This is a genomic window from Ramlibacter sp. MAHUQ-53 (genome assembly GCF_052600055.1).
Window position 1 is genome coordinate 165,394 of record NZ_JBQWTS010000007.1, and the last position, 85,021, is coordinate 250,414.

At 70.5% G+C, this 85,021-nt stretch carries 76 protein-coding genes, 3 tRNA genes and 1 pseudogene (1 of these 80 cut by a window edge); 48 read left to right on the plus strand and 32 right to left on the minus strand.

Going from position 1 to position 85,021, the window contains the following annotated elements:
- Both ACT80S_RS12435 and ACT80S_RS12440 read left to right on the plus strand, forming a co-directional pair.
- Positions 1 to 556: the end of a RelA/SpoT family protein gene (locus ACT80S_RS12435; protein WP_377416174.1), read on the plus strand. Its footprint begins 1,625 nt before the window's first position; 556 of the gene's 2,181 nt are visible here — the last part of the coding sequence; its start codon lies beyond the left edge, outside the window; the stop codon is at positions 554 to 556.
- 37 nt (positions 557 to 593) lie between these two features.
- A tRNA-Val gene (locus ACT80S_RS12440) sits at positions 594 to 670 on the plus strand.
- Positions 671 to 735: 65 nt separating this feature from the next.
- Here the strand turns inward: ACT80S_RS12440 and galK are convergent.
- The 6 genes from galK to ACT80S_RS12470 all read right to left on the minus strand — a co-directional run bounded on the left by galK (position 736) and on the right by ACT80S_RS12470 (position 6,985).
- A complete protein-coding gene (gene galK / locus ACT80S_RS12445) occupies positions 736 to 1,887 on the minus strand; it encodes a galactokinase (RefSeq protein WP_377416176.1) in 1,152 nt (383 codons plus the stop codon).
- Positions 1,884 to 2,945 carry a UDP-glucose--hexose-1-phosphate uridylyltransferase gene (locus ACT80S_RS12450; RefSeq protein WP_377416178.1) on the minus strand — a complete coding sequence of 354 codons (1,062 nt, stop codon included), beginning with the start codon at positions 2,943 to 2,945 and terminating at the stop codon, positions 1,884 to 1,886. The genes galK and ACT80S_RS12450 overlap by 4 nt, the downstream gene beginning before the upstream one ends.
- Positions 2,946 to 3,062: 117 nt before the next feature.
- Positions 3,063 to 3,674 carry a 3-isopropylmalate dehydratase small subunit gene (gene leuD, locus ACT80S_RS12455; protein WP_377416180.1) on the minus strand — a complete coding sequence of 204 codons (612 nt, stop codon included), beginning with the start codon at positions 3,672 to 3,674 and terminating at the stop codon, positions 3,063 to 3,065.
- On the minus strand, positions 3,674 to 5,083 hold the full coding sequence (locus tag ACT80S_RS12460; protein ID WP_377416182.1) for a 3-isopropylmalate dehydratase large subunit: 1,410 nt from the start codon (positions 5,081 to 5,083) through the stop codon (positions 3,674 to 3,676). Before ACT80S_RS12460 ends, leuD begins: the two co-directional genes overlap by 1 nt.
- A 53-nt stretch (positions 5,084 to 5,136) precedes the next feature.
- The gene (locus ACT80S_RS12465) at positions 5,137 to 6,006 is read right to left on the minus strand and encodes an isocitrate lyase/PEP mutase family protein (protein ID WP_377416184.1); all 870 of its coding nucleotides are present in this window, start codon (positions 6,004 to 6,006) and stop codon (positions 5,137 to 5,139) included.
- A 4-nt stretch (positions 6,007 to 6,010) separates the two neighbouring features.
- Complete coding sequence (locus tag ACT80S_RS12470; RefSeq protein WP_377416186.1) at positions 6,011 to 6,985, minus strand: Bug family tripartite tricarboxylate transporter substrate binding protein; 975 nt, start codon at positions 6,983 to 6,985, stop codon at positions 6,011 to 6,013.
- A 98-nt stretch (positions 6,986 to 7,083) separates the two neighbouring features.
- Here ACT80S_RS12470 and ACT80S_RS12475 point away from each other — a divergent pair, with 98 nt between their 5' ends.
- Positions 7,084 to 7,863, plus strand: coding sequence for a GntR family transcriptional regulator (locus ACT80S_RS12475; RefSeq protein ID WP_377416188.1), 780 nt, complete (start codon positions 7,084 to 7,086; stop codon positions 7,861 to 7,863).
- Here the strand turns inward: ACT80S_RS12475 and ACT80S_RS12480 are convergent.
- From ACT80S_RS12480 to ACT80S_RS12510, 7 genes are all read right to left on the minus strand, one after another.
- Positions 7,860 to 8,510 carry an NUDIX hydrolase gene (locus tag ACT80S_RS12480; protein WP_377416190.1) on the minus strand — a complete coding sequence of 217 codons (651 nt, stop codon included), beginning with the start codon at positions 8,508 to 8,510 and terminating at the stop codon, positions 7,860 to 7,862. The genes ACT80S_RS12475 and ACT80S_RS12480 overlap by 4 nt on opposite strands.
- The gene (locus ACT80S_RS12485) at positions 8,503 to 8,658 is read right to left on the minus strand and encodes a hypothetical protein (RefSeq protein ID WP_377416192.1); all 156 of its coding nucleotides are present in this window, start codon (positions 8,656 to 8,658) and stop codon (positions 8,503 to 8,505) included. The genes ACT80S_RS12480 and ACT80S_RS12485 overlap by 8 nt, the downstream gene beginning before the upstream one ends.
- A 280-nt stretch (positions 8,659 to 8,938) precedes the next feature.
- A complete protein-coding gene (locus ACT80S_RS12490; protein ID WP_377416194.1) occupies positions 8,939 to 10,582 on the minus strand; it encodes a hypothetical protein in 1,644 nt (547 codons plus the stop codon).
- Between the two features lie 14 nt (positions 10,583 to 10,596).
- The gene (locus tag ACT80S_RS12495) at positions 10,597 to 11,832 is read right to left on the minus strand and encodes a PilX N-terminal domain-containing pilus assembly protein (RefSeq protein WP_377416196.1); all 1,236 of its coding nucleotides are present in this window, start codon (positions 11,830 to 11,832) and stop codon (positions 10,597 to 10,599) included.
- Positions 11,833 to 11,843: 11 nt separating this feature from the next.
- Positions 11,844 to 12,725 carry a PilW family protein gene (locus ACT80S_RS12500; RefSeq protein WP_377416198.1) on the minus strand — a complete coding sequence of 294 codons (882 nt, stop codon included), beginning with the start codon at positions 12,723 to 12,725 and terminating at the stop codon, positions 11,844 to 11,846.
- Positions 12,719 to 13,267, minus strand: coding sequence for a GspH/FimT family pseudopilin (locus ACT80S_RS12505; RefSeq protein WP_377416200.1), 549 nt, complete (start codon positions 13,265 to 13,267; stop codon positions 12,719 to 12,721). The genes ACT80S_RS12500 and ACT80S_RS12505 overlap by 7 nt, the downstream gene beginning before the upstream one ends.
- Position 13,268: 1 nt before the next feature.
- A complete protein-coding gene (locus ACT80S_RS12510; protein ID WP_377416202.1) occupies positions 13,269 to 13,718 on the minus strand; it encodes a type IV pilin protein in 450 nt (149 codons plus the stop codon).
- Positions 13,719 to 13,941: 223 nt separating this feature from the next.
- Here ACT80S_RS12510 and ACT80S_RS12515 point away from each other — a divergent pair, with 223 nt between their 5' ends.
- The 3 genes from ACT80S_RS12515 to rimO all read left to right on the plus strand — a co-directional run bounded on the left by ACT80S_RS12515 (position 13,942) and on the right by rimO (position 17,381).
- Positions 13,942 to 15,333 carry a lactonase family protein gene (locus ACT80S_RS12515; RefSeq protein ID WP_377416204.1) on the plus strand — a complete coding sequence of 464 codons (1,392 nt, stop codon included), beginning with the start codon at positions 13,942 to 13,944 and terminating at the stop codon, positions 15,331 to 15,333.
- Between the two features lie 100 nt (positions 15,334 to 15,433).
- Positions 15,434 to 15,937, plus strand: a complete 504-nt coding sequence (gene phaR / locus ACT80S_RS12520; protein WP_377416206.1) for a polyhydroxyalkanoate synthesis repressor PhaR — start codon at positions 15,434 to 15,436, stop codon at positions 15,935 to 15,937.
- Between the two features lie 40 nt (positions 15,938 to 15,977).
- On the plus strand, positions 15,978 to 17,381 hold the full coding sequence (gene rimO, locus ACT80S_RS12525; RefSeq protein ID WP_377416208.1) for a 30S ribosomal protein S12 methylthiotransferase RimO: 1,404 nt from the start codon (positions 15,978 to 15,980) through the stop codon (positions 17,379 to 17,381).
- 117 nt (positions 17,382 to 17,498) lie between these two features.
- Here the strand turns inward: rimO and ACT80S_RS12530 are convergent.
- A tRNA-Leu gene (locus ACT80S_RS12530) sits at positions 17,499 to 17,583 on the minus strand.
- Between the two features lie 51 nt (positions 17,584 to 17,634).
- Positions 17,635 to 17,719, minus strand: a tRNA-Leu gene (locus ACT80S_RS12535).
- A gap of 18 nt (positions 17,720 to 17,737) precedes the next feature.
- Here ACT80S_RS12535 and rnr point away from each other — a divergent pair.
- Together rnr and ACT80S_RS12545 are read left to right on the plus strand one after the other, a co-directional pair.
- Positions 17,738 to 20,011 (plus strand): ribonuclease R, encoded by a 2,274-nt coding sequence (gene rnr / locus ACT80S_RS12540; RefSeq protein ID WP_377416210.1) that lies wholly within the window; start codon positions 17,738 to 17,740, stop codon positions 20,009 to 20,011.
- 40 nt (positions 20,012 to 20,051) lie between these two features.
- A complete protein-coding gene (locus ACT80S_RS12545) occupies positions 20,052 to 20,813 on the plus strand; it encodes an SDR family oxidoreductase (RefSeq protein ID WP_377416212.1) in 762 nt (253 codons plus the stop codon).
- Here ACT80S_RS12545 and ACT80S_RS12550 read toward each other — a convergent pair whose 3' ends face one another.
- The 4 genes from ACT80S_RS12550 to ACT80S_RS12565 all read right to left on the minus strand — a co-directional run bounded on the left by ACT80S_RS12550 (position 20,814) and on the right by ACT80S_RS12565 (position 25,443).
- Positions 20,814 to 21,242 (minus strand): Hsp20/alpha crystallin family protein, encoded by a 429-nt coding sequence (locus tag ACT80S_RS12550; RefSeq protein ID WP_377416214.1) that lies wholly within the window; start codon positions 21,240 to 21,242, stop codon positions 20,814 to 20,816.
- A 99-nt stretch (positions 21,243 to 21,341) separates the two neighbouring features.
- Positions 21,342 to 22,772 carry an NAD(P)H-hydrate dehydratase gene (locus ACT80S_RS12555; protein ID WP_377416216.1) on the minus strand — a complete coding sequence of 477 codons (1,431 nt, stop codon included), beginning with the start codon at positions 22,770 to 22,772 and terminating at the stop codon, positions 21,342 to 21,344.
- 41 nt (positions 22,773 to 22,813) lie between these two features.
- Entirely contained in the window at positions 22,814 to 24,085 is a 1,272-nt protein-coding gene (locus ACT80S_RS12560) for a D-amino acid dehydrogenase (RefSeq protein ID WP_377416218.1), read from the minus strand.
- A complete protein-coding gene (locus tag ACT80S_RS12565) occupies positions 24,082 to 25,443 on the minus strand; it encodes an amidase (protein ID WP_377416220.1) in 1,362 nt (453 codons plus the stop codon). Before ACT80S_RS12565 ends, ACT80S_RS12560 begins: the two co-directional genes overlap by 4 nt.
- Before the next feature lie 174 nt (positions 25,444 to 25,617).
- Between ACT80S_RS12565 and rpsB the strand changes: the two genes are divergently transcribed.
- The 18 genes from rpsB to carB all read left to right on the plus strand — a co-directional run bounded on the left by rpsB (position 25,618) and on the right by carB (position 45,287).
- On the plus strand, positions 25,618 to 26,364 hold the full coding sequence (gene rpsB / locus ACT80S_RS12570) for a 30S ribosomal protein S2 (RefSeq protein ID WP_377416222.1): 747 nt from the start codon (positions 25,618 to 25,620) through the stop codon (positions 26,362 to 26,364).
- A gap of 96 nt (positions 26,365 to 26,460) precedes the next feature.
- Positions 26,461 to 27,354, plus strand: a complete 894-nt coding sequence (gene tsf / locus ACT80S_RS12575; RefSeq protein WP_377416224.1) for a translation elongation factor Ts — start codon at positions 26,461 to 26,463, stop codon at positions 27,352 to 27,354.
- Positions 27,355 to 27,442: 88 nt separating this feature from the next.
- The gene (gene pyrH / locus ACT80S_RS12580; protein WP_377416226.1) at positions 27,443 to 28,162 is read left to right on the plus strand and encodes a UMP kinase; all 720 of its coding nucleotides are present in this window, start codon (positions 27,443 to 27,445) and stop codon (positions 28,160 to 28,162) included.
- Between the two features lie 44 nt (positions 28,163 to 28,206).
- Positions 28,207 to 28,770, plus strand: a complete 564-nt coding sequence (frr, locus tag ACT80S_RS12585) for a ribosome recycling factor (RefSeq protein ID WP_377416228.1) — start codon at positions 28,207 to 28,209, stop codon at positions 28,768 to 28,770.
- Positions 28,771 to 28,791: 21 nt separating this feature from the next.
- Positions 28,792 to 29,520, plus strand: coding sequence for a polyprenyl diphosphate synthase (gene uppS, locus ACT80S_RS12590; protein WP_377416230.1), 729 nt, complete (start codon positions 28,792 to 28,794; stop codon positions 29,518 to 29,520).
- A gap of 37 nt (positions 29,521 to 29,557) precedes the next feature.
- Positions 29,558 to 30,403, plus strand: coding sequence for a phosphatidate cytidylyltransferase (locus ACT80S_RS12595; RefSeq protein ID WP_377416232.1), 846 nt, complete (start codon positions 29,558 to 29,560; stop codon positions 30,401 to 30,403).
- Between the two features lie 7 nt (positions 30,404 to 30,410).
- A complete protein-coding gene (gene ispC, locus ACT80S_RS12600) occupies positions 30,411 to 31,604 on the plus strand; it encodes a 1-deoxy-D-xylulose-5-phosphate reductoisomerase (protein ID WP_377416234.1) in 1,194 nt (397 codons plus the stop codon).
- A gap of 37 nt (positions 31,605 to 31,641) precedes the next feature.
- A complete protein-coding gene (gene rseP, locus ACT80S_RS12605; RefSeq protein ID WP_377416236.1) occupies positions 31,642 to 33,009 on the plus strand; it encodes an RIP metalloprotease RseP in 1,368 nt (455 codons plus the stop codon).
- Between the two features lie 45 nt (positions 33,010 to 33,054).
- Complete coding sequence (gene bamA / locus ACT80S_RS12610; RefSeq protein WP_377416238.1) at positions 33,055 to 35,349, plus strand: outer membrane protein assembly factor BamA; 2,295 nt, start codon at positions 33,055 to 33,057, stop codon at positions 35,347 to 35,349.
- The gene (locus ACT80S_RS12615; RefSeq protein ID WP_377416240.1) at positions 35,349 to 35,858 is read left to right on the plus strand and encodes an OmpH family outer membrane protein; all 510 of its coding nucleotides are present in this window, start codon (positions 35,349 to 35,351) and stop codon (positions 35,856 to 35,858) included. Before bamA ends, ACT80S_RS12615 begins: the two co-directional genes overlap by 1 nt.
- 1 nt (position 35,859) lies before the next feature.
- The gene (gene lpxD / locus ACT80S_RS12620) at positions 35,860 to 36,855 is read left to right on the plus strand and encodes a UDP-3-O-(3-hydroxymyristoyl)glucosamine N-acyltransferase (protein WP_377416242.1); all 996 of its coding nucleotides are present in this window, start codon (positions 35,860 to 35,862) and stop codon (positions 36,853 to 36,855) included.
- A complete protein-coding gene (gene fabZ / locus ACT80S_RS12625; RefSeq protein ID WP_377416244.1) occupies positions 36,852 to 37,292 on the plus strand; it encodes a 3-hydroxyacyl-ACP dehydratase FabZ in 441 nt (146 codons plus the stop codon). Before lpxD ends, fabZ begins: the two co-directional genes overlap by 4 nt.
- A 14-nt stretch (positions 37,293 to 37,306) precedes the next feature.
- On the plus strand, positions 37,307 to 38,104 hold the full coding sequence (gene lpxA, locus ACT80S_RS12630; protein ID WP_377416246.1) for an acyl-ACP--UDP-N-acetylglucosamine O-acyltransferase: 798 nt from the start codon (positions 37,307 to 37,309) through the stop codon (positions 38,102 to 38,104).
- Entirely contained in the window at positions 38,101 to 39,237 is a 1,137-nt protein-coding gene (lpxB, locus tag ACT80S_RS12635) for a lipid-A-disaccharide synthase (RefSeq protein ID WP_377416248.1), read from the plus strand. Before lpxA ends, lpxB begins: the two co-directional genes overlap by 4 nt.
- Positions 39,209 to 39,907 carry a ribonuclease HII gene (gene rnhB / locus ACT80S_RS12640; RefSeq protein ID WP_377416250.1) on the plus strand — a complete coding sequence of 233 codons (699 nt, stop codon included), beginning with the start codon at positions 39,209 to 39,211 and terminating at the stop codon, positions 39,905 to 39,907. Before lpxB ends, rnhB begins: the two co-directional genes overlap by 29 nt.
- Entirely contained in the window at positions 39,904 to 40,686 is a 783-nt protein-coding gene (locus ACT80S_RS12645) for a TrmH family RNA methyltransferase (protein ID WP_377416252.1), read from the plus strand. Before rnhB ends, ACT80S_RS12645 begins: the two co-directional genes overlap by 4 nt.
- Before the next feature lie 164 nt (positions 40,687 to 40,850).
- Positions 40,851 to 42,020, plus strand: a complete 1,170-nt coding sequence (gene carA / locus ACT80S_RS12650) for a glutamine-hydrolyzing carbamoyl-phosphate synthase small subunit (RefSeq protein WP_377416254.1) — start codon at positions 40,851 to 40,853, stop codon at positions 42,018 to 42,020.
- Between the two features lie 3 nt (positions 42,021 to 42,023).
- A complete protein-coding gene (gene carB, locus ACT80S_RS12655; RefSeq protein WP_377416256.1) occupies positions 42,024 to 45,287 on the plus strand; it encodes a carbamoyl-phosphate synthase large subunit in 3,264 nt (1,087 codons plus the stop codon).
- A gap of 31 nt (positions 45,288 to 45,318) precedes the next feature.
- Here the strand turns inward: carB and ACT80S_RS12660 are convergent, their stop codons facing one another.
- Positions 45,319 to 46,938 (minus strand): hypothetical protein, encoded by a 1,620-nt coding sequence (locus ACT80S_RS12660; RefSeq protein ID WP_377416258.1) that lies wholly within the window; start codon positions 46,936 to 46,938, stop codon positions 45,319 to 45,321.
- 124 nt (positions 46,939 to 47,062) lie between these two features.
- On the opposite strand from ACT80S_RS12660, the gene greA reads away from it, so the two are divergent.
- Together greA and ACT80S_RS12670 are read left to right on the plus strand one after the other, a co-directional pair.
- Positions 47,063 to 47,539, plus strand: coding sequence for a transcription elongation factor GreA (gene greA, locus ACT80S_RS12665; protein WP_377416260.1), 477 nt, complete (start codon positions 47,063 to 47,065; stop codon positions 47,537 to 47,539).
- A gap of 14 nt (positions 47,540 to 47,553) precedes the next feature.
- On the plus strand, positions 47,554 to 48,018 hold the full coding sequence (locus ACT80S_RS12670) for a DUF4149 domain-containing protein (RefSeq protein WP_377416262.1): 465 nt from the start codon (positions 47,554 to 47,556) through the stop codon (positions 48,016 to 48,018).
- Between the two features lie 12 nt (positions 48,019 to 48,030).
- On the opposite strand, the gene ACT80S_RS12675 is transcribed toward ACT80S_RS12670, so the two are convergent.
- Positions 48,031 to 48,504 (minus strand): YhbY family RNA-binding protein, encoded by a 474-nt coding sequence (locus tag ACT80S_RS12675; RefSeq protein WP_377416264.1) that lies wholly within the window; start codon positions 48,502 to 48,504, stop codon positions 48,031 to 48,033.
- Between the two features lie 32 nt (positions 48,505 to 48,536).
- Between ACT80S_RS12675 and ACT80S_RS12680 the strand changes: the two genes are divergently transcribed.
- The 5 genes from ACT80S_RS12680 (at position 48,537) to glmM (ending at position 54,505) form a co-directional block, all read left to right on the plus strand.
- Positions 48,537 to 49,199, plus strand: a complete 663-nt coding sequence (locus tag ACT80S_RS12680; protein WP_377416266.1) for an RlmE family RNA methyltransferase — start codon at positions 48,537 to 48,539, stop codon at positions 49,197 to 49,199.
- Between the two features lie 127 nt (positions 49,200 to 49,326).
- Positions 49,327 to 51,249 (plus strand): ATP-dependent zinc metalloprotease FtsH, encoded by a 1,923-nt coding sequence (gene ftsH / locus ACT80S_RS12685; RefSeq protein ID WP_377416268.1) that lies wholly within the window; start codon positions 49,327 to 49,329, stop codon positions 51,247 to 51,249.
- A 73-nt stretch (positions 51,250 to 51,322) separates the two neighbouring features.
- Complete coding sequence (locus ACT80S_RS12690; RefSeq protein WP_377416270.1) at positions 51,323 to 52,246, plus strand: aldose 1-epimerase; 924 nt, start codon at positions 51,323 to 51,325, stop codon at positions 52,244 to 52,246.
- A gap of 64 nt (positions 52,247 to 52,310) precedes the next feature.
- Positions 52,311 to 53,174, plus strand: coding sequence for a dihydropteroate synthase (folP, locus tag ACT80S_RS12695; protein ID WP_377416272.1), 864 nt, complete (start codon positions 52,311 to 52,313; stop codon positions 53,172 to 53,174).
- On the plus strand, positions 53,171 to 54,505 hold the full coding sequence (gene glmM, locus ACT80S_RS12700; protein ID WP_377416274.1) for a phosphoglucosamine mutase: 1,335 nt from the start codon (positions 53,171 to 53,173) through the stop codon (positions 54,503 to 54,505). The genes folP and glmM overlap by 4 nt, the downstream gene beginning before the upstream one ends.
- A gap of 72 nt (positions 54,506 to 54,577) precedes the next feature.
- Here glmM and ACT80S_RS12705 read toward each other — a convergent pair whose 3' ends face one another.
- From ACT80S_RS12705 to ppk2, 4 genes are read right to left on the minus strand one after another with little or no spacing between them, the layout of a single operon-like run.
- A complete protein-coding gene (locus ACT80S_RS12705) occupies positions 54,578 to 56,134 on the minus strand; it encodes a CYTH and CHAD domain-containing protein (protein WP_377416276.1) in 1,557 nt (518 codons plus the stop codon).
- A gap of 38 nt (positions 56,135 to 56,172) precedes the next feature.
- A complete protein-coding gene (locus ACT80S_RS12710; RefSeq protein WP_377416278.1) occupies positions 56,173 to 56,325 on the minus strand; it encodes a CorA family divalent cation transporter in 153 nt (50 codons plus the stop codon).
- Between the two features lie 22 nt (positions 56,326 to 56,347).
- A complete protein-coding gene (locus ACT80S_RS12715) occupies positions 56,348 to 56,890 on the minus strand; it encodes a CorA family divalent cation transporter (protein WP_377416280.1) in 543 nt (180 codons plus the stop codon).
- Positions 56,891 to 56,896: 6 nt separating this feature from the next.
- Positions 56,897 to 57,802 (minus strand): polyphosphate kinase 2, encoded by a 906-nt coding sequence (ppk2, locus tag ACT80S_RS12720; protein ID WP_377416282.1) that lies wholly within the window; start codon positions 57,800 to 57,802, stop codon positions 56,897 to 56,899.
- A 139-nt stretch (positions 57,803 to 57,941) separates the two neighbouring features.
- On the opposite strand from ppk2, the gene ACT80S_RS12725 reads away from it, so the two are divergent.
- The 5 genes and pseudogenes from ACT80S_RS12725 (at position 57,942) to ACT80S_RS12745 (ending at position 63,340) form a co-directional block, all read left to right on the plus strand.
- The gene (locus tag ACT80S_RS12725) at positions 57,942 to 58,766 is read left to right on the plus strand and encodes a GNAT family N-acetyltransferase (RefSeq protein ID WP_377416284.1); all 825 of its coding nucleotides are present in this window, start codon (positions 57,942 to 57,944) and stop codon (positions 58,764 to 58,766) included.
- Positions 58,767 to 58,768: 2 nt separating this feature from the next.
- A complete protein-coding gene (locus ACT80S_RS12730; RefSeq protein WP_377416286.1) occupies positions 58,769 to 59,647 on the plus strand; it encodes a UDP-2,3-diacylglucosamine diphosphatase in 879 nt (292 codons plus the stop codon).
- A pseudogene (locus tag ACT80S_RS12735) lies at positions 59,644 to 60,727 on the plus strand (glycosyltransferase family 4 protein). Before ACT80S_RS12730 ends, ACT80S_RS12735 begins: the two are co-directional and overlap by 4 nt.
- A 37-nt stretch (positions 60,728 to 60,764) precedes the next feature.
- A complete protein-coding gene (ppk1, locus tag ACT80S_RS12740; RefSeq protein WP_377416288.1) occupies positions 60,765 to 62,879 on the plus strand; it encodes a polyphosphate kinase 1 in 2,115 nt (704 codons plus the stop codon).
- Positions 62,879 to 63,340 carry a SixA phosphatase family protein gene (locus ACT80S_RS12745; protein WP_377416290.1) on the plus strand — a complete coding sequence of 154 codons (462 nt, stop codon included), beginning with the start codon at positions 62,879 to 62,881 and terminating at the stop codon, positions 63,338 to 63,340. Before ppk1 ends, ACT80S_RS12745 begins: the two co-directional genes overlap by 1 nt.
- A gap of 35 nt (positions 63,341 to 63,375) precedes the next feature.
- Here ACT80S_RS12745 and ACT80S_RS12750 read toward each other — a convergent pair whose 3' ends face one another.
- Both ACT80S_RS12750 and ACT80S_RS12755 read right to left on the minus strand, forming a co-directional pair.
- Positions 63,376 to 63,900: a hypothetical protein gene (locus ACT80S_RS12750; RefSeq protein ID WP_377416292.1), complete on the minus strand. Its 525-nt coding sequence runs from the start codon at positions 63,898 to 63,900 to the stop codon at positions 63,376 to 63,378.
- Between the two features lie 56 nt (positions 63,901 to 63,956).
- On the minus strand, positions 63,957 to 65,447 hold the full coding sequence (locus ACT80S_RS12755; RefSeq protein ID WP_377416294.1) for a Ppx/GppA phosphatase family protein: 1,491 nt from the start codon (positions 65,445 to 65,447) through the stop codon (positions 63,957 to 63,959).
- 209 nt (positions 65,448 to 65,656) lie between these two features.
- On the opposite strand from ACT80S_RS12755, the gene pstS reads away from it, so the two are divergent.
- The 7 genes from pstS to phoR all read left to right on the plus strand — a co-directional run bounded on the left by pstS (position 65,657) and on the right by phoR (position 72,217).
- Entirely contained in the window at positions 65,657 to 66,694 is a 1,038-nt protein-coding gene (gene pstS, locus ACT80S_RS12760) for a phosphate ABC transporter substrate-binding protein PstS (RefSeq protein ID WP_377416296.1), read from the plus strand.
- A gap of 62 nt (positions 66,695 to 66,756) precedes the next feature.
- Positions 66,757 to 67,791: a phosphate ABC transporter permease subunit PstC gene (pstC, locus tag ACT80S_RS12765; RefSeq protein ID WP_377416298.1), complete on the plus strand. Its 1,035-nt coding sequence runs from the start codon at positions 66,757 to 66,759 to the stop codon at positions 67,789 to 67,791.
- The gene (pstA, locus tag ACT80S_RS12770; protein WP_377416300.1) at positions 67,788 to 68,636 is read left to right on the plus strand and encodes a phosphate ABC transporter permease PstA; all 849 of its coding nucleotides are present in this window, start codon (positions 67,788 to 67,790) and stop codon (positions 68,634 to 68,636) included. The genes pstC and pstA overlap by 4 nt, the downstream gene beginning before the upstream one ends.
- 13 nt (positions 68,637 to 68,649) lie before the next feature.
- Positions 68,650 to 69,432 carry a phosphate ABC transporter ATP-binding protein PstB gene (pstB, locus tag ACT80S_RS12775; protein ID WP_377416302.1) on the plus strand — a complete coding sequence of 261 codons (783 nt, stop codon included), beginning with the start codon at positions 68,650 to 68,652 and terminating at the stop codon, positions 69,430 to 69,432.
- A gap of 19 nt (positions 69,433 to 69,451) precedes the next feature.
- Positions 69,452 to 70,153: a phosphate signaling complex protein PhoU gene (gene phoU, locus ACT80S_RS12780; RefSeq protein WP_377416304.1), complete on the plus strand. Its 702-nt coding sequence runs from the start codon at positions 69,452 to 69,454 to the stop codon at positions 70,151 to 70,153.
- The gene (phoB, locus tag ACT80S_RS12785; RefSeq protein WP_377416306.1) at positions 70,150 to 70,857 is read left to right on the plus strand and encodes a phosphate regulon transcriptional regulator PhoB; all 708 of its coding nucleotides are present in this window, start codon (positions 70,150 to 70,152) and stop codon (positions 70,855 to 70,857) included. Before phoU ends, phoB begins: the two co-directional genes overlap by 4 nt.
- Positions 70,858 to 70,864: 7 nt before the next feature.
- The gene (gene phoR / locus ACT80S_RS12790) at positions 70,865 to 72,217 is read left to right on the plus strand and encodes a phosphate regulon sensor histidine kinase PhoR (RefSeq protein ID WP_377416308.1); all 1,353 of its coding nucleotides are present in this window, start codon (positions 70,865 to 70,867) and stop codon (positions 72,215 to 72,217) included.
- Here the strand turns inward: phoR and ACT80S_RS12795 are convergent.
- The 5 genes from ACT80S_RS12795 to trxA form a co-directional block, all read right to left on the minus strand.
- Complete coding sequence (locus ACT80S_RS12795; protein ID WP_377416310.1) at positions 72,171 to 73,520, minus strand: MATE family efflux transporter; 1,350 nt, start codon at positions 73,518 to 73,520, stop codon at positions 72,171 to 72,173. The genes phoR and ACT80S_RS12795 overlap by 47 nt on opposite strands.
- An 8-nt stretch (positions 73,521 to 73,528) precedes the next feature.
- The gene (locus tag ACT80S_RS12800) at positions 73,529 to 75,211 is read right to left on the minus strand and encodes a hypothetical protein (protein ID WP_377416312.1); all 1,683 of its coding nucleotides are present in this window, start codon (positions 75,209 to 75,211) and stop codon (positions 73,529 to 73,531) included.
- A 75-nt stretch (positions 75,212 to 75,286) separates the two neighbouring features.
- Positions 75,287 to 75,544: a type B 50S ribosomal protein L31 gene (locus ACT80S_RS12805; RefSeq protein ID WP_377416314.1), complete on the minus strand. Its 258-nt coding sequence runs from the start codon at positions 75,542 to 75,544 to the stop codon at positions 75,287 to 75,289.
- A gap of 83 nt (positions 75,545 to 75,627) precedes the next feature.
- The gene (gene rho / locus ACT80S_RS12810; RefSeq protein WP_377416316.1) at positions 75,628 to 76,893 is read right to left on the minus strand and encodes a transcription termination factor Rho; all 1,266 of its coding nucleotides are present in this window, start codon (positions 76,891 to 76,893) and stop codon (positions 75,628 to 75,630) included.
- Between the two features lie 219 nt (positions 76,894 to 77,112).
- On the minus strand, positions 77,113 to 77,445 hold the full coding sequence (gene trxA, locus ACT80S_RS12815) for a thioredoxin TrxA (RefSeq protein ID WP_377416318.1): 333 nt from the start codon (positions 77,443 to 77,445) through the stop codon (positions 77,113 to 77,115).
- Positions 77,446 to 77,549: 104 nt separating this feature from the next.
- Here trxA and ACT80S_RS12820 point away from each other — a divergent pair, with 104 nt between their 5' ends.
- Genes ACT80S_RS12820 through ACT80S_RS12830 form a run of 3 tightly spaced genes read left to right on the plus strand, consistent with a single transcriptional unit; the run spans position 77,550 to position 84,713 of the window.
- The gene (locus ACT80S_RS12820) at positions 77,550 to 80,093 is read left to right on the plus strand and encodes a PD-(D/E)XK nuclease family protein (RefSeq protein WP_377416319.1); all 2,544 of its coding nucleotides are present in this window, start codon (positions 77,550 to 77,552) and stop codon (positions 80,091 to 80,093) included.
- Positions 80,090 to 83,443 (plus strand): UvrD-helicase domain-containing protein, encoded by a 3,354-nt coding sequence (locus ACT80S_RS12825; RefSeq protein ID WP_377416321.1) that lies wholly within the window; start codon positions 80,090 to 80,092, stop codon positions 83,441 to 83,443. Before ACT80S_RS12820 ends, ACT80S_RS12825 begins: the two co-directional genes overlap by 4 nt.
- A 19-nt stretch (positions 83,444 to 83,462) precedes the next feature.
- Entirely contained in the window at positions 83,463 to 84,713 is a 1,251-nt protein-coding gene (locus tag ACT80S_RS12830; protein ID WP_377416323.1) for a TIGR03862 family flavoprotein, read from the plus strand.
- The last annotated feature ends 308 nt before the right edge of the window (positions 84,714 to 85,021 follow it).

An 85,021-nucleotide genomic window follows, 5' to 3' on the forward strand; every position in this document is an offset into this window, starting at 1 on the left:
CGAATTCTCCCTGCGCACCATCGAGACCCTGCTGAACCCGCCGGAGGCGCCGGTGCCGCAGGACGAGTTCCTGCTGAAGAAGCAGCGCGTCGCCACGCCGTCCCCCAAGGGCGGGGTGCTGGTGGTGGGCATCGACTCGCTCATGACCCAGATGGCGCGCTGCTGCAAGCCCGCGCCGCCGGACGAGATCCGCGGCTTCGTCACGCGCGGCAAGGGCGTGAGCATCCACCGCGAGGACTGCAGCAACTTCCGCGAGATGGCCTCGCGCAGCCCCGAGCGGGTGATCGAGGTGGCGTGGGGCCGGCCGAAGGCGGACGGCGCCGCGGTCTACCCGGTGGATGTCTCGGTCGAGGCCGGCGACCGGCAGGGCCTGCTGCGCGACATCTCCGAAGTCTTCGCCAAGGAGAAGATGAACGTGATCGGCGTGCAGACGCAGTCGGTCAAGGGCTCGGCCTTCATGACCTTCACGGTGGAGGTTTCCGACTCGAACCGGCTCGGGAAAGTGCTGGGCCTGGTGCGCGAAGTCGGCGGTGTTCGCTCGGCCCGCAGAAGGTGAGGAAAACCCTGCTACAATAGATGCTTCGAACAAACGAAGGCGCGTAGCTCAGTTGGTTAGAGCACCACCTTGACATGGTGGGGGTCGTTGGTTCGAATCCAATCGCGCCTACCAGATACTCTGGAACATTCAAGGGCTTGGCAGATCTGCCAAGCCCTTTTTGTTTTGCGCGTCCCTCATCAGGCCAGGCCCGCTCCGCCGCGCGCCTGGCAGACCCAGACCGTGGCCGGCTCGCCGCCGGGCGCCCGGTACCCCGCGGCGATGGCCGCGCGCACCGCATCCACCCGCTCGTGGGGCAGCAGGGCCACCACGCAGCCGCCGAAGCCGCCCCCGGTCATGCGCGCGCCGCCCGGGTCGCCGATCGCCGCCTGTGCGAGGTCGACCAGGCGGTCGATCGCCGGCACGGTGATCTCGAAGTCGTCGCGCATCGAGGCATGGGACTCGGCCATCAGCCGGCCGAGCGCCGGCAGGTCGCCGGCGGCCAGGGCCGCCGCGGCCTCCTGCGTGCGGCGGTTCTCCGTGACCACGTGGCGGGCCCGGCGCAGGGCCACCGCGTCGAGGCCGGCGGCGCCGCGGGCGAGGGCGGCCTCGTCGAGGTCGCGCAGGGCGCGTACGCCGTAGTGGCGAGCCGCCGCCTCGCACTGGATGCGGCGCTCGTTGTAGGCGCTGTCGACCAGGCCGCGGGCCACCCGGGAGTGCACGATCATGACCGCCAGGCCGGCGGGCAGCGGCACGGCCTGCGCGTCCAGTGAGCGGCAGTCGATCAGCAGGGCGTGGCCGTTCTCGCCGCGGGCCGAGATCAGTTGGTCCATGATCCCGCAGTTGCAGCCCACGAACCCGTTCTCGGCGCGCTGCGCCAGCAGGGCCACCTCGGTGGGCGAGAGGCCCAGGCCGTGCAGGCGGTTGAGGGCCTCGATCACCGCCACTTCCAGCGAGGCCGAGGACGACAGGCCCGCGCCCTGCGGCACGTTGCCGGCGATGGCCAGGTCCGAGCCGGGCAGGGCGCAGCCGCGCGCCAGCAGCACGTCGACGCAGCCGCGCACGTACTCGGTCCACGGCAGCCCGGGCCGGTGCGGCACCGGCGCCTCGGCTCGGAAATCGTCCTGCGCACCGGCGTAGTCCGCGGCGACCACGCGCACGCGGCCGTCGTCGCGGGCCGTGGCGGCGACCACGGTCTGGTAGTCGATCGCGCAGGGCAGGACGAAGCCGTCGTTGTAGTCGGTGTGCTCGCCGATCAGGTTGACGCGGCCCGGCGCGCGCACCCGCAGCGTCGGTCCGTCGCCGAAGGCCTGGGTGAAGGCCTCGATGGCACGCTGCACGGTTTCGCTCATCGCGCGCCTCCGGCCCCGGCTCGGTAATGGACCTCCGGCAATTCACGCAGCCGCCGGGCCGCCTGCTCCGGCGTCAGGTCCCGCTGCGCCTCGGCCAGCATCTCGAAGCCGACCATGAACTTGCGCACCGTCGCCGACCGCAGCAGCGGCGGGTAGAAGTGCGCGTGCAACTGCCAGGGTGTGGGGTCGCGGGCATCGAAGGGCGCGCCGTGCCAGCCCATGGAGTAGGGGAAGGAGGTGTTGAACAGGTTGTCGTAGCGGGTGGTGAGGCGCTGGACCGCCAGGGCCAGGTCGGCGCGCTGCGCCGGCGTGAGCTGGGGCAGGCGCTGCACCGGGAACCGCGGCAGCAGCAGCACCTCGAAGGGCCAGGTCGCCCAGAAGGGCACGATCGCCAGCCAGTGCGCGGTCTGCAAGACCAGGCGCTCACCGGCCCCGGCCTCGCGGCGGGCCGCGTCCAGCAGCATCGGCGTGCCGTGGGCGGCGTGGTACGCGCGCTGCTCGCGGTCCTCGGCGGCGGCCTCGTTGGGCATGAAGTCGCAGGCCCAGACCTGGCCATGCGGGTGGGGCTGGGAGCAGCCCATGATCTCGCCCTTGTTCTCGAAGACCTGCACCCAGCGGTAGTCACGGCCCAGGTCGGCCGACTGCCCGCACCAGGTGTCCACCACCTGGCCGATCGCGGGCAGCGACAGTTCGGGCAGGGTGCGGCCGTGGTCCGGCGAGAAGCAGATGACGCGGCTGGTGCCGCGGGCGGGCTGCAGGGTGAACAGGGCGTCGCCGGCCGCGGCGGCGGGTGCGGGCACCTGCGGCATCAACGCCGCATGGTCGTTGGTGAACACGAAGGTGCCGGTGTAGCCGGGGTTGCGCTCGCCGTTCACCCGCACATTGCCGGCGCACAGGTGGCAGGCGGGGTCGTAGGCGGGCAGGCGCTCGTGCGCAGCCTCCTCCTGCCGGCCCTGCCACGGCCGCTTCGCGCGGTGCGGGGAGACCAGCACCCACTGGCCGGTCAGCGGGTTGCGGCGGCGGTGCGAATGCTCGGCGGCATCGAAGGCGGCGGTCATGCGTCGTATCCGTGGGGGCTCATCGAACGCCCTCATGCCACCACCTTTGCCAGGCGCGCGATGTAGGCCGTTTCCGCAGGGGCGTCGGCGGCGCCCCCGGGTTCCGCCATCACAGGGTCAGTAGGCCCAGGGCCGGCGTGCCTGGTCCTGCAGGCGGTAGGCCGCGATCTGAGCTCCCCGGTCCAGCGTCAGCTGGATCTCGTCCACGCCCGCCAGCAGCATGTTCCGCAGTTGCCCCGGTGACTTGAACGTGAAGGACGAGCCATCGGGCGCCACGACCTGCTGCGCCTCGAGGTCCACCGTCACCGGGGCATCGCCCTGCGCCGCTTCGACCAGCCGGGCGATGTGGCGCACCTGCTCGATCGGCAGTTCGACCGGCACGATGCCGTTGCGCCAGCAGTTGTTGAAGAAGATGCCGCCGAAGGAGGGCGCGACGATGGCGCGGAAGCCGAACTCGCGCAGCGCCTTGGGCGCGCGCTCGCGCGAGGAGCCGCAGCCGAAGTTGCGGTCCGCGAGCAGCACCTGCGCCTGGTCGTAGGGCCGGCGATTGAGGATGAAGCCGGGATCGGGCGATCCATCCGGCCGGTAGCGCAGGTGGTGGAACAGGTGCTCGCCGTAGCCTTTCGCATCGGTCCCGCCCAGGAACAGCGTGGGGATGATCTGGTCGGTGTCGATGTTGATGCGCATCAGCGGCGCGGCGATGCCCGTGACGCTTTGCAGGGCTTCCATCAGGCGATCTCCCCGGGGGCGGCGATGCAGCCGGCGATGGCGGAGGCGGCCACCGTCGCCGGGCTGGCGAGGTGGGTGCGCGTCTTCGGCCCCTGCCGGCCCTCGAAATTGCGGTTGGTGGTGCTGATCACCCGAAGCCCGGCGAAGCGGCCCTCGCCGATGTCACTGCAGAAGCCGCAGCCCGACTCGTGCCACTCGAACCCCGCGTCCTTGAAGATGCGGTCCAGGCCCTCGGCCTCGGCCGCGTGCTTCACCGGGGTGGAGCCCGGCACGCAGATGGCCTGCACGCCGGCCTTCACCTTGCGGCCCCGGAGCACCGCGGCGGCGGCGCGCAGGTCGGACAGGCGCGCGTTGGTGCACGAGCCGATGTAGGCGACCTCGATGGCGATGCCCTGCACCGGCATGCCCGGGGTGAGCTGCATGTAGTCCAGGGCCTTGCGTGCGAGCTGCTGCGCCTCCTCGTCGCCGGTGTCCTGCGGCCGGGGGATGAGGCCGTCGATGGCCACCACCTGCTGCGGGCTCGTGCCCCAGGTGACCTGCGGGCGCAGCTGGCTGCAGTCGACGTCGACCTCCCAGTCGAAGACGGCGCCGGGGTCGCTGGGCAGGGTGCGCCAGTAGGCCGCGGCGCGGTCCCAGTCGGCGCCCCGGGGCGCGTACTCACGCCCCTTGAGGTAGTCGAGCGTCGCCTCGTCCGGCGGCACGAATGCGTACTTGGCGGAGAACTCGATCGCCATGTTGCACAGGGTCATGCGGCCTTCGACCGGCAGGTTGCGCACGGCCTCGCCCGCGTATTCCACCGCGTAGCCGATGCCGGCCTGGGCGCCGACCTGGCCGATCAGCGCCAGGACCATGTCCTTGGCTGTCACGCCCTCGGGCAGCCGGCCGTTGAAGTTGACCCGCATCGCCTTCGGCTTGGCCTGGGCCAGCGCCTGCGTGGCGAGCACATGCTCGGCTTCGCTGGCGCCGATGCCCCAGGCCAGCGCCCCCACGCCGCCTACCGTGCTGGTGTGGCTGTCGCAGCACACCAGGGTGGCGCCCGGGAAGGCGATGGCGCGCTCGGGGGCGACCACGTGGGCGATGCCCTGGCGCGCGTCATCGAAGTCGATGAAGTGGAAGCCCCAGTCACGCGACGCCTTGCGCGTGGCCTCGATCATCACCGCGCCGCTCTTCGACGGCGAGTCGGTGGGCCCGCGGCCGGGGTAGGTGGAGATCAGGTGCTCGATGATCGTGTAGACCTGATGCCGGTTCGCCGGTTCGCGGCCCGACTTCGCCAGTGCCGTCACCACCTGGCTGCCGGACAGCTCGTGCAGCACGAGCCGGTCCACCTGCAGCAGCTCCATGCCATCGTCCAGGGCGCAGATCATGTGGTCGGCCCACACCTTGTCGAGGAAGGTGCGTGCGGTGCGCATCGCAGCGGCCCCCGTGGGGGCGTGCGCCGGCTCGGGACGGCCCGGCGCGGCGCTCATACCACGTACCGCTGTTCCAGCGCCTTGAACGTCGCCGCATCCAGCACCTTCTGCCGGTCGGCGAACATCATCAGCCGGTCCTCCACGCCCTCGATCGAGCCCTTGGCGTTGAGGCTGCCCAGCACGTCCTGCATCGCCAGCATCGAGGCCTGCAGCGCCGCGTTGGCGTAGCAGATCGCGGCGTAGCCGGCCTGGGCCAGCTCCTCGCGCGGCACGAGCGGTGTCTTGCCCCCGATCACCATGTTGCACAGGTGGATGCCGGGCACCGCCTGCGGGATGGCGAGCAGTTCCTCGCGATTGAGCGGTGCCTCGATGAACAGGAAGTCGGCGCCCGCCTCCTGGTAGGCGCGGGCGCGGTCGAGCGCTGCCTCGAAGCCCTCCACGCCACGCGCGTCGGTGCGCGCGAGGATCATCAGGTCGCCATCGACCCGCGCGTCGACCGCCGCCTTCAGCTTGGCGACCATCTCGGCCTTCGGGATCACGTCCTTGCCGTCGAAGTGGCCGCAGCGCTTGGGGTAGGTCTGGTCCTCGATCATGATAGCGTTGGCGCCCGCGCGCTCCAGCAGCTGGACGGTGCGGCGCGCGTTCAGCGCGTTGCCGAAGCCGGTGTCCGCGTCAGCGAGGATCGGGATGCTCGTCACCTCGCGGATCGCGGCCACATGCGCGGCCAGCTCGGTCACCGACACCAGGCCGATGTCGGGAATGCCCAGGAAAGTGTTCGCCACCGCGGCGCCGCTCACCATCATCGTGGGGAAGCCGGCCGCCTCGATGAAGCGGGCGGTGAGCGCGTTGCCTGCGCCCGCCATCATCAGGCCCGCGCCCGGCTGGAGGATCTCGCGCAGGCGCTTGTTCAGTGCATTGGCCATGGGTTCAACCTTCGATCTTGATGTTGGCCTTGGCCACCAGGGCCCGCCAACGCTCCAGGTCCGACTGGACGACCTGCATCATCTGCTCCGGCGTGCCGCCCACGCCGGTCGTGCCTTCGGCGGCGAACTTGTCGCTGACGGCCTTGAGCTTCAGGACTTCGTTCAGCTCGCGATTGAGCAGGGCGATGACATCGGGCGGCAGGCCCTTCGGTCCGGCCACGGCCTTCCAGTCCACGACCAGGTGCTGCCACCCCTGCTCGGAGAAGGTCGGGATGTCCGGCATCTGGGGCAGGCGCTGCGGGGAGGAGAAGCCGAGCGCGCGCACCTTGCCCGAGCGGATGAACGGGATGGCGAAGGTGGAACTGGTGAACATCAGGTCGCAGGTGCCTGCCAGCACGTCGCTGAACGCCTGCGATGAGCCCTTGTACGGCACGTGCTGGAACTTCACGCCCATCATGAAGGCCAGTTCCTCCATGCCCAGGTGGGCGATGGAGCCGATGCCGGCCGACCCATAGGTGAGCGCGCCGGGGTTCGCCCGGGCTGCGGCGAACAGGTCCGCGGCGCTGCGCAGCGGCGACTTTTCGCTGACCACCACCACGCCCGGATCGCGCGAGACCATCATGATCGGCTGCATGTCGGCGATCGGGTCGTAAGGCACCTTGGAGACCGCCGCCTGGATGGCGTAGGAGCTCGACATGTTCAGGAGGGTGTAGCCATCCGGCCTCGACTTGAGCACGTAGGCCGAGCCGACATTGCCCCCGGCGCCGACCCGGTTCTCCACCACCACCGGCCCCTTCAGCCGCGGCGCGAGCTCCCTGGCCAGCAGGCGGGCGACCACGTCACCGCCGCCCCCGGCCGCGAAGGGCACGACGAAGGTGATCGGCCGGCCGCCGGGATAGCCGGCCTGGGCCCGGGCCGGGAGGGCTGGCAGGCCGCCGCAGGCCGCGAGGCCGGCCTGCAGGAGGTGGCGTCTGAGCATGGTTGTCTCCTCTTTTTCAGCGGATTCTGTCGCCCGGTGATGGTCCTTACAATGGAACCACTGGTCTTATTGAAAAGACCAGAATCCCTTGTGCGTCCATGGCCCAGGTCAACCCCGTCGCCCGCTACCACGTGATCGAGATGGCGCTCGCCGCGCGTATCCGCGACGGTGTCTACGACGCCAGCGGCCTGCCAGGTGAGCGCGCCCTGGCCGAGGAGTTCGGCGCGGCCCGGGTCACGATCCGTTCGGCGCTGGCGCGGCTGCAGGCGCAGGGGCTGGTGGTGCGCAGCGAGCGGCGTGGAACGCTCGCCGCCTCGGGCCGGGGCGTGGCGCAGCGGCGCCTCCTGGGTGACCATGTCGCCGGCTTCCTCGACCGCGGCCGGCCCGACCGGCGCAAGGTCCTGGCCTTCGGCTGGACCGGCGCGAGCCCGGTGATCGCGCAGCAGCTGCGGGTCGCCGAAGGCGACCGGGTCTTGCGGGTGTTGCGCCTGCGTCTGGATGCGATCGGCCCGCTCACGCTCACCGAAGTTTTCGTGACCCGCGACGTGGCGCCCGCGGTGAGCCGCGCCAGCCTGGCACGCAAGGCGTTCGTGGAGCTGATGGAGGCGCACGGCGTTCGCATCCGGGCGGCGGACCAGTCGGTGTCGGCCGAGCCCGCCGACTACCACGTGGCGCAGGCGCTCGGTGTGGCGCACGGTGCGCCGGTCCTCAGGTTGTCTCGTGTGCTGTACGACGCCAAGGGCGTGCCGGTCCAGGTGCTTCAGGGCTGGTACCGGGCCGACCGCTTCGATATCCGCATGCGCATGTCGCACGCCGAGGATGCGACGCGGGTGTGGATCGAGGCGCGCGAGGGCCAGGCTTCCATCCGTGAGGCCTAGGCGCCGAGCGACTCCATCAGCGCCTCGACGCTGCCGAAGCGTCCGATCGCCTCCAGCATGTCCCGCGTCACCGTCATCAGCTTGCGGGTCTCGCCGGATGCCAGTGCCTCGGCCGGGCGCAGCCAGTCGTGTCCCACGATCTCGCGGCCATCGGTCTCGGCCTGCTGGCCCGGGGGCAGGGGAGCCACGTAGAAGTGGGTGTCGAAGCGCTTGGGGCGCGCCAGCGGGGTGATGCGGTGCGCGAAGTGCCGCAGCCGGTCCGGCGCGAGGCGCAGGCCGTGGCGTCCGCACAGGTCGGCCAGGGTGAGGCGGCCCTCGGCCAGCGCCAGGCGTTGCGCTGCGAGGGCGGCGAAGTCCGGGTGAGCGCCGTCGACCAGTTGCCCGAGCCGGTCGTACGCGAACAGGATGCCCGCCTCCTCGAAGCACTCGCGGATCGCCGCTACCGGGTGCGCCTGGCCCGGGTGCTGGGCCTCGTCGAGGGCTTCCACCCGCCCGCCGGGAAAGACCCAGGCGCCGCCGTACTGGTCGGGCGCAGCGGCTCGTTCGACCATCAGCACCTCCAGGCCCTGCGGCCCCTCGCGCACGACGATCACCGTCGCTGCCGGGCGTGCCGGTGGCGGCATGGGGGTCACGGCGGGCTCACTCATGCGTCCACTCCGGCGGTGCGGTACATCCCGTCGCGCGCCTCGCGAACGCGCAGGACACGGCTCGGTTCACCGCGTTGTGCCGCTCGGGGCGGTTGATGGTCACGGTGACCAGACCGTCATCGTGCGACACCAGGACTTCATCGTTCATCGGGTCTCCGGGGGATAACGCCGGCCTGAGCCGGACCAGCCGTACCACGGCATCGTGGGTCATCTTCCTGCATGCGCGCCATCAGATCGCGCACCGATGTCTCCTCGGTGACCGGGCTCGCTGCCTGACCTGCGAACTGGGGCAGGCAGCGGCGTTCCTCCGGTCCAACGAGGCGGGGGCGGTCACCGGGGTGAACCTCCCGGTGGATGGTGGGGGGATGGTGGCGACGCCGTGTGGGGACGTTTGAGGGGACGCGGACGGCTCTTACGTGACCACCACCTCAAGGGGTCTGGGTGCAAGCGGGGTCGCTGGTACTCGAATCGATGTTGACGCCCGAGATCGAGCTGCAGCCCACATTGGTTCGGGTGACGGTGCAGGTTTGCGTGGCCTGCGAGCCAGAAACCTTGCCAGTGATGATGGCCTTGATGGTCACATTGGTCGAGGCGCCTCCCGTGAGCGAGCAGGTGTAGTTGGCGGAATTGCCTTGACCCTGGCAAATCCCGGAGCCCCCTGTGCTCGTGGTGTACGAGATCGTCGTCGTTGCCTGGCTCGCGTTCTTGGGCGGGTTGAAAGAGCCGGAGATCTGGATCGAGCAGGCGCCGGCGCTGGCATTGGGCCAGATGTCGGGACACTCGTCGCTGCTTGTGGACCAGTTGTCCGGGCTGATGCAGAGGTTCTTTCCCGCGTTGTAGGTGAAGGTCCCCGCAATGAGGGTCATCCGCTGCGCACAGGTCTGTGAACCGGAGATCCGCGATATGAGGAAGTCCTGCTTGAAGTAGTCTTGCCCCGTGGGAATCGACGTGTAGAAATCGGTCAGCTTCGACGGCCAGGGATAGCCGCCACGCGTCGTTCCGGTGCCCCCATTTCCGTAGGCGTACTTCAGGGGGGACACCGACTCGGCCATGCCGGTGCTGATGAACACGGGCACGTCGTTGATGGTGTCCTTGCGGAATCCCCGATAGGTTCGGATCGTCGACTCCGTCCATGCCGGGTTGGTCGTCTTGCTGGCATCCGCCACTGATGGATCGCCGACGCAGACGGTGGGGGGAGATCCAGAGTCCGGCAACTGGACGCCGACATTGCCATACCAGCCGGGACCGACGAAACAGGTGTAGTCGAAGTACCGGTACTTTGCACTGCCGCTCGTGGGCAGGGAGTTGGTGGCGGGATCGATGTCGTTGATGTAAACGCACTGCCCCTCGCTCGAGAGGCGCAGATTGACATCCTTCGGTGCTGGCAGGTTGGTGGCCTGAGCGTCGAAGTACACCTTGCCATGGATGGTCGTGAAACTCAAAGCCTGGCCCGCTGCGTTTGGCCTCAGGTAAAGGATGGTCTCCTTGGCGCCGGAGGCGAGCCGAAGGCGCGTGATGTTTTCACTGTCCGTGAATACCTCATAGGCCATGCCCGGCTTGTAGTTCGCCGTGCCCCGGATCGCGTTGCCTGTGGGCCGGATCACGTTTCCTCCCGTCCCGGCTGCCGCCATCACGCCGCGCACGGGGTCATTCCAGGCGATGGCCGAATCCAGCCGAACCGTTTGCTCTTGCCCTGACCGGCCCGTCCACTTCACGTCGACTTCGACCTTGCTGACGAGCAACGGGCTGGACGCCGGCACCGGGTTGTAGGGGTTGAAGTTGACCCGCCACTCACGCTTGAACTGCATGCCATCCGCGTTCGTGGGGGAGTCGGAGCCCGACGCCAGCCGTCCCGTGAACTCCGCCTGGATGCCGTTGTTGCGAAGGTCATCAAGCTTCTCACGCGCCAATGCCAGGGCTTCCGATCGCGCCTTGGACTCCCCAGTTCCTCCGGTCACTTGACCCATCAGCGTCGTCATGCCAAGGACCCCCAGCGAGAGGACCAACAGGGCAACGAGGGTCTCGATGATGAGGAACCCGCGAACGCGTAAGGACGTCGAGATGGTCTGCATGGCGCTAGTCTGGCTCACCAGTCCCTGAAGCTTCCGGGAACGGTGCCCGCCCGCCCCAGCCGTTGGGTCAGGCCCAGGCCGGTGGGGTCGAACACCACCTTGAAGTTGCCGTTGATGGTCACCTGGTTGGCGATCAGCGCGCCATAGATGGTGGGCGATCCGTTGCCACTGACGTTGCCGGTGACCACCACCAGGCCGTTGATGACCGGTGATCCCGTCACATCCCAGTTCCCGTTGATGATGACGATCACCGGCGCGGTGGCGGTTCCCAGGTCCGGGATCTGCGAGCTAACGTTTCCTTCGATCCAGATGACCTGGTTGTAAAGCTTGTCAGTGGGAATGGACCCGACAGAGGTCGCGTTGGTGGCCGAGGCGGCCTTGCTGCCATCCACGGTGTATGTGACTTTGGATGCGCGATAGTCGGCGGGTGCCGATCCCATGAACGTGGCGAAGAACTGCGACGCAGTGAGCGTCGAAAGCGCGGTGTCGTTCGCGATCACGTCGGGACCCACGTTGGTGCCGCTGGAACTGCAAACGTAGTGGTTGGGCGGATTGTTGCAGGACGGGCTGGTGCCCGCGTTGCGGTAGTCGGCCGTTGCCAGCGGGACGGGATCCGAGACGATGTTGCGCACGAAGGTCTTGCCAGTGGCGCTCTGCGTGGGCACGGCGCCACCCGACCAGACCGTCAGGTCGTTGAAGTAGTTCAGAACCGAGCCGCCACCCGTGAGCATGTTGTTGGACCCGAACGTAACGATCGGCGTCGTGATCGAGCCTGAAAGCACAGGGGCGCCAGCCACCAGCTGCACCATGCGCACGACGGTCGTCGAGTCATTGCTCCAGCCGCATGCCACGACCATCGGTGACCGAAGTTCAGCCGAGGCAGGCGGAGTGCAGGCCAGCGCGGGGGTGACCGTCGCCGCACAGGTCGGGGGCGTGGCGGCCGGACTGCAGAACTGGACCCTGTAGTTCGCTCCCCTGAGCAACGACGTCTGGGGTGCGGTCGCACCGGTGCCCGGCGCGAACTCCTCGACCTTCTGGCCGGCGTCGAAATAGCCCATGGCATGGTCCAGGCCGGCCAGCGCCGCCTGGTAGGCCGCTTGAGAACGTACCTCGTTGGCGGAGATCCGCTGCTCGGTGATGCCGCCGCGGGCCGCGTAGAACACGCCCAGGCTGGCGAGCAGGACCAGGATCAGCGTCACATGAAGCACTGCCACGCCGAGCTGGGCAGGTCTGGGATTCAGGTGGGGCATGGCGACTCCCGTCATTGCATCCGGTCGTTGCGCAGTCGTACGGCTGTTTCGAGCGTTCGCGTCGAGCCGGAGTCCTTGGCATGGGCCGCCCTCAGGGTCACGATGACGACACGGACTTCAGCCCGCCCGGTCTGGCCTGCGGGAACCGTGGGGGAGCCGGGTACCAGGGCCGAGGCAGGCAGCTTGGGCGTGCCGGCCGGAGCACCGGCGTTCAAGTCGCACGCGGCGTGGTGGTTGGTGGGTGTCGTCGGCGGCTTGAGCGACAAGTCTTCGGGGGTGAGGTACCAGCGCGTGTAGGTGACACCTGGCGTGCCTGCAGGGTCGAAGGTGTCCGGTGCAAATGCGATGCATTGGGAGCCCCCGGTCTGGAAGGTCACGTCCTGCAAATTGACGGTGCCGGGATAGTTCATCGGCAGCCAGGAGTAGTCCTCGCACTTGGTGATGGCTGCAGTGTTGGAGACCTTGCTGGTGCCCGCCTGGTTCAGGACCATCAAGCGCCTGTTGGTGCTGTCGAACCAGAACCCGAAGAACTCCTGCTCGTCGACGACGCCATCGACATCGAGATCGAAGGTGTAGAGGACACAGCGGTAATCTGCGCTGATGTGGAGGTCCGTGTTGTTGACGCCAGCGGCACTGCTACGCACCATGAACGGGTTGTTCGTCATGCCAGCGGCGGCTCTCCCCCAAAACCCTGCGCGGTGAAGGTCGTTCTCGATCACGCTCATGATCGCCCGCAGGTCCTGGTTGACCCGCGACATCGCGTTGGACGTCGTGGTCGCCCTCAGCGAGTTGACGTAGACCAGGCTGGCGCCCGCGATCAACACGAGCGCGATGGCCACGCCCACCAGGAGCTCCACGAGGCTGAGACCGCGCTGCTGCGTACGCCTCAGCATACCGGGTACCCTCCGAACGCATCGCCAACGGCGCAAACGGTGACCTGACCCACGGCGTTGATGCCAACCCGCAGCTTGTACTTCCCGCCGGAGGATTCCAGCTGCATGCAGGAGTCGCCATCCTTGCAGCCTTGGGTGCTGACGAAGCCTGTGAAGATCCCGCGGAAGTTCGCCACCAGACTTGTCGCCGTCGTCGGGATCGTGGCACCGACGACCTTCGGGTTGGCCATCCTGACCTGGCTGGAGTTGACGGTCGAGCGCAGCTCCTTGGAGTTGTCCGGCTGCGTCCATTCGGTATCGACTTTCCAGGCGGAACCGGTGTCGGATGAATAGATCGTGGTCGTCACGGAGTTCCGCTTCAGCGCCTCGGAGCGCGTCAGCTCCAGCATGTTGACGACGTCGGACGCTTGGGACTTGAGCCGAGTGCGCGCGAGACTGTCGTTGAAGCTCGGCGCGACCAGTGCGACCACGATCCCGAGGATGGACAGTGTGACCATCAACTCGATCATCGTGAATCCGCCACTGCGATCGGCGAGGCGCATCTCACTTGCTCCAGCAGCCGGGAGGCGTGAGGGTCAACTGCGAGGCACTGAGTGCGACCTCGATCGGTTTGCAGCCTGAGTCGTTCTCCTGCGCACCGAGAGGAGTTGCTCTGAGGGTGTAGGCACTCGCGGACGCTCCGCTGGCTTCGAGCTTGTAGTAGCCGTTCGGGCTCATGCACGGCGCGGGCTTGTTGTCCTTGCACACGCCGGCGAAAGCCTCTTTGGCGTCATTGTCCTTGTCGAAGTCGGCCGTGTTGGCGTAGGAGTCCTTCCGGAGCCGGTACTTTTCCTGCGCCAGCTGCGCCGCCTGCAGCATCGTCACCGCCTCCGCACGCCGGCTCTTGCGCACATGCGACTGGTACGACGGGTACGCCACCGCGGCGATGATGCCGATCACGGCCACCACCACCATCAGCTCGATCAGCGTCATCCCTTGCGTCGTCTTCTTCATCGGTTTCCCCATGGACGGACCGCCTTTTCACCGGCGACCGGCCGCGCGGGTTAATAGCTCTTCAGTAATCCCATCATAAGTATTTTGAAAAGAGATGTCACCGTTGGATCAGTCTGTTGTATTACCCGGACCACGCGCGAGTGGCCGTGCCGAGGGAAAACAGGCTCCGGCGGGCCCGCGGGTTTGTTACAAATAGACGGATTCCTTGGATGAACCCGCCGCCATGCCCCTGATCCGCCCGACACCCGCCGCCGTCCTGGCCGCCCTTGCCCTGGTCACCGCCGGATGCGGCGGGGGCGCCGGGGGTGGGGCAGGCCCTTCCGGCGGCGTCGCCACCCCGGCCTCCCACGCACTCGGCGGCACCGTCGCCGGCCTCGCCGGGACCGGCCTGGTCCTGCAGAACAACGCCGGCGACGACCTGCCCGTCGCGGCCGACGGCACCTTCACCTTCGCCACGCTGCTGAACGAAGGCGGGGCCTACGCGGTCACCGTCAAGGCCCAGCCCCGCTTGCCCGTCCAGACCTGCAGCGTTACCGGCGGTTCCGGCACGGTGGCCCAGGCCGCCGTGACCTCCGTCCGCGTGGCCTGCGCGTCGCCCGCGGCCCGGGCGCTGTACGTGGCCAATGCCGGGTCCCAGTCGGTCGCCGCCTTCACCATCGACGCCGCCACCGGCGCGCTGACTCCGCTGGGCGCCGCCCCGGTGGCGGCCGGCCGCGATCCCGCCGGGGTCGCCCTCGACCCGGCGGGGCGCTTCGCCTATGTGGCCAACGCCGGCGACGGCACGGTGTCCGGCTACGCGGTCCAGGCCGGTTCCCTCGCGCTGTCGCCCCTGGCACCCGCGGCCGCCGCCACCACGCCCGCGCCGCAGGGCCTGGTCGTCACGCCCGACGGCCGCCGCGCCTATGTCGGCGACGCCTTCGCCGGCAGCCTCGCCGGCCATGCGCTCGACGCCAGCACGGGCGCGTTCACGCCCCTGGCCGGCTCCCCGTTCAACGCCGGCTCGCGCCCCGCGGCCCTGGCCGTCTCCCCCTCGGGCGCCTGGCTCCTGGCGGCCAACGCCGGCAGCGGCAACGTGAGCGTGTTCGCGGTCGACCCCGCCAGCGGGCGCCTGTCCGCCGCCGCCGGCTCGCCCTTCGCGGCCGGTGCCGCGCCGTCCGCGGTGGTGGTCGAGCCGGGCGAGCGCTTCGCCTACGTGGCCAATCGCCAGTCCGCCACCGTCTCGGCCTTCCGGTTCGATGGCGCCACGGGCGGGCTGGTGCCGGTGACCGGCGCCCCTTCGGTGCCGACGGGGCAGGGCCCGGCCGGCATCGCCGCCGAGCCCCGCGGGCGCTTCCTCTACGTGGCCAATGCCGGCACGCACAACGTTTCGGCTTACCGCCTCGATGCCGTCACCGGCGCGCTCACCGAAATCACCGGCTCGCCCTTCGGCGCCGGCCTGTCGCCGCACTCGGTGCGCATCGACCCGGCGGGACGTTTCGCCTTCGTCACCAACGCCGCCTCCAACACCGTCTCGGTGTTCGCGCTCGATGCCACCACCGGCGCGCTCAGCCCGGTGCCCGGCTCGCCCTTTGGCGCAGGCAATTCGCCCGCCGGGCTGGCCGTGCTGGCGCGCTGAGCCTCCGGGATGACCCGCAGGCTGGGCCGCGACGCCTTTCCTACAATGCCTTGCACCCATTCAACATGGCCGGCGCCCCGACCGGCCCCAGGAGTCGCCCGTGCCCGAGAAGAAAGCCAGCGCCGCCAGCAAGCCGGCGCAGCGCGTGATCAAGAAGTACCCGAACCGGCGCCTCTACGACACCAACACCTCCAGCTACATCACCCTCGCCGAGGTCAAGCAGCTCGTGCTGGACAACCAGCCCTTCGTGGTCCGTGACGCCAAGACCAACGAAGACCTGACCCGCAGCATCCTGCTGCAGATCATCCTGGAAGAAGAGGCGGGCGGCGCTCCGATGTTCAGCGAGGCCGCCCTGGCCAACATCATCCGCTTCTACGGCCACGCGATGCAGGGCTACATGGGCACCTACCTCGAGCGCAACGTCCAGGCCTTCACCGACCTGCAGGCCCGCCTCGCCGAGCAGTCCAAGACGGTCACGCCCGAGATGTGGGCGCAGTTCATGAACATGCAGAACCCCTTCATGCAGGGCCTCATGACGAACTACACCGACCAGTCCAAGGCCATGTTCGACAACATGTTCTCGGCCTTCGGCCTCAAGCGCTAGCCGCCAGGCGGGTCTTTTCCCCGTCTGGGACAATACGGGGATGAGCGACATCGCGGCTTCCCCGTCCCCCTCCACGCCGGCCCCCAAGGTCGGCTTCGTCAGCCTGGGCTGCCCCAAGGCACTCACTGATTCCGAACTGATCCTGACCCAGCTCTCCGCCGAGGGCTACCAGACCTCCAAGACCTTCGAGGGCGCCGACCTGGTGATCGTGAACACCTGCGGCTTCATCGACGACGCCGTCAAGGAAAGCCTCGACACCATCGGCGAGGCCCTGGCCGAGAACGGCAAGGTCATCGTCACCGGCTGTCTGGGCGCGCGCAGCGCCGAGGGCGGCGGCAACCTGGTGCAGCAGATGCATCCCTCGGTGCTGGCCGTCACCGGCCCGCATGCCACGCAGGAGGTGATGGACGCGGTCCATACCCACCTGCCCAAGCCGCACGACCCCTTCCTCGACCTGGTGCCCGGCGGCTTCGGCGAGGCCGGCCTCAAGCTCACCCCCCGGCATTACGCCTACCTCAAGATCAGCGAGGGCTGCAACCACCGCTGCACCTTCTGCATCATCCCCTCCATGCGCGGCGACCTGGTGAGCCGCCCCATCGGCGATGTGCTGAAGGAAGCCCGCGCGCTGTTCGAGGGCGGGGTCAAGGAACTGCTGGTGATCAGCCAGGACACCTCGGCCTACGGCGTCGACGTGAAGTACCGCACCGGCTTCCACGACGGCCGCCCCGTGCGCACCCGCCTGCTCGAGCTGGCCCAGGCCCTGGGCGAGATTGCCGAGCCCTACGGCGCCTGGGTGCGCCTGCACTACGTCTACCCGTATCCCTCGGTGGACGAGGTCATCCCCCTCATGGCCAGCGGCCGGGTCCTGCCGTACCTCGACGTGCCTTTCCAGCACAGCCACCCCGAGGTCCTGCGCCGGATGAAGCGCCCGGCCTGCGGCGAGAAGAACCTGGAGCGCATCCTGCGCTGGCGCGAGGCCTGCCCGGAGCTCGTGATCCGCAGCACCTTCATCGCCGGCTTCCCCGGCGAGACCGAGGAGGAGTTCCAGCACCTGCTCGATTTCATGCGTGAGGCGCGCATCGACCGCGCCGGCTGCTTCGCCTACAGCGACATCGACGGCGCCGCCGCCAACCAGTTGCCCGGCATGCTGCCCAAGGAACTGCGTGAGGAGCGGCGCGCCCGCTTCATGGCCGTGGCCGAGGAGGTCTCGGCCGCCAAGCTGCGCGAGCGCGTCGGCGCGACCATGCAGGTGCTGGTGGACTCGGCCCCGGCGCTGGGCCGCAAGGGTGGGGTGGGGCGCTCGTACGCGGATGCGCCCGAGATCGACGGCGTCGTGAAGCTGCTGCCGCCCGAGAAACTGAGCAAGCAGCTCAAGGTGGGCGAGTTCACGAAGGCGCGCATCGTCGGGACTGAGGGCCACGACCTGGTGGCCCTGCCGATCTGAGCCGCGCGCGCAATCGCCGCGCCAAGGAAAAGGCCGCTCCGGGGAGCGGCCTTTTTTCATGTTTAGCCAGGCACAAAAACAAAAGCCGGCTTGCGCCGGCTGTTGTCATTTGTGTCTTGGTGCCCAGGAGAGGACTCGAACCTCCACGATGTTACTCGCTAGTACCTGAAACTAGTGCGTCTACCAATTCCGCCACCTGGGCCAACAAAGAGTTTTTCCTAAGCCTTCAAAGCACGCCATGCGCGCTTATGATTGGTGCCCAGGAGAGGACTCGAACCTCCACGATGTTACTCGCTAGTACCTGAAACTAGTGCGTCTACCAATTCCGCCACCTGGGCATTTCAGGAAAAACAAGATTGTATATCAAAAACTCAGCCTCCTCGGAAAATCACATCCTCGATGAGATCGAGGGCGTCATCCAGGGGCATCGGGATGGCCATGGCTTCGTCGTTCGCGACGATGGCGAGGCCGACCTTTACCTTCCTCCCAACGAGATGCGCGCCGTCCTGCACAAGGACCGGGTCAAGGCCCGCGTGGTGCGCCACGACCGCCGCGGCCGGCCCGAGGGCCGGGTGCTCGAGATCGTCGAGCGCCCCGCGCATCCCATCATCGGCCGCCTTCTGCACGAGAGCGGCGTGTGGCTGGTGGCGCCCGAGGACAAGCGCTACGGCCAGGACATCCTCATTCCCAAAGGCCTGACCGGCACCGCCAAGACCGGCCAGGTCGTGGTGATCGAACTCACCGAGCCGCCCAGCCTCTACGGCCAGCCCGTGGGCCGCGTGAAGGAAGTGCTCGGCGAGATCGACGACCCCGGCATGGAGATCGATATCGCGGTGCGCAAGTACGGCGTGCCGCACGAGTTCTCCGAGGCCTGCATCGCCCTGGCCCGCACCCTGCCGGACAAGGTCCGCCCGCAGGACAAGAAGCACCGGGTCAACCTCACCGACGTGCCCCTGGTCACCATCGACGGCGAGGACGCCCGCGACTTCGACGACGCCGTCTACTGCGAGCCCGCCAAGGTCGGCCGAGGCAAGGGCTGGCGCCTGCTGGTGGCCATCGCCGACGTGAGCCACTACGTGGAGACCGGCAGCGCCATCGACATCGACGCCTACGAGCGCGCCACCAGCGTCTACTTCCCGCGCCGCGTGATCCCCATGCTGCCGGAGAAGCTGTCCAACGGCCTGTGCTCCCTCAACCCCGACGTCGACCGCCTGTGCATGGTCTGTGACATGCTGATCGCCGACAGCGGCGAGATCGCGGCCTACCAGTTCTACCCGGCGGTGATGCACTCGCACGCCCGCTTCACCTACACCGAGGTCGCGGCCATCCTGGCCAACACCCGCGGCCCCGAGGCCCAGCGCCGCAAGGACCGCGTGGGCGACCTGATCAACCTGCACGATGTCTACCGCGCGCTGCTCAAGGCGCGCGAGGCGCGCGGCGCGGTCGACTTCGACACCACCGAGACCCAGATCGTCTGCGACGAGAACGGCCGCATCGAGAAGATCGTGCCGCGCGTGCGCAACGACGCGCACAAGCTGATCGAGGAGGCCATGCTGGCCGCCAACGTCTGCAGCGCCGACTTCATCCAGCAAAGCAAGCACCCGGGCCTGTTCCGCGTGCACGAGGGGCCCACGCCCGAGAAGAAGGACATCCTGCGTGCCTACCTGAAGGCGCTGGGCGTGGGCATGTCGGTCTCCGAGGAGCCGCTGCCCGCCGAGTTCCAGAAGATCGCCCTGGCCACCAAGGACCGCCCCGACGCGCAGCAGATCCAGACCATGCTGCTGCGGTCCATGCAGCAGGCGATCTACACGCCGATCAACAGCGGGCACTTCGGCCTGGCGTACGACGCCTACACCCACTTCACCAGCCCGATCCGCCGTTACCCCGACCTGCTGGTGCACCGCGTGATCAAGGCCATCCTGGGCGAGCGCAAGTACGAGCTGCCGGCCCTGCCCACCCCGGGCGAGGCCCACGAGAAGCTGGCCCGGCGCCTGGCCAGCCGGGCCCCGGCCCACACCCAGAAGCCGAAGAAGCCCACCGGCAACTTCCGCGAGCTGCAGGCCTGGGAGGCTGCCGGCCTGCATTGCAGCGCCAATGAGCGACGGGCCGACGAGGCCAGCCGCGACGTCGAGGCATGGCTCAAGTGCAAGTACATGCGCGAGCACCTGGGCGAGGAGTATTCCGGCGTGGTCACGGCGGCGACCAGCTTCGGCATCTTCGTCACGCTGGACCAGCTGTATGTCGAGGGCCTGGTGCACATCACCGAGCTGGGCGGCGAGTACTTCAAGTTCGACGAGGCCCGCCAGGAGCTGCGCGGCGAGCGCACCGGCATCCGCTACGCCATCGGCACGCGGGTGCAGGTGCAGGTCTCTCGCGTGGACCTCGACGGCCGCAAGATAGACTTCCGCCTCGTGCGCGAAGGCGAGGAGCTCGCCCAGCGCTCCGGCAAGGACAAGCCCGCCTCCGGTGGCACGCCGGCCAAGGCCTCCGACAAGAAGCGCGCCGCCCGCAAGGCGGCGCAGGCGCCGACCCCCGGCGAGCGCGAACGCTCGCCGATCCAGGCGCTGAAGGCCGCTGTCAAGAAGGCCGCCTCGCGCGGCAAGGGCAAACCGAAGAAGAACCGGCGCTGAAGGCGCCCCATCCCGTCATCACCCCAGGAGACAAGAAGAAATGACAGCCAGTTCCCACGGCAGGATCGCGATCGTCACCGGCGGCGGCACCGGCATCGGCAAGGCCGCTGCCCTGGCCCTGCTCGGCGACGGCTGGCGCGTGGCCATCGCCGGCCGCCGCCCCGAGCCCCTGCACCAGGCCATCGAGGAGAGCGGCGCCGGCGACCGGGCCATCGCCGTACCGACCGACGTGACCGACCCGGCCTCCGTCGAGGCCCTGTTCGCCGCCACCGTCAAGCAGTGGGGCCGGGTGGACATGCTGTTCAACAACGCCGGCATCGGCTCCTCGGGCGTGCTGCTCGAAGACCTTTCCATCGACCACTGGAAGCGCGTGGTCGACACCAACCTGAACGGCATGTTCTATTGCCTGCAGCAGGCCTTCAAGGTGATGAAGGCGCAGAGCCCGCAGGGCGGTCGCATCATCAACAACGGCTCGATCTCCGCGCACGCGCCGCGGCCCAACTCCATCGCCTACACCGCCACCAAGCATGCGGTGATGGGCCTGACCAAGACCGCCGCGCTCGATGGCCGCAAGTACGACATCGCCGTCGGCCAGATCGACGTGGGCAACGCCGGCACCGAGCTGGCCCAGCGCATGACGCAGGGCGTGCCCCAGGCCAACGGAGAAATCGCGGTCGAGCCGCTGATGGACGTGCGGCTGGTCGGCGAGTCCGTCCTCTACATGGCGAACCTGCCGCCCAGCGCCAACGTCCTGTTCCACACGGTCATGGCCACGAAGATGCCCTTCGTGGGCCGGGGCTGATCAGGCCACCTCGATGCGGCGCGCGCTGGGCGCTGCCTGCTTGGGCAGCACCAGCTTGAGGATCCCGTTCTCGTAGCGGGCCTGCGCGCCGGCCTCGTCCACCGCCTGCGGCAGCGAGAAGCTGCGGGACACCGAGCCGAAGTAGCGCTCGCTGCGCAGCACCTTCTCGTCGCGCTTCTGCTCGTCGGCCTGGCGCACCTCGGCGCTGATGCTGACCACGTTGCCGTCCACGCTGACGTGGATGTCCTTCTTGTCGACGCCGGGCATGACGGCGTTCACCTCGTAGGCCCGCTCGGTTTCCTTCACGTCGATCGCGACCTGCGAGGGCGCGGGCAGCGGGTCGCCGTGCAGCGGACGCACGAAGAAGCCGGGTGCCATGTCCTTGAAGAAGTCGTCGAACAAGCTGCCGCGGGTGGTGAGCGAACTCATGGAAGCCTCCTGTGGGTTGGGATGGTCGAATTGACTACTTTCACCATAGGGACGGCATTTCGCGCTTTCAAGCGGCCGGCGCGGGCCCGTTGACCTGCCTCAAATCCGGCGCGCCAGCGCCCCGGCCGTGAGCGCCTCGCCCTCCGGCCAGTGATCCGCCGCCGCGCCGTGCGTCCAGGCCGCGTCGCTGGCCGCCTCGAAGGCCGGCTCTCCCGCTGCCAGCCGCGCCGCCAGCACGCCGGCGAGCACGTCCCCCGTGCCGGCGCTGGCCAGGCGGGCGTTGCCGGTGGGGTTCACCTGGGGCGTGCGGCCGGGGGCGGCGATCACCGTGCCCGAACCCTTGAGGAGGGCGACCGCATGGAAGCGGTCCGCCAGCGCGCGCGCCGCCGCCAGACGGTCCGCCTGCACCTGCGCGGCGGACAGCCCCAGCAGGCGCGCCGCCTCCAGCGGGTGCGGGGTCAGCACGGTGGGCCGGTCATGGCGCGCGCCACGGGCGCGCAGCAGCGCCTGCAGGTGCGGGTCGGCGGCGATCGCGTTGAGGGCGTCGGCATCCAGCACCAGCGAGCGGGCCGACGCCAGCGCGCGGGGCAGCAGCCCGCGCACGGTATCGCCGCCGCCGCAGCCGCAGGCCAGGTGCAGGTCGGCGAAGTCCAGCGTGTCGACCGGGCGCAGCATCAGCTCGGGCTGCGAGGTGTCCACCGCGACGCGGCCGCCATCGAGCAGGCCGACGAAGACGCGGCCCGCCCCGGCATGCAGCGCGGCGCTCGCGGCCAGCAGGGCGGCGCCCGTCATGCCGGGCGCGCCGCCGACCACGGCGACGTCGCCCCAGCTGCCCTTGTGCGAGGCGTGCGGGCGCGGGGCGGGCCTGGGGGCGGGGGAGAGGCGGGCGGTCGGTGGCAGCGACGGCGCGACGCCGAGGTCGTCGAACCACACCTGCCCGGCCAGGTCCCGCCCGTGGGCGGTGAACAGGCCCGGCTTGAGCGTGAGCAGCGAGAGCGTGTGGTGGGCGCGGACCGCCTCGCCCTGGCCGGTGTCGGCGTCCAGGCCCGAGGGCAGGTCGACCGCGAGGACCGGGGCGGCGCCGGCCGCCATCGCCGCGCGCCAGCGCGCGCCGGCGCCTTCGAGCGGGCGGCCGGCGCCCAGGCCGAAGAGGGCGTCGATGGCGAGGTCCCAGTGCGCGGGCGGCGCCTCGGCGAAGGTCACGCCGGCTTCGCGGGCGCGGGCCAGCGAGGCTGCGGCGTCGGCCGGCAGGCGGGCTTCCTCACCGAGCCAGGTGACCACGGGGGAACGGCCCCAGGCCTGCAGGTGCATCGCGGCCTCGAAGCCGTCGCCGCCGTTGTTGCCGGGGCCGCAGGCGACCCAGGTGGTGCGGGCATGCGGCGCCAGGGCCAGCGCCAGGCGCGCCACGGCCAGGCCGGCGCGCTGCATCAGCGTGTGCGGGGGAAGGGTGGCCGCCGCCTGCGCCTCGAGGCGGCGGCTGGCGTCGATGTCGAACAGGGGCCAGGCCCGGCCCGGGGTGATGCGGTCCATGGCGGGATCGTAGCGCCGCTGGCGCCACCACCGCCGCCGCCTCAGGCGCGAAGCCTGGAGACGTCCAGCCCCTCGGGGTCGATCGCGGGGGCGCGGCCGGCGATGCGGTCCGCCAGCAGGCGCGCGCTGCCGCAGGACAGGGCCCAGCCGCTCGAGCCATGCCCCAGGTTCAGCCAGACCCCGGGCAGTCCGCTGGCGCCGACCACAGGGGGGCCGTCGGGCAGCATCGGGCGGGCGCCCTTCCAGGCCTGCACCGCGAGGCCGGGGCCGGAGAGCTGGGCGCCGCGCGGAAACCAGTCCTGCAGCACCTGGTAGAGGGTGCGCAGGGCGCCGGGGTGGTGCGTATCGGCGCGGCCCCCGAGCTGGGCGCTGCCGGCCACGCGCAGGCGGTTGCCCAGGCGCGAGATCGCCACCTTGTAGCGTTCGTCCATCAGGCCGCTGCGCGGGGCGTCGAGGGACTCGGCGACGGCGGCGGTGATGGAGTAGCCGTACACGCGGGCCAGCGGCAGCTTCAGGCCGGCCCGTGCCAGCAGGCCGGCCGAGCCGGCGCCGCCGCACATCACGACCGCGTCGAAGGCCTGCGCCTGCGAGGGCTCGCCGCCGGTGGAGACCTGCAGGGTGGTCGGCTCGGCGCGCGCCAGCGGTGCGACATTGGACTGGAAGACGAAGCGCGCGCCCAGGGCCTCGGCCTCCTTCTTCAGCTGCATCGCGAACTGGCGGCAGTTGCCCACGCCGTCGTCGGGCAGGTGGATGGCCGCGGCCAGGGCCTGCCCGGGGTTGAGGGCGGGCTCGACCGCGCGCGCCGCGGCGCCATCGATCTCCTCGAAGCGCACGCCGGCTTCACGCAGCACCGCCAGCCCGGGCTGCACCATCGCCTGCTCGCGTTCGGACCGCAGCAGCACCAGGTAGCCGGCGCTGCGGTCGTACGGCAGGTGCAGGCACGCGGTGAGTTCGTCCATGCGCTGGCGGCTGTAGAAGGCCAGGCGCTGCAGGCGCGCGCGGTTGGCGCGGTAGGTGTCCGGGTCGCAGGCGCGCCACCAGCGCAGCATCCAGCCCATCTCCTGCCAGGACAGCGGCCACGACAGCCGAACCGCCGCATGCGCCCCGAACATCTGCCCGAGCACCTTGCGGGGCATACCCGGCGCGGCCCAGGGCGTGACATAGCCCGGGGCGACCACGCCGGCATTACCGAAGCTGGCCTCCTCGGCGACGGAGGCGTGGCGCTCGAAGACGGTGACCTCGTGGCCGTCCGCCGCGAGCTCGTAGGCCGTGGTGACGCCGACGATGCCGGCGCCGATGATCGCGACCCTCATGCCCGGGCGTCCTGCGCGCGCAGGGCGGCCTCGGCCTGCAGGGCCACGTTCAGCAGGGTGTCGTCGTGCAGGGCACCGTGCCACAGCATCAGGCCCGCCGGCAGCTCGCCGGGCGCCTGGCAGGGCAGGGAGATCGCGCAGCCATCCAGGAAGTTGACCGTGCTCGGGTTGCGAAGCAGCAAGCCGTTCACGCGGAAGAAGGCCTCGTCGCGCTCGGCGCCGGGCGCGACCTCGGCGATGGCGGGGGCGGTGATCGGCACGGTGGGCGAGAGCAGGGCGTCGAAGCCCTCGAGCGCGCGGCCCACGCAGGCCTGCCAGTCGGCGCGGGCGCGCACCAGGTCGATGTACTCGTGGGCCTTCATGCCGGCGCCGCGCTCGATGCGCGCGCGCACCCGCGGGTCGTAGGCGTCGGCATGGCGCGCCAGCAGCGGGCGGTGCCAGGCGTAGCTTTCGGCGGGGGAGAAACCGCCGGTGGCGTTGATGCCGGCCAGCTCGCCCAGTTCGGGCAGGGCGATGGCCTCGATGCGGGCGCCGGCATCGCGCAGCGTGGCCAGGGCGCGCTCGAAGGCGCGGGCCACGGCGGGCTCCAGGGCGTCGAGCATCAGGGTCTGCGGCACCGCCAGGCGGTAGGCCGACAGCGGGGCGCCGCTGCGCACGACCCGGCGGGCGGCCAGCACCTCGTGGGCCAGGACGGCGTCGCGCACCGAGCGGGTGATCGCGCAGGCCGTATCCAGCGTGGTGGACAGGGGCAGGGCGCCCTCCAGCGGCGTGAGGCGGGCCGTGTTCTTGAAGCCGACCAGGCCGCACAGGGCTGCCGGGATGCGGATGGAGCCGCCAGTGTCCGAGCCCAGGCCGATGAAGGCCGCGCCGGTGGCCACCGAAACCGCCGCGCCGCTGGACGAGCCGCCCGGGATGCGGGCGACCTCGCGGTCCGCCGGGTTGGCGGGGGTGCCGTGGTGCGGGTTGGTGCCGACGCCGGAGAAGGCGAACTCGCTCATGTTCGTGCGGCCCAGGACCACGCCGCCGGCGGCCGTGAGCCGGGTCACGGCGCGGGCGTCCCGGGGGGCGGGCGGCGCGTCGGCCAGCACCCGCGAGGCGGCCGGGGTGGGCTGGCCGGCCAGGTCGAACAGGTCCTTGACCGACACCGGCAGGCCGCCCAGGGGCGCGGCGGCGCGCCAGGACTCGGCCGCCTGCTGGCGGGCCGCCTCGGGGAACAGGGCCAGGAATGCGTGGGCGCAGGCCGGGGCGGCGGCGGCATCCAGCGCGCGCCCGGTTTCGGCGGCGGCGGTGGTGCGCCCGGCGCGCAGGGCCTCCAGCGTGGCGGTCAGGTCGGGGAGCCGGGGCGGCAGGGTCTGCATGGGCGCGGTGTGTTAAACTCTTTGGGCTTTGCTGGACGCCGGCCGCATGGTGCGACAGGCGCAGACCCGCAGAGCAAATCGCGAATCCCTCCCATCAAGGTGCTGGCTGTATCCGGACGTATCCGGGGCCGGTTTTCGGGGGCGGATTTTAGACCCAACCTTCAAGGAATCCCCATGTCCGTCACGATGCGTGAAATGCTGGAAGCCGGTGTCCACTTCGGTCACCAGACCCGCTTCTGGAACCCCAAGATGGCTCCGTTCATCTTCGGCCACCGCAACAAGATCCACATCATCAACCTGGAAAAGTCGCTGCCGATGTTCCAGGAGGCGATGAAGTTCGCCAAGCAGCTGTCCGCCAACCGCGGCACCATCCTGATGGTGGGCACCAAGCGCCAGGCCCGTGAGCTGGTGGCTGCCGAAGCCCGCCGCGCCGGCGTTCCCTTCGTCGACCAGCGCTGGCTGGGCGGCATGCTGACCAACTTCAAGACGGTCAAGACCTCGATCAAGCGCCTGAAGGACATGAAGGCCCAGCAGGAAGCCGGCCTGGAGTCCATGTCCAAGAAGGAACAGCTGATGTTCGCCCGCGAGATGGAAAAGCTCGAGAAGGACATCGGCGGCATCCAGGACATGAACACCCTGCCCGACGCCATCTTCGTGATCGACGTGGGCTTCCACAAGATCGCCGTGGCCGAGGCCAAGAAGCTGGGCATCCCCCTGATCGGCGTGGTGGACTCCAACCACTCCCCCGAGGGCATCGACTACGTCATCCCCGGCAACGACGACTCCTCCAAGGCCGTCACCCTGTACGCCCGTGGCATCGCCGACGCGATCCTGGAAGGCCGCGCCAACGCCGTCAATGACGTCGTCAAGGCCGTGGCCGAAGGCGGCGACGAGTTCGTGGAAGTGGCCGAAGGCGCCTGATCGCCCCACGAGCCGATTCGCACGGCAGACAAAGGGGCTCGCGAGCCCCTTTTTTACAACCGGATCCGATCTGATTTGAACGTTACGAGGTAAGAAATGGCTGCAATCACCGCAAGCATGGTCGCCGAACTGCGCGCCAAGACCGACGCCCCCATGATGGAGTGCAAGAAGGCCCTGACTGAGGCCGATGGCGACATGGCCAAGGCCGAAGAGATCCTGCGCGTCAAGCTGGGCAACAAGGCTGGCAAGGCCGCTGCCCGCGTGACCGCCGAAGGCGTGGTGTCCTCCTACATCGACGGCACCACCGGCGCGCTGCTGGAAACCAACTGCGAAACCGACTTCGTCACCAAGAACGACAGCTTCCTGGCCATGGCCAAGGCCGCTGCCGAACTGATCGCCAAGCACAACCCCGCCAACGTCGAAGCCCTGGGCGCCCTGGCCTACTCGCAGGACGGCTTCGGCCCCACCCTGGAAGACGTGCGCAAGGGCCTGATCGGCAAGATTGGCGAGAACATGTCCTTCCGCCGCTTCAAGCGCTTCGAAGGCGGCGCCAAGCTGGCCGCTTACCTGCACGGCACCCGCATCGGCGTGGTCGTCGAGTTCGATGGTGACGAAGTCGCCGCCAAGGACGTCGCCATGCACGTGGCCGCCATGAAGCCCGTGGCCCTGACCAGCGCCGACGTGCCCGCCGAGCTGATCGAGAAGGAGCGTTCGGTCGCCACCGCCAAGGCTGCCGAGTCCGGCAAGCCGGCCGACATCGCCGCCAAGATGATCGAAGGCTCGGTGCAGAAGTACCTGAAGGAAGTCTCGCTGTTCAATCAGCCCTTCGTGAAGAACGACAAGCAGACCGTCGAGCAGATGCTCAAGGCCGCCTCCACCAACGTGAAGGGCTTCACCCTGTACGTGGTGGGCGAAGGTATCGAGAAGAAGGTCGACGACTTCGCCGCAGAAGTCGCCGCCCAGGTCGCCGCCGCCAAGGCCGGCGCCTGATGACCGCCCGGGTGGCCGGCCGGCCACCCGCCACTTCCTCCACGCCCAATCGCTACACTCAACCCGTCTTTCCCAGGAGCCCCTTCCCATGTCCGCACAGCCCGCCCACAAGCGCATCCTGCTGAAGCTGTCCGGGGAGGCGCTGATGGGGGATGATGCCTTCGGCATCAACCGCGCCACCATCGTGCGCATGGTCGAAGAGGTCGCCGAGGTGGTGAACATGGGCGTGCAGGTGGCCGTCGTCATCGGCGGCGGCAACATCTTCCGCGGCGTGGCCGGCGGCTCCGTGGGCATGGACCGCGCCACCGCCGACTACATGGGCATGCTGGCCACGGTGATGAACTCCCTGGCCCTGGCCGACGCGATGGACAAGCAGGGCCTCACCGCCCGCGTCATGTCCGCCATCGCCATCGACCAGGTGGTCGAGCCCTATGTGCGTCCCAAGGCACTGCAGTACCTCGAGGAGGGCAAGGTGGTGGTCTTCGCGGCCGGCACCGGCAACCCCTTCTTCACCACCGACACCGCCGCCGCCCTGCGCGGCGCCGAGGTGGGCGCCGAGCTGGTGCTCAAGGCGACCAAGGTGGATGGCGTCTACTCCGCCGACCCCAAGAAGGACCCCTCGGCCACGCGCTACTCGACGATCAGCTTCGACGAGGCCATGAGCCGCAACCTGGGGATCATGGACGCCACCGCCTTCGCGCTGTGCCGCGACCAGAAGCTGCCGATCAAGGTGTTCTCCATCTTCAAGAACGGCGCGCTCAAGCGCGTCGTGATGGGCGAGGACGAGGGCACCCTGGTCCACGTCTGACGCCACGTATTGACGCCCTGTTTGATCGACCTGCGAGAACCGACATGAGCACGATTGCCGAGATCAAGAAGACCGCCGAGACCAAGATGCACCAGAGCATCGAGGCCTTCAAGAACAACCTGACCAAGATCCGCACGGGCCGCGCCAATCCCGCGCTGCTGGACACCGTGCAGGTCGATTACTACGGCTCGATGATGCCGATCAGCCAGGTGGCCAACGTCTCGCTGCTGGACGCCCGCACGATCAGCGTGCAGCCCTGGGAAAAGGGCATGGGCCCCAAGATCGAGAAGGCCATCCGCGAGAGCGACCTGGGCTTGAACCCCGCCTCCATGGGCGACCTGATCCGCGTGCCCATGCCCCCCATGAGCGAGGAGCGCCGCAAGGAGATGACCAAGCTGGTGCGCACCGAGGGCGAGGGCGCGAAGGTCGCCATCCGCAACCTGCGCCGCGATGCCAATGAGCACGTGAAGAAGCTGGTCAAGGACAAGCTGGCGTCCGAAGACGACCAGAAGCGTTCCGAGGCCGACATCCAGAAGGTCACCGACAAGCACATCGCCGAGATCGACGTGCTGGTGGCGGCCAAAGAGCAGGACATCCTGGCCGTCTGAGGCCCCAGGTCTAAGGTCTTCGTGACCCAGGTCCCGCACCACATCGCCATCGTTATGGATGGCAACGGCCGATGGGCCACCCGGCGCTTCCTGCCGCGCGTGGCCGGCCACAAGGTGGGCGTGGACGCCCTGCGCGCCTGCGTGCGCCACTGCGGTGACCGCGGCGTCAAGGTCCTCACCGTCTTCGCCTTCTCCTCCGAGAACTGGAACCGTCCGGCCGACGAGGTCTCGGGCCTGATGGAACTGCTGGCCCTGGCGCTCTCGCGCGAGGTGCCGGCCCTGAAGACGGAGGGGGTCCGCATCCACTTCATCGGCGACCGCGCCGGCCTCTCGCCCAAGGTGCAGGCCGGCCTGGCCCAGGCCGAGGCCGCCACCGCAGGCAACGACCGCCTGGTGTTCAACATCTGCTTCAACTACGGCGGCCGCTGGGACATCGTGCAGGCCGCCCGCAAGCTGGCGCAGGCGGGCCAGGAGGTCACCGAGGAGAGCATGTCGGCGGCCATGGCGCTGTCGCACGTGCCCGACCCGGACCTGGTGATCCGCACCGGCGGCGAGTACCGCATCAGCAACTTCCTGCTCTGGCAGTCGGCCTACGCCGAGTTCCATTTCTCCGACAAGCTCTGGCCCGAGTTCGGCGCCGCCGAACTCGACGCCGCCATCGCCGACTTCGCCGGCCGTGAGCGCCGCTTCGGCAAGACCTCGGACCAGGTGCGCCCCCCGCGCACGCCCGCCGGCCGCAAGGCGGCCTAGGCGCCTTCCTCCCACCACCCGACACGGCCAGCGATCCATGCTGAAACAGCGCGTCATCACGGCCGTCATCCTGCTGGCCATCCTCCTGCCGGCCCTGTTCTGGCCCACGCCGCTGCCGTTCGCGGCGGTGGTGCTCGTCCTGCTCGCCGCCGGCGCCTGGGAGTGGGGCCGCCTGAACCAGCTCTCGCAACCCGCCTCGCTGGCCTGCGCCGCGGCCTGCCTGGCCCTGTGCGCCGCCTCCTGGTCCGCCGGCCTGGTGGCGCGCCCGCTGCCGGGCCTGTGGGCCACCGCCGGCGCAGCCTGGGTGCTGGGGGGCGCGCTGATGCTGCGACGGGGTGTGGCCGGCTGGCCGCACATCCCGCTGGCGCTGCGCGTGCCGGGCGGCATCCTGGCGCTGTGGCTGGCGTGGCTGGCCGTGGCCCAGGCCCGGGCCATCGGCATCAACTTCCTGCTGTCGGTCTTCGTGCTGGTCTGGGTGGCCGACATCGCCGCGTACTTCGCCGGCCGCGCCTTCGGCCTGAGGTTCACGAGGAACAAGCTGGCCCCCGCCATCAGCCCCGGCAAGAGCTGGGAAGGCGTGTGGGGCGGCATGGCCGGCGTGCTGCTGCTCGCCGCCGCCTGGACCTGGGCCGACGCCGCGTGGCAGGCCCCGGTGGCCAGCCTCTACACCCGCCTGGCCGAGCGCGGCGCCTGGGTCCTGGTGATCGCCGCCGTCTTCATGGCCGCCATGAGCGTGGTGGGCGACCTGGTCGAATCCCTCGTCAAGCGCGCCGTGGGCGCCAAGGACTCCAGCTTCCTGCTGCCGGGCCACGGCGGCGTGCTGGACCGGGTGGATGCCCTCTTGCCGACGCTGCCGCTGGCGATGATGCTGGCGACACTCTGATCCTTCGATGAACAAGCAACGCATCACCGTCCTGGGCTCGACCGGCTCCATCGGCACGAACACCCTGGACGTCATCGCCCGCCACCTTGACCGCTTCGAGGTCTTCGCCCTCAGCGCCGCGCGCCAGGTCGACCTGATGCTGCGCCAGTGCGCGCAGTTCCGCCCGCGCTTCGCGGTGATGGCCGACGCCGCCGCCGGCCGCGAGCTGGCTGCCCGCCTGGAGGCCGAGGGCCTGCCCACGCGCGTGCTGGCCGGCGCCGACGCGCTCGAGCGCATCGCGGGCCACGAGGAGGTCGACGCGGTGATGGCCGCCATCGTCGGCGCCGCCGGCCTCGCGCCCTGCCTGGCGGCGGCCCGCGCCGGCAAGCGCCTGCTGCTGGCCAACAAGGAGGCCCTGGTGGTCGGTGGCGAGGTTTTCCTCGCGGCCGTGAAGCAGGGCGGGGCCACGCTGCTGCCGATCGACAGCGAGCACTCGGCGATCTTCCAGTCGCTGCCCGAGGACCCGGCCAGCTGGGACGCGCGGGTCGAGAAGATCATCCTCACCGCCTCGGGCGGGCCGTTCCGCACCTGGGAGCCGGCGCGCCTGCGCGAGGTCACCCCCGAGCAGGCCTGCGCCCACCCCAACTGGGTGATGGGCCGCAAGATCTCGGTGGACTCCGCCACCATGATGAACAAGGCGCTGGAGGTGATCGAGGCGCGCTGGCTGTTCGGCCTGCCGCCCGCGCGCCTGGAGGTGGTGATCCACCCGCAGAGCGTGATCCACTCGATGGTGCAGTACCGCGACGCCTCGGTCGTCGCGCAGCTGGGCACGCCGGACATGCGCGTGCCCATCGCCTACGGCCTGTCCTTCCCCCAGCGCATCGAGTCCGGCGCCGCGCGCCTGGACTTTTCCAGGCTGGCCGACATGCAGTTCGAGTCCCTGGACAGCCGCGGCCACCGCGAGCGCTTCCCCGGCCTGCAACTGGCCTGGGACAGCCTGGAGGCTGCTCCCGGCACGACCGCGGTGCTCAATGCCGCCAACGAGGTGGCGGTCGACGCCTTCCTCGCGCGCCGCATCCGCTTCGACCAGATCCACGCCCTGAACCTCGCCACGCTCGAGGCGGTGCCGCCGTCGCCGCCGCAGGGCCTGGACGACCTCCTCGCGCTCGATGCCCGGACGCGCCAGGCGGCGCAGGCCGCCATCGGCCGGCTGTCCCATTGACCCGGCACCGGGCCCGCGCTGAACCTACGCCGCTGCCATGCTCACCGTCATCGCCTTCATCGTCGCCCTGGGCCTGCTGATCGCTGTCCATGAGTACGGGCACTACCGCATGGCCGTCGCCTGCGGCGTCCGGGTGCTGCGCTACTCCGTCGGCTTCGGCCATGTGCTGGTGCGCTGGAAGCCGCGCCGCCAGCACCCGGGGCAGGACACCGAATTCGTCATCAGCGCCTTCCCCCTGGGCGGCTACGTCAAGATGCTCGACGAGCGCGAGGGCCCTGTCGCGCCCGAGGAGCGCCATCGCTCGTTCAACGCCGCCTCGCTGAAGGCGCGGGCCGCCATCGTCGCCGCCGGCCCGCTGGCCAACCTCGGCCTGGCCGTCCTGATCTACGCCTTCGTCGCCTGGTGGGGCGTGCAGGAGCCGAGCCCGGTCCTGGCCAGCCCGGTCGCCGGCTCGGTCGCCGAGCGCGCCGGCCTGCGCGGCGGCGAACGCGTCCAGGCCGCGGCCTTCGAGGACGAGGAGATGGAGCCGGTCGAGTCCTTCGACCAGCTGCGCTGGCTGCTCACGCAGGGTGCGCTGGACGGGCGCGACCTGCGCCTGCAGGTGGCCGAGGGCAGCGGCTCGCGCGAGCTGCGCCTGCGCCTGTCCATCGTCGACGCCAAGGAGGCCGACGCGCGCCTGGCGCGCACCATCGGCCTGCTGGGCCCGCTCACCCGGCCGGTGATGGGGGACGTGGTGTCCGGCAGCGCCGCCGAGCGCTCCGGGCTGCGCAAGGGTGACCTGGTGCTCGCCGTCGGCGCCCATCCCATCGTCGACGGCCAGCAGCTGCGCGAGTGGATCCGCAGCCAGGTGCGCGAGGGCGAAGGCCAGACCGTCGACTGGCGCGTGCAGCGCGACGGCCGAGAGGTCACGCTCGCCGTCACGCCTGACATCGTCCGCGACAAGGGCGTCGCCATCGGCCGGATCGGCGCCTATGTCGGCTCGCCGCCCGAGATGGTGGAGGTTCGCGAGGGCCCGCTCGACGCGCTGGCCAGCGGTGTCGTGCGCACCTGGGAAGTTTCCGGGCTCACGCTGCGCATGATGGGCCGCATGCTGGTGGGCGAGGCCTCGCTGAAGAACCTGAGCGGGCCGCTGACGATCGCCGACTACGCGGGCAAGTCGGCCAGCCTGGGGCTCACGCAGTACCTGGTGTTCATCGCGCTCATCAGCGTGAGCCTGGGGGTGCTGAACCTGCTGCCGCTGCCGGTCCTCGATGGGGGGCACCTGATGTATTATCTTTGGGAGGCGGTGACGGGCAGGGGCGTCTCGGACGCCTGGATGGAACGCCTGCAGCGCGGAGGCATGGTGGTCCTCCTGGTCATGATGTCCATCGCGCTGTTCAACGACGTGACCCGCCTCTTTGGTTGAAATTAGCCGTCTCGTCCGCACGCGGCGCGGGCCCTTCCTGAATCCATGAAGAAACAATTCCAGCGCGCTCGCGCGCGTACCGTGGCGAGCGTGATCGCGATGGCCTTCGCGGCCCAGGCCTGGGCGGTCGAACCGTTCAACGTGCGCGACATCCGCGTCGAGGGCCTGCAGCGTGTCGAGCCCGGCACCGTCTTCGCCTCCATCCCCGTGCGCGTGGGCGAGCGCTACGACGACGACAAGGGCACCGCCGCTATCCGCGCGCTGTTCGCCCTCGGCCTGTTCAAGGACGTGCGCCTCGAGGTGCAGGGCGACGTGCTCGTGGTGATCGTCGAGGAGCGTCCCACCATTGCCGCGGTCGACTTCATCGGCACCCGCGAGTTCGACAAGGACACCCTGCGCAAGGCGCTGCGCGACATCGGCCTGGCCGACGGCCGCCCCTTCGACCAGGCCCTGGCCGACCGCGCCGAGCAGGAGCTCAAGCGCCAGTACATCAACCGCAGCCTGTACGGTGCGGAGGTGGTGACCACCGTCACACCGGTCGAGCGCAACCGGGTGAACGTGAGCTTCACCGTCAACGAGGGCGAGACCGCCAAGATCAAGGACATCCGCATCGTGGGCGCGAAGGCGTTCCGCGAGAGCACCCTCAAGGACCTGTTCGACCTGGACACCGGCGGCTACCTGTCCTGGTACACCAAGTCCGACCGTTACTCCCGCGTCAAGCTCAACGCCGACCTGGAGACCCTGCGCTCGTACTACCTGCAGCGCGGCTTCATGGAGTTCCGCATCGACGGCACCCAGGTCGCGATCTCGCCGAACAAGCAGGAGATCACGATCACCGTGAACGTCACCGAGGGTGACCGCTTCGTCGTCAGCGGCGTGCGCCTGGAGGGCAACTTCCTGGGCCGTGACGAGGAGTTCAAGTCCCTGATCACGATCCCGGTGGGCGAGCCGTACAACGCCGACCGCGTGACCGAGACCACCAAGGCCTTCACCGAGTTCTTCGGCAACTTCGGCTACGCCTTCGCCCAGGTCGAGGCCCGCCCCGAGGTGGACCGCGCCACCAACCGCGTGACCCTGGTGCTGGCGGCCGACCCGTCGCGCCGGGCCTACGTGCGCCGCGTCAACATCGGCGGCAACACGCGCACCCGCGACGAGGTGATCCGCCGCGAGTTCCGCCAGCTGGAGTCCAGCTGGTACGACGGCGACCGCATCAAGCGCTCGCGTGACCGCGTCGACCGCCTGGGCTTCTTCAAGGAGGTCAACGTCGAGACCGCCGAGGTGCCGGGCGCGCCCGACCAGGTGGACCTGGTCGTCAACGTCATCGAGAAGCCCACCGGCAGCGTGCAGCTGTCCGCCGGCTTCTCCAGCGCCGAGCGCCTGGCCCTGGGCTTCGGCGTGCGCCAGGAGAACGCCTTCGGCTCGGGCAAGTACCTCAGCGCCGAGCTGAACACCAGCAAGTACAACCGCGTGCTGGCGGTCAGCACCTTCGACCCGTACTTCACCCCTGACGGCATCTCGCGCACGCTGGATGCCTACCACCGCAACAGCCGGCCCTACAACAACCAGGGCGGCAACTACTCCCTGGCCACCACCGGCGCGAGCGCGCGCTTTGGCGTGCCGTTCAGCGAACTGGACACGGTGTTCTTCGGCGCTGGCGTCGAGCAGACCCAGATCCGTCCCGGCACCGCCATCCCGGCTGCCTACCTGGCCTACGCCGAGGAGTTCGGCTACACCAGCCGCACCCTGCCGCTGACCCTGGGCTGGTCGCGCGACAACCGGGACAGCGCCCTGGCGCCCACCACCGGCCGGCTGCAGCGCGTCAGCGGCGAGGCCGGCGTCGCCGGCGATGCCCGCTACCTGCGCGGCAACTACCAGCTGCAGCAGTACTTCCCGATCAACAAGCAGTACACGCTGGCCTTCAACGGCGAGCTGGGCTGGGGGCAGGGCCTGAGCGGCCGTCCCTTCCCGGTCTTCAAGCACTTCTACTCCGGCGGCCTGGGCTCGGTGCGCGGCTTCCAGCAAGGCACGCTCGGCCCGCGCGACGTCACCGGCGCCTCCATCGGCGGCCCCAAGCGCCTGACGCTGAACACCGAGGTCATCACGCCGTTCCCGGGCGCCGGCAACGACCGAACCCTGCGCCTGTATGGCTTCGTCGACGTCGGCAACGCGTTCGGCGAGGAGCAGAAGTTCACCCTGAACGACCTGCGCGCCTCGGTGGGCCTGGGCGTGTCCTGGATCTCGCCGGTCGGCCCGCTGCGTTTCGCCGTCGCGAACGCGGTGCGCAAGTTCCCGGGCGATAAAATCCAGAAAGTCCAATTCCAGATCGGAACCGCCTTCTAATGAAGAAACTGATTCGCCAAGCAGCCGCCGGCATCCTGGGTACCGTGATCCTGGCCGCCCCGGCCCTCGCGCAGGAGTTCCGTGTCGGCTTCGTCAACACCGACCGCATCTTCCGCGAGGCCAACACCGCCAAGGCGGCCCAGACCAAGCTGGAGCAGGAGTTCTCCCGCCGCGAGAAGGAAATCAACGACCTGGGCACCACCCTCAAGACCGCTTCCGACAAGTTCGAGCGCGAGGGTCCCACGCTGTCCGAGAGCCAGCGCGTGGCCCGCCAGCGCCAGCTCGTCGAGCAGGACCGCGAGTTCCAGCGCAAGCGCCGCGAATTCCAGGAAGACCTCAACGCCCGCAAGAACGAGGAGTTGCAGCAGGTCCTCGAGCGCGCCAACCGCGTGGTCAAGCAGGTCGCCGAGGCCGAGAAGTACGACCTGATCCTGCAGGAGGCGGTCTACATCAACCCCAAGCACGACATCACCGAGAAGGTGATCAAGGCCCTCAACGCGAGCAAGTGACGTGGCCCTCACCCTGGGCGACATCCACCAGGCACTCGGCGGCGAGCTTCACGGCGACGCCGCCGTTTGCATTGAGGCGCTCGCTCCCCTCGAAAGCGCCACCCCTTCGCAGCTCAGTTTCCTGAGCAACCCCAAGTACCAGTCGCAGCTGGCCGCCTCCCAGGCGGCCTGCGTCATCGTCTCGCCCGCGATGCGCGAGGCGGCCCTGGCGCGCGGCGCGGCCCTGGTGGCCGACGACCCGTACCTGTACTTCGCCCGCCTCACCCAGCTGTGGAAGCAGCGCCATGCCCGCCCCGAGGGCCCGCGCATCCACCCCAGCGCGGTCATCGACCCCGAGGCGGTGATCGATCCCACGGCCCGCATCGGCGCGCTGTGCGTCGTCGAGCGCGGCGCGCGCATCGGCGCCTACACCGTGCTCAAGTCGCGCGTGACCGTGAGCGAGGACTGCGTGATCGGCGAGCGCTGCCTGCTGCACCCCGGCGTCGTCATCGGCGCCGACGGCTTCGGCATCGCGCCGACGAAGCAGGGCGCCTGGGAGAAGATCGAGCAGCTCGGCGCCGTGCGCATCGGCAATGACGTCGAGATCGGCGCCAACACCTGCATCGACCGCGGCGCCCTGGCCGACACCGTCATCGAGGACGGCGTCAAGCTCGACAACCTGATCCAGGTGGGCCACAACGTCGTCATCGGCAAGCACACCGCCATGGCCGGCTGCGTCGCCGTGGCCGGCAGTGCCCGCATCGGCGCACACTGCACCATCGGCGGCAAGAGCGGCATCGTGGGCCACCTCACCATCGCCGACCACGTGCACGTGGGCGCCATGTCGCTCGTGAGCCGCTCCATCAGCCAACCCGGCCAGTACGCCGGCGTGTTCCCCCTGGACGACAAGTCCTCCTGGGAGCGCAACGCCGCCACCCTCCGCCAGCTGTCCACGCTGCGCGATCGCATCAAGGCGCTGGAAAAAGCCCTCGCCGCCACCCCGAAGAACACACCATGATGGACATCCACCAGATCCTCAAGCAACTGCCGCACCGCTACCCCATCCTGCTGGTGGACCGCGTCCTCAGCATCGAGAAGGGCCAGCGCATCGTCGCCCTCAAGAACGTCACCATCAACGAGCCGTTCTTCACTGGCCACTTCCCGCACCGCCCGGTGATGCCGGGCGTGCTGATGCTCGAGGCCCTGGCCCAGGCCGCGGCGCTGCTGTCGTTCGACACCCAGGGCGTCACGCCCGACGACAAGACCGTCTACTACTTCGCCGGCATCGACGGCGCCCGCTTCAAGCGCCCGGTGGAGCCGGGCGACCAGCTCACGCTCGACGTGACCCTGGAGCGCGCCAAGGCCGGCATCTTCAAGTTCAAGGGCACGGCCCGCGTGGGAGATGAGGTGGCCTGCGAGGCCGAACTCATGTGCACCATGCGCCGCATCGCCTGACCGGAGGGCCGCGCGTGCAGGGCCAGATCCATCCCACCGCCATCGTTGCCGAAGGCGCCCAGGTCGACCCGTCGGTGTCGATCGGGCCGTACAGCGTCATCGGCCCCCATGTGAAGATCGGCGCGGGCACCACCGTGGGCCCGCACTGCGTCATCGAGGGCCACACCACCATCGGCCGCGACAACCGCATCTTCCAGTTCGCCTCGCTGGGCGCGATCCCGCAGGACAAGAAGTACGCGGGCGAGCCCTGCGAGCTGGTCATCGGCGACCGCAACACCATCCGCGAGTTCGCCACCTTCAACATCGGCTCGCCCGGCGGCGGCGGCGTCACCCGCATCGGTGACGACAACTGGCTCATGGCCTACGTGCACATCGCGCACGACTGCATCGTCGGCAACAAGGTGATCTTCGCCAACAACTCGCAGCTCGCCGGCCACGTCGAGGTGGGCGACTGGGTGATCCTGGGCGGCTTCACCGTGGTCCACCAGTTCGTGCGCATCGGCGCGCACGGCATGACGGCCATGTGCTCGCTGCTGTTCGCGGACCAGCCCCCCTTCGTCATGAGCCAGGGCCAGCCGGCCGGCGCCCGCTCGATGAACTTCGAGGGCCTGCGCCGCCGCGGCTTCTCGGCCGAGCGCATCGCGGCGGTCAAGGGCATGCACAAGGCGCTGTACCGCGACGGCCTGACCCTGGCCCAGGCCCAGGAGCGCATCGCCGGCCTGGTGGCCAAGACGCCCGAGTCACAGCCCGACGTCGACATGATGCTGGGCTTCCTGCAGGGCGTGGACCCGCAGCGAGGCATCGTCCGATGAACCTGAAGGTCGGGATGGTTGCCGGCGAGGTCTCCGGTGACCTCCTGGCCGGACTCCTGCTCCAGGGCCTGAACGCCCGCTGGCCGGGCCTGCAGGCCTACGGCATCGGCGGCCCGCACATGGCGAAGCAGGGCTTCCAGGCCCTGTGGCCGCACGAGAAGCTGGCGGTACGCGGGTACATCGAGGTGCTGCGGCACTACCGCGAGATCGTCGGCATCCGCGAGCAGCTCGCGCAGCGCCTGCTGGCCGACCGGCCGCCCCTGTTCATCGGCGTCGACGCGCCCGACTTCAACCTCGACCTGGAAGCGCGCCTGCGGGCCGCCGGCATCCGCACCGTGCACTTCGTCTGCCCCTCGATCTGGGCCTGGCGGGCCGGCCGCGTCGAGAAGATCCGCCGCAGCGCCGACCACGTGCTGTGCATCTTCCCCTTCGAGCCCGCCCTGCTGGCGAAGCACGGCATCCCCGCCACCTACGTGGGCCACCCCCTGGCCAACGTGATCCCGCAGGTGCCCGACCGCGCCGCCGCCCGCCGCGCGCTGGGCCTGGGGGAGGGCGACGAGGTGCTGGCCGTGCTTCCCGGCAGCCGCGGCTCCGAGGTCAAGTACCTGGCCGAGGTGTTCTTCCAGGCGGCGCGCCGCGTCCAGCAGGCCCGCCCCGGCCTGAAGCTGGTCGTGCCCGCGATCCCGCGGCTGCGGCCTGCCATCGAGGCGGCGGCCCGCCGCGCCGGCTTGTCGCAGGGCCTGACGATCCTCGACGGCCAGTCGCACGCCGCGCTGGCCGCCTGCGACCTCACCCTCATCGCCAGCGGCACCGCCACCCTGGAGGCCGCCCTGTTCAAGCGGCCCATGGTCATCGGCTACCGCATGAACGCCCTCAGCTGGCAGATCATGAAGCGCCAGGCGCTGCAGCCCTGGGTGGGCCTGCCCAACATCCTGCTGGAGGACATGGCGGTGCCCGAGCTGCTGCAGCACGCCGCCACCCCCGAGGCCCTGGCGCGCGCGGTGCTCGCCTGGCTGGAGGATCCCGCCCGCCGCGCCGCCGTCGAAGCCCGCTTCGACGACCTGCACCACACCCTGCGGCGCGACACCGCGCAGCTCGCCACCGATGCCATCGCCCAGGTCCTCCAAGGCTAGCCGGCCCGCCGTCGTCCAGGCCTCGCTCGACTGGGACCCGGTCGGCCTGGTCGCCGGCGTCGACGAGGCCGGCCGCGGCCCGCTGGCCGGCCCGGTGGTGGCCGCTGCCGTGATCCTGGACGACACGAAGCCCATCGCCGGCCTGGCGGACTCCAAGGCGCTCACCGCCCTCAGGCGCGAGCGCCTGTACGACGAGATCCGCGCCAAGGCCCTGTGCTGCAGCATCGCCGAGGCCTCGGTGGAGGAGATCGCCCGCCTGAACATCCTGCATGCCACGATGCTGGCCATGCAGCGCGCGGTGGAGGGCCTGCGCCTGAAGCCGGTCAAGGTGCTGGTGGACGGCAACCGCCTGCCCCGGCTGGACATGCTGTCCGAGGCCATCGTCGGCGGCGACGCCAAGGTGGCCGCCATCAGCGCGGCCTCCATCCTGGCCAAGGTGCACCGGGACCGCTGGTGCCTGGCCCTGCACGAGCAATACCCCCAGTACGGTTTCGCCGCCCACAAGGGCTACGGCACCGCCGAACACCTGCAGGCCCTGCGCGCGCACGGCGCCTGCCCCCAGCACCGGCGCGGCTTCGCCCCGGTGGATGCCGCCATCGCGGCGTCGACCGCCGCGGCCGCGAAGGCCGTCCCCCATGCCGCCGCCACCCGCGAGGCCCCCACGCCATGACCGAACCTGCCGGCCCGACCCGCATCACCTCGCGTGACAACCCCTGGCTCAAGTCGCTGCGCCGCCTCGCGCAGGACGGCGCCGGCTACCGGCGCGCCGGCCAGGTCTGGCTGGAGGGTGACCACCTGTGCCGGGCGCTGCTGGCGCGCGGCCAGCGCCCCGAGGTGGCGGTGTTCGCCGAGAGCCTGTGGCCCAGCGCCCCGCCCGAGTGGACCGGCGCCGCGCCGAAGAACGTGGTCCTGCCCGACGCCGTCTTCAGCAGCCTCAGCGGCCTGGAGTCGCCGGCGCGCATGGGCTTCGTGATGGCCCTGCCCGCCGACCCCGCGCTCGACCCGCAGGCACCCACCGTCGTCCTGGACCGGGTGCAGGATGCCGGCAACGTCGGCGCCATCCTGCGCTGCGCCTCGGCCTTCGGCTTCCGCCAGGTCGTCGCCCTCAAGGGCACGGCGGCCCTGTGGGCGCCCAAGGTGCTGCGCGCCGGCATGGGCGCGCACTTCGGCCTGCACCTGATCGAGTCCGCCGGGCCGCAGCTGCTGGAGGACCTGCGGGTGCCCCTGATCACCACCAGCTCGCACCAGGGCGAGCTGCTGCATCGCGCGCAGCTGCCCTGGCCCTGCGCCTGGGCGCTGGGCCACGAAGGGCAGGGCGTGGGCCCCGAGGTGCAGGCGCGGGCGGCGATGTCGGTGCGCATCATCCAGCCCGGGGGCGAGGAGTCGCTGAACGTGGCCACCGCCGCCGCGATCTGCCTGCATGCCAGTGCCGCGGCGGCCGCGATTTAAGCCCTTTCCCTCTACGGGTAAGCCCCGAGCAAGGCTATAATCAGGGGCTTTCCTGCAAACCCCGTACGCCTAGCGCAGTCGCAGCTCCTCCCCTGAACAAAAGCAACACCGAGAGTGCGCTCTCGACCGCGTTTGGGCGTACCCGTCACCACCCGGAGAACCCAGTGCTTTTGTCTCAACAGGCGTCCAAGCCTTCCGCCATCCTGGCGCTCGCAGACGGCACGGTCTTTATCGGCACTTCGATCGGAGCCACCGGCTCCACCACCGGCGAAGTCGTGTTCAACACGTCCCTCACCGGTTACCAGGAAATCCTCACCGACCCCAGCTACTGCCGGCAGATCGTCACGCTGACGTATCCGCACATCGGCAACTACGGCGTCAACGGCGAGGACATCGAAGCCGACAAGGTCCATGCCGCAGGCCTCATCATCCGTGACCTGCCCTTGGTCGCCTCGAACTTCCGCAGCACCGAGACCCTCTCCGAGTACCTGCGTCGCGAGAACACCGTCGCCATCGCCGACATCGACACCCGCAAGCTGACCCGCCTGCTGCGCACCTCCGGCGCCCAGAACGGCTGCATCCTGGGCCTGGCCGCCGGCGAGGCCGTCACCCAGGCGAAGATCGACGAAGCCGTCGCAGCCGCCCAGGCTGCGCCCTCCATGTCCGGCCTCGACCTTGCCAAGGTGGTCTCCACCGCCAAGGGCTACGAGTGGACCGAGACCGAGTGGCAGCTCGGCGCCGGCTACGGCAAGCTGGAGAACCCGCGCTACCACGTGGTGGCCTATGACTTCGGCGTCAAGAGGAACATCCTGCGCATGCTGGCCGAGCGTGGCTGCAAGATCACCGTGGTGCCCGCGCAGACCCCGGCCGCCGAGGTGAAGAAGCTCGATCCGGACGGCGTGTTCCTGTCCAACGGTCCCGGCGACCCGCAGCCCTGCGACTACGCGATCGAGGCCACGCGCGAGCTGGTCGAGGCGGGCTACCCCACCTTCGGCATCTGCCTGGGCCATCAGATCCTGGCCCTGGCCTCCGGCGCCAAGACCTTCAAGATGAAGTTCGGCCACCACGGCGCCAACCACCCCGTCAAGGACCTGGACAACGGCCGCGTGAGCATCACCAGCCAGAACCACGGCTTCGCGGTCGACGAAAAGACCCTGCCGGCCCACCTGCGCGCCACCCATGTGAGCCTGTTCGACGGCACGCTGCAGGGCCTGGCCCGCACCGACAAGCCGGCGTTCTGCTTCCAGGGCCACCCCGAAGCATCCCCCGGTCCGCACGACATCGGCTACCTGTTCGACAGGTTCACCGCCCTCATGGACCAAGCGAAGAAGTAAGCCATGGCCAAGCGCACAGACATCAAGAGCATCCTCATCATCGGCGCCGGCCCGATCATCATCGGCCAGGCGTGCGAATTCGACTACTCCGGCGTGCAGGCCTGCAAGGCCCTGCGCGAGGAGGGTTACAAGGTCATCCTGATCAACAGCAACCCCGCGACGATCATGACCGACCCGGCCACGGCCGACGTCACCTACATCGAGCCCATCACGTGGCAGACGGTCGAGAAGATCATCGCCAAGGAGCGCCCGGACGCCATCCTGCCCACCATGGGCGGCCAGACCGCGCTGAACTGCGCGCTGGACCTGTGGCGCCACGGCGTGCTGGCCAAGTACAAGGTGGAACTGATCGGCGCCACGCCCGAGGCCATCGACAAGGCCGAAGACCGCCAGAAGTTCAAGCAGGCCATGACCAAGATCGGCCTGGGCTCGGCGCGCTCGGGCATCGCCCACAGCATGGAAGAGGCCTGGGCGGTGCAGAAGCATGTGGGCTTCCCCACCGTCATCCGCCCCAGCTTCACCCTGGGCGGCACGGGCGGCGGCATTGCCTACAACCCTGAAGAGTTCGAGACCATCTGCAAGCGCGGCCTGGAGGCCTCGCCCACCAACGAGCTGCTGATCGAAGAGTCGCTGCTGGGTTGGAAGGAGTACGAGATGGAAGTGGTCCGCGACAAGGCGGACAACTGCATCATCGTGTGCTCGATCGAGAACCTGGACCCCATGGGCGTGCACACCGGTGACTCCATCACCGTGGCCCCGGCGCAGACGCTGACCGACAAGGAATACCAGATCATGCGCAACGCCTCGCTGGCGGTGCTGCGCGAGATCGGCGTGGACACCGGCGGCTCCAACGTGCAGTTCTCCATCAACCCGAAGGACGGTCGCATGATCGTCATCGAGATGAACCCGCGCGTGTCGCGTTCGTCCGCGCTGGCCTCCAAGGCCACGGGCTTCCCCATCGCCAAGGTCGCGGCCAAGCTGGCCGTGGGCTACACGCTCGACGAGCTGCGCAACGAGATCACCGGCGGCGCGACCCCGGCGAGCTTCGAGCCCTCGATCGACTACGTGGTCACCAAGATCCCGCGCTTCGCCTTCGAGAAGTTCCCCACCGCCGACAGCCGCCTGACCACGCAGATGAAGTCCGTGGGCGAGGTGATGGCCATGGGCCGCACCTTCCAGGAAAGCTTCCAGAAGGCCCTGCGCGGCCTGGAAGTGGGCGTGGACGGCATGAACGAGAAGACCCAGGACCGCGAGACGCTGGAAAAGGAACTGGGCGAGCCCGGTCCCGAGCGCATCTGGTACGTGGGCGACGCCTTCGCCATGGGCCTGTCGGTGGACGAGGTGTACGACCTCACCAAGATCGACAAGTGGTTCCTGGTGCAGATCGAGGAGATCGTCAAGCTCGAGCTGGAGATGGACAAGCTCGCCGCCGAGAAGGGCGAGGGCGCGCTGGCTTCCCTGGACGCCACCACGCTGCGCATGTTGAAGCGCAAGGGCTTCTCCGACCGCCGCCTGGCCAAGCTGCTCAAGACCACCGACAAGGCCGTGCGCGAGCAGCGCAAGGCGCTGAACGTGCGCCCCGTGTACAAGCGCGTGGACACCTGCGCCGCCGAGTTCGCCACCAACACCGCCTACATGTACTCCACGTACGAGGACGAGTGCGAGGCCGAGCCGACGAACAAGAAGAAGATCATGGTCCTCGGCGGCGGCCCCAACCGCATCGGCCAGGGCATCGAGTTCGACTACTGCTGCGTCCATGCGGCCCTCGCCATGCGCGAGGACGGCTACGAGACCATCATGGTCAACTGCAATCCCGAGACCGTGTCGACCGACTACGACACCTCCGACCGCCTGTACTTCGAGCCGCTGACGCTGGAAGACGTGCTGGAGATCGTGGACAAGGAAAAGCCGGCCGGCGTGATCGTGCAGTACGGCGGCCAGACCCCGCTGAAGCTGGCCCTGGGCCTGGAGCGCGAGGGCGTGCCCATCATCGGCACCAGCCCGGACATGATCGACGCCGCGGAAGACCGCGAGCGCTTCCAGAAGCTGCTGCATGAGCTCAAGCTCAAGCAGCCGCCCAACGCCACGGCCCGTACCGAGGCCGAGGCGCTGGAGAAGGCCGCTGCCCTGGGCTACCCCCTGGTGGTGCGCCCCAGCTACGTGCTGGGCGGCCGCGCGATGGAGATCGTGCACGAGCAGCGTGACCTGGAGCGCTACATGCGCGAGGCCGTGAAGGTGTCCAACGACTCCCCCGTGCTGCTGGACCGCTTCCTGAACGACGCCATCGAATGCGACGTGGACTGCCTGTCCGACGGCACGCAGACCTTCATCGGCGGCGTGATGGAGCACATCGAGCAGGCCGGCGTGCACTCGGGCGACTCCGCCTGCTCGCTGCCCCCGTACTCGCTGGCCCAGGCCACCGTGGACGAGATCAAGCGCCAGACCGCCGCCATGGCCAAGGCCCTGAACGTGGTCGGCCTGATGAACGTGCAGTTCGCCATCCAGCATGTGGACGGCCAGGACGTGATCTACGTGCTGGAAGTCAACCCGCGCGCCTCGCGTACCGTGCCCTTCGTCTCCAAGGCCACCGGCATCCAGCTGGCCAAGGTGGCGGCACGCTGCATGGCCGGCCAGTCGCTGGCCGCGCAGGGCATCAGCGGTGAAGTGACCCCGCCGTACTTCAGCGTCAAGGAAGCCGTGTTCCCGTTCGTGAAGTTCCCGGGCGTGGACACCATCCTGGGCCCGGAGATGAAGTCCACCGGCGAGGTGATGGGCGTGGGCAAGACCTTCGGCGAAGCCTTCGTCAAGAGCCAGCTGGGCGCCGGCACCCGCCTGCCGCGTCCGCGCAACGCCGACGGCACGTCCACCGGCAAGGTCTTCCTCACGGTGAAGAACGGCGACAAGCCGCGCGCCGTGGAAGTGGCCCGCGAGCTGGCCAAGATGGGCTTCGAGCTGGTCGCCACCAAGGGCACCGCCGCCGCCATCACCGCCGCCGGCATCGCCTGCGGCACGGTGAACAAGGTGACCGAAGGCCGCCCGCACGTGGTCGACATGCTGAAGAACAACGAGATCGTGATGGTGGTGAACACCGTGGAGGAGCGCCGCAACGCGATCGCCGACTCCCGCGCCATCCGCACCTCGGCGCTGCTGGCCCGCGTGACCACCTTCACCACCATCGCCGGCGCCGAAGCCGCGGTGGAAGGCATGAAGTACATGGACAACCTGGACGTGTACTCGGTGCAGGAGCTGCACGCGCAGCTGGCCTGATCCCCACGCCCCGAGGCGGCCGAGGCCGCGGTCAGGTTCCCCTCTGGAGGGGACCGGCCGCGGCCTCTTTCTCTTTCAGGCGGGCGATGCGCGCATCGAGGGCTGCCTGTTCCTCGAGGTTGAGCCCCTTGCGGTCACCGCGGTCGGCCCAGGCGTGCGCGCGGGCCTGCTCGATGGCCTGGGCGAGGCCTGGAGCCATGAGCCCGGGCTGCTCGGGCTCCCCAGGCTCCGGGACAGCGGGCGCCAGGGGCTGTGAGGGCGCGGGGCGGGGCGGGGCCGGCGGGACGATCTGCGCCAAATCCTTCGCGATCTGGGCCTCGCTGCCTCCAGTGGCTCGCAGCACCAGCACCCAGGCTTCGGTGAGGGCTTCGCGCAGGGCATCGTTGATGCGGGGCTGGAGCAGCTGCCCGAGCCGGCGCAGGTAGGCCCGCGCGGCCTGCCGGTCGGCGGCGGGCAGGTCCATGCGCGCGCGCAGGGCGATCAGGCGGCCGAGGTACTGCACCGCGCTCGGCTCGAGCCGCTGCGGGTGCGTCGACACCAGCCCCAGCAGGGTGGTCACGAGGCGCTTCCAGTCGGCCTTCGCGAGGCCGTCGGCCTCCACCGGCGCGCCGTGCAGCATGGCCAGGGTCGCCGCGATGTGGTGCGCCGTGTAGCGACTCAGCAGGTTGAAGCAGCTCGGGAGCCGAGCCTGCGGGCGCTCGGCCAGGACGGGTGCCAGGAAGTGCCCGAAGGTGGCGTCGAACAGGGGCAGCTGCAGGACATCCAGCAGGCACTGCCAGCCGCGGTCCCGGTCCAGCGCGGACCAGGCTGGCACCGGCGCCCGCAGCTCTGTCCGGAAGGGCGCGATCAGCCGACCCACCACCTTCAGCAGCACCCGCTCGGAAGGGGGACGACCCTGGGCCGTGTTCTCCTTCAGCTGCGCGGCCACCGAGGCGGCCAGCAGCACGAGGGCGTGGGCACACTGGGGCACGTCGATGCGGCCCTCCTGCAGGAGCGTCATCAGCGCCTCCTGCAGCAGCTTGATCCGGCCCGGGACCATGCGCTCCCAGGGCATCGCGGCGCTGCGTCCGAGCCGGGCGATGGCCTGGGCCACCTCGACCCCGGTGATGTGGCGGTCGTGGCCCGGCTCGTCTTCCGACTGCAGCGAGGCGGCCGTGCGCAGGCTGTCGATCGTGGCGCGGGTGGCGTCGTCGCTCAGCGCATGCCGGTTGCTCCGCTGCACGACGCGCTCGAGTTGCTCCTTGCGGGAGAGCCCGGCGGCCGCCACGCGCCGGGGCTCGTCCTCGGCCAGGGCCCACAGCCGCAGCTCCTTGCGGACCACGAGCGTGAGGGTGATGAGCCCGAGGGCCACGAGCGCCGGGGTCTCGCCCGCGCTGGGCAGGTAGCCTTGGTCCTGGAGCGCCATGACGCTGCCGGCGAGGGTGGCCAGGCACAGCAGCGATGCCCCGAGCTCCATGGACGCCATCGCCCCCTCGGGCGTGCTGTACGGGTCGGGCACGCCGATCACGGGGCCCGAGGGCAGCGACTTGACGTCGTGGCCGGCCCAGGTGCGGGGGGCGGGGCCGGCCGCAGGCTGGGGCGGTGCGTGCTTGTGGTCGCGGGCGGGCAGGGCGCCCTGGAAAGGGTTGGATGATGTCTTGGCAGGGGTCATGGGCCCCTCAGTAACCGCCTCACCCCCGGGCTCCCCTCTCGATTTCGGCATAATTCGCCCATTCGACCGCCGGCTGGCAACACCGGCGGTTTCGCTTTTGGACCTCCCCCGACACCCTCAGACCATGGCCACCATCCCCATCACCAAGCGCGGCGCCGAGAAGCTCAAGGCCGAACTCCACAAGCTCAAGACCGTGGACCGCCCCTGGGTGATCAACGCGATCGCCGAGGCCCGCGCCCAGGGCGACCTCTCCGAGAACGCCGAGTACGAAGCGGCCAAGGACCGCCAGGGCTTCATCGAAGGCCGCATCCAGGAAGTCGAGGGCAAGCTCTCGGCCGCGCAGGTCATCGACCCCGCGGCGCTGGATGCCGGCGGCAAGGTCGTCTTCGGCGCGACCGTGCTGCTGGTGGACGAGAAGACCGGTGACGAGGTCACCTACCAGATCGTTGGCGAGGACGAGGCCGACCTGAAGCTGGGCCTGATCAACATCTCCAGCCCCATCGCCCGCGCCCTGATCGGCAAGGAGGAGGGCGACATCGCCGAGGTGCAGGCGCCCGGCGGCATCAAGCACTACGAAGTGGTGGCGGTCAAGTACATCTGATCGCGGACCGGCCCATGGACTGGCGCGCACGCCTCGGCCTCTTCGCCGCCGCCCTCTGGTGGGGCAGCCTCACCGCCATCGGCGCGTGGGCCGTGCCCTTGCTGTTCGTGCACCTGCCCACGCCGGCCCTGGCCGGCCAGACCGCGGCGCGCCTGTTCACCGCCCAGACCTGGGTGGCCCTGGGCTGCGGCGCGGTGCTGATGGCGGTCGCCCGGCAGTCCGCCGCGCGCGAGGAGCGCGAGGCCTCTCCCATGGCCTGGGCGAACGGCGCCCTGGCCTGGGTGGTGGCCGGGGTGCTGCTGGCGTTGCTGTCGGAGTTCGCGGTGGCCCCGCGCATCGTGGCGCGCGAGAACCTCAGGTTGTGGCACTCGCTGGGCAGCGCGATGTTCGCGCTCCAGTGGGTGTGCGCCGGGGCGGCGCTGTGGAAGCTGGCGGGGGCGGGCCGTGCCGATGAGGCCGCCCCGCGTGCCGGGGCCTAGGGTCCCTGGGGCTCAGCCCAGGCGGCCCTTCTTCACGGATTTCTGCTTGGGCTTGGCCCGCTTGACCTGGCCGCCCGGGGTCAGGCGCTGGTTGCCCAGCACGCGCACGGTGCGCACCTCGGGCCGCTGGCCGCCGCGCTTGCTGTACTTCAGGACCTTGAAGTCCCGCGGGCCGGCCTTGCGGTCCTCGTCCTCGCCGCGGGTCTTCTCGGGCATGGGGCGCCACAGCACGAGGAGCTTGCCAATGTGCTGGATGGGGGCGGCGTTGAGTTCGTCGGCCAGTTGCTGGTAGATGGCCTCACGGGCGGCGCGGTCGTCGCCGAGCACGCGGACCTTGATCAGGCCGTGGGCGTTGAGGGCGGCGTCGGTCTCTTTCTTGACCGCGGGCGTGAGGCCGTCGTTGCCGATCATGACCACGGGGTCGAGGTGGTGGGCGTCGGCGCGATGCGCCTTGCGCTCGGCGATGGAAAGTTCAATTGCGGGCATGGACCGTATTATCGGTGCCCAGGAAGTAATCAATGAAGGTCAAGACCAACAGCAAGAAGGTGAACAAGGCGTGGCTGAACGACCACGTCAACGACCCGTGGGTCAAGCTCGCCCAGAAGGAGGGCTACCGCGCCCGCGCCGCCTACAAGCTGCGGGAGATCGACGAGACCCTGGGGCTGATCAAGCCCGGCCACCTGGTGGTGGACCTGGGCTCCACGCCCGGCGCCTGGAGCCAGTACGTGCGCCGCAGGCTCTCGCCCTCGGGCGCCGCGGTGGGCGAGTTGAACGGCACCATCATCGCGCTGGACATCCTGCCGATGGAGCCGATCGAGGGGGTGACCTTCCTGCAGGGGGACTTCCGCGAGCCCGAGGTGCTGCAGCGCCTGGAGGAGGCGGTGGGCGGCCGCAAGGCCGACGTGGTGGTCTCGGACATGGCCCCCAACCTCTCCGGCATCGAGACCTCCGACGCGGCCCGCATCTCGCACCTGGTGGAACTGGCGGTCGAATTCGCCCAGGCCCACCTCAAGCCCGAAGGCGCCCTTGTGACGAAAGTATTCCATGGCAGCGGCTACAGCCAGCTCGTGAAGTTGTTCAAGGAAACTTTCCGGGTGGTCAAGCCTCTGAAACCCAAGGCCTCGCGGGACAAGTCCTCCGAGACCTTCCTTGTGGGCATCGGCCTGAAGGCGCCACGCTGACCCCGCGGGGGGAAGCCACATCCCTATGGCGGTCGTAGCCAATCTGTATCGGCCGCCGACTTGAAACCCCTAGAATGGGGCTCAACTGCCCCTGGCGCCACCCTGGCGCGCGTTCCCGGAGACTGAGTTGAACAATCAGTGGTTTTCGAAAGTAGCCGTGTGGCTGGTGATCGCCCTCGTGCTTTTCACCGTATTCAAGCAATTCGACACGCGCGGCGCGGCCGGCGCCAGTGTCATGGGTTACTCCGACTTCCTCGAGGAGGTCAAGGGCAAACGCATCAAGAACGCCGTCATCCAGGAGGGCCAGGGCGGCACCGAGATCGTGGCCGTCACCACCGACGACCGCAAGATCCGCACCAACGCCACCTACCTGGACCGCGGCCTGGTCGGTGACCTGATCAGCAACGGCGTCAAGTTCGATGTCAAGCCGCGCGAGGAGGGCTCCCTCCTCATGACCCTGCTGGTCTCCTGGGGCCCCATGCTGCTGCTGATCGGCGTGTGGGTGTACTTCATGCGCCAGATGCAGGGCGGCGGCAAGGGCGGCGCCTTCAGCTTCGGCAAGAGCAAGGCGCGCATGCTCGACGAGAACAACAACCAGGTCACCTTCGCCGACGTCGCCGGCTGCGACGAGGCCAAGGAGGAAGTCAAGGAAGTCGTGGACTTCCTGAAGGACCCGCAGAAGTTCCAGAAGCTGGGCGGCCGCATCCCCCGCGGCCTGCTGCTGGTCGGCCCCCCCGGCACCGGCAAGACGCTGCTGGCCAAGGGCATCGCCGGCGAGGCCAAGGTGCCGTTCTTCAGCATCTCGGGCTCCGACTTCGTCGAGATGTTCGTCGGCGTGGGCGCGGCCCGCGTGCGCGACATGTTCGAGAACGCCAAGAAGAACGCGCCCTGCATCATCTTCATCGACGAGATCGACGCCGTCGGCCGCCAGCGTGGCGCCGGCCTGGGCGGTGGCAACGACGAGCGCGAGCAGACCCTCAACCAGATGCTGGTGGAGATGGACGGCTTCGAGACCAACCTGGGCGTGATCGTGGTGGCCGCCACCAACCGCCCCGACATCCTGGACGCCGCCCTGCTGCGCCCGGGCCGCTTCGACCGCCAGGTCTACGTGCAGCTGCCCGACATCCGCGGGCGCGAGCAGATCCTGAACGTCCACATGCGCAAGGTGCCGATCGGCACCGACGTCAATGCCAGCGTGATCGCCCGCGGCACGCCCGGCATGTCCGGCGCCGACCTGGCCAACCTGTGCAACGAGGCCGCCCTGATGGCCGCCCGCCGCAATGCCCGCGTCGTCGAGATGCAGGACTTCGAGAAGGCCAAGGACAAGATCTTCATGGGCCCCGAGCGCAAGAGCATGGTCATGCCCGAGGAGGAGCGCCGCAACACGGCCTACCACGAGGCCGGCCACGCCCTGATCGGCAAGCTGCTGCCCAAGTGCGACCCGGTGCACAAGGTCACCATCATCCCGCGCGGCCGCGCGCTGGGCGTGACCATGAGCCTGCCCGAGAAGGACCGCTTCAGCTACGACCGCGACTACATGCTGAACCAGATCAGCATGCTGTTCGGCGGCCGCATCGCCGAGGAGGTCTTCATGAACCAGATGACCACCGGCGCTTCCAACGACTTCGAGCGGGCCACCAACCTGGCGCGCGACATGGTCATGAAGTACGGCATGTCCGAGGCGCTGGGCCCCATGGTCTACGCCGAGAACGAAGGCGAGGTGTTCCTGGGCCGATCGGTGACCAAGACCACCAACATGAGCGAGAGCACCATGCAGAAGGTGGACTCCGAGGTGCGCCGCATCATCGACGAGCAGTACGCCCTGGCCCGCCGCCTCATCGAGGAGCACCAGGACAAGATGCACGCCATGGCCAAGGCCCTGCTGGAGTGGGAGACCATCGACGCCGAGCAGCTGGACGACATCATGGCCGGCAAGCCCCCGCGCCCGCCCAAGGACTTCACGCCGCGCACGCCCACCTCGGGCGGCGACTCCGGCGGCGGCTCCGCGGTCAGCACCGACCCGAGCCCGGCGGCGCCCACCACCGCCTGACCCGCGCAAGCCCTGTTTCCAAACGGCCCCGGCAGACACACCTGCCGGGGCTTTTTGCTTCCAGACTGGGCGCATGCAGGTCCTCAGACTCGCGGCGGGCATCCTGCGCGCCGAGGTGGCGCCCCTGGCCGGCGGCTCGATCGCCGGCTTCTGGAGCGTCGCCGGCCACCAGGGGCGCATCGACTGGCTGCGCCCGGCCTCGCACGAGGCGCTGGTGCGGCGCGACCCGCTGGGCCTGTCCAGCTTTCCCCTGGTGCCGTTCTGCAACCGCATCCGCCAGGGGCGCGCGCATTTCGAGGGGCGCGACATCCGCCTGCCGCCCAACCACCCGGCGCAGCCCTCGCCGCACCCGCTGCACGGCATCGGCTGGCGCCAGCCCTGGACGGTGCAGGCCCAGTCGGACGACGCGGTCGAGCTCGCGCTGGAGGTGCCCGCCAGCCCGGCCTGGCCCTGGCACTTCGCCGCCACCCAGCGCATCGCGCTGGAAGGCGATGGCCTCTCGGTCTGGCTGGAGGCCCGCAGCCTGGACGAGGCCGCCATGCCCCTGGGGCTGGGCCACCACCCGTACTTCCCGCACCGTCCCGGCACGCGGCTGCAGGCGGCCTGCGCGGCGATGTGGGCCACCGACGCCGAGGTCATGCCGACCCGGCTCGAGACTGCGGGCGCGGTGGACCGGCTGCGCGAGGGCGTGCGGCTGTCCGAGCTGGTCCTGGACAACAACTTCACCGGCTGGGACCGCGCGGCCCGCATCGACTGGCCGGCCGACGCCCAGGGGCCGGCGCGGCACCTGCTGCTGCAGGCCGACGCGGGCCTGGACTACTTCGTCGTCTACAGCCCGGCCGGCACCGGGCACTTCTGCGCCGAGCCGGTCAGCCAGTGCACCGACTGGCTCAACCTCCTGGAGCGCTACGGGCCCGGCCCGCTCGGCGGCACGCGGCTGGCGCCGGGGGCGCGGCAGGCGGTGGGCATGCGGCTGCTGCCGCGGGTGGACGCCTGAAGGCCTGCGCCCGGAGGTGCCGGGGGCCGGGGACCGCCCAAGAGGCTGGTGGACAATCGCGGCCATGCAAGCCTCCGCAGGACCCTACTGGCAGACCTCCCGCTACCGCATCGACCTGTCCCGCCCGCGGGTCATGGGCATCGTCAACCTCACCCCCGACTCCTTCTCCGACGGCGGCCGCAACGCTTCGGCCGCGGCCGGCATCCGCCACTGCGTGCAGCTGGTGGAGGAGGGCGCCGACCTCCTGGACCTGGGCGCCGAGTCCACCCGCCCCGGCTCGCCGCCGGTGCCGCTGGACGAGGAGCTGGCCCGCCTGCTGCCGGTGCTGCGCGAGGCGGTGGCCCTGGGCGTGCCGGTCTCGGTGGACACCTACAAGCCCGAGGTGATGCGCGAGGCGCTCCAGCTCGGCGCCGACATCGTCAACGACATCTGGGCGCTGCGCCGGCCCGGCGCGCTCGATGCCGTGGCGGACCACCCGGCCTGCGGCGTCTGCCTGATGCACATGCACGGCGAGCCCACCACCATGCAGCTGGCGCCCATGGCCGGCGACCCGCTGCCCCCGGTGCGCGCGATGCTGCTCGAGGCCACCCGGGCCCTGGCCGCGCGCGGCGTGGCGGCCGGCCGCATCGCCTGGGACCCGGGCATCGGCTTCGGCAAGACCCCGGCCCAGAACTTCGCGCTGCTGGCCCGCCAGGGCGAGCTGCTCGCCGAGGGCCACCCGCTCCTGGTGGGCTGGTCGCGCAAGTCCTCCCTGGGCGCTGCCACCGGCCTGCCGGTGGACCAGCGCCTGGCGCCCAGCGTGGCCGCCGCCCTGCTGGCGGTGGAGCGCGGCGCACGCATCGTGCGCGTGCACGACGTGCGCGAGACGGTGGCGGCGCTGCAGGTGCGCCAGGCCGTCCTCCAACAGGAAGCACAATTCCAGCCATGACCCGCAAATACTTTGGCACCGACGGCATCCGCGGCACCGTGGGCCGCGCGCCCATCACGCCCGACTTCGTCCTGCGCCTGGCCCACGCGGTGGGCCGCGTCCTCAAGCAGTCCGAGTCGCGCCCCACCGTCCTGATCGGCAAGGACACCCGCATCTCCGGCTACATGCTGGAGAGTGCGCTGGAGTCCGGCTTCAACTCCGCGGGCGTCGACGTCGTCCTGCTCGGCCCGCTGCCCACGCCCGGCGTGGCCTACCTCACGCGGGCCCTGCGCGCCAGCCTGGGCGTGGTGATCTCCGCCAGCCACAACCCGTTCGAGGACAACGGCATCAAGTTCTTCAATGCGCTGGGCGCCAAGCTGCCGGACGACTGGGAGCTGGCCGTCGAGGCGGCGCTGGAGGAGGCACCGCAATGGGCCGACTCGGCGAACCTGGGCAAGGCGCGCCGCCTCGACGACGCGGCCGGCCGCTACATCGAGTTCTGCAAGAGCACCTTCGACAGCAACCTCACCCTGCGCCGCACCCGGGTCGTGGTCGATGCCGCCCACGGCGCGGCCTACCACATCGCCCCGCTGGTGTTCCACGAGCTGGGCGCCGAGGTCCACACCATCGGCTGCGCCCCGGACGGCCTGAACATCAACCGCGGCGTGGGCGCCACCCACCCCGAGGCGCTGGTGCAGGCGGTGCGGGAGAAGGGCGCCGACTTCGGCATCGCGCTGGACGGTGACGCCGACCGGCTGCAGCTGGTCGACGGCGAGGGCCGCCTCTACAACGGCGACGAGCTCCTGTACCTGATGGCGGCCGACCGCCTCGCGCGCGGCGAGCCGGTGCCCGGCGTGGTCGGCACCCTCATGACCAACATGGCGGTGGAACTGGCCCTGCGCGATCGCGGCGTGGCGTTCGTGCGCGCCAAGGTCGGCGACCGCTACGTGCTCGAGGAGCTCGAGCGGCGCGGCTGGCTGCTGGGAGGCGAGGGCTCCGGCCACCTGCTGGCGCTGGACAAGCACACCACGGGCGACGGCCTGGTCAGCGCCCTGCAGGTGCTGCAGGCCTGCCGCCGCAGCGGCCGCACGCCGGCGCAGATGCTCGAGGGCGTCACGCTGTTCCCGCAGACCCTGCTGAACGTGCGCCTGCAGCCGGGCCAGGACTGGCAGGCCAGCGCGCCGCTGGCCGAGGCCACACGCGCGGTCGAGGCCCGCCTCGCGGGGCGCGGGCGCATCCTGATCCGCGCCAGCGGGACCGAGCCGGTGCTGCGGGTGATGGTGGAAGCGCCCGATGCGGCCCAGTCGCGCGAGTGCGCGCAGCAACTGGCCGAGGCCGTGCAGGCGGGCTGACGCCTGGAAGACGCGGGGCGCCGGGCCTGCTGCGGCGGATGGCGGCGTCCGAGGCGCCCGCGAACCCCGCCCTCACTTCTCCCAGAACGGCCGTACCTGCGCGAGGTCACGCAGCGCCGCCTGGCTGCGCGCCAGCTGCCGGCGCCGCCGGCGTTCCAGCCACGCCAGGGCGAAGGCGGCGGTCTCGTCGCCGGGCGCCAGGTCGGCGCAGGCCGCGACCGCCACCAGCGTGTCGTTGTAGCGGCCCAGCGCCTCCTGCGCCGGCGCGAGCGCCTCCAGGAACCGCGCCAGCCGGCGGCCGGGGAACAGCGGCGCCGCGCTCTCGGCCAGGTACCGCAGCCGCTTCAGGCGCTTGCGAACCCGGTGCTGCAGCGCGATGTCGAGCTTGCGCAGGCGGTGGCCGTCGTCCAGCACCTGGCGCCACAGCGCCTGCAGGCGCGGGCGCAGCGCGCGGCGCGGCGGGGTGTCGTACTCGTCGCCCGAGCCCAGGGCGTCGGCGCGGGCCAGCAGGGCGAGCAGGGCATCCTGGAACGCCGGGTCGCGGGCCGCCGCCTCGGCGGACGCGGCCTGCGGGGCCTCGGCGCCGCCGGCGGGCGCCTCGGGCACTTCGGGCTCGGGGAAGGAGAACGGCCTGCCGGCGGCAGCCTCGATCCGGTCCTGCAGGCCCCGCAGCACATGCTCGCGATCGCGCTGCGCGCCGAGGATGCGGAAGGACCTCGCCAGCACCTCCTCGTAGCGGCCGCCCTCGGCGGCCAGCGGCGGCCACTCGCGCAGCGCGGTGCGCAGGCGGCGCAGGCCGGTACGCAGCTGGTGCACAGGCTCCTCGTCGGGGCTGCCGGCGGCGACCGCGTCGGCATGGGCGATCACCTGGCCCAGGGCCGCCTCGAGCACGGCGGCAGCCGCGGCGCCGAGCCGGGCGTCCCGCGCATACGCCGGGGCGGCGCCCGGGGCCGGCGGCGCAGGGGCCAGGCCCTGCGCGAGCCGGTGGCCGCGCGCCGCCTTGCTGGCCAGGCTGATCCACAGCCCGTGGCGCTCGCGCCACTTGCGCGCCAGCTGCAGCAGGTCGCCGGTGCTGCCCTCGAGCAACTCGAACTCGATCTCGCGCACCGGCAGGCGCCGCGTCCCGGCGACCAGCTCGCCCTCGTCCAGCGCGATCTCGATGCGGCTGGCGCCTTCGGCGACCTCGCGCACCAGGCGCTCGACGCACACCTCGAAGACCGCCTCCAGCGGCGGCATCGCCTGCCGGGGCGCCAGCCCCAGCGCCTGGCGCAGCGCCGCGCGCACGGCGGGCCGGCGGTGGCGCGCCAGGTCCGGCGCGGGCGCCGGGCCGCCGGCCGGGGCCGCCAGCGCGAGGTTGTCCTCCAGCCGCGCCAGCAGGCCGGTGCCGCCGGCCTTGAGCGTCTGGACCCAGCGCTCGCCCTCGCGCCGCACGCGCAGGGCGATGCCGGCGGCTGCCAGCGCGCGGCCGGGGGTGTCGTGGTAAACCGCATGCAGCGGCAGCCGCCGGGACTGGGCCGGCCGCAGGGACTGGCGCACGCCCTCCCAGGCCTCGGGCGGGACGTGGAGCTTGACCTCCCGCTCGGTCGGCGCGGGGCCGGAGCCGGACGGGTCTCGGGGGTGTGCGGGCATCAGGCGTCCATTGTCGTCGCGGGAGCCCGGGCGCGGGGTCAGTCGTCGCGGCGCCGGGCCACCAGCCAGGTCGCGCCGATCGCGAAGAACGCCAGCAATGCCGCGATCACCCAGAACCCGTGCGCGTCGTCGGCCAGGGGGATGCCGCCCACGTTCATGCCGAACAGGCCGGCGACGATGTTGATCGGCACAGGGCCAGCACTGTCATCACGGTCAGCATGAACACACGATGTCGGTCAGCACGTCGCACTGCTCGTGCAGCAGGTGCTCCAGCAGCACCATCGGCGTGGCCAGCGGCTCGCCGCCCTTGATGCGGGTGCGCAGGGCGTCGATGGACCGCAGCCGCTGCTGCCGGCCGGTGACCACCAGGCCCCGGTCCAGGCAGACCCACAGCGTGGCCAGGTCGCCGGGGTCGTAGTCGAAGTCGAACATCACGTCGTTGACCACGGCCACCAGGCTGTCGGCGTCGCGCTCGACGCGGGTCGAGCGCACGGGGCTGCCCAGCGCCTCGAAGAAACCGTCCGAGACCCGGGCGTGGCGCTCCAGCCAGCGCGCGGCGCCGGCGTGGGCCAGATCGAAGTGCAGCCAGAGGAAGCCGCCGTCGGTACGCCCGTCCCGGCCCTGCGCCAGGCTGCGGGCGGCCCGCGCGGAGTCGATCGTCCGGGCCGGCTGGCCGGGGGCGAACGCGAAGCCGGTGATCAGCCCGGCCTCGTCAGCCCCCCACACCGGCCCGCAGGGCGTGGTGCGAAAGTCCACGGACGATCAGTACCGCTGGGGCACGTGCATCTCCGGCGGCACCGGGTGGCGCTCGTAGTCCTCGTGCCGCACCCGCTGGGGCAGCCGCACCTCGGGGTGGGGCACGTCGCCGTAGGGCACCTGCGCCAGCAGGTGGTCGATGCAGTTCAGGCGCGCCCTCTTCTTGTCGTCGGCCGGGACCACCCACCACGGCGCCTCGGCGATGTGGGTGCGCTCCAGCATGGTCTCCTTGGCGCGGGTGTAGTCCTCCCAGCGCCGGCGCGACTCCAGGTCCATGGGACTGAGCTTCCACTGCTTGAGGGGGTCGTGGATCCGGCTGAGGAAGCGCGAGTGCTGCTCCTCGTCCGAGATCGAGAACCAGTACTTCAGCAGCTGGATGCCCGCGCGCGCCAGCATGCGCTCGAACTCCGGCACCGAGCGGAAGAACTCCTCGTACTGGTCGTCGCTGCAGAAGCCCATGACCTTCTCGACGCCGGCGCGGTTGTACCAGCTGCGGTCGAACAGCACGATCTCGCCGGCCGCCGGCAGGTGCGTGGCGTAGCGCTGGAAGTACCACTGCGTGCGCTCGCGGTCGTTCGGGGCGGGCAGGGCGACCACGCGGCACACCCGCGGGTTCAGGCGCTGCGTGATGCGCTTGATCACGCCGCCCTTGCCGGCGGCGTCGCGGCCCTCGAACAGCACCACCATCTTGTGGCCGGTGGCCACCACCCAGTCCTGCAGGCGCACCAGCTCGCCCTGCAGGCGCAGCAGCTCGCGGAAGTAGGTGCGGCGCTCGCGCTTTTCCTCGGGACTGAGCGCGATCTCGTGGCCGTCCCTGTCGAACGGGCGGTCCTCCAGCTCGAGTTCGAGCTCCTCGTCGTAGCTGTCGATGATGTCGCGCCGGAGGCGGAAATCGGGGTCCAGGGCAGTCATGGCCGGATGCTGGCGGCGCTACGTGACGCCGCCGTGACGCCGCCAGCGCCCCCGGGAGGTCACCGAAATGACACGGGCCTGCCATGCCGGCGTCACGCGCGCCTCCCACACTGCCCGGCACAAACCCAGGAGGTGCAACGTGAAAGAACTCCCGACCCCGACGATGCCGCTGTCGCCGATCTCCCTGCCCCGGGGGTCACTTCACCGTGGCGATCGCCAGCAAGCTGCGGGGGGCCCTGGGGCGATTGCCGTGGCCTGGGCACGCCACCAGGACGAAGTCCGCGAGGCCCAGCGCCTGAGGTTCGACGTCTTCGCCGGCGAGATGGGCGCGCGCCTGAACACGCCGCAGGCCGGGCACGACATCGACCTGTTCGACGACTTCTGCGAGCACCTGCTGGTGCGCGACGAGGCCAGCGGCCAGGTGGTGGGCACCTACCGCGTCCTCACCCCGGCCCAGGCCCGCCGCGTCGGCGGCTTCTACAGCGACGGCGAGTTCGACCTCACCCGCCTGCGCGGCCTGCGCGGTCGCATGGTCGAACTCGGTCGCAGCTGCGTCCATCCCGACCACCGCCACGGCGGCGTGATCCTCGCCCTGTGGGGCGCGCTGGCCGAGTTCATGGTCCGCAACGACCTGGACACCATGATCGGCTGCGCCAGCATCCCCATGCTGCACGAGGGCGTGGTCAGCGGCGATATCGCGGCCAGCATCTGGAAGCAGGTGCAGCGCACCCACCTGGCGCCCATCGAGTATCACGTGCGACCGCGCCTGCCGCTGCCGGTGGACGACCTCGACGGCGACCTGCCGGTGGAGCCGCCCGCCCTGATCAAGGGCTACCTGCGCCTGGGCGCCAAGGTGCTGGGCGCGCCGGCCTGGGACCCGGACTTCAACACCGCGGACCTGCCGATGATGATGCGGATCGGCGACCTGCCGCCCCGTTACCGCAAGCACTTCCTGGGGCGCTGAGCATGCGCGCCGCCTTCGATGCCCTCGCTCCTTTCGCCGCGGGCATCGCGGCGGACGCGGGCGTTGACGCCGCCGGCCACGAACCGGAGCGCCGTCGCTTCCGCGCGGTCTTCATCTCCGACCTGCACCTGGGCACCCCCGGCTGCCAGGCGCAGGCGCTGCTGGCGTTCCTGAAGCACCACACCTGCGAGCACCTGTACCTGGTGGGCGACATCATCGACGGCTGGCAGCTGCGCCGGCGCTGGTACTGGCCCCAGGCCCACAACGACGTGGTGCAGAAGATCCTGCGCAGCGCCCGCAAGGGCACGCGGGTGGTCTACGTGCCCGGCAACCACGACGAATTCGCCCGCCAGTTCGCCGGCCACCCCTTCGGCGGCATCGAGCTGGCGGAGGAGGCCGTGCATGTCACCGCCGACGGCAAGCGGCTGTGGGTGATCCACGGCGACCTGTACGACGGCGTCGTGCAGTACGCCAGGTGGCTGGCCTACCTGGGCGACTCGCTCTACGAGCTGCTTCTCAAGCTCAATCGCCACCTGAATTCGCTGCGCGCCCGCCTCGGGCTGCCGTACTGGTCGATGTCGGCCTACCTGAAGCGCAAGGTCAAGGGCGCGGTCAGCTTCATCAGCGACTTCGAGTCCGCCGTCGCCCAGGAGGCGCGCCGGCGCGGGCACCAGGGCGTGGTCTGCGGCCACATCCACCATGCCGAGATGCGCGACATCGGCGGCATCCTGTACTGCAACGACGGCGACTGGGTCGAGAGCCGTTCGGCGCTGGTCGAACACCATGACGGCCGGCTCGAAATCGTCCACTGGAATTCCCCGGTGCACGCCGCGCCGGCCTGGCGCCCGCACGCGGAGGCGCAGCAGGAGGTCCACCCGTGAGGATCGCCCTGGTCACAGACGCCTGGCTGCCGCAGGTCAACGGCGTGGTGACCACGCTGGTCGAATTGCGCCGCGAGCTGGAGGCCGGGGGGCATGAGGTGCTGGTGGTCGAGCCGCGCCAGTTCCGCACCTGGCCCTGCCCGGGCTACCCCGGGATCGACCTGGCGCTGCGGCCGGGGCGGGCGCTGGCGCAGCGGCTGGACGCGTTCGCGCCCGACGCGATCCACCTGGCCACCGAGGGCCCCCTGGGCTGGGCCGCCCGCCGCTACTGCCTGCGCCGCGGCCTGGCGTTCACGACCGCCTTCCACACCAAGTTCCCGGAGATCCTGCAGGCGGCGCTGCGGGTGCCGCTGTCCTGGGGGTATGCGCTGTTCCGCCGCTTCCACCGGCCCTCCTGCGGCGTGATGGTGCCCACGCAGGGCGTGCTGCGGATGCTGGAGGCGCGCGGCTTCCGCAACCTGCGGACCTGGACGCATGGCGTCGACACCACCCAGTTCCGCTTCCAGCCGCAGCCGTGCGCCTTCGAGGCGCTGGAGGGCGTGGCCCGCCCGGTGAGCCTGTTCGTCGGCCGGGTCTCGTACGAGAAGAACATCGAGGCCTTCCTGCGCCTGCCCCTGCCCGGCACCAAGGTGGTGGCCGGCGTCGGGCCGCTGGAGGCGCGCCTGAAGGCCCGCCACCCGCAGGTGAAATGGGTCGGCGTGCTGGCGCGCGACGAGCTGGCACGCCTCTACGGCGCGGCGGACCTGTTCGTCTTTCCGAGCCGCAGCGACACCTTCGGCCTGGTGATGTGCGAGGCGATGGCCACCGGCACGCCGGTCGCGGCCTTCCCCGTGGACGGGCCCAACGAAGTGCTGGCGCGGCGCGACGCCAGCGGGCGCAGCCTCGGCGGGGTGATGGACGAGGACCTGGCCGAGGCCTGCCGGCAGGCCCTCACCGTGCGCCGCGCCGAGGCGCGCGCGCGCCATGGACTTCAGCTGGTCGCGGGCCGCGGGCCTGTTCACGTCGTTCCTGGTGCCGGCGCGTGGCGTGGCCGCCGCACCCGGGTCGTCAGGTGTCACCGGACTGTCACCAAACGCGTGAATAGTGTCACCATTGAGTCACGATAACGACATCACCCATGGACTCCCTCATCCCCGTCGCCGGGGGCACCGAGGAGGGTGCCCCGGTCCCGTTCCTGGACCGCGATCACAGCATCCTCGGCTTCAACGAGCGCGTGCTCGACTGGGCCCGCCGCCCCGGCGTGCCGCTGCTGGAGCGACTGCGCTACCTGACCATCGTCTCCTCCAACCTCGACGAGTTCTTCGAGGTGCGGGCGGCACCCCACCTGGCGGCCGCCAAGGCCGGTGACGCCAAGGGCGCCTACTCCATCGAGTCCTTCCACCGGCTCGCCGGCGCGGCGCACCGCCTCGTCGAGCGGCAGTACGCGCTGTACAACGACCACCTCATGCCGGCCCTGGCCAAGGCCTCGATGGCCATCGTCTCGCACGGCGAGCGCGACGCCGCCCAGCGCCGCTGGGTCGACGAGTACTTCGCCCGCGAGGTCCGGCCGCTCCTGATCCCGGTCGGCCTCGACCCCGCGCACCCGTTCCCGCTGGTGGCGAACAAGTCCCTGAACTTCATCGTCCGCCTCGGCGGCAAGGACGCCTTCGGCCGCGACAACGACATCGCGATCGTCAAGGTGCCGCGCGTGCTGCCTCGCCTGATCCGCATGCCGGCCCGCGTCTCCGGCGGGCGCACCCTGTTCGTGCTCCTGTCCAGCGTGATCCGCGCGCACCTGCAGGACCTGTTCCCCGGCCGCGAGGTCTCCCAGTTCTCGCAGTTCCGCGTCACGCGCCACTCCGACCTCGCGGTCGACGAGGAGGAGGTGAGCAACCTGCGGACCGCGCTGCGCATGGGGCTGCAGCAGCGGCACTACGGCCAGGCCGTGCGGCTGGAGGTCTCGTCCGGATGCTCCGAGCACCTGGAGGGCCTGCTGCGCGAGCACTTCGAGCTGCCGCACGAGGCGGTGTACCGCGTGCCGGGCCCGGTGAACCTCGTGCGCCTGCAGCAGATGATCGACCTGGCCAACGCGCCGCAGCTGCTGTTCCCGCCCTACAAGCCCTCGTATCCGCACCAGTTGGTGACGGGGCACTCGATCTTCGAGCGCCTGCGGCAGGGGGATGTCCTGATCCACCAGCCCTTCGAGAGTTTCGACGGCGTGCTCGACTTCCTGCGAGAGGCGGTCGACGACCCGCAGGTGCTGGCGATCAAGCAGACGATCTACCGCACCGGTTCGGACTCCGCCATGATGGACCTGCTGCGCGAGGCGGTCCGCAAGGGCAAGGAGGTCACCGCGGTCGTGGAGCTGAAGGCGCGCTTCGACGAGGAGGCCAACATCAACTGGGCGGAGAAGCTCGAGTCCATCGGCGCGCAGGTGGTGTACGGCATCGTGGGCCTCAAGACCCACGCCAAGATGCTGCTGGTCACGCGCCGCGAGGGGCGCCAGCTCGTTCGCTACGGCCACCTGTCCACCGGCAACTACAACCCGCGCACGGCCCGCCTGTACACCGACCTGAGCCACCTCACGGCCGACCCCAGGCTCACCGCCGACATGGACAGCGTCTTCACCCACCTGGCCAGCCAGGTCCGGGTGCCCCGGCTGAACCGCATGCTGATGGCGCCGTTCCAGCTGCATGCCCGCCTGATCGAGAAGATGGACGCGCTGGCGCAGGCCGCGCGCCAGGGCGTGAAGGGCCGCATCGTCCTGAAGATGAACGCCCTGACCGACGAGCCGCTGATGCACGCGCTGGTGCGCGCCGGGGCTGCGGGCGTGAAGATTGACCTGGTCGTGCGCGGCGCGTGCATGCTGCCGGCCGGCGTCGCCGGCGTGACCGACAACATCCGGGTACGCTCGGTGATCGGGCGCTTCCTCGAGCACACGCGGGTGTTCTACTTCCGCAGCGGCGAGGACGAGGCGCTGTACCTCTCGAGTGCCGACTGGATGAACCGCAACATGCTGCGCCGCATCGAACTCGCCTGGCCGGTCGAGGACCCGGCGCTGCGCCAGCGCATCATCGACGAGTGCCTGGTCGCCTACCTCCACGACGGGCGTGATGCCTGGGACCTGATGCCCGACGGCCGCTATTACCGCGCCGAGGGCGCCGAGCGCGCTGGCAGCCACGGCGCGCAGGACGCGCTGATGGCGCGCTACGCCGGCCGCGACGCGGTCGCGCCCGGCGGCGGGAGCCGTTGATGGACCTGGTCCTGTGGCGCCACGCCGAAGCCGAGGACGCGCCGCCGGGCGGCGATGACCTGGCGCGCGCGCTGACGGCGCGCGGCGAGCGCGATGCGGTCCGCATGGGCCAGTGGCTCGACGGCAAGTTGCCCGAGACCGCGCGCGTCCTGTGCAGCCCGGCCCGCCGCTGCGAACAGACGGCCTTGGCGCTGGGCCGCAAGTACAGGCTCCGCCCCGAACTGGCGCCGGACGCCGAGCCCCACGCCCTGCTCGAGGCGGCGCAGTGGCCGGCCTCGCGCCTGCCGGTGCTGCTGGTGGGGCACCAGCCGACCCTCGGGCGTGTCATCGCCCAGGTGCTCGGGATCCAGGCCGGCGGCTGCGCCGTGCGCAAGGGGGCGGCCTGGTGGCTGCGCGCCCGCGAGCGCGACGGGCAGCTGCAGGTGGTGGTCGTGGCGGTGATGCCGCCCGACCTGGCCTGAGGCAGCGGCCCCCCGCAGGGGGCCGAAGCGGCCGCTCAGGCCTTCGCCGGGCGGCCGGTCTTGATCGCCGGCACGGCCTTGACGGCCGCCAGGAACGCGGCGTCGCCCATCGCGGCCAGCGCCATCAGGCCGGCGCGCAGCAGCTCGCTCTTCTTGGCCGGGGCGCCGGCCTTGGCGGCGCGCTGCTTGAGGCCGTCGAGGGCTTCGTACTCCGGCTTGGGGATGGTGAAGCTGTCACGCACCATCTTCGGCTTGCGCGGCTTGTCGGCCTTTTCCAGCTTCACGGGCTTGGGGGCCTTGGGCGTCTTGGGGGCCTTGCCGTCTTTCGCGGACTTCGCCGGGGCCTTCACGGCCTTCGCGGGCGCCTTGGCGGCCTTGGCCTTGCCGGTGGCGGGCTTGCCGGCAGCCACGGGCTTGGCCGGTGCGGCGGCCGCTGGCGCGGGGGCAGCCAGGGCGGCTGCGGCGGCCGGGGCCTTGGCGGGCAGGGTGGCCGGCTTGACCTCGGCCTTCGCCTTGGCGACGGGCTTGCGGGAAGGTGCCTTCTTGGCGACGGTGGTCACGGTGAGTCGCTCCTCTCTTTGAAAACGGTATATACAGTTTATACCGTTTCAGGCGATCACTCCACCAGGCTGAACCGCCACGACGCCTTCTGCCAGGACTGCATCTCCTCGCGCAGCAGGTGCGCCGACTGCGGGTAGCTCGCGGCCCAGCCGGGCGGCAGGCGCAGCGACATGGCCTGCCCGGCGCGTTCCAGCTGCAGGCCCTCCAGGTTCGGCTCGCGCCGCGCGTGGCACAGGATCACCGCCAGGCGCAGGCACAGCAGCTGGTGCACCAGCACCTCGTCGTCGAACGCCGCCTCGAGCTTGCGCAGCTTGCCGCGGTGCCCCAGCACCAGCAGGCCGAGCCGGTGCAGCTCGGTCTGCGCGAAGCCCGGTGCGTCGGCGTGGTCGAGGATGTAGGCGCCGTGCTTGTGGTAGCTCTCGTGCGCGATGCGCATGCCGATCTCGTGCAGCTGCGCCGCCCAGGACAGCTTGTGCTTCTGGCGCTCGTGCTCCTCGGACGGGGCCTCGTCCGCGCGCAGCTGCCCGAACAGGTGGCAGGCCACCTGGCCCACGCGCCGGGCCTGGGCCGCGTCCACGTTGAAGCGGGTGGCGAGCCGGTTCACGGTGGCCGAGCGCAGGTCGCCCTGCAGGTGCTCCCGGTCCAGGAGGTCGTACAGCACGCCGTGTCGCAGCGCGCCCTGGGCCACATGCATGGTGTCGATCTGCAGCAGGTCGAACACGGCCATCAGCACGCTGATGCCGCCGCCGATCACGGGACGGCGGTCCTCCTTCAGCCCCTCGATCTGCAGGCGGTCGGCGCGGCGCGCGGTCAGCAGCCGGGCGCGCAGCCACTCCAGCGCCTCGCGGGAGACCGTGCCGGCGTCCCAGCCCGTGGCGGCGAGCACGTCGCCCACCGCGCCGATGGTGCCGGACGAGCCGTACGCCCGGTCCCAGCCCTCGCGGGGATAGGCCGACAGCGCCTCGTCGAGCACCGCCTTGGCCGCCACCTCGGCGCGCTCGAACGCGGCCTCGGTGAATTCGCCCTTCGGGAAGTACTTCTGGGACCAGGCCACGCTGCCGACGCGGTAGCTCTCCATGACCCGCGCGTCGTAACCCTGGCCCAGGATCATCTCGGTGGAGCGGCCGCCGATGTCGACCACCAGGCGGCGCTCGTCGGACTGGGGCAGCAGGTGGGTGACGCCCTGGAAGATCAGGCGGGCCTCCTCGCGGCCGGCGATGACGTCGATGGGAAAGCCCAGGAGCGGGTGGGCCCCGGCCAGGAACTCGCCGGCATTGCGGGCCTCGCGCAGGGTCTGGGTCGCCACCGCGCGGACCTGGCGGCGCTTGAAGCCGGCCAGCCTCTCGCCGAAACGGGCCAGGCAGTCCCAGCCGCGGCGCATGGCGTCCTCGGTGAGGTTGCGCGAATCGTCGAGCCCGCCGCCCTGGCGCACGGTTTCCTTCAGGTATTCGATGCGACGAATCTGGCCGTCCTCGTAGCGGCCGATCTCCAGTCGGTAGCTGTTGGATCCTAGGTCGATGGCAGCAAGCAGCGTTCCGTTTTCCATACGAATTTCTTATCTTTCCCCGGGCCGGGTCGAAGTGGGCCCTCGCCGGAAGGCAATGGTGTGACGAGTTTATTGCGCCGGTATGACGGATCCAGACCCGCCGGGTGCGCCTGCGATTTGTCACATGTCTGTCATTTGCCCTGCCTAGACTGCAACCCGTCACGCACCACCCCCCGTGTGGCACGCATTCCCAACCAAGGATGGATCCCATGAACCTGAATCGTCGCTCGGCCGCCGTCGGCCTCATCTCCCTGTCGTTCGCCGGCCTCGCCTTCGCCCAGGAAGTCACCGGTGCCGGCGCCTCGTTTCCGGCGCCCCTGTATGCCAAGTGGGCTGCCGACTACAACAAGGCCACGGGCGTGAGGGTCAACTACCAGTCCGTCGGCTCGGGCGCCGGCATCAAGCAGATCGATGCCAAGACCGTCGCCTTCGGCGCCTCCGACATGCCCCTGGCCGACGAGGAGCTGGCCAAGAAGGGCCAGATCCAGTTCCCCACCGTCATCGGCGGCGTGATTCCCGTGATCAACATCCAGGGCATCGCCGCCGGCCAGCTGCGCCTGAGCGGCCCGGTCCTGGCCGACATCTACCTGGGCAAGATCGCCAAGTGGAATGACGCCGCCATCAAGGCCCTGAACCCCAGCCTGAACCTGCCCGACGCCGCCATCGCCCCGGTGCGCCGCGCCGACGGCTCCGGCACCAGCTTCATCTTCACCAACTACCTGTCCAAGGTCAGCCCCGAGTGGAAGTCCAAGGTCGGCGAGGGCACCGCGGTGAACTGGCCCACCGGCACGGGTGGCAAGGGCAACGAGGGCGTGGCCGCCTTCGTGGGCCGCCTGCCCAACTCGATCGGCTACGTCGAGTACGCCTACGTCAAGCAGAACAAGATGAACTACGCCCAGATGCAGAACGCCGCGGGCAAGTTCGTGAACCCGGACGACAGCGCCTTCAAGGCCGCCGCCGCCGGCGCCAACTGGGCCAAGAGCTTCTACCAGATCCTGACCAACCAGCCGGGCGACCAGTCCTGGCCCATGACCGGCGCCACCTTCATCCTGATGCACAAGTCGCAGGACAAGCCGGCCGAGGCCGCCACCGCCCTGAAGTTCTTCGACTGGGCCTACAAGAACGGCGACAAGGTCGCCGACGACCTGGACTACGTGCCGATGCCGGCCGCCGTCAAGCAGCAGATCGAGAAGCTGTGGGCCACTGAAATCAAGGACGCCTCCGGCAAGCCGATCGCCTTCCGCTGACCCGTCGCGGCGCCCTGCGGGGCGCCGCCCGGCCCGCCGCGCATGTTGTCTTGAGGAGCCTCATGTCTTCTACACTGCCAGCCCATGAGGCTACTTTCGACCTGACCGCCGTGAACCAGCCGTCTGACCGCCAGGGCATGTCCCCTTCACCCCGTTCGGCCGGCCACGGCCCGCTCCTGGATCGCCTGTTCGGGTGGGGCGCCAAGGGCGCCGCCCTCCTGACCCTGGGCCTGCTCCTGGCCATCCTCGGATCCCTGGTCGTCGGCGCCTGGCCGGCGATCGACCGTTACGGCCTGGGCTTCCTGGCCAGTTCGACCTGGGACCCGGTGGCCGACCAGTACGGCGGCCTGGTGATGATCTACGGCACCCTGGTCACGTCGGTGATCGCCCTGGTGATCGCCGTGCCGGTCAGCTTCGGCATCGCGCTGTTCCTGACCGAGCTGTCGCCGGCCTGGCTCAAGCGCCCGCTGGGGACCGCCATAGAACTGCTCGCCGCCGTGCCCTCCATCGTGTACGGCATGTGGGGCCTGCTGGTGTTCGGCCCCATCCTGGCCACCTGGGTGCAGCAGCCGCTGCAGAAGGCCCTGGCCGGCGTGCCGGTGCTCGGCGCCCTGGTCTCCGGCCCGCCCGTGGGCATCGGCGTGCTGTCGGCCGGCATCATCCTGGCCATCATGATCATCCCCTTCATCGCCGCGGTCATGCGCGACGTGTTCGAGGTGACGCCGTCGCTCCTGAAGGAGTCGGCCTACGGCCTGGGCTGCACCACCTGGGAGGTGATGTTCAAGGTCGTCCTGCCCTACACCAAGGGCGGCGTCATCGGCGGCATCATGCTCGGCCTGGGACGCGCCCTCGGCGAGACCATGGCCGTCACCTTCGTGATCGGCAACTTCAACCAGCTCGACTCGCTGAGCCTGTTCGCCCCCGCCAACAGCATCACCTCGGCGCTGGCCAACGAATTCGCCGAGGCTTCCTCGGAAATGCACCAGGCTGCCCTGATCTACCTGGGCCTGGTCCTGTTCTTCATCACCCTCGTGGTGCTCGCACTGTCCAAGCTGCTGCTGGCACGACTCAAGAAGAGCGAAGGTCGCAAATCGTGAACGACATCCGCCTGGCCAAGTTCGGCCGCCGCAAGACGGTCAATGCCGTCGCCCTGACCCTGTCCATGGCGGCCATGGCCTTCGGCCTGTTCTGGCTGATCTGGATCCTGATCGAGACCGTGCGCCTGGGCGTCGGCGGCCTGACCCTGGCCACGCTGACCCAGATGACCCCGGCGCCCAACGAGCCCGGCGGCATCGCCAACGCCATCTACGGCTCGCTGCTGATGGTGGTGCTGGCCACCGTGGTGGCCACCCCAGTGGGCATCATGGCCGGCGTCTACCTCGTCGAGTACGACGCCAAGGGCTGGCTCGGCTCGACCACCCGCTTCGTCAACGACATCCTGCTGTCCGCCCCCTCGATCGTGATCGGCCTGTTCGTCTACGCCGTCGTGGTCGCCCGCTTCAAGCAGTTCTCGGGCTATGCCGGCATCTGCGCCCTGGCGCTGATCGTGGTGCCGGTGGTGATCCGCACCACCGAGAACATGCTGACGCTGGTGCCCTCCGGCTTGCGCGAGGCCGCCTACGCCCTGGGCACGCCCAAGTGGAAGGTGATCACCTCCATCACCCTGCGGGCCGCCCGTGCCGGCGTGGTGACCGGCGTGCTGCTGGCCGTGGCCCGCATCTCCGGCGAGACCGCGCCGCTGCTGTTCACCGCCCTGAACAACCAGTTCTGGACGTCCAACCTCTCCGAGCCGATGGCCTCGCTGCCGGTGACCATCTTCAAGTTCGCCATGAGCCCCTACGAGAACTGGCAGCAACTGGCCTGGGCCGGCGTCTTCCTGATCACCATTGCCGTACTGGGCCTGAACATCCTGGCCCGCGTGCTGACCCGCCACAAGAACTGACAAAGGCCGCCTCATGACGACCGCCACCATGACCACCGCCTCGCCCTCGAAGATCTCGGTCCGCAACCTGGACTTCTACTACGGCAACTTCCACGCCCTCAAGGGCATCAACCTGGACATTCCCGAGAAGAAGGTCACCGCCTTCATCGGCCCCTCGGGCTGCGGCAAGTCCACCCTGCTGCGCACGTTCAACCGCATGTACGAGCTGTACCCGGAGCAGCGCGCCAAGGGCGAGATCATCCTGGACGGCGAGAACCTGCTCACCTCCCGGCAGGACGTGGCCCTGATCCGCGCCAAGGTCGGCATGGTGTTCCAGAAGCCCACGCCGTTCCCGATGTCCATCTACGACAACATCGCCTTCGGCGTGCGCCTGTTCGAGAACCTGTCCTCCAGCGACATGGACGACCGCGTCGAGTGGGCCCTGCGCAAGGCCGCTCTGTGGAACGAAGTCAAGGACAAGCTGGACCAGTCCGGTTCCGGCCTGTCCGGCGGCCAGCAGCAGCGCCTGTGCATCGCCCGCGGCATCGCCATCAAGCCCGAGGTGCTGCTGCTCGACGAACCGTGCTCCGCGCTGGACCCGATCTCCACCGCGAAGATCGAGGAGCTGATCGCCGAGCTGAAGGACGACTACACCGTGGTCATCGTGACGCACAACATGCAGCAGGCTGCCCGCTGCAGCGACTACACCGCCTACATGTACCTGGGCGACCTGGTGGAAGTGGGGGAGACCGAGCAGATCTTCTTCAAGCCGCGCCGCAAGGAAACCGAGGACTACATCACCGGCCGCTTCGGCTGATCACAGGAAGGCAAGAGCGATGGCAGACAAGCACATTTCCGCCCAGTTCGACTCCGAGCTCAATAGCGTCTCCTCGCGCGTCCTGGAGCTCGGCGGCCTGGTCGAGTCGCAGATCCACCAGGCCATTTATTCGCTGTCCAATTTCAGCGTGGAGGCCGCCGACCAGGTGCTCGTGATCGAGCAGCGCGTCAACCAGATGGAGGTCGACATCGACCGCGAGCTGGCTTCCATCATCGGCCGGCGCCAGCCCACCGCCCGCGACCTGCGCCTGCTGCTGGCGATTTCCAAGGGTACGGCCAACCTCGAGCGCGCCGGCGACGAGGCGGCCAAGATCGCCCGCATGGTCAAGTCCATCATCGACAGCGGCGCCGCGCGCCAGCTGCCCACCTCGGACCTGCGCGTCGCCGCCGACCTGGCGGCCGGCCTCCTGCGCAAGGCGCTGGATGCCTTCGCCCGCCTTGACACCGCGGCGGCCGTGACCATCCTGAAGGAAGACGACCTGATCGACGCCGAGTTCGACGGCTTCGTGCGCAAGCTGATCACCTACATGATGGAAGACCCCCGCACCATCTCGGCCAGCCTGGACCTGCTGTTCCTGGCCAAGGCGGTGGAGCGCATCGGCGACCACGCCAAGAACGTCGCCGAATTGATCATCTACGTGGTCAAGGGCGCCGATGTCCGCCACAGCTCCATGGAACAGATCGAGTCCGCCCTGCGATGAAGAAGCCCCGTGTCCTGATCGTCGAGGACGAGCCGGCGATCGCCGAGCTCATTGCCGTCAACCTGCGCCACAACGGCTTCGACCCGATCTGGTCGGAGGACGGTACCAGCGCCCAGCGCGAGATCGACGCGGTGCTGCCCGACGCCATCCTGCTCGATTGGATGCTCCCCGGCCAGAGCGGCCTGGCGCTGGCCCGCAAGTGGCGCGCCGACCCGCGCACCAAGGCCATCCCGATGCTGATGCTCACCGCCCGCGGCGACGAGCCGGACAAGGTCGCCGGGCTGGACGCCGGTGCGGACGACTACGTCACCAAGCCCTTTTCCACGCAGGAACTCCTGGCCCGCATCCGCGCCGTGCTGCGCCGCCGCGCGCCGGAGCAGGCCGCCGAGTCCGTCACCATCGGCGCGCTCACGCTGGATGCCGCCACCCACCGCGTGACCTGGCAGGGCCAGCCGCTGAAGCTGGGCCCCACCGAGTTCAAGCTGCTGCACTACCTCATGGCGCACCCCGAGCGCGTACACAGCCGCGCACAACTCCTGGACCGCGTCTGGGGCGACCACGTCTTCATCGAGGAGCGCACGGTCGACGTCCACGTCAAGCGCCTGCGCGAGGCCCTCGGGTCGGCGGGCACGATGGTCGAGACGGTGCGCGGGGCGGGCTACCGCCTTACGGGCCAGCCCGTGGCGCAGGTGCGCGCGGCCTGACGAGCCCATGGCCTTCCGGGTCTTCATCTTCGTCGCCTTCCTGGTCGGCGGCGCCCTGGTCGGCATCGAGCTGGCCCATGCCTGGGGCGCGGCCGCCGCCGTCACCCTGGCGGCCGTGGCCTGGTTCACCCAGGACCTGTGGCGCGGCGCGCGCGTCGTTCGCTGGCTGCGCCGCACCGAGGAACTGGAGCCGCCGCGCATGCGCGGCTTGTGGGGCGAGATCATCGAGCGGGCGCGCCGCGCCCTGCGCGCGCGCGAGCAGGCGACCGCCGATGCGCAGGCCCGCCTGCAGCACTTCCTGGAGGCCATCCAGGCCTCGCCCAACGGCGTGGTGCTGCTGGATGCCGAGGGCCGCATCGAATGGTGCAACCAGACCGCGGCCCTGCACTTCGGCTTCGACGCGCAGCGTGACGTCGCCCAGCTGGTCGGCAACCTGGTGCGCGACCCGGCCTTCACTGCCTACATGGCGGTGGGCGATTTCACGCGCGACGTGGTGATTCCGGGCCGCGACAACACGCCCTCGCGCCCCAGCCGCCTCTCGGTGCGGCTGCACCCCTACGGCGAGGGCCGCAAGCTGCTGCTCTCGCGGGACATCACCGCGCTGGAGCAGGCCGAGACCATGCGGCGCGACTTCGTCGCCAACGTCTCGCACGAGATCCGCACCCCGCTCACGGTCCTGGCCGGCTTCGTCGAGTCGCTGCAGACCCTGCCGCTGGATGACGCCGAGCGGGCGCGCTACCTCGGCCTGATGTCGCAGCAGGCGCACCGCATGCAGGCCCTGGTCAGCGACCTGCTCACGCTGTCGCGGCTGGAGGGCAGCCCGCTGCCCGCCGTGAACGACTGGATCCCGCTGCCGGCGCTGCAGGCCCAGTGCGAGGACGAGGCCCGCGGCCTGGCCGCGGCGCTGGGCAAGGGGCATGCGTTGCGGTTCGCCCCGGCGCCGCCGGTGGAGATCTCGGTGGCCGGCGCCGAGCTGGTGAGCGCCATGTCCAACCTGGTCGGCAACGCGATCCGCTACACCCCGGCGGGTGGCGACATCGACGCGGGCTGGACGCGCCAGCCGGACGGCCGCCTGCTTTTCAGCGTGCGCGACACCGGCGCCGGCATCGCCGCCGAGCACCTGCCGCGCCTGACCGAGCGCTTCTACCGGGTGGACCGAAGCCGCTCCCGCGAGACCGGCGGCACCGGCCTGGGCCTTGCCATCGTCAAGCACGTGGTGCAGCGCCATGGCGGCGAGCTGCGCATCGCCAGCACGGTGGGCGCGGGCTCGACCTTCTCCTTCACGCTGCCGGGCAGCCGGGTCCGCGAGAGCCTCAGCGCGGACGCCGCCGGGCCCGCACCGCGCGCCACAGCAGGGTGAAGAGCGCCGCGCCGGCCAGCGCCAGCGCCAGCGCGCCGGCGCCCCAGAAGGCCCAGGGCGCGCGCACCGGCTCGAGGCCCGGCGCGCCCACGTAGGCCAGCCAATAGCCGCCGCCCAGGCCCACGCCCCACAGCATCAGGCAATACACCACCAGCGAGGCGGTGGCCACGCCGAAGCTGCGCAGCACGAAGACGCACACGGTCTGCGTGGCGTCGAACAGGTGATACACCGCCACCCAGGGCAGCAGCGAGGCGGCCAGCGCCACCACCGGCGCGTTGCCTCCGGCGAACAGGCGGGCCAGCGGCGCATGCAACGCGGCGACTGCCGCGGCGCTGAACGCTGCCAGGCCCAGCGCCAGCTTGAAGCCCACGCGCAGCGCCAGGCGCGCCCGCGCCTCGTCCTGCGCGCCGAGCCAGTAGCTCACCTGGGCGCTGGTCGCGATGCCCAGCGCCAGCGGCATCATGTACAGCAGCCCCGTCATGCTGGCGGCCACCTGGTGGCTGGCGGCGGCCACGGTCCCCAGGCGCGCGATGAACAGCGCCATCAGGGTGAACGAGGTGACTTCCACCGCGATCGACAGCCCGGTGGGAATGCCCAGGCGGGCGAAGCTGCGCAGGGTGGGGCCGTGCGGGCGCTCCATCGGCGCCCAGATGCGATAGGGGCGGTAGATGTCCTGCGTGCGCAGCATCCAGGCCGCGATGACCACCATCGCCAGGTTGACCACCAGCGTGGCCCAGGCGCAGCCGGCCAGGCCCAGCGCCGGCAGGCCCGCGCCGCCGAACACCAGCCACACCGACAGCGGCACCTTCACCGCCAGCGCGGCGATCTGGATCAGCGTCACCAGCCGGGGCAGGCCCAGGCTCTGGTTGAGGGTGCTGTAGAGGCGGAACAGCAGCGCCGGGGGCAGGGCGAAGGCGAGGATGGCGAGGTAGTGCGAGACCTCGTCCTGCAGTGCCGGCGGCACCTCGGTGGCGCGCAGCAGCGGGCCGGGCAGGAGCAGGGCGGCCATGCCCGCCACCATCGCCAGGCCGGCGAGGTACAGCGCCTGGCGCACCGAACGCCCCAGCGCCTCGTCCTCGCCTGCGCCGCGCAGCTGCGACCAGATCGGCAGCTGCGCCTGCAGCACCCCGAGCAGGGCCACGAAGATGCTGATGTAGACGGCCGACCCCACCGACAGCGCCGCCAGCGCCTCGGCGGAGAAGCGCCCGGCCACCAGCGTGTCGGTCAGGCCGAAGGCCATCACCGCCACCTGCCCGACGAAGACCGTGCCCGCGTGGCGGGCGATGGTGCGAAGCTCCTGCACCGGGGGCCTCAGGGGCGCTTGCGCCAGACCCGCAGGTTCTCGCGCGGGTCCGAGGGTCGGCGGATGGTGGACACCAGCTCCCAGCGGTCCATGCGCAGCTCGCTGGCGGTGGACGAGGCCAGCTGCGCGGCGGTCACCCGCCAGGCGCACACCGGCTGCGGGCCGGCGGGCCGCAGCGCCAGGTTGCCGTGGTAGGCCAGGGCGGTCATCTGGCCGCGGGTCAGGGCGCCCACTTCCACGCAGCCCGGCTCAGGGCCGGTGGCGCGCAGCACGGCGCGCACGCCGGGCACGTAGCTGCGTGCGTAGTCCAGCACCGGCAGCCACAGGGTCATGAGCAGCAGCCAGCACAGGGCGGCGCCGGCGGCGGGCAGCACCAGGCTTTTCCAGAGCGCGGCGCGGTGGCGGCCGGCGCGCCAGCGCACCAGGGCCGCCCAGGCCAGGGTGCCGGCCAGCGCGGCGAGGAAGGCCGGCAGCGAGAAGCTCGGCTCGAAGCCCACCGCCAGGCGCGCCACGTTGGCCGCGGGCTTGGCCGGCACGCCGGTCTGCAGGGAGATCCACACCACCCAGATCACCAGGGCGATGCCGCTGAAAAACAGCAGGGTGAACCAGTCGATCAGGGCCGAGACCGAGCGACGCAGCGTGGGCAGGGCGAAGGCCGCCAGCGCCGCGAGCGCGGGCAGGGCCAGCAGCAGGGAGCGGTCGGCATTGGGCGTGGTCAGGGCGGAGGCGAGGCTCAGGCCCGCCAGGGCCAGCGGCAGGGCCACATGCGGGCTGGCCAGCTGCCGGCGCCAGCGCCAGGTGGTCCACAGCGCCAGCGGCCACACCGGCCAAGTGAACCAGGCCACCAGGCGGACCAGGCCGCGCCAGCCGGCGGCGCTGTCGGCCAGGTCCAGGCGCAGGCGCCACAGGTCGAGGGCCGAGGCCAGCACGGCGACGCCCACGGTGATCGCGGCGGCCACGAGCGAGGCGCGCGCCGCCGGCGTGGCCTCGCCGCCCTCGCGGGCCTGCAGCGCGAGCACCGCCGCGCCGGTGGCGCCGAACAGCACGGCCAGCGTGGGACCGCCGCTGAGGGCCAGGCCGGCCAGGCCCAGGGCGAGGGCCAGCGGCGGCCAGGCGCGGGGCCGGCCCAGGGCCGCGAGGCCGTAGAAGGCCAGCGCCGCCAGCCCCAGCTGCGCACCGGAGGGCGTGGTCTCGTGGGAGAACTGGGCCAGGCCCAGGCAGGCCACCAGGGCCAGCAGGCCGGCATCGGCCAGGGCGCGGGCGTAGTCGGTGGGGTCGGCCTCGCCGCCGAAGGCGAAGGGCACGGGTTGCGCGCGCGGCGTGCGCGCGAGGTGGTAGGTGGCGTACCAGGTGGCGGCCAGCGTCAGCGCCAGCCAGCCGATGGCGGGCAGCCGCACCGCCACGTCGGGTGCCAGCCAGCCCGCGGTGGCCTGGATCGCCCAGGCGCCGAGCCAGTACGGCAGCAGCGCGTCGAACTCGGGGGCGAAGCCCAGGATCTCGGGGCGGAACCAGTCGGTGGCCCCGCGCGCCAGCTCGTACATGTAGCCGAAGCCCTGCATGTCGGCATTGCGCCAGGGGTCACGGCCGATGAATCCGGGCAGCACGTAGGCCAGGCAGAACAGCAGCAGGGCCAGGCGCGGCAGGCGGCGCACGGCGGCCTGGGCGACGATCGCGGGGGTGGGCGAATTCACGCGGGGGATTATGTGCGGGGAAAGAAAAAGGGCAGCGCGGTTGCCCGGGCTGCCCTCGTTGGCGGGAACGCTCGCTTACTTGGCGAAGGCGGTCTTGCCGAACTTGTTGCGGAACTTCTCGACGCGGCCGCCCATGTTGTCCACGGACTTCTGGGTGCCGGTGTAGTAGGGGTGCGACTCGCTGGAGGTATCCAGCTTGAACAGGGGGTAGCTCTTGCCCTCGTGTTCGGCGGTTTCCTTGGTCGGAGCGCACGAGCGGGTCACGAACTTGAAACCGTTGGACAGGTCCACGAACAGAACGTCGCGGTAGTCGGGGTGGATGCCTTCTTTCATGATCTTCCTTGGGCTGGTGCGGCAGCCGGCTCAGACCATCCGAGCTACTTTCCGCAAGAAACCGCGCATTATAACCAGGTCGGTCAGCCGCCCCGACGCATCATGTCGAAGAACTCGACGTTGGTCTTGGTGGCCTTCATCGACTTGAGCACCATCTCCATCGCCTCGATCTCGTCCATGTTGTACATGAACTGGCGCAGGATGCGGGTCTTCTGCAGGATCTCGGGGGCCAGCAGCAGCTCCTCGCGGCGGGTGCCGGAGCGATTGAGCTGGATCGAGGGGAACACGCGCTTCTCGTAGAGGCGGCGGTCCAGGTGGATTTCGCAGTTGCCCGTGCCCTTGAATTCCTCAAAGATCACTTCGTCCATGCGCGAGCCGGTGTCGATCAGCGCGGTGGCGATGATGGTCAGCGAGCCGCCTTCCTCGACATTCCGGGCGGCGCCCAGGAAGCGCTTGGGACGCTGCAGGGCGTTGGCGTCCACGCCGCCGGTCAGCACCTTGCCGGAGGAGGGCACGACGTTGTTGTAGGCGCGGGCCAGGCGGGTGATGGAGTCCAGCAGGATCACCACGTCCTTCTTCAGTTCGACCAGGCGCTTGGCGCGCTCGATCACCATCTCGGCCACGTGCACGTGGCGGGCGGCCGGCTCGTCGAAGGTGGAGGCGATGACCTCGGCCTTCACCGAGCGCTGCATGTCGGTCACTTCCTCGGGGCGCTCGTCGACCAGCAGCACCATCATGTGGCTGTCGGGGTAGTTGGCCGAGATCGCGTGGGCGATGCTTTGCATCATCACGGTCTTGCCGGACTTGGGCGGGGCGACGATCAGGGCGCGCTGGCCCTTGCCGATGGGGGCGATGATGTCGATCACGCGGCCGGTGATGTTCTCCTCGCCCTTGAGGTTCTCACGCTCCAGGCGCATCTGCTCCTTGGGGAACAGCGGCGTGAGGTTCTCGAACATCACCTTGTGCTTGTTCTGCTCGGGCGGGCCGCCGTTGACCTTGTCCAGCTTGGTCAGCGCGAAGTAGCGCTCGCCGTCCTTGGGGATGCGCACCTCGCCCTCGATCATGTCGCCGGTGTGCAGGTTGAAGCGGCGCACCTGGCTGGGGGAGATGTAGATGTCGTCGGTGCTGGCGGTGAAGCTGGTGTCCGGGCTGCGCAGGAAGCCGAAGCCGTCGGGCAGGATCTCGAGCACGCCGTCCGCGAACACCTGCTCGCCGGCCTTCGCGCGCTTCTTGATGATCGCGAACATCAGCTCCTGCTTGCGCATCCGGCCGGTGTTCTCGATCTCGAGTTCCTCGGCTTGCTTGAGGACTTCGGAAACGTGCAGTGCCTTGAGTTCGTTCAGGTGCATGGCGGTATGCCTCGCGTTGTGCCCCGTGCGGGGGTCTGGTGGGTATCTGGGGGAGGTCCGAGGCGAGGCGAGAAGGGCCTCACGAACCGGGGACTCGGCGGGCCCGCCAACCAGGGGCGGGCATTGAGTGCCGGTGATTATATGTACGAAAAAGGGGCCCCTGGGGCCCCTGTCGCGGGTGGTGTTGCGCGTTCGCGCCAGCGCCCCGCGGGCACCGGATCAGGCCAGCTGCTGGTCGATGAAGGCGGTGAGCTGCGCCTTGCTCATGGCGCCCACCTTGGTGGCGGCGAGCTGGCCGCCCTTGAACAGCATCAGGGTGGGGATGCCGCGGATGCCGAACTTGGCGGGGATGTCGCGGTTCTCGTCGACGTTCATCTTCGCGATGACCAGCTTGTCCTGGTAGGCGGCGGAGACCTCGTCGAGGATCGGGGCGATCATCTTGCACGGGCCGCACCACTCGGCCCAGTAGTCCACCAGCACCGGCTTGGCCGACTGCAGGACGTCGGCTTCGAAGGAGGCGTCGGAGATGTGCTTGATCAGGTCGCTGGCCATGATGGTTCCTTGGGGTCTGGGTCGGTGCCCTTGTGCGTTTACAGTGGCGGGATTGTGACAGAAACCAAGCCCATCGACCGGACGTGCCGGGCTGCTCGAATGCTATGGCAACGATAGCGCCCGCCCATGATGGCGAGGGCGTCCTGGCGGGCCTGGTAGGCCGGCTGGCCGGTGAGATGGCGCGCCGCGGCGCCCACGCGGCGCGCACCGTGGTGCTCGTGCCCTACGCCCAGCTGATGCCCCTGGCCCGTCGCCTGTGGGCCCGCCACGCGCCCGACGGCTTCGCGCCGCGCTTCGAGACCACCATGAACTGGGCTTCGCGCGGCACCTTCGCGCCCGGCCCCACGGACCTGAGCTTCGACCGCGGCCTGGACCTGCTCACGGCCCGCGCCTGGCTGGACCGCGCCGGCCTGGGCCGCCAGGCCGGCGTGCTCGCGCCGCGCCTGGTCGAGGCGGCCTGGCAGCTGGCCACGCCCGCTGCCGCGGTGCTGCCCGCCGAGCGGCCTGAGTGGGCGGCCCGAGCGCGGGGTGTCGCCGGCCTGGGCCTGGAGCATGCCGCCATGGCCTTCGAGGCGGCGATCGCCCGCATCGCCATCGAATGGGCCGCCGCCTCGTCGTACGCGACGGACGAACTGCTGTCCGAGCGCACTGCCGCCTCCCTCGACCTGCTGGTGGTCCTGCAGGGCCTGCAGCCCGAGCCGGTCACCGAGGCCATTGCCCGACGCCTCGGCGAGCGCGCCGTGTGCTGGCCGCTGGACGAGTCCGCGCCCGCGGGCCGGCTGGCCCTGCATGCCGCCCCCGATCCCTCCCACGAGGCCGAGATGGCCGCCGCCTGCGTCATCCGGCACCTCGAGCAGGGCCGCGCGCCGGTGGCCCTGGCCGCGGTGGACCGGGTCCTCACGCGCCGCATCCGCGCCATGCTGGCCGCGCGCCGCGTGGCCATCGCCGACGAGACCGGCTGGAAGCTCTCGACCACCCGGGCCGCGGCGCAGGTCATGGCGCTGCTGGCCGCCTGCGCCTGGGACGCCAGCAGCGACGAGGTGATCGACTGGCTGAAGAACACCCCCGCCGCTGCGCCTCGTACCGTGCTCTCGCTGGAGCGGCGGGTGCGCCGCGCCGGCCTGCGGCAGTGGTCCGCGGTGACCGCGCCGCGCCTGGCGCGCGAGGGCGAGGCGGCTGGCGCGGGCTGGTCCGACCTGCTCGAACAAGCCAACGCCTGGCGCGAGCGGCTGCGCGCCGGGCGGCCGCTGCCCCAGTGGCAGCAGGCGCTGCGCGAGCTGCTGCAGGCCGTGCGCGCCTGGTCCGCGCTGGAGGCCGACCCGGCCGGCGCGCAGGCGATCGCCGCGCTCGGCCTCGACGAGGCGGCTGGCCACCTGTGGGCGCAGCTGCCGCAGGCCGAGCGCCGGCTCTCGCTGGCCGAATTCACTGCCTGGGCCGGCGAGGCCCTGGAGGCTGCGAGCTTCGTGCCTGACGCGCCGGAACTGGCGCAGGTGGTGATCCTGCCGTTCAACCAGCTGCTGGGACGCCGTTTCCCGGCGCTGGTGGTGCCGGGCTGCGACGAGGTCCGCCTCGCGCCATCGCCAGAGCCGCCGGGGCCGTGGACCGCGGCGCAGCGCGAGGTGCTGGGCCTGCCGCCGCGATCGCAGCTCGAGGCCACGCTGCGCGAGGGCTGGCGGCATGCCATGCAGGTGCCGCGGGTGGACGTGCTGTGGCGAGCCACCGACGACAGCGGTGAGCCGGTGCTGCCCAGTGCCCTGGTGCAGCTGCTGCGGCTGGAGGGCCTGGGCGGCGCGGCTGCCGACCCGCGCGAGCGCCGCGAGCTGCCCGTGCGCCCCGTGGCACGGCCCCAGCCGCAGGCGCCGCAACTCGGCGTGGCCCGGCTCTCCGCCAGTGCCTACGAGGACCTGCGCCGCTGTCCGTACCGCTTCCTCTCGCTGCGCCAGATGGGGCTGCAGGAGACCGAGGAGATCGATACCGACCTGGACAAGCGCGACTTCGGCACCTGGCTGCACGAAGTGCTGCGGCGCTTCCACGAGGCCCTGCACGCCGACTGGCGCGACGCGCACGCGGCCCGCGCTGCGCTGCTCGACGAGGTGGCGCTGGCTGCCACCCGGGACCTGAAGATGCCGCCCGGCGAGTTCCTGCCCTTCGAGGCTGCCTGGCCGCAGGTGCGCGAGGGCTACCTGCAGGCCCTCGCGAAGTTCGAGGCGGACCACGGCGCGCGCTTCGCCAGCGCCGAGACCCAGCACGACATGCCGCTGGGCCCGGTGACGCTGACTGGCCGCATCGACCGCATCGACCGCCTGCCCGATGGCCGCCGGCTCGTCATGGACTACAAGACCGAGGATGCCGGCCGTACGCGCGAGCGCATCGCCGCGCCCTTCGAGGACACCCAGCTGGCCTTCTACGCCGCCCTGCTGGACGACGACAGCCTGCGCGCCGCCTACGTCAACGTGGGCGAGCGCGGCGAGACCCGGTTCATGTTCCAGGAGGCGGTGCAGGAGGCGCGCGAGGCGCTGGTGCACGGCATCCTGGACGACCTGCGCCGCATCGGCGATGGCGCCACGCTGCCCCCGCTGGGCGAGGGACAGGTCTGCGAGCACTGCGCGGCCCGCGGCCTGTGCCGCAAGGACTACTGGCAGACATGATGTCCCCCCGTTCGCCCACTTCGTCCGGCTCCCCGCCCCCCGAGGGGACGCCCGCGCCTCGGGGCGGCCCGGCGGCGCCCGGCGCGCCCTCCGGTTCCTTCGCCTACGAGGTCAACGGCCACCGCGTGCCGCGCGAGGCCTTCTATGCCATCGCGTGCGACCCGCGCCGCAGCGTCGCGGTGGAAGCCTGCGCCGGCGCCGGCAAGACCTGGATGCTGGTCTCGCGCATCCTGCGCGCGCTGCTGGCCGGCACGCCGCCGCACGAGATCCTGGCCATCACCTTCACCAAGAAGGCCGCCGGCGAGATGCGCGAGCGCCTGCACGAGTGGCTGGAGGAATTCGCCCACGCCGACGATGCGAAGCTCCTCGGCGAGCTGGCCGCACGGGGCGTGCCTCCCGGCGAGGCCCCGGCCCTGGTGGCGCCGCTGCGCGGGCTGTACGCGCAGCTGCTCGCCGCCGGCCGGCCGGTGCAGGTGCGCACCTTCCACAGCTGGTTCGCCGCGCTGCTTCGCACCGCCCCCCTGGCCACCCTGGAGCACCTCGGGCTGCCCGCCCGCCACGACCTGCTGGAGGATGACGCGCAGGCCGTCGCCAAGGTCTGGCGCCGCTTCCACGATCGAGTCGCCGGCGATGCCGATGCGCGGCGCGACTATGAATCGAGCGTCGCCGCCCATGGCCGCAGCCAGACGCTCAAGGCGCTGCTGGGCGCCCTGTCCAAGCGTACCGAGTTCGGCCTGGCGGATGCCGAGGGCGTGGTCGAGGCCTCGGTGAAGCCATGGGACGAGGTCTTTCCCGACCTCCCGGGCGCCCCCACGCCCGCCGGGCTGCTGGCCGCCGAGGGGCCGGTGCGCGCGCAACTTCTCGCTGCGGCCCGGGCCCTGGGTCAGGCCACCCAGGCCACCTTCTCGGCCGCCGGTTCGCAACTGGAGCAGGGCGTGTCCGCCGGTGATCTCGCTCAGGCCCTCGGCGGCCTGCTCACGCAGAAGAACGAGCCGCGCAAGTTCAATGACAAGCTCGCCGGCATCGGCGACATCCGCGCTGCGCAGTACCTGGCGCTGCGCCTGCTGGCGGCCCAGGGCCAGCACGAGGCCTGGCTGCACCACCTGCGCATGGCGCGGCTGGCGCGCATCCTGATCGAGGAGTACGCCCAGCTCAAACGCGACGAGGGCTGGGTGGACATGAACGACGTCGAGCGCGCCGCACTGGTGATGCTGTCCGACCCGGTCCTTTCGGGCTGGGTGCAGGAGCGGCTGGACGCGCGCATCGCCCACCTGCTGGTCGACGAGTTCCAGGACACCAACCCGTTGCAGTGGCAGGCCCTGCACGCGTGGCTCTCGGGCTATGCCGGCGCGGGCGGCGGCGACGCGCCGGGCGTGTTCATCGTGGGTGACCCCAAGCAGAGCATCTACCGTTTCCGCCGCGCAGAGCCCCAGGTGTTCCGGGCGGCGCAGCGCTTCGTGGTCGACGGCCTCGGGGGCGACCTGCTCGGATGCGACCACACCCGCCGCAACGCGCCCTCGGTGCTGGGCGCGATGAACCAGGTGATGGAGGCCGCCCAGGCCGCCGGCCAGTACGAGGGCTTCCGCGCCCACACCACCGAGTCCGCCGCGCCCGGGCGGGTGCTGCACCTGCCGGCCATTGCGCGTGAGCCTTCCGCGGCGCCGGCCGCCGGCGAGGCGCCGGCGCCCGCCGAGGGCTGGCGCGACAGCCTGACGACGCCCCGCGAGCTGCCCGAGGAGCGCCTGCTGGTGCAGGAGTGCCGCCAGGCCGCGCGGTGGCTGGCGCGCCGCATCGCCGGCGGCCTCGCGCCGCAGGACATCATGGTGCTGGCGCGCCGTCGCGACCGCCTGGTGGCGATGCAGGATGAATTGCGTGACCTCGGCATCCCCTCGCAGCAGCCCGAGAAGGCCGACCTGGGCGAGGCCCCCGAGGTCCAGGACCTCGTCGCGCTGGTGGACGTGCTGGTCACGCCCACGCACGACCTGTCCATGGCCCGGGTCCTCAAGTCCCCGGTGTTTTCAGTGCCCGATGCGGCCCTGGTCGAACTCGCGCTGCGCGCGCGCGCCGTTGCCGCCGAGGGCCACCCGCGCCCGTGGCTCGACCTCCTGCAGGACGACGCGTGGACGCCTCCCGCGCCGCTGGCCGGCGTGGGCGAGGTGCTGGCGAAGTGGAAGCGGTGGATTGACCGCCTGCCGCCCCACGACGCGCTCGACGCAATCGTCCATGACGGCGACGTCCTCGCCCGCTACGCGCAGGCCGCGCCGCCCGCGCTGCGCGAGTCGGTGCTGGCCAACCTGCGCGCGCTGCTCGGCGCCGCCCTGGAGGTCTCGGGCGGCCGCTATGCCACGCCGTACGCCTTCGTGCGCGCGCTGCGCGCGGGTGGCCTGCGCGCGCCGGCGGTGGCCCAGGCCGGCGCGGTGCGCCTGCTCACGGTGCATGGCGCCAAGGGCCTGGAGGCGCCCCTGGTGCTGCTGCTGGACACCGACGCGCCGGCGCCGCGCGCCGAGACCATGGGCGTGCTGGTCGACTGGCCCGGCGAGGCTGCCGCGCCACGGCGCTTCGCCTTCCTTGCCAGCGAGAGCAAGCCGCCAGCCTGCTGCGTCGCGGCGCTCGAGGCCGAAAAGCAGGCGCGCCAGCGCGAGGAGCTCAACGCCCTCTATGTCGCCATGACCCGAGCCCGTGGCGAGCTGGCGGCCTCCAGCGTCGAGCCGCGCACGCCGGCGGAGGGCAGCTGGTGGCGGCGCGTGCAGCCGCTGTGCGAGCCGGTCGCCGAGGCCGATGTCGCGCCGGTGTCCGCGGCGCATGCCGACGCGGGTGCCCCGTGCGGCCTTCCCGTAGTGCCCGCGCCCAGCACGCCGTTGGCCCGACCGGTGAAGGACGACGAGGCCCTGGTGCCGGCCGACGGCCTCTCGCGGTTCGGCCAGGCCCTGCACCGCCTGCTCGAATGCTGGCCGGACCAGGCGCCCGCGTGCCCGCCGCCGTTGCTGCAACGGGTGGCGCGGGAGTTCGGCCTGTCCGCCACGGTGCTGCAGGATGCCCAGGCCATGGCCGCCCGCATCCGCCGCGGTGAGGGCGCCTGGGCCTGGGACCCGCAGGCGGTGGACTGGGCGGGCAACGAAGTCGAGATACACCACGAGGGCGAGCTGCTGCGGCTGGACCGCCTCGTACGCCGCCGCCAGGGCGGCGACTGGTGGGTGCTCGATTACAAGTCCGCGGCGCGCCCCGAGCAGGACGACGACCTGCTCGAGCAGCTGCGGCGCTATCGCCGCGCGGTGGCCGCGGCGCATCCCGGTGAGGCCGTGCGCGCGGCCTTCCTCACCGGGCTGGGCCGGCTCGTGCCGGTCGAATGAACGAAGAACGGGATTCCTGATGAATGTGATCGTGGTGGGCGCCGGGCCTGCCGGCCTCATGGCCGCCGAGGTGCTGTCGCAGCAGGGGCTGCGGGTGGACGTGTACGACGCCATGCCCTCGGCCGGCCGCAAGTTCCTGCTGGCGGGACGCGGGGGCATGAACCTCACGCACTCCGAGGCCCTCGAGGCCTTCCTGGGCCGCTACCGGCCGCAGGCGCCGATGCTGCGCGCCATGGTCGAGGCCTTTGGGCCCGAGGCGCTGCGCGAGTGGGCGCGCGGCCTCGGCGTGCAGACGTTCGTCGGCACCTCGGGGCGCGTCTTCCCGGTGGACATGAAGGCGGCGCCGCTGCTGCGCGCCTGGCTCCATCGCCTGCGCGAGGCGGGGGTGGTCTTCCATATGCGGCATCGCTGGCTGGGATGGGAAGGCGAGGGCGCGCTGCGCTTCGCCTCGCCGCAGGGCGAAGTGGGCGCGCGGGCCGATGCCGTGGTGCTCGCCCTGGGCGGCGCGAGTTGGGCACGCCTCGGGTCTGATGGCGCCTGGCAGCCGTTGCTGCGAGAGCGCGGCGTGGCGGTGGCGCCGCTGGTGCCGTCGAACTGCGGCTTCGACGTCGCCGGTGGCTGGAGCGGGCTTTTCTCCTCGCGCTTCGCGGGGCAGCCGTTCAAGTCGGTCGCCATCGCCTTCGAGGGCGAGCGGCGCAAGGGCGAATTCGTCGCCACCGCCTCGGGCGTGGAGGGCAGCCTGGTCTATGCGTTCTCCGCGCGCCTGCGCGATACCATCGCCCGTACCGGCGAGGCCACCTTCGCCCTGGACCTGTTGCCGGATCGCAGCCCCGAGCAGGTGCTGCGCGAGGTGTCGCACCCGCGCGGCTCGCGCTCCCTGTCCAGCCACCTCAAGGGCCGGCTGCACCTGGAGGGCATCAAGCTGGGGCTGCTGCACGAGGTCCTGACGAAGGAGCAGATGCACGACCCGGCGCTTCTCGCGGCGAACATCAAGGCATTGCCCGTTCGCCTGTCCGCGCCGCGACCGGTGGACGAGGCGATCAGCAGCGCCGGCGGCGTGGCCTGGGAGGCGCTCGACGACGGTGCGATGCTGCGCGCCATTCCAGGCACCTTCTGTGCCGGCGAGATGCTCGACTGGGAAGCTCCCACCGGCGGCTACCTGCTCACTGCGTGCTTCGCCAGCGGCCGCTGGGCGGCGGCCGGCGTGCTGCAACGGGCCGGCATGAAGAATTTTTCGCCCGGCTTGTCGGGCGCGAAAAAAACGGTATAGAATCGCAGGCTTCGCTGATCACGGCGCTGAGTTGGAAACGACGAGGCGAACGAGGTTGGCGAGTAGCGAGTCTGGTCGGTAGCGACGAGGCAGGCGACAAAAAAAGTTTGCCGGTTCTTAAAAAATCGTGCTAGAATTCAAGGCTTCGCTGATCGCAGCGAAGGCGGCAAGAAAGAAGCGGGTTGCTTTGATTTTGCGAAGTGTTCGTTAACAACACACAGCCGATAAGCGTGGGCGTTTGAGTGGCAAGACGATTGCCAAGTTCTTCGGAACTATCAAACGCTCATAAGAAAAGAAGTGAAGTTCAC

Excerpts from the sequence above, each read along its gene's own strand:
- phoR (WP_377416308.1), top strand. The coding sequence starts at position 70,865 with ATGGCCTTCCGGGTCTTCATCTTCGTCGCCTTCCTGGTCGGCGGCGCC.
- ACT80S_RS12670 (WP_377416262.1), top strand. The coding sequence starts at position 47,554 with ATGGACTGGCGCGCACGCCTCGGCCTCTTCGCCGCCGCCCTCTGGTGG.
- ACT80S_RS12555 (WP_377416216.1), bottom strand. The coding sequence starts at position 22,772 with ATGGACCGCATCACCCCGGGCCGGGCCTGGCCCCTGTTCGACATCGAC.
- frr (WP_377416228.1), top strand. The coding sequence starts at position 28,207 with ATGAGCACGATTGCCGAGATCAAGAAGACCGCCGAGACCAAGATGCAC.
- pstS (WP_377416296.1), top strand. The coding sequence starts at position 65,657 with ATGAACCTGAATCGTCGCTCGGCCGCCGTCGGCCTCATCTCCCTGTCG.
- bamA (WP_377416238.1), top strand. The coding sequence starts at position 33,055 with ATGAAGAAACAATTCCAGCGCGCTCGCGCGCGTACCGTGGCGAGCGTG.
- ACT80S_RS12830 (WP_377416323.1), top strand. The coding sequence starts at position 83,463 with ATGAATGTGATCGTGGTGGGCGCCGGGCCTGCCGGCCTCATGGCCGCC.
- trxA (WP_377416318.1), bottom strand. The coding sequence starts at position 77,445 with ATGGCCAGCGACCTGATCAAGCACATCTCCGACGCCTCCTTCGAAGCC.
- ACT80S_RS12495 (WP_377416196.1), bottom strand. The coding sequence starts at position 11,832 with ATGCCCCACCTGAATCCCAGACCTGCCCAGCTCGGCGTGGCAGTGCTT.
- pyrH (WP_377416226.1), top strand. The coding sequence starts at position 27,443 with ATGTCCGCACAGCCCGCCCACAAGCGCATCCTGCTGAAGCTGTCCGGG.
- ppk1 (WP_377416288.1), top strand. The coding sequence starts at position 60,765 with ATGGACTCCCTCATCCCCGTCGCCGGGGGCACCGAGGAGGGTGCCCCG.
- ACT80S_RS12515 (WP_377416204.1), top strand. The coding sequence starts at position 13,942 with ATGCCCCTGATCCGCCCGACACCCGCCGCCGTCCTGGCCGCCCTTGCC.
- rho (WP_377416316.1), bottom strand. The coding sequence starts at position 76,893 with ATGCACCTGAACGAACTCAAGGCACTGCACGTTTCCGAAGTCCTCAAG.
- leuD (WP_377416180.1), bottom strand. The coding sequence starts at position 3,674 with ATGGAAGCCCTGCAAAGCGTCACGGGCATCGCCGCGCCGCTGATGCGC.
- fabZ (WP_377416244.1), top strand. The coding sequence starts at position 36,852 with ATGATGGACATCCACCAGATCCTCAAGCAACTGCCGCACCGCTACCCC.
- rnhB (WP_377416250.1), top strand. The coding sequence starts at position 39,209 with ATGCCATCGCCCAGGTCCTCCAAGGCTAGCCGGCCCGCCGTCGTCCAG.
- greA (WP_377416260.1), top strand. The coding sequence starts at position 47,063 with ATGGCCACCATCCCCATCACCAAGCGCGGCGCCGAGAAGCTCAAGGCC.
- ACT80S_RS12505 (WP_377416200.1), bottom strand. The coding sequence starts at position 13,267 with ATGCGCCTCGCCGATCGCAGTGGCGGATTCACGATGATCGAGTTGATG.
- ACT80S_RS12675 (WP_377416264.1), bottom strand. The coding sequence starts at position 48,504 with ATGCCCGCAATTGAACTTTCCATCGCCGAGCGCAAGGCGCATCGCGCC.
- ACT80S_RS12500 (WP_377416198.1), bottom strand. The coding sequence starts at position 12,725 with ATGCTGAGGCGTACGCAGCAGCGCGGTCTCAGCCTCGTGGAGCTCCTG.
- rseP (WP_377416236.1), top strand. The coding sequence starts at position 31,642 with ATGCTCACCGTCATCGCCTTCATCGTCGCCCTGGGCCTGCTGATCGCT.
- ACT80S_RS12755 (WP_377416294.1), bottom strand. The coding sequence starts at position 65,447 with ATGGAAAACGGAACGCTGCTTGCTGCCATCGACCTAGGATCCAACAGC.
- ACT80S_RS12545 (WP_377416212.1), top strand. The coding sequence starts at position 20,052 with ATGACAGCCAGTTCCCACGGCAGGATCGCGATCGTCACCGGCGGCGGC.
- ACT80S_RS12690 (WP_377416270.1), top strand. The coding sequence starts at position 51,323 with ATGCAGGTCCTCAGACTCGCGGCGGGCATCCTGCGCGCCGAGGTGGCG.
- ACT80S_RS12805 (WP_377416314.1), bottom strand. The coding sequence starts at position 75,544 with ATGAAAGAAGGCATCCACCCCGACTACCGCGACGTTCTGTTCGTGGAC.
- pstB (WP_377416302.1), top strand. The coding sequence starts at position 68,650 with ATGACGACCGCCACCATGACCACCGCCTCGCCCTCGAAGATCTCGGTC.
- ispC (WP_377416234.1), top strand. The coding sequence starts at position 30,411 with ATGAACAAGCAACGCATCACCGTCCTGGGCTCGACCGGCTCCATCGGC.
- rimO (WP_377416208.1), top strand. The coding sequence starts at position 15,978 with ATGAGCGACATCGCGGCTTCCCCGTCCCCCTCCACGCCGGCCCCCAAG.
- ACT80S_RS12560 (WP_377416218.1), bottom strand. The coding sequence starts at position 24,085 with ATGAGGGTCGCGATCATCGGCGCCGGCATCGTCGGCGTCACCACGGCC.
- ACT80S_RS12595 (WP_377416232.1), top strand. The coding sequence starts at position 29,558 with ATGCTGAAACAGCGCGTCATCACGGCCGTCATCCTGCTGGCCATCCTC.
- carB (WP_377416256.1), top strand. The coding sequence starts at position 42,024 with ATGGCCAAGCGCACAGACATCAAGAGCATCCTCATCATCGGCGCCGGC.
- glmM (WP_377416274.1), top strand. The coding sequence starts at position 53,171 with ATGACCCGCAAATACTTTGGCACCGACGGCATCCGCGGCACCGTGGGC.
- phoB (WP_377416306.1), top strand. The coding sequence starts at position 70,150 with ATGAAGAAGCCCCGTGTCCTGATCGTCGAGGACGAGCCGGCGATCGCC.
- ppk2 (WP_377416282.1), bottom strand. The coding sequence starts at position 57,802 with ATGACTGCCCTGGACCCCGATTTCCGCCTCCGGCGCGACATCATCGAC.
- ACT80S_RS12705 (WP_377416276.1), bottom strand. The coding sequence starts at position 56,134 with ATGCCCGCACACCCCCGAGACCCGTCCGGCTCCGGCCCCGCGCCGACC.
- ACT80S_RS12485 (WP_377416192.1), bottom strand. The coding sequence starts at position 8,658 with ATGAACGATGAAGTCCTGGTGTCGCACGATGACGGTCTGGTCACCGTG.
- ACT80S_RS12825 (WP_377416321.1), top strand. The coding sequence starts at position 80,090 with ATGATGTCCCCCCGTTCGCCCACTTCGTCCGGCTCCCCGCCCCCCGAG.
- rpsB (WP_377416222.1), top strand. The coding sequence starts at position 25,618 with ATGTCCGTCACGATGCGTGAAATGCTGGAAGCCGGTGTCCACTTCGGT.
- ACT80S_RS12475 (WP_377416188.1), top strand. The coding sequence starts at position 7,084 with ATGGCCCAGGTCAACCCCGTCGCCCGCTACCACGTGATCGAGATGGCG.
- phoU (WP_377416304.1), top strand. The coding sequence starts at position 69,452 with ATGGCAGACAAGCACATTTCCGCCCAGTTCGACTCCGAGCTCAATAGC.
- ACT80S_RS12615 (WP_377416240.1), top strand. The coding sequence starts at position 35,349 with ATGAAGAAACTGATTCGCCAAGCAGCCGCCGGCATCCTGGGTACCGTG.
- ACT80S_RS12660 (WP_377416258.1), bottom strand. The coding sequence starts at position 46,938 with ATGACCCCTGCCAAGACATCATCCAACCCTTTCCAGGGCGCCCTGCCC.
- ACT80S_RS12550 (WP_377416214.1), bottom strand. The coding sequence starts at position 21,242 with ATGAGTTCGCTCACCACCCGCGGCAGCTTGTTCGACGACTTCTTCAAG.
- ACT80S_RS12480 (WP_377416190.1), bottom strand. The coding sequence starts at position 8,510 with ATGAGTGAGCCCGCCGTGACCCCCATGCCGCCACCGGCACGCCCGGCA.
- folP (WP_377416272.1), top strand. The coding sequence starts at position 52,311 with ATGCAAGCCTCCGCAGGACCCTACTGGCAGACCTCCCGCTACCGCATC.
- ACT80S_RS12645 (WP_377416252.1), top strand. The coding sequence starts at position 39,904 with ATGACCGAACCTGCCGGCCCGACCCGCATCACCTCGCGTGACAACCCC.
- ACT80S_RS12680 (WP_377416266.1), top strand. The coding sequence starts at position 48,537 with ATGAAGGTCAAGACCAACAGCAAGAAGGTGAACAAGGCGTGGCTGAAC.
- ACT80S_RS12730 (WP_377416286.1), top strand. The coding sequence starts at position 58,769 with ATGCGCGCCGCCTTCGATGCCCTCGCTCCTTTCGCCGCGGGCATCGCG.
- galK (WP_377416176.1), bottom strand. The coding sequence starts at position 1,887 with ATGAGCGAAACCGTGCAGCGTGCCATCGAGGCCTTCACCCAGGCCTTC.
- ACT80S_RS12565 (WP_377416220.1), bottom strand. The coding sequence starts at position 25,443 with ATGCAGACCCTGCCGCCCCGGCTCCCCGACCTGACCGCCACGCTGGAG.
- lpxB (WP_377416248.1), top strand. The coding sequence starts at position 38,101 with ATGAACCTGAAGGTCGGGATGGTTGCCGGCGAGGTCTCCGGTGACCTC.
- ACT80S_RS12510 (WP_377416202.1), bottom strand. The coding sequence starts at position 13,718 with ATGAAGAAGACGACGCAAGGGATGACGCTGATCGAGCTGATGGTGGTG.
- ACT80S_RS12820 (WP_377416319.1), top strand. The coding sequence starts at position 77,550 with ATGGCAACGATAGCGCCCGCCCATGATGGCGAGGGCGTCCTGGCGGGC.
- ACT80S_RS12745 (WP_377416290.1), top strand. The coding sequence starts at position 62,879 with ATGGACCTGGTCCTGTGGCGCCACGCCGAAGCCGAGGACGCGCCGCCG.
- ACT80S_RS12465 (WP_377416184.1), bottom strand. The coding sequence starts at position 6,006 with ATGGCCAATGCACTGAACAAGCGCCTGCGCGAGATCCTCCAGCCGGGC.
- tsf (WP_377416224.1), top strand. The coding sequence starts at position 26,461 with ATGGCTGCAATCACCGCAAGCATGGTCGCCGAACTGCGCGCCAAGACC.
- ACT80S_RS12490 (WP_377416194.1), bottom strand. The coding sequence starts at position 10,582 with ATGCAGACCATCTCGACGTCCTTACGCGTTCGCGGGTTCCTCATCATC.
- ACT80S_RS12460 (WP_377416182.1), bottom strand. The coding sequence starts at position 5,083 with ATGCGCACCGCACGCACCTTCCTCGACAAGGTGTGGGCCGACCACATG.
- ACT80S_RS12450 (WP_377416178.1), bottom strand. The coding sequence starts at position 2,945 with ATGACCGCCGCCTTCGATGCCGCCGAGCATTCGCACCGCCGCCGCAAC.
- ACT80S_RS12470 (WP_377416186.1), bottom strand. The coding sequence starts at position 6,985 with ATGCTCAGACGCCACCTCCTGCAGGCCGGCCTCGCGGCCTGCGGCGGC.
- pstC (WP_377416298.1), top strand. The coding sequence starts at position 66,757 with ATGTCTTCTACACTGCCAGCCCATGAGGCTACTTTCGACCTGACCGCC.